This window comes from Qipengyuania xiamenensis (assembly GCF_019711495.1).
Classification (GTDB): Bacteria; Pseudomonadota; Alphaproteobacteria; order Sphingomonadales; family Sphingomonadaceae; genus Qipengyuania; species Qipengyuania xiamenensis.
Genome location: NZ_JAIGNM010000002.1, coordinates 511,810 through 624,156, shown reverse-complemented (window position 1 = coordinate 624,156; position 112,347 = coordinate 511,810). Strand labels below are relative to the sequence as shown.

Here is a 112,347-nt window from a genome sequence, read left to right as displayed (position 1 = left end):
GCCCTTGCCGCTGACATTGGCCCACATTTCGGGGTGCCAGGTGAAGCGGCTGAATTCGGGGCTCCGGTTGTCGATCGTCTGCTCGTCGGCCAGAGTCATGGCCTTGTGAGCCAGCGCCCTTGCAGCCTCGCCGCCCCAGTCGAGCATCTGCGTGTTCGAATGCCAGCCGCCGATATTGGAAATATCGACCCCGGCTGCATCGCGCGCCCTTTCTTCCTCGATCGCATTGCGCAGCATGCGCATGCCCGGCTCGCTTTGCAGCGTGTCGGCGACGAAGGGGGTGGAGAAGAGGTGGCGCGCGGTGGCCATCGGCTCAGGCCGTCAGCGCAGCCACGCCCGGAAGCGCCTTGCCTTCCATCCATTCGAGGAAAGCGCCACCTGCGGTCGACACGAAGGTGAAATCATCCTTCACGCCCGCATGTGCCAGCGCGGCGACGGTATCGCCCCCGCCTGCGACCGAAGTCAGCGATCCGTCCTGCGTGAGCGCAGCGGCCGTCTTGGCGAGCGCCACGGTGGCGGCATCGAAGGGTTCGGTCTCGAAGGCGCCCATGGGGCCGTTCCAGACCAGCGTGCTGCAGGTCTTGAGCACGTCGCCCAAAGCTTCGACCGCTTGCGGACCGACATCGAGGATCATCTCGTCCGAGGCGACCTCGTGGACGTTGCAGACGCGCATGCTCGGCGGGTTCGCGGCGAATTCCTTCGCCACCACGACGTCGTAGGGCAGGTGAACGGTGCAGCCCGCGTGGTCGGCCTGGTCCATGATGCGATTGGCGGTGTCGGTGAGGTCGTGCTCGCACAGCGACTTGCCCACATCGACCCCGCGCGCAGCGAGGAAGGTGTTGGCCATGCCGCCGCCGATGATGAGGTGCTGGACCTTGCCGACGAGGTTTTCGAGCACGTCGAGCTTGGTCGAGACCTTCGCCCCACCGACGACTGCCGCAACCGGCTGCTCCGGTGAACCGAGCGCGGCTTCGAGAGCCTTGAGTTCAGCCTCCATCGCACGTCCAGCATAGGCCGGGAGGTGATGCGCCAGTCCCTCGGTCGAAGCGTGAGCGCGGTGTGCAGCGGAAAACGCATCGTTGACGTAGAAATCGCCGTGGGCGGCCATGCCCTTTGCGAATTCCCGATCGTTCGCTTCTTCACCTGGCCAGAAGCGGACATTGTCGAGCAGGCCGATATCGCCTGCCGAAAGGATGTCGATCGACTGTTCGACCACGGGGCCCATGACCTCGGGGATGAACATGATTTCCTTGCCGAGCACCTCTTCCACATCGCCCTGCACGAAGCTGGTCGACATGGTCGAATAGCGCTGCCCCTTGGGGCGGCCGAAATGGGCAAGCAGCAGGACCTTGGCGCCCTTGTTGGCGAGTTCGAGGATGGTGGGTTTCACCGCCTCCACACGGGTGACGTCGGTTGCCGAACCGTCCTTCATCGGAAGGTTCAAATCGACGCGCACCAGCGCGACCTTGCCAGTCACATCACCAAGGTCGTCCAGGGTCCTGAAACTGCTCATGTTTGCGTCCTTTAAAGGAACTTCGCCATCACGCCGGCGGTGTCGATCATGCGGTTCGAGAAGCCCCACTCGTTATCGTACCAGCTGACGACGCGGCAAAGCTTGCCTTCCATCACGCTGGTTTCGAGGCTGTCGATGGTCGAGCTGGCCGGATAGTGGTTGAAGTCGCTGCTGACGAGCGGCTGGTCGGTGTAGTCGAGCACGCCCTTCATCTTGCCTTCGGCCGCTGCCTTGAGTGCAGCGTTCAATTCCTCGGCGCTGGTGTCGCGGCCGGGGGTGAAGACGAGGTCGACGAGGCTGACGTTCGGGGTCGGCACGCGGACCGAGCTACCGTCGAGCTTGCCGGCGAGTTCGGGCAGGACGAGGCCGACCGCACGGGCAGCGCCGGTGGTGGTCGGGATCATGTTCTGCGCACCGCCACGGGCACGACGCATGTCGCCATGCATCTGATCGAGCATGCGCTGGTCGTTGGTGTAGCTGTGGATCGTGGTCATGAAGCCGCGCTCGATGCCAACCGTGTCATGCAGGACCTTCGCCATCGGCGAGAGGCAGTTGGTGGTGCAGCTGGCGTTCGAGACGATCACGTCGTCGGCGGTCAGCGTTTCGTGATTCACGCCGTAGACGATGGTGGCCGAGACGTTCTTGGCCGGAGCCGAGATCAGCACGCGCTTCGCGCCTGCCTTGAGGTGCGGTTCGGCAGCTTCGTGGCTCTGGAAGAAGCCGGTGCATTCGAGAACGATGTCGATGCCCTGGTCGGCATGCGGCAGGTTGCCCGGATCACGCTCGCTTGTCACGGCGATCGACTTGCCGTTCACGATGATCGCGTTGTCACCGACTTCGACGGTGCCGGGGAAGCGGCCATGCGTGCTGTCGTACTGGAACAGCAGCGCGTTCGACTTCGTGTCGGCGAGATCGTTGATCGAAACGAGGTCGAGATCGTGGTCGTCACGTTCGAGAATCGCACGCGCCACGAGGCGTCCGATGCGTCCGAAACCGTTGATTGCAACCTTGGTAGCCATGCGAAAAGCTCCTGCTTAACCGTTCAATTTGTTCATGATTTGCGGAACGATAGCGTCCGCCGTGAAACCGAATTTCTTGAAGAGATCGCCTGCCGGCGCACTGGCGCCGAAGCTGTCGATCCCGATGTTGAGGCCGTTTTCGCCGGTGTAGCGTTCCCAGCCGAATGTGGTGCCCGCCTCGATGCTGACGCGCAGGCTCGATGCCGGGATCATGTCCTTGCGGTATGCCTCGTCCTGCTCGTCGAAGAGCTGGGTGCAGACCATCGAAACCACGCTGGCGCCGACACCCTGCTTTTCCAGTTCGTCGGCGCAGGCAAGCGCGAGATGCACTTCCGAACCACTCGCAACGAGAGTCACCTTGTGCGCGTTGCCCGCCTTCTTGAGGCGATAGGCGCCCTTCGAGCTCATATCCGTCTCTTCGGGATGGTTGCGCACCTGCGGCAGGTTCTGGCGGCTCAGCGCCAGCACCGCAGGGCGGTCCTTGCTGCGCAGCGCGATGTCCCAGCACTCTGCCGTCTCGACCGCGTCGGCGGGGCGCATCACGAGCAGGTTCGGGATCATGCGCAGGCTCTGCACATGCTCGACCGGCTGGTGTGTCGGGCCATCTTCGCCAAGCCCGATGCTGTCATGCGTCATAACATAGATCGCGCGGACCTGCTGCAGGGCTGACAGGCGGATCGCCGCGCGGCAATAGTCGGTGAAGACGAGGAAGGTGCCGCCGTAAGGGATCACGCCCCCGTGCAGCGCCATGCCGTTCATGGCCGCGGCCATGCCGAATTCGCGGATACCGTAGTAGATGTAGCGGCCAGAGTAGTCGTCTGCCGTGAACGGGCCGATGCCGCCCGCCTTGGTGTTGTTCGAGCCCGTCAGGTCGGCGCTGCCGCCCATCGTGTCCGGCAACATGGCGTTGATCTTGTCGAGAGCCATTTCGCTCGCCTTGCGGGTAGCGACCTTGACCGGCTCCTTCATCAGCGACTGGATGTAATTGTCGAGGCTGAACTTGGCGGGCAGGTCGCCCGACATGCGGCGCTCGAATTCGGCGCGCTGGCTGTCGGCGGAAAGACGGTCATTCCATTCGCTATGCGCCTTTGCACCAGCGTCGGCGGTGCCGCGCCAGTCCGACAGGACCTGCTCGGGAATTTCGAAAGGCTTGTAGTCCCAGCCGAGCACGTCGCGCGCGGCCGAGATTTCCTCGTCACCCAGCGGCGCACCGTGGGTGGCGCTGGTGCCCTGCTTGTTGGGCGCACCCTTGCCGATGACCGTGCGGCAGGCAACTAGCGACGGACGCTCGTCTGCCTGCGCTTCATCGAGTGCGCGACGGATATCGTCGAAATCATGGCCGTCGCAGCTGACGACATGCCAGCCGGTCGCCGCGTAGCGGGCCTTGATGTCTTCGCTGGTCGACAGGTCGGTGCCGCCGTCGATGGTGATCTGGTTGTCGTCCCACAGCACGTTCATGCGGCCGAGCTTCAGGTGACCGGCAAGACCGATCGCCTCGTGGTTGATACCTTCCATCAGGCAGCCGTCACCGGCGATAACCCAGGTCTTGTGGTCGACGATATCGTCACCGAAGTCCGCGTTCAGCTTGCGCTCGGCGATGGCCATGCCGACCGCCATTGCGAGGCCCTGCCCCAGCGGGCCCGTGGTCGATTCCACGCCGTCGAGCAGGAAGTTTTCCGGATGGCCTGCGCACGGGCTGCCGAGCTGGCGGAAGTTGCGGATGTCGTCCATCGTCGGCGCCGCATATCCCGACAGGTGCAGCAGCGAGTAGATCAGCATCGAGCCGTGGCCAGCGGACAGGACGAAACGGTCGCGGTCGGCCCAGTCAGGGGACGCCGGATCGTGCTTGAGGTATTCGCTCCACAACACGGTCGCCACATCGGCCATGCCCATCGGCATGCCGGGATGCCCCGAGTTCGCCGCCTGCACCGCATCCATCGAAAGTGCCCTGATGGCATTGGCCATCTGGACCATGCGAGCAGTGTCGAGACTCATGGGGATTATTCTCCGAAAATGTGTGGCGATTCGACGCGTGGGAACCCTTCGCGGAGGGCGCGCGCGAGGTCAACCCGAGTGGCCGCACGATCCGCGCCTTCATCGTCTTGGCGCAATTTATCAACAGGCGGGCCCAAGCCTTTGCCGTTGCGGGCCAATCTTGGTATTTGCGAAGCCCTGATGAGCGAAACACGTATCCACGGCGCGCTGGAGCGGCTCGAAAAAGCCCTCGCACGCATCGAAACACAAGCCGCGCTTCCGCGATCCGCGCCTGCGGACGACAGCCGACTGGCAGAGGCGCACGAGGCGCTGAAGTTGCGTGTCGCGAGCAATCTGCGCGAACTCGACACCCTGATCGAAAGACTCGAGCAATGAGCGACGTCAAGCTGCAGGTCGGCGGGCGCGTCTATACCGTCTCGACCGCCAACGGGCAGGAAGACAAGGTGCGCGGCCTTGCCCAGATGGTTGACGACAAGATCAGCGGCATGGGCAAGAACGCGACCAGCAACGAAGCGAAGAACCTGCTGTTCGCCGCTATCCTGCTCGCCGACGAACTGACCGACGCGCGCAATGCGGCGCAATCGCACCCGCCCGATCCTGGAATCGACACCGATGCGCTGGCGATTAGGCTGGAGCGCGTCGCAAATGCGCTCGAAGGTGCAGCATCGGCTCTTGAGGGTGAGGCCTCGGCCTCCTAAGTAAACGCTCGGCGGGGCTGCTCGGCACGAGCCGCATGAATATCCCTGAGGCTATAAGCAATCCAAGGGAGCTGTCCCTACCGGGTTGGCGGGTTCGTCCTGGCGATCTGGATATACGGCGCCCACCTGACGTGAAGGCGTCAGAGGATTTTCCGGAAACGACCCATAGTGGTCCCGCCACAATCTTTTCGCGCTACCGCTTCGCTGCTTGAGCGCGGTGGCCGGGCATCGGCATTCAATGCGGGAGCAGGCAAGGCGTGACCAAGGACCAACTCCGTAAAATTCTCCGCAGCATGCGACGCGACCATGTCGCACAGCTGCCCGAAAGCATGCGCGGGCTGGTCTTCCACCGCCCTCCGGCGCCGCTGCTCGACCTCGTGCCCGAAGGCACGACCGTCGGCCTGTATCGTGCCGATCCCTTCGAAGCGCCTGCGGCCTCCTATGCCAAGTTCTTCCTCGAACGCGGCCACGAGGTCGCACTCCCCCGCTTCAAGACGCGCAATTCGCCAATGGAATTCGCCCGGCATCTCGATCCGTTCGACGAGGAAGATCTCGAAGTCGGACCCTTCGGCCTGCTCCAGCCATCACCCGATGCGCCGGTTGTCGAGCCGCAGGTCCTGCTTGTCCCGCTGGTGGGCTTTACTGCGGAAGGCGACCGGCTCGGACAGGGGGGTGGCCACTACGATCGCTGGCTCGAGAACCGCGAGGATGTTACGGCTATCGGGCTTGCGTGGGATTGCCAGCTGGCGGAAGAGCTGCCGGTCGAGCCGCATGACCGCCGTCTCGACGCCGTCGTGACCCCAACCCGCATCTACGGACCGTTCGCATGAGAGAAGAACCAACCTGGCGCATTCCGGTCGGCCTGCTGGGCCTCCTGATCGGCCTTCTGGTCTACGGCATAGTGATTGCGCGGTACCTGCCGGGTCTTATCGGTGACTGGCCTGCACTTGCACAGACCGTGATCTACCTGTTCCTCGGCCTTATATGGCTCCTGCCGCTGGGCCGGTTCCTCAAGTGGATGGAAACCGGCAACTGGCGCTGATTGCCAAGCGGCGAAGTCATCCCTAGCCTCCTTTCCCCAAGGGAGAGAATATGGCGACCACTGCGGGGGTATCCGACAAACCGTCGGTCGGTCTGAAGCTAGCGCACGGTTTCGGTGCGGCGGCTTTCGGCATCAAGAACAACGGCTTCGACTACTTCCTGTTGCTCTTCTACGGCACTGTAATCGGTCTGGAGCCGGGCCTCGTGGGTCTTGCGATCTTCATCGCACTGACCTTCGATGCGATCTCCGATCCGCTGGTCGGCTACTGGTCGGACAATTTCCATAGCCGCTGGGGCCGCCGCCATCCCTTCATGTACGCAGCCGCCATGCCCGTGGCGCTGAGCTATTTCCTGCTGTGGAATCCGCCCGACTGGGGCCAGACCGGGCTATTTCTCTACCTGACCGGGCTGGCTGTGCTGATCCGCACTTTCATCACCTTTTACGAGACGCCGAGCTCCGCCCTCATCCCTGAACTGACCTCGGATTACGAAGAGCGTACCAGCCTCCAGTCCTACCGCCTGTTCTTCGGCTGGACCGGTGGCAGCATGATGAGCATCATCATGTTCGGCGCGCTGATGACCGGACCGATGGGCATGCTCGACAGGGGCGCCTACGCGACCTACGGGATCATCGGCTCGATACTGATACTGACCGCCATTCTTATTTCAGCCATCGGCACCCATCATCGTATTCCGCACCTCCACCGCCCGGTCGCGACCGGAGAGCGCTTCGGAGTGCGGCGCATCTTCCGGGAGATGGTCGAGACACTGAGCGAGAAGAGTTTCATCGCCCTGTTCTTTGCCACGGTCCTGTTCGCGATTGCATCGGGCCTGGCAGCGGCCCTTTCCTTCCTGATGCTTCGATACTTCTGGGGTTTCGAGGAATTCCAGATCTTCATCTGGACCTGCACCGTCTTGCTGTCCGCGCTCTTCGGCTTCCTGATCGCCCCGTGGAGCGTGAGGAGGTTCGGCAAGAAGGAATCGGTGATCGGCCTGGGCCTGCTCGCCTTCACCATCCAGCCCGCACCGGTCCTGCTGCGGCTAGCCGGGTTGATGCCCGAAAACGGCGATCCGATCCTGTTTCCGTTGGTGATGAGCATCAATGTCATCGACCTTGCTCTCATCATCGCAACGCAGGCTGTCGCCTATTCGATGATCGCCGATCTCGTTGAATCCAACCAGGTCCGCACCGGACGCCGCAACGAAGGCGTCTATTACGCAGCCTCCACCTTCACCCGGAAGGTCACGCAGGGCATCGGCGTGGCGGCTGCGGGCACGATCCTTTCGATCATCGCCTTTCCCGAAGGGGCAGCTCCCGAAACCGTTTCGAGCGATACGCTGTGGATGCTGGGCGCCTATTACGCCCCCACTCTGCTGCTGCTTTATCTGGGCGCCCTCTATTGCGTTTCACGCTACCGGATCGACAAGGCGGGACACGAGGAAAACCTGCGCAAGCTGGCCGAAGCGAAAGCCGGACCGCAGGCATGAAAAAAGCCGCCCGAAGGCGGCTTTTCGAAGAATAATCCCAAGGTGGCGCGAGTGACGGGACTCGAACCCGCGACCCTCGGCGTGACAGGCCGATACTCTAACCAACTGAGCTACACCCGCGCATTGCGCTGTAGCGCCCCCTTGGGAGCCGCGCATCTAGTGGAGGCTCCGATTCCTGTCAACGCAAATTGAGCGCCTTTTTTCGCTCTTTTTTTCAACGCAGCGCAGGAGGCTGGAATTTACCCGAAATTTACCTTTCGGGTCGAACCTGACCATCGAAATCACGTGGGGCAAACGGGGGTTTCGATATGTTGCAGACAGCATTTCTCGCTGCATCGCTCGCCATGTTGGGCGGCGGCGCAATCGCGGCCAAATCGGCAATCGATATCCAGGAATCGGTCTCGGTCGAACGACCGGCCGAATAAAAAAGGCCCCCGCCGAAGCGGGAGCCCCTTTTTCAGTTAGCGATGCTCGTCAGTCGACGAGGATGAGCGCTGGCGTTTCCAGCAGCTTCTTCAATGCCTGGATGAAGCTCGCTGCATCCCAGCCATCGACCACGCGGTGATCGCAGCTGATCGAGATATTCATCAGCTTGCGCTTCTCGATCCGCTCCACACCGTCTGCGCCGGTGACATACATCGGGCGCTCGATGATCCGGTTCGGACCGATGATCGCGACTTCGGGGCGGTTGATCACCGGGGTGGTCGCTACGCCGCCGAGCGGACCGAGCGAAGTCACGGTCAGCGTGCCACCTTCCATCTCTTCCTTCCTCGCGGTGCCGTTGCGCGCGGCATCGGCGAGGCGCGAAATCTCGGTCGCGAGCTGCCACAGATTCTTGGCCTGCGCATTCTTGATGACCGGGACCATCAGGCCCGCATCGGTCTGTGCCGCCATGCCCATGTTGACCGAGCCATAGCGCGTGACCACACCCGCTTCGTCGTCGTAGCGCGCGTTGATCATCGGGAAGTCGGGCAGCGTCTTGCAGATCGCGGTGATCAGCAGCGGCAGGATCGTCAGCTTGGGTTTGTCGCCGCGGCTGGCGTTGAGCTGTGCACGCAGGACCTCGAGGTCCGTGACATCGCATTCCTCGACATAGGAGAAGTGCGGGATGTTGCGCTTCGAGGCGGCCATGTTCTCGGCAATGCGACGGCGCATGCCGATGACCTTCTTCTCCTCGTCCTCGCGGGTCTTGGCGGCAGCGCCATAGCCCGAGTTGTAGGAGAGGAACTGGTCGAGATCGCCGTGACGGATGCGACCTTCTTCCGAAGGCTTCACCTGGCTGAGGTCGACGCCCAATTCCTTGGCTCGCTTGCGCACTGCGGGGGTCGCGAGGACCTTCGCTTGGTGCTTAGGCTCGGGCGCCGGAGTCGGTGCGGGCAGCGGTTCGGGCTCGGGGTCAGCAGCGAGCGCATCGTCGGCATCGCTCGCGTCGGAGGTTTCGACCTCGATACGCTCTTCGACCACGTCGGCCTTGGGAGCCGGTGCGGGCGCAGGAGCCGGTGCTTCCTCGGCGACATCCTCGGGCACTTCGCCCTCGACCTCGATCACCACCAGCATCGAGCCGATCGAGACCATGTCGCCTTCTTCACCGGCGATCTCGAGGATCTTACCGTCGACCGGGCTTTCCATCGGCACGGTGGCCTTGTCGGTCATCATGTCGACGAATTCCTCGTCTTCCTTGACCGTGTCGCCGACCTTCTTGTGCCACTGGACGATTTCCGCCTCGGCAATGCCTTCGCCGATGTCCGGCATGTTGAATACAAATTTCGCCATGTCGATTACTCGCTCAGGATCTTGTCGAGGGCCTCGCCGATACGGATCGGGCCGGGGAAATAGGCCCATTCGAGGCTGTGGGGATAGGGCGTATCGAAACCGGTCACGCGTTCGACCGGGGCTTCGAGGTGGTAGAAGCAGCGTTCGGTCACCAGCGCGCTGAGTTCAGCGCCGAAACCGGCAGTGCGCGTTGCTTCGTGGACGATGAGGCAGCGGCCGGTTTTCTTGACCGATTCCTCAATGGTTTCGATGTCGACCGGAACGATGGTGCGCAGGTCGACGATATCGGCCTCGACGCCCTTCTCGCGGCAGACCGCCTCGACCACGTGGACCATGGTGCCGTAGGCGAGGATGGTGAGCTCATCACCCTGCATCGCGTAGCGCGCCTTGCCGAGCGGGATCTTGTAGTGACCCTCGGGCACGACGCTCGCATCGAAGCGCTTCCACGGTTCGACCGGCTTGTCGTAATAGCCCGAAAACGGGCCGTTGTAGATGCGCTTGGGCTCGAAGAAGATGACCGGGTCATTGTCTTCGATGGCGCTGATAAGCAGGCCCTTGGCGTCATAGGGCGTCGCCGGGATGACCGTCTTGAGGCCGGAGACATGGGCGAAGATCGCCTCGGGGCTCTGGCTGTGGGTCTGGCCGCCGAAGATGCCGCCGCCGAAGGGGCTGCGCACGGTGATCGGCGCAGTGTACTCGGCTGCCGAACGATAGCGCAGGCGCGCCGCTTCGGAGATCAGCTGGTCGAGGCCGGGATAGATGTAGTCGGCGAACTGGATTTCCGGCACCGGACGCAGGCCATAGGCCCCCATCCCGACTGCCGCGGCGATGATGCCGCATTCGGAAATCGGCGTGTCGAACACACGGCTCTTGCCGTATTTCTGCTGGAGCCCGGCGGTGCAGCGGAACACGCCGCCGAAATAGCCGACGTCCTCGCCCATGATGACGATGTTTTCGTCGCGGCCCATCGACACGTCGAGCGCGTCGTTGATCGCCTCGATCATGTTGAGGCGGCGTTCAGTGCCTTCCTCTGCGGCGGGCGCGGTCTTGGTTGCGGTGTCGCTCATGCGCCCTTTCCTCCGTTCGGGAGTCCTTCGGGGAATTTGGTCTCGCGTTCGTGGATCGCCTGTTCAGCCTGTTCCTTGAGATGCCAGGGCAGCTCTTCGAACACGTCTTCGAACATGGTGCGGAACGGGTGGTGGAGACCGTGGCCGAGAATGCCGTTCTCTTCGGCTTCCTTGGTGGTCTTCTTCACGTATTCGGCCGCTTCGAGGTCCATCTTTTCCTGACGCTCCTCGTCCCACTCACCGATTTCGATGAGGTGGTTCTTGAGGCGCATCACGGGGTCGCCGAGCGGCCACTCGTCCCGCTCCTGCGCGCTGCGATAGCCGCTGGGATCGTCCGAAGTGGAATGACCTTCCGCGCGGTAACTGAAGAACTCGATCAGCGTCGGACCGGCATTAGCGCGGGCGCGGTTGGCGGCCCACTGCTCGGCTGCATAGCAGGCCAGCGGATCGTTACCGTCGACGCGCAGCGAGGCAATGCCATAACCGACACCGCGCGCGGCAAAAGTCGCGCGCTCTGCGCCCGCGAAGCCGCTGAAGCTCGAGATCGCCCACTGGTTGTTGACCACGTTGAGGATGACCGGTGCGTTGTAGACGGTCGCGAACAGGCAAGCCGAGTGGAAGTCGCCTTCCGCGGTGCTGCCCTCGCCCACCCAGGTCGCGGCGATCCGGCTGTCGCCCTTGATCGCCGATGCCATCGCCCAGCCGACCGCCTGCGGGGTCTGCGTGGCGAGGTTGCCCGAGATGGTGAAGAAGCTGTGCTCCTTGCTCGAATACATGATCGGCAGCTGGCGGCCCTTCAGCTTGTCGCCCCGGTTCGAGTAGATCTGGTTGATCATCTCGATCATCGGATAGCCGCGCTGGATCAGGATGCCCTGCTGGCGATAGCTGGGGAAGACCATGTCGTCCGCCGCAAGAGCCATCGAGGCCGACACGCTGGTCGCCTCTTCGCCGGTGCACTTCATGTAGAAGCTGGTCTTGCCCTGCCGCTGGCCGCGGAACATGCGCTCGTCGAAGGCGCGCGTCATGGCCATGTGGCCGAGCATGGTGCGCAGCGTTTCGGGATCGAGCTTCGGGTCCCAGGGACCATGCGCCTTGTTGTCCTCACCCAGCACGCGGATCAGCCCGTGGGCGAAGTCCAGCATGTCCTTGGGATCGGTGGTCTCGTCAGGGCGCGGCTGCGCGCCTGCTTCGGGCACCTCGATATGCGAGAAGTCGACCGCGTCACCGGGCCGGAATTTTGGTTCGGGTACGTGAAGCGAGAGCTTGGGGCGGTTATCGCCAGCTTTCGCAGTACCTTGAGGCCTGTCGGCCATAGAATCGTCTCCCAGACGTAATCTTACGCTTCCGCGTTATTTTATTTCGCGCGAGGGAAACGGTCAAGTACGCCTATGCATACGATTTCGGTCACACCGCGACGGGAGCCTTGATCGGCCCGTGCGGCGTGTAGTCGTGAACCGCGAAATCCTCAATCCGGTAGTCGAAGATAGTCGCCGGGCGCCGCAGAATCTCAAGCCGCGGGTGGCCTTGCGGTTCCCGTGAAAGCTGCTCTTTCACAAGGTGTTCGTGGTTGAGATAGAGGTGCGTATCGCCGCCCATCCAGACGAATTCGCCCGGCTCCAGTCCCGCCTGCTGGGCAAGCATGCGCTGGAGCAGCGCCGCCGACCACAGGTTGAAGGGCAGGCCGAGCGCGACATCGCAGCTGCGCTGGTAGAGCAGGCCGTTGAGGCGCGCCTTGCCGTCGCTGCCCTCGCTCACGTGGAACTGGTAGGTCTTGTGGCACGGCGGCAGCGCCATGCGTGGCACGTCGGCGACGTTCCAGCCTTCGATGATGTGACGACGGCTACCCGGATTCTCCTGAAGCGATTCGACCACTTCGGCCACCTGGTTGATGCCCCGTCCCTTGCGGAACAACCCGCCCTTCACCGGCTGGAAGGTCGGCCAGTCGACCCACTGCTTGCCGTATACCGGGCCAAGGTCGCCCCACATGGCGGCAAAATGCTCGTCATCGGCAATGCGCTGCACGAAATCGTCGAGCGAAATCTCGTCGCCCGTCTGCTCGACATATTTCGCGTGCGGCCACTCGTTCCAGATTTTCACGCCCTGCAGCACCAGCGGGCGGATATTGGTGTCTCCGGTGAGGAACCACAGCAATTCGCGCGTTGCGGTCTTCCAGTAGACGCGCTTGGTCGTGATGAGCGGCATGGCGCCATCGGAAAGGTCGAATCGCAGCATCGCGCCGAAGACCGAACGCGTCCCGATACCCGTGCGATCGCGCCGCTCGTCGCCTTCGAGCCAGATGCGGCGCATCAGCTCGAGGTACTGGGTTTCGAAATGTGTTTCTGGCACCGGCTCTTGATCGCTTTTCATTGCTTTGCGGCCCTAGTCCCAAATTAACGCAAAAGCCCGCTTGCGCCTACCGCAATCCACACCTATAGGGCGCGCCTTGCTTCGCTCCCGCAGCGTTTCGACGCGGCGGGCCGATCCGGTCGGGGAGTAGCTCAGCCTGGTAGAGCACTGTCTTCGGGAGGCAGGGGCCGGAGGTTCGAATCCTCTCTCCCCGACCATTTATCTTCTTACATTTCGACGAGCCGCGCATTGTGCGCGGTCTGGAACAAGCGCAGTTTCGGGCGATTGAATGGCGGAACCCTTCCGTCCTCGCTGCGAGACCGCTTTTCCCATGTCCACGCCCTCAGTCCTGTTCGTCTGTCTCGGCAATATATGCCGCTCACCGCTGGCAGAGGCGGCGTTCCGCAAGGCTGCCGAAGAGATCGGGCTGTCGGTCGAGGTCGCAAGCGCCGGTACTGCAGATTATCACGTGGGCCAGCCGCCCGATCCGCGCAGCATCGACGAGGCTGACCGAAACGGCATCGATATCCGCAGCTATCGCGGACGCCAGCTGAAGCAGCAGGACTTTCACGAATTCGACTACATCCTAGGGATGGACCGGTCGAACATGGCCAATATCCGCAGGATCGAACCCGATGCGGGCAAGGCCAGGGTCGCGATGCTGCTTGACCTCGTACCCGGGCAGCAGGGCCGCGAAGTGGGCGATCCCTATTACGGCGGCGAGGAAGGCTTCGCGATTACCTGGAGCGAAGTGGACGCAGGCGCGCGGGCGCTCATCGCCGTGATGATCGACGAACATGGCTGAAGACAAGACTTCGCGTCACCGTTCCGTCCCCTCGTCCCGCATCGGACGACTGGGCGGATTTACGCGCCTTGCCGGAGGTCTCGCCGGTGGCGCGCTGAGCGAGGGTGCAAGGCGGCTGGCGAATGGCGAACGGCCGCGCCTCGATCAGATCCTCCTGACACCGGGCAATGCCAAGCGGCTGACCGACCGGCTCGCGCATCTGCGGGGCGCAGCGATGAAGCTGGGCCAGATGATCTCCATGGATGCAGGCGACCTGCTTCCGCCAGAGCTGGCAGATATCCTCGCCCGCCTGCGCGACCGGGCCGATTTCATGCCCCCGCGCCAGCTCGACAAGGTGCTGGCCTCAGAATGGGGCAAGGACTGGCGCAAGCAGTTCCGCCGCTTCGAGCCGCGACCGATTGCGGCAGCCTCAATCGGGCAGGTCCACCGCGCCATGCTGCCGGACGGACGGTTGCTGGCGATCAAGGTCCAGTACCCCGGCGTTGCGCAAAGCATCGATTCCGACGTCGACAATGTCGCGAGCCTGCTGAAACTGACTGGCCTCTTGCCGCCCGAGCTCGACATCGACCCGTTGCTGGCCGCCGCGAAGGAGCAGCTGCGCGAAGAAGCGGATTACAGGCGCGAGGGCGCGATGCTGACGCGTTTCGGCGAGATGCTCGCAGGGCGCGAGGAATTCATCGTTCCTGAGTTGGAAACCGCTCTGACCACCGACCGCATCCTCGCCATGAGCTACGAGGAAGGTTCCCCGATCGAAGACCTCGCCTCGCAGCCGCAGGAATTGCGTGACCGCGTTGCCGCAGAGTTGATCGAACTGGTCGCGCGCGAGCTGTTCGACAGTCGCCTGATGCAGACCGACCCGAATTTCGCCAATTACCGATGGCAGGCCAAAACGGGCAGGATCGTCTTGCTCGACTTCGGTGCGACGCGCGAAGTCTCGCCCGGTATTTCGCAGGATTATCGCCGGCTGATCGAGGCGGGCCTCGAGGAAGACCGCGAAAAGGTCATGGAAGCTGCAATCGCGGCAGGTTTCATCAATCCGCGCGCGCTCGAACGCCACCCCGATGCCATGCGCCATGCTGTCGACATCGTCGTCACCCAGATGTCGAGCGAGGACAAGCTCGACTTCGGCGACCGGGCATTCGTGCCGGAAATCCGCGAGACGGTGATGCCGATCGCACGCGACCGCGAGAGCTGGCACCTGCCGCCTGCCGAAACGCTGTTCGTCCAGCGGAAGGTCAGCGGAACCGCGCTGCTCTGTGCGCGGCTGGGTGCGCGTGTCGATGTCCGCGGTATCGTCAGGAAGGTCTTGACGGAGACGGCATGAGCCAGGACCTCGCCGGATTTGCCGAAGCGACCTGCGGCACGAAACCGACCGCCGTAACGCGGTTCGCCGGCGGGGACATTTCGGGTGCCTCGCTGATCGAGTTTGCCGATGGTTCGAAGGTCGTTGGCAAGACCGGACCGGTTGTAGCCGTCGAGGCACGGATGCTCGAAGCGATGGGGGCCAGCACTGCCCCCGTGCCGAAAGTAATCGGCTTCGACGAGCGCAATCTCCTGATCGAGCACCTCCCTTCCGACGGCATGCTCGCGGGCAAGACCTGGGTTTCCCTCACGCAGGCGCTGGACGGCCTGCATTCCTTGCGGGGCGACGCTTACGGTTGGCAGGAAGACTACGCCCTCAGGCAAGTGATCGTCGAGAACGGTATAACCGAGAACTGGCCGAAGTTCTGGGGCGAACGCAGGCTGTTGTGTCACGTCCCGCATATCGCGGCAGACCTTGGCAGGCGGATCGAGGAGCTGGCCGGACGGCTTCCGGACATGCTGCCAGCCTCGCCGACACCTTCATTGCTCCATGGCGATCTATGGGGCGGAAATGTGCTTGTTTCCGGCGAGCGGATCAGCGGGCTGATCGACCCCTGCGCATATTACGGCGACCGCGAAGTCGATGTCGCCAGCCTGACGGTATTGGACACTCCGACGCCGGATTTCTTCGATGCGCTCGACCTTGAAAGCGGATGGCGAAACCGCCTACCCGTCTATCGCCTGTGGATGTGGCTGCTGCACGTCCGCCTGTTCGGCGAAAGCTACAGACCTGCGGTGGAGCGGGAGCTCGCCGCGCTAGGTTTCTAAAGTCCCTTGCGACCGAAACCGCCGGCACGCACCTGAGAGGCCGCGACGGGCTGTTCGCCGATAACGCCGGTCGAGCGCGTATCTGGCATGGCATTGCCGAAACCGGTTTGACGCACCGGTTGCTGCGGAGCGACCTCGGGCGATTCCAGATAGTCGGTGATCTGGTCCAGCAGCTTGCCGATCGGGCGATGCTGCCTTGCTAGCAGGCGCTCGGTCATGCTGGCATAGCCGAGGAATGAGAACGGTCCCTTGATCTTGAGGAAACGGTTCTTGGCGACCCAGTTGTAGGTCTGTTCTTCGATCTCGATGCCGGTCACCTCGTCCCAGCGAAGGCGGGTAGTCGACAGAACGCCGTGAAACGTCACGAAGGTGCGATCATATTCGAGGATCAGCCCGCCACCCAGCAGGTAGCGCGCCATGGCCGGCAAGCCGCAGATGCCGATAATCATCAGGACTGCGCCGGCAAAGGCGCCCTTGCCGTAGAGCCCGCTCCACATGAAGACGCCTACCACGATGAAACCGAGCATCGCGAGGCACATGGCGAAAACGCGCGCGGTCGAATAATGAACAGCCTGCATGAAGCCCCCCCCTGTTGCGCGGGGGTTTAACGCCCAATTCTTAGCAAATCCCTAGAATTAGCCTCCGCGCAGGGTCTTCACTCCGAAGTCGCGTTCGAAAAGGTAAAGTAAAACCCGCGCCGCTTCGCCGCGTTTTCCCTCCAACCCGCCGTCGCGATCCATCAACAAGCGGGCATCGTCATGGGCCAGCGGCAGGAGCTCGGTGATCTGCTCGAAGCTGGCCACGGCAAAGGGCGTGTCCCCCGATTGGCGTGTGCCGAGCAGTTCGCCGCCGCCGCGCAGTTTCAGGTCTTCCTCTGCGAGCAGGAATCCGTCCTGGCTCTCACGCATCAGGGCCAGGCGCTTCTGGGCGGTTTCCGACAGGCTTTCACCGTGGAGAAGGACACAGAAGCTTTTCTCGCTTCCGCGCCCGACACGGCCGCGAAGCTGGTGCAGCTGGGCTAGGCCGAAACGCTCGGCCTGCTCGATCACCATCAGTGTGGCATTCGGAACGTCGACCCCGACCTCGATCACGGTCGTCGCCACCAGAAGCCGCGCGTCGCCGCGCGCGAACCGCTCCATCGCCGCGTCCTTCATCTCGGGCGCGAGCTGGCCATGGACCATGACGACATCGTCGCCGAACCGCTCCTTCAGCGCAGCATAGCGTGCCTCGGCTGCGGCGATTTCCTCCGGCCCGTCCATTTCGCGGACCATCGGACAGACCCAGAATGCCTGCCGTCCTTGCTCGAATTGTGCGGCCAGCCGCTCGACGAGAGGAGCGACCTTGTCCTGCCCCATTACCACCGTGTCGATCGCCTGCCTGCCGGGCGGCAGCTCGTCTAGCTTGCTGACATCGAGCTCTCCATAATGCGCGAGCGTCAGCGTGCGCGGGATGGGCGTGGCGGTCATGGCAAGGACATGCGGCGCGCGCTTGCCCTTGCTTGCCAGCATCAGCCGCTGGCCGACGCCGAAGCGGTGCTGTTCGTCGATCACGACCATGGCGAGGTTCTTGTAGGCGACCTTGTCCTGGAAGATCGCATGGGTGCCGACGACGATATCGATGCTGCCGTCGAGCAGCCCCATGAGCGTGCCTTCCCGCGCCTTGCCCTTGTCGCGACCCGTCAGCAGCGCCACCTGCGCGCCGGTGGGTTCGGCCATGCTGCGCAGGCTCTCGAAATGCTGGCGGGCGAGGATCTCTGTCGGGGCGAGCAGTGCAGCCTGCGCGCCTGCCTCAACCGCGATCAGCATTGCTTCGAGCGCCACCACCGTCTTGCCAGCGCCCACATCGCCTTGCAGCAGGCGCAGCATCGGCGCTTCCTGCGCCATGTCGCCTTCGATCTCGGCGATCGAGCGTTTCTGCGCGCCCGTCAGCGGAAACGGCAGGTCGAGCTTGCCGCGATAGCTGCCGTCGCCTTGGAGCGGTTGCCCCCTGCGCTTGCGGTTGTCCGCCCGCACCAGCATCAGCGCGAGGCTGTTCGCCAGCAATTCGTCATAGGCCAGCCGGTCGCGCGCCGTCTTGTGTTCACCCTTGTGGGCACTGCGAAGAGCATCGCGCCAGCAAGGCCATTCGGCTTTCTCGACCTGTGTCGGCTCGATCCATTCGGGCAATTGCGGCAACTTCGCCAGAACCTGGTCGACAAGCCCCGCGACGCGCGGCTGCGTGAGGCCTTCCGACAGGCGATAGACCGGCTCGCACAGGCGCTGCAGCGTGTCGCCGCCCTCCTCGACGACATGATCCGGATGGACGATCTGAAGCATGTCGCCGTAACGCTCTATCTTGCCCGCCACCCAGCGCGTCTCGCCCACCGGCAGCTGCTTCTTCGCCGTATAGGATGCGCGCCCGAAATAGGTCAGCGCGAGAATGTTGCCCACGCTGTCCTGCGCCAGCACCCTATAGGGCGCGCGCGGAGAGCGTCCCCCGCGATGTTCGGTAACGGTAAGCTTGAGGACGATGTTCTCGCCCTCGCCAGCCTCGTCGACCGTATCGACCGCGCGCCGTGTGACGAACCGTTCGGGCAGGTGGTAGGCAAGGTCGCGCAGCCGTGTCAGCCCCAGCTTGTCGAGAGGCTTCTTCAGCTTGGGACCAACGCCCTCCAGCGTCTCGGTCTCGGCAAACAGGGGATTGAGTATGTCGGGCCGCATGCTGCGCAACGCTATAGCCGCTTGCACGGCTTTGGCGAGTGCCCTACCCGCGCCCCATGCCGGAAATGCTCACAACCGAAGGTCGTCTCGCCCGCTGCAAGTTTCGCAGCTGGCATCGCGGTACGCGTGAAGCCGATTACATGATCGGCGGCTTCTTCGATCGCTACCACGCAGAATGGGGCGAAGAAGAACTCGCCTGGTTCGAAGCGCTGCTCGAGGAAGATGACGTCGACATCATGGCCTGGGCACTAAAAACCCAGACCACCCCGCCCCGCTTCCAGGGCGAGCTGATCGAGAAGATGCAGAAGCTCGACTACGTCGACATTCCGCGTTGACGGGCCAAAACCGCGTTGACGGGAACGCAGGCAGGCTTACGGCGCTGACCCCATAATGCCCGACCTATCCCGCATCCTCAAAGCCGACACGCAACTCACGCTGGCGCAGGTCGCCCGCGGCGCCCAGCCGCTGGTCATGGCCGACCTTGCGCGCGCCGGAACCGGCCGCGCGGTCTTCATTGCGCCCGACGATGCGGCGATGCGCTCGGTTTCGGATGCAGCGCAGTTCTTCGCGCCCGAACTCGAAGTGATCGAATTCCCTGCGTGGGATTCGCTCCCGTATGACCGGGCAAGTCCAGCTCTCTCGGTAAGCGCGAAAAGGCTTGCGGCCCTGTTCCGCCTCCAGACCGGAAAGGCAAAGGCGCAGCTGGTCGTCACTACGGCCAATGCCGTCCTCCAGCGCGTCCTCACCCCGTTCCGCATTCGCGAGAGCGTGCGCGAGTTCAAACCCGGCACCGAAATCGGGCGCGAGAGCCTGTCGCTGCTGCTCCAGAAACAGGGCTACAGCCGCACCGACACGGTCATCGACAAGGGCGAATACGCGATCCGCGGATCGATCGTGGACGTGTTCCCTTCGGGCCTCGACGAAGCGCTCCGCCTCGACTTCTTCGGCGACGAGCTGGAATCGCTGCGCAGCTTCGATCCCAATACGCAGATGAGCACCGGGCGGCTCGACAACCATTTACTGCTGCCGGCCAGCGAAGCGCTGCTCGACGAAGACAGCATCAAGCGTTTCCGCAGCCGGTATCGCGAGATGTTCGGTGCCAGCGCCACGCAGGACCCGCTCTACGAGGCGGTGAGCGAGGGCCGGCGCCTTGCCGGCATGGAGCACTGGCTGCCGCTGTTCGAAGAACGGCTGGTGACGCTGTTCGACCACCTCGACGACAAGGACACGGTGGTCATCGACAACGCCAGCCTCGCCGCGGCGGACGAGCGCATCAAGGACGTCACCGACTATTACGATCAGCGCAAGGCGGCGAGTGGTCAGGCCAAGGGCAGCTACCGCCCGCTGAAGCCCGATACCCTCTACCTCACGGAGGAAGAGTTCAAATCCGCGCTGGTCGAGGCTCCCGCACACCGCGCTACGACATTCGACGAACCTGAAAGCGACAGTGTCATCGACTTCGGTTTCCGCTCGGGCCGCGATTTCGCGCCCGAACGTGCCCGCGGCGACAATGTCTATCCGGTGCTGGCCGATCACCTCAAAGCGCTGGGCAAGGCGGGCAAGCGCCCGCTGCTCGCGGCCTACTCCACCGGCAGCCGCGCGCGTATCGCCTCGATCCTCACGGAAGCCGGCGCCGATGTGCAACTGGCGGATAGCTGGCAGGAAGCGCTCGGCCTTTCGGCCAAGGGCAAGCCCGCCGCGATGGTGCTGCCACTCGAAGCCAGTTTCGCCAACGACCAGATGGAACTGCTCACCGAGCAGGACATCCTTGGCGACCGGCTCGTGCGCCGCAAGAAGAAGCGCAAGGATGCAGACGCCTTCCTAGCCGAGCTTCAGGCGCTCTCGGTCGGCGACCTGATCGTCCATACCGAACACGGCATCGGCAAATATCTTGGCCTGCAGCCAGTCCCGGTAGGCAAATCGCAGCACGACTGCGTCCAGCTCGAATACAAGGGCGGCGACAAGCTCTTCATACCGGTCGAGAACATCGACGTCCTCAGCCGCTACGGGTCATCCGAAGAGGCGGTCATGCTGGACCGGCTCGGCGGGGAAGCATGGCAAAAGCGCCGCGCCCGTCTGAAAGAACGTATCCGCGAGATTGCGGGCGAATTGATGCAGGTTGCCGCCCAGCGTGCGCTCAAGAAAGCACCCGTGCTCGAGATCGACGAGCCGACCTACAACCAGTTCCTCGACCGCTTCCAATACGAGGAAACCGACGACCAGGAACGCGCAATCGCCGATGTGCTGAGCGATCTGGAGAGCGGCAAGCCGATGGACCGGCTGGTCTGTGGCGATGTCGGTTTCGGCAAAACCGAAGTCGCGCTGCGCGCCGCCTTCGTCGCCGCTATGAATGGCCAGCAGGTGGCCGTGGTCGCCCCCACCACCCTGCTCGCCCGCCAGCATTACGAGAATTTCCGCCAGCGTTTCTCAGGCTTCCCGCTCAAGGTCGGCCGCTTGTCGCGCCTAGTCCCGTCGAACGAGATGAAGAACACGCGCGAGGGACTGGAAAAGGGCGATATCGACATCGTGGTCGGCACCCACGCGATCCTGTCGAAGAACACGAAGTTCAAGAACCTCGGCCTCGTTATCGTGGACGAGGAACAGCGCTTCGGCGTCACGCACAAGGAGAAGTTGAAGCAGCTGCGCGCCGACGTGCACATGCTGACGCTGACAGCCACGCCCATACCGCGCACGCTGCAGATGGCGATGACGGGCCTGCGCGAACTCTCAACCATCCAGACCCCGCCGGTCGACCGCCTAGCGGTGCGCACCTACGTTATGGAATGGGACGACATGGTGATGCGCGAGGCGCTGCTGCGCGAGCACCATCGCGGCGGTCAGAGCTTCATCGTCGTACCGCGCATTTCGGACATGGAGCAGATTTCCGACTGGCTCCACGAGAATGTGCCCGAAGTGAAATTCGTCCCCGCTCACGGCCAGATGGGCGCAGGCGAAATCGAAGAGCGAATGAGCGCCTTCTACGAGGGCAAGTACGACGTCCTTCTCGCCACAACGATCGTCGAAAGCGGGCTCGACCTGCCGAGCGCGAACACCATCATCATCCACCGCGCCGACATTTTCGGCCTCGCCCAGCTCTACCAGCTGCGCGGCCGCGTGGGCCGATCCAAGCTGCGCGCCTATGCGTACCTGACCTATGAGAAGGACGTGGCGCTATCCGAAGTCGCGGAGAAGCGCCTCAAGGTGCTCGGCGATCTCGACAGCCTCGGCGCAGGCTTTCAACTCGCCAGCCACGATCTCGATATTCGCGGCGCGGGCAACCTTTTGGGCGACGAGCAGTCGGGCCATATCCGCGAAGTCGGCTTCGAACTCTACCAATCGATGCTGGAAGACGCGATCCTCGCCGCAAAGGCCGGCGAACTCGGCCTCGAGGCCAAGCCCGAGCGTGTCAGCCCGCAGATCACGGTCGACGCGCCTATCATGATCCCGGAAGACTACGTCCCGGATCTCGCCGTGCGCATGGCGCTCTATCGCCGCCTCAACGACGCGGAGAGCCAGGGCGAAATCGAGTCGCTGGCCGCCGAGATGATCGACCGCTTCGGACCGCTTCCCTCGGCAACCGAGAACCTCGTCCGCCTCATCCAGATCAAGCTGCAGGCGATCGAGGCAAACATCGCCAAGATCGATGTCGGCGCGGCCGGTACGCTCGTCACTTTCCATAATGACGACTTCCCCGACGGCCCGGGCCTCATCGCCTATGTCGACCGACTGCAAGGCACGGCAAAGCTGCGTCCCGACATGAAGCTGGTCATCAGCCGCGCTTGGAATTCACCGGAAAGCCGCCTCAACGGCCTGTTCCAGCTCACCAAGGGTCTGTCGGGAATCGTCAGGAAAGCGAAGAAGCGCCAGAAGGCCGCGGCCTGAGCGCAGGACTAGCGTGAAGCGAGATTGACGAAAGCATGCGGCGCCATCGGTTCGGCGCGCAGGAAGCCCTGATAGAATTCGCAATCCTCGGCCGCGCAGAAATCGCGCTGGCGCTCGGTCTCGATACCCTCGACCAGAACGCGCAGGTCGAGCGCCTTTGCCATTCCCATGATGGCACGGAAAACCGCACGATCCCGCTCATCCTCCAGCACACCTTCGACCATCGACCGGTCCAGCTTGATGCAATCGATCGGCAGGACCTTGAGATAGCGGAAGTTGCAGAAGCCCGCGCCGAAATCGTCCAGTGCGACGGTCACATCGAGGACCTTGAGCTGCTGGAGTACGCGTCCGACCCGTTCGAGGTCGGCAAGCAGCACCTGTTCGGTGATTTCCAGCGTGATCCGGTTCAGCGAGAAACCGATCTTTTCTGCAAGACGCGCGAATTCGATCGCGAAATTCTCCACCGCCAGGTCTGCAGGCGTGATGTTGAGCGAAAGCTGCATGTTGTCAGGCCAGCTCGTGGCATGCTCGAGCGCTCGGCGGGCGATATGACGCGAAAGCTGCGCGATATGGTCGGCGCGTTCGGCAATCTGGAACAGGGTGCCCGCGCTGATCTGGCCCACGACCGGGTGATGCCAGCGCGCGAGGGCTTCGGCACCGACGATGCGGTCATCCACCAGCGAATATTGCGGCTGGAAGAGGATCTCGATCTCGTCCCGGTCAATCGCGGCAAGCAGGTCGGCTTCGAGTTCGATGTTCGAGCGCGGCGATGCATCCACCGCTCCGCTCGACCAGTCGATACGGCGGCCATGCGACATCCGCATGCGCGAGGCGACTTCGGACAGCCGGTCGAGCATGCTGTCCGCATTGTCGTTTTCGCCCGAACGCATCAGCGAAATACGCGGCCACAGGCGCAGGCTGCTGCCGCCATCCGGATTGGCGATGGGAGCTGCCAGCGCATCGGCCAGCGCCTCTGCCAGCCATTGCCAGCGTTCGCGCGAACATTCACCCATGGAAACGAGCATGAAGCTGCTGCCAGAAAGGCGGGTCGCCAGCCAGGCCGTGCTTTCGAGTTCATCGGCTGCGAAATGGCGGATGCGCTGGGCGACTTCGACAAGTGCACCGTCACCGGCATTTTCGCCGAACGCGACGTTCACGGTTTCAATCCGTCCGAGGGTGATGAGCATCGCATGGATCGGACAGGGGCCGGAATCGCCCGGCCAATCCGCGCACCAATTGGCGATCGTGCGGCGCAATTGCTGCACATCGCCAAGCCCGGTCAGGGCGTCACGCGAATCTCTATCCACAGTGTCGGGCATGCTTGCCATCGCCCTCCCTTAGCACCGGTTAACGAAATGTTAGCCATGTTTTACCATTTGTTGCCAAATGGGACAGCGGCCCATAGGGATTAGCGAGGCTCTGCAAAGGTAGTGGGGCAACGCAGACGGAACGGATGATGTCCGAATTTGAACGACTGGCGCTGCTCGTATCGGATTCCGACCGCGCGCAGGAAGCGGCGGAGACCGTTTTTCGCCCCCTAACCGATTGGGTTTCCATGGAAGATGCCGATGCCGTGGTGGTCATCGGCGGCGATGGATTCATGCTCCAGAGCCTGCACGCGATGCTCGACGAAGGACGCATCCTGCCTGCCTATGGCGTGAATCTCGGCACGGTCGGCTTCCTGATGAACAAGAACCGCCAACCCGACAAACTGCTTGGGCGAATCGCTCGCGCCAAGCCGCACACCATTGCACCGCTTGCAATGGAAGCGGTCACGCAGGACGGTGAAACGCATCGCTTCTGCGCCATCAACGAGGTCTCGCTGCTGCGTGAAACACGTCAGACAGCGAAGATCGAAGTGTCGGTGGACGACAAGGTCCGCATCAAGGAACTGGTCTGCGACGGTGTACTGCTGTCGACCCCTGCGGGCTCGACTGCCTATAACCTTTCCGCCGACGGCCCGATCCTGCCGCTCGATTCCCAGTTGCTGGCCCTGACGCCGATTTCGGCTTTCCGCCCCCGCCGCTGGAAAGGGGCTATCCTGCCCGACCGCAGCCGCGTGACCTTCCGCGTGATCGAATCCGACAAGCGCCCCGTTTCGGCCGTGGCCGACCAGAGGGAACTGCGAAACATCGCGGAGGTCCGCCTCGAAATCTCGCGCGAGAACGAGCTCACCCTGCTTTTCGACCCGGGTCATGCGCTCGATGAACGCATCGTTTCGGAGCAGTTCGTGGTCTGATTGCAACGGTGTTGTTGCGACCGCCCAAATTTTTCCAAAACCCCGCTTGCAAAACCCAAATCACGTCCATATACGCGCGGCCTGCCTTCGGGTTGCTCCCCGATAGCTCAGCGGTAGAGTAGGTGACTGTTAATCACTTGGTCGTTGGTTCGAATCCAACTCGGGGAGCCATTTCCTTCAAAACCAGAAGCACTGTCCAGCACGCTTTGCGGCTGGCCTTCAGTGTCCGGCTTCCTCACAAGCTCTGAGAATTGACCGGCGTTTCGACGCTATTCGGCCAAATTCTACCGATCCAGGTCGCGAACTTCATCGACATCGAAAAGCTCCTTCTCGTGCTGGGGAGAGACAAGCTCGGCGTCCGTCAGGTCGAGGCTCCGTGCGCCCCTGTCCCCTGCCAGGGATACCAGCAGCGGGAACTCGGAGCGCGTGAATATCGCCGGACATCCTGCAGTGCCATCCGGATAACGGGTGAAAGCCACACCCTGCGCCGAGAAGAGGCTGCCAAGATGCGTGCGGGAAACCAGCGGCATGTCGGCGAGCATGACGATCACGCGATCGCAGTCGGTCAGCGCGCGCACTCCTGCAGCAATCGAGGTGCCCATGCCCTGTTCTGCAACCGGATTTTCGACCAGCCTCCAGGTCGGCCGACTTCGGATCGGGCTCTTGGGACCAACCACGAGAACGCGCTCGCTGAAATTGACATTCTCTGCGGTTTCCGCGGCGCATTCCCACAAGGGGCGCCCACGAAATTGGGCGGTGAGCTTGCCGCCGCCAAACCGTCTCCCTTGCCCAGCGGCAAGCAGCACCACACCGGTCTTCAGCTCAGGCGACCGCACGCATCTGCTCGTAGCGACCGACTATTTCGGACAACGCCGACAATGCGAGGGCTCGCGGCGATTTGCAGGTAGGCATCAGTCCGATCGGGCTCGTCAGTCGCGCGATCTGCTCCTCCGGAACGCCGCGCGCGGCAAGCGCAAGTATACGGTCTGCCCGCGCCCTCTCTCCGCCTTGCGCTCCCACGTAAAAAGCCTCGCTCGCCAGCGCTTGTTCGAGCAGGGCCAGTTCCCATTCGTGATCGTGGAACAGAAGGAGGCAGGCCGTCCAGAGATCGTAATTCACATTTCGCGGCGCTTGGCCGAGAGCGAGGTCATCTCTCGAATATACTTCCACATCGATCTTCATCGCCGAACACAGGGAGGCCACGGCATCTAGTTCCGGCCCCTCCCCCATAACTACGAGTTTCAGCGATGGCAGATAGGTGCGTTCGAACAGATGCCTGCCGTCCTCGAATGTTAACCGGGCCGGACGACGCGTCCGCAGCGCTTCAAATGCAGACCGACAGGCCGCACGATCCGGCGCCGGTTCGAGCAGGATATCCAGTCCACCTCCACACGGGAGGCGGAAATCGATTTTCGCAGAGCCACGCCCATAACGGATTACCCTTGAACCCTGTGTCGCCGTCATGTCCGAGACCAGCTGGCGCTCAAGACAACTGTCCGCCAGATCGCCAACCGTAGACCCATCCGGGAGGACCGCCAGCTGCGCTCCGAGACGCCGCGAGAAACTGCCCTCAATTCCGACGATAGTGCATAGCCCGACACCCGGCTGGCACGCGGCGGCGAGCGCGAGGTGATCCTCGTCGCGCGCGACATCGCTCGTGAAGTCAGCCAGCATCAGTCGGGCATCGCTGCGAGGACGCGGTCCGGTGTCATCGGGTAATCGTACAGCCGTGCTCCGCAGGCGTTGTAGATCGCGTTGGCGATAGCTGCTGCTCCGCCGCACATGCCGAGCTCTCCAATACCCTTGGCCTGGATCGGACTTGCCGCACCATCGCGTTCCTCGACCAGCACGACCTCGAGATCGGGGACGTCGCGGTGAACGGGCACGTGATATTCGGCGAGGTCGCAGTTGACGAGGTGTCCGTCGCGGGGATCGAATTCCAGCGCCTCGGTCAGAGCCACGCCGATGCTCCAGGTAATGCCGCCAATGCATTGCGAACGCGCGGTTTTGGCATTGAGCACGCGCCCGAAGCCGAACGCGCCAAGCATGCGTTCGACGCGGGTTTCACCGGTGTAGTGGTTGACGCGCACTTCGGCGAAGAATGCGCCGAACCCAGAGGCGGTGTAATCGTCCTCGATATCGCCCGGCTCGTAATGGCCTTCGCGAGCAAGGTCGTTGCCTTCCAGAAGGTCCGTAAGAGACTCGCCGGTAGCGGTTTTCCCTTCGCTAAGTTCGAGCTCTTCCTCGCTGATGCCCACTTTCTTGGCCAGTTCCTCGCGGATCACCTTGCACGCGACGTAGACCGCCGAGCCGATAGAAGCCGCGCCCCAACTGCCGCCAGAACCGGGACCGCGCGGATGGCGCGTATCGCCCAGTTCGACCAGGACCTGCTCCGGATCCAGCCCCAGCATCTCCCCGGCGATCTGCGCGAGGATGGTGTAGGTCCCGGTGCCGATATCGGTCATATCGGTTTCGACGAGCGCCGTGCCGTCGGCCTTCAGCGTAACGCGAGCCTTCGCCTCGGCAATGTTGTGCACCCGTGCGGCGCTGGCCATTCCCGTGCCTATCCACCACTCGCCCTCGCGCCGCTGGCGCGGTTTGCGGGGACCGTTGTCCCAGCCAAAAGCCTCAGCCCCCTGCTTCAGACAATCGGCAAGCTTGTGAGAGGAGAACGGCAGGTCTTCTTCGGGATCTTGCTCGGGTATGTTGCGCAGGCGCAGCTCCACTGGATCGATGCCGACCTTTTCTGCCAGTACATCCATCGCGCCTTCGAGCGCCGGCATACCCACCGCTTCTCCCGGAGCGCGCACCGATCCGGCTGTCATACGGTGGATGCGGGCAACCTTGAGCATCAGTTCGCGGTTTTCGCCGCCATAGAGGAAATGCGAGGATTGCAGGACGGGCTCGGCAAAGCTTTCGCCGGGAAGGTTCGACACCAGCGCTTCATGGCCGAAGCCGGTGAGCTTTCCATCGCTATCGGCTGCAAGGCGCAGGCGCTGCGTGGTTTCGCTGCGACGCATGACCGTCTGGAAGACCTGCTGGCGCGACTGCACGACGCGGACCGGCCGCCCGATCTGTTTCGCCGCCAGCGCGGCTGCGACCACCTCTTCGCTGATTCCAAGCTTGGATCCGAACCCGCCCCCGACAAAGCGGGATATGAGCCGGATGTTTTCCTCTTCCATATCCAGCGCATCGGCAAGCTCGGTGATGTTGTAGTTGAGCATCTGGAGCGAGGCATGAACGGTCAGCTTGTCGCCGTCCCATTGCGCGATGGCGGCATGCGGCTCCATGGCGGCCGAGGCATGACCCTTGGTGGTATAGGTCACGTCGACGCTGTGCGCAGCTTTGGCCATCGCATGCGCCAGATCGCCCTGGTGAACGGTCTCGTCCTCCTGCTCCTCCGGTTCGACCGCGTTCGGGTCGAGCGCAGCGCCGTTTTCCTCGCGATATTCTACCTTCAGATGCTTGGCAGCGTCGCGCGCCTGTTCGAAGGTTTCGGCAACCACCAGCGCGATTGGCTGTCCCCAGTAGCAGACCTGCCCCGGCCCCTGCATGGGCGCTTCGTTGGCCGTGCCCTGTGCCGCGCGAGTGCAGAGTTTTTCATCGTCGACCACCGCGATCACGCCGGGCATGGACAGCACGCTTGCCCGATCGACGGAGGTTACCTCGCCGCGCGTGATGGTCGAAGTGACCAGCACACCCTCGGCACAATCATCTATGTGATATTCGGCGGCATAGGGCGCGGTGCCGGTGACTTTGGCCAGCCCCTCGATGCGCGGCAGGGGCTTGCCCAGCACGCCCTGCTTCATGCCGTCGAGGCGGTTGGAATTGTCTGGCTCGTCCTGCTTGAAATGAACGGTCATGCTGCCTTCTCCGTCGCCTGCACCAGGACGGCGTGAAGTGTCCGCCGCGTGAGCGGTATCTTGAAATCGTTCTCGCCAAACCCGCGCGCATCCTCCAGCAGGATATTGGCGGCCTTGTCGAAGAGCGCGTCCGAGGGTGGCTGCCCCAAAAGGGCTTCTCCGACGCGCGGATCATGCCACGGCTTGTGCGCCAAACCGCCGAAGGCGAGGTCGGCGCGGGAAAACTTGCCGTCCTTTAGTTCGACGATTGCAGCGACGGAGACCAGCGCGAAGGCATAGGACGATCGCTCGCGCACCTTGCGATAGATTTGTGTGCCGCCAACTGGTGGAGGGAGGGTGATCCCAGTGATTATCTCGCCCGCTTCGAGCACGTTCTCGATCCATGGCGTATCGCCCGGCAGCAGGTGAAAGTCGCGCACCGGCACACTGCGCTCGCCCTTGTCGCCCGAAATCTGCACTGTCGCGCCAAGCGCGCTCAGGGCCACGGCCATGTCGCCCGGATAAGTCGCGATGCATTGGTCGCTCGTGCCCAGGACCGCGTGGAGTTTTGCGATGCCGTCGATCGCCCCGCAGCCGGTGCCCGGTTCGCGCTTGTTGCAGGGCTGGTCGATATTGGTGAAGTAGAAGCACCGGGTGCGCTGGCACAGATTGCCGCCATTGGTGGCCTTGTTGCGCAACTGCTGCGTAGCGCCGGCCAGGATCGCGCGCGACAGGACCGGATAGTCGGCCCGCACGCGCTGATGGACAGCGGTTTCGGTATTCGTGGCAAGCGCGCCGAGGCGCAGGCCGCCATCATCCGTGTCTTCGACATCCGCAATGCCCAGCCGGTTGATGTCGGCCAGCTGACCGGGCGTTTCCACCTGCAACTTCATGAGGTCGAGCAGGTTGGTTCCGCCTGCAATGGCAAGCGTATCCTCGCCTGCGGTCATGTCCGAAGCTTCGGCCAGCGAAGGCGCACGGGTGTATTGGAAGGGCCTCATGAGCGGCCTCCCCCAGCGACTTCCTCGATCGCAGCGACGATGTTCGCGTAGGCGCCGCAGCGGCACAGATTGCCGCTCATCCGCTCGCGTATTTCTTCTCCGGAAATGGCGATCCGCCCTTCGAGGCTTTCGCTGGCGTCGCTCGGCCAGTCGGCGGCCAGTTCTTCCAGCATGGCGGTGGCCGAACAGATCTGGCCCGGAGTGCAATAGCCGCACTGGAAGCCGTCGTGCTCGAGAAAAGCGCGCTGGAGGGCGGACGGCTCTTCGGGCGTGCCGAGACCTTCGATGGTGGTCACGCTGTCGCCATCATGCATTGCAGCCAGCGTCAGGCAGCTGTTGATGCGAATGCCGTTCACGATCACCGTGCAGGCCCCGCACTGACCATGATCGCAGCCCTTCTTTGTCCCGGTCAGGCCGATGTGCTGCCGAAGGAAATCGAGAAGACTGACCCGCGGGTCGTCGGGCATGGGATAAGCGGTTCCGTTTACGGTAATTGTGTCGGCCAAGCGCGCCTCCTTTCCCCTTAGAACCGTCAAGCGGGCAAAGGTGTCCGGAAACCAGAATTTAGGGATCGGGCAAATGCTGGTCAGCGAAGCCCCATCCTTGGAGCGCCTTGGACGAAGCACGCCGCACCGTGCGCGTGCCGAACGGCCCGACAACCGCCAGTTCCTGCGCAGCGCCATGCTGGTCATCTTCGAGGATGGGTTTCGCTCTGCGACCGAGGAACTCCTGCTTTATGCAAGCGACTGGAGCGCGCTGGCCCGTGATATCGAAGTCAACGGAGCGAACGCGTCACGCTCGATCTCAAGTGGTGCCCTTAAGCGTGAAGCACGAGCGGCCGGATGGTCGCCGGAGGCCTGATGGCATAGCGCGAAACAGGTGGTGGACCATAGGCGACAAAGATGGGCACTCAAATTATCGTTGAATTTCAATACTGGGGCCCTGATCCCTCGCCTGATGGCAAGCGAATGGTCGCTCTTGGCCAGCACGGGACTATCTGTTCAAAGAAACCAAATGCTTGCGAAGCTGCCATTCTGCTAGGGCCATTCCTGGCGGCCTGTCCGATTTACATCTGGTGAGCAGTTTCGCCTGCCCCTTCTAGCAGGATCCGGTTCGCCTCCGGTTTGGGCGCTTACCCCGGCGGAACGCGCGTTTCCGTCCCGCCGGGTTCCGCGATCACGAATAGGCACCTTCGGAATAGGTCAGCTCGTAACTGTGGCTGTAGACCTCGAAGACGATACCGAACGGGTCTTCGACATAGCACATCCGATAAGGCTTCTCGCCAGGGTAGTATTCCCGGACCGGCATGCGTTGCTTGCCGCCCGCGGCGACGATCTTTTCGACCAGGCCTTCGACGTCGGGGTCCTGCACACAGAAGTGGAAAGTGCCGTGGCGACGATGGTCGAGATTGTTTTCGGGCGCGTAGTTTTCGGGGAATTCGAAAATCTCGATACCCACACGGTCGGCCGTGGCGAGGTGGGCGATCTTCAGCGACTTCCAATCCGAGCCAAACACGTCGGTGCACATGACGCCGATCGGGCTGTCATCCTCGAACACTTCGGTCGGCTCCATGATCGTGTAGAGACCGAGGACCTCGGTGTAGAATTTCACCGCCGCCTCGAGATCCGGCACGGAGAGTCCGATATGCGAAAAGGTCTTGGGCGATACGTTCATGTCGTTTCCTTTCTCTGGGAAAAGACGGATATCGTGGCAGCGCGACAAAATTTGAAATTATCATTCTCGATAGCTATGATAACATGGTGTTATGACAGGGCTGAATTCCAGTTGGATGGAATCCTTCCGCATCCTTTGCGAGGAGCGCAGCTTTACGCGAGCTGCAGAACGGCTTCACATGACCCAGCCGGGCATGTCGCAGCATATTGCGAAGCTGGAAGAGCGGCTTGGCACGAAGCTGGTCGAACGAGAGGCTCCCGGATTTCTCCTGACCGAGGCGGGTGAAAAGACGCGCGCCTTGGCCCAATCGCGCTGGCGTGAAGAACGCGCGTTCCTTGACAGCCTCGACGATGAGGATGCGGACACGGGCAAGCTCTCGCTGACCTGTTCGGGCAGCTTCGCCACATTTCTCTATCCCCGATTGATGGAATGGATGGCGGAGGCGCCCGGCCTCTCGATCACCCTCCATGCAGCACCGGAGGAAAGCATCGTCCAAGGTGTCCTTTCGGGCGCTTTCGATTTCGGCATTGTATCAGGAGAGCTGAGCCATCCGCGCCTTGCGGTGGAAAGGCTTGGCGGGGAGCCCCTCGACCTCGTCCTTCCGGGCGAGTGGCAGGGACGAACGCTAAGCTTTTCCGACCTCCAGGACCTTGGGTATATCCACCACCCCGACGGACCGCGTTATGCGGATCTTGTCCTCGGCGCGAATTTCGCGCCTGAATATCGCGGTGCTGAGAAACTGCGTATTCGCAGCTCGGTGAACCAGATCGGGCAGATACCAGCGCCGGTCGCAGGCGGGCTCGGCTACACAATCCTGCCACGCAGTGGGATCCTTGCGTTTCCGGACCGAGACAAGCTGTCGAGAGCCCCCCTCGCCCAGCCGACGCTGCTCGAACTGCGCCTGATCTGGCTCAAGGGCAAGACGCGCTCGAAGCGGGCCGAAAAGCTGGCCCGTATCGTGCGGGAAGAAGCTGGCAGGCTCGACTGACGCGCCTACCAGCCAGGATCAACCGGCCTTGGCCAAGGCTTCCAGAAGCTTTTCGGCAGCAGGCTCGCTCGACGGCGGGTTCTGGCCGGTGATCAGCAGGCCATCCTGCACGACATAGGGTTCGAATACGCCGCCTTCGGAAAAATCGCCGCCCTGCTGCTTCAGCACGTCCTCGAGCAGGAAGGGCACCACGTCGGTCAGGCCGACCGCTTCTTCTTCCTCGTTCGTGAAGCCGGTGACCTTGCGGCCCTTGACGATCGGCTCGCCCTCCGGCGAGGTCACATTCTTGAGCACGGCAGGCGCATGGCAGACGAGCGCCACCGGCTTGCCCGCCGAGAGCGCACCCTCGATGGCCGCCTTGGATTCCGCGCTCTCGGCCAGGTCCCACAGCGGGCCGTGGCCGCCCGGATAGAACACCCCGTCGAACCCTTTGGCATCGACATCGGCCAGCTTGACGGTCGAAGCGAGATGCGCCTGCGCTTCCTCGTCGTCCTTGAACCGCCTGGTCGCATCGGTCTGCGCATCGGGTTCGTCGGACTTGGGATCGAGCGGGGGCTGCCCGCCGGCCGGGCTCGCCAACGTGATCTCGTGGCCGGCATCCTTGAGCACATAATAGGGCGCCGCAAATTCCTCGAGCCAGAACCCGGTTTTCTTGCCGGTATCGCCCAGTTCGTCGTGACTGGTGAGAACCATGAGGATTTTCATGTGCGTAGTCCTTTTATCGAGAGAATAGCGCCCGTCGCAATCCGACCGGGCTTCGTGATGAGAACACGCCAGCAGCAGTTCGGTTTCGAAATGCAATTTTCCCTATCCGGTGGAACCGTTCGCGGGACGGGGCTTATCCATCGATGACGGGTCGCTCCGCGCGGTTGGCAGCCGGCCCATGTCGATTTATTCAACAGCCATTGAATAATGAAACACCGGGCCTTATGTTGCAGCGCACAAGGAGCGGTGAATGGCTGAGCGACGCGGGCGAGGACGCCCGAAAGATACCGATACCGACACCAGTGCGGCGATTTCGCGCGCCGCGCTGAAGCGCTTTGCCGCACAGGGTTTCGAAGCCACATCGCTGCGCGAGATCGCCGGCGATGCCGAAGTCGACGTCGCGCTCATTTCCTACCGCTTCGGCGGCAAGCAGGGCTTGTGGAAGGATATCGTCTCGCAGGCCGGTTCAGACCTGCGCGAGGCGCTCGAACGGGCTCCCGGCGAGAGCGAAGAGGCAAGCGCGCAGCATCGGCTCGACCATTCGGCCCGCGCCTTCCTCGCCTACCTCCTCGATCGCCCCGAGGTTCCCCGCCTGCTGCTGCGCGATATCACCATCGATAGCGACCGCTCGCAATGGCTGCTCGAAACGCTCTCGCTGCCGTTGCACCGCCATTTCATCGATTTGGCGCAGGCTGCTGCACGCGAGCGGGGTGACGCCCCGGCGCACCTCGAGTTCCGGGTGGCGAATTTCATCTATTCCGCCGCCAGCACCGTCGCCCGGCGCGAACGCCTCGGCAAGCTTGTCGGCGGCATGGAAGACGATGCGCAATTTGCAGCCGCGCTCGAAGAGGTCCTCGTCGAGGGAGCGCTGATGCCGTGACCGACCGCGAGACCCTCATCGACACTGTGGACGGCTACCGCTTCAAGCCGCACGAGATGCCGATCCTCCCCGGCTCTCCGGCCAATCCCGACCATCCTCCCGCGCGCCGCGCGGCCTATCTCGCCATCGGTATCTTCATGGCCCTGGTGGGCGGCGCGCAAAACGGTTTCCTGCTCGCCAATGCCCCCGCGCTCCAGGCCGAATTCGCGCTGACCCCGGTCGAGACAGGCTGGCTGACGGTGGCCTTCTATTCGACCTATGCCACCATGAGCATGCTGCTGTTCCGCGTGCGGCAGGAATTCGGCATCCAGCCCTTCGTGCGCGGGGCCATGGCGGGACTGGTCGCGGCCAATTTCGTGCAGATGATCGGTCCCGGCTACTACCCCGAACTCGCCGCGCGCGCGGTTGCGGGCATCACCGCCAGCGGCCTCTCCGCGCTCGCGATCTATTACCTCATGCAGGGGCTGCCCGCGGCCATGCGTGTTGGCGGACTGGTCATCTCGCTCGGCCTCACGCAGGTCGCCTTCCCGCTGACCCGTGCGCTGTCGCCGGCGCTGCTGGTCGATGGCGACATCAGCCATATCTTCCAGTTCCAGTTCGCGCTGTCGCTGCTGGGTCTTGGTATGGTCTACTGGCTGCGCCTGCCGCCGGGTATCCGCAAGCAGACCTTCGAGAAACTCGATATCCCGAGCATCGCCCTGTTCATCGTCGGGGTCGCCGCGCTGTGCGCCTTCCTGATCCAGGGCCGTATCCAGTGGTGGGACACGCCATGGCTCGGTTTCGCGCTGGCCACCAGCATCCTCGCGCTGGGCGGGTGTTTCCTGATCGAGGCCAACCGCAAGAGCCCCATGCTCGACCTCAGCTGGCTGTCGAGCCGCTCGATCCTCGCGCTCGCGCTGATCGGGGCGACGGTGCGCATCCTCGTTGCCGAGCAGGGCTTCGGGGCGAGCGGGATGTTCGCCGCGCTGGGTTACGGAAACGAGCAGCTGACCGGCTATTTCTGGGTGCTTGCCGGAGCGACCTTCGGCGGCATGGCGCTGTCGGTGGTGCGGCTCGACCCCAAGGACCTCACCCGGCCCGTGCTCTTCGCGATCCTCGTCATCTGCATCGCCGCTTTCGCCGATACGCGCACCGGGGTGATGACACGGCCGCAGGATCTCTACCTCACGCAGGCCGCGATTGCTTTTGCGGCGGTCTTCGCCATGGGGCCGATCATGATGGAGGGTATGCTGCGCGCGCTCGCGGCGGGCCAGAGCTATGTCATCAGCTTCATCGCGATATTCTCGCTCTCGCAATCGATCGGCGGCCTGGCGGGCATCTCGCTGCTGTCCGCCTTCCATACCGTGCGCCTCAAGATGCATCTCATCGACGCCGGAACCACGCTCACTCTTGCAAACCAGCAACTGGGCCAGGCTCTCGGCAATGCTGCACAGCGCGCCGCTCCGCTTCAGGGCGACCCCTCGCTTCAGCAGCAGGCCGCCGCCGCGAGCATCTCGCAGGAAGTCGGCCGAGAGGCCGCCGTGCTCGCCTTCAACGATGTTTTCTTCCTCATCGGCACGCTCTCGGCGGTGACTTTCGCCGTCGTCTTCGTGCCGTGGCTCATCAACAAGATCCGCGGGCGCAACCCGCTCGCCAAGGAACTGGCCTTCATGGAGGCCATGCTCGCAAGGACCAGACAATGACCGACCCGAACCCTTCCGAAACCGAAACCATGACCGAAGAGGTGCCCGCTCCCGAGCAGGAGAAAGGGTGGTCGCCCAATCCCTCGCGCCGCCGGATCGTGGTGGCGGTCGGGGCGATCCTCCTCGGCGTGCTCGTGGCGCTGTTTGCATGGGACCTCCCGCCCTTCGCCGGAGGCGACGAGACGACCAACAACGCCAATGTCCGCGGGCGTACCACGGTCGTCAGCCCGCAGGTTGCAGGCTACCTCGTCGAGGTGCCGGTGGTGGACTTCCAGCGCGTCAAGAAAGGCGAACTGCTCGCCCGGATCGACGATGCACCCTACCAGCAAAAGCTCCAGCAGGGCGCGGCCAACACGGCAGCGCAGCAGGCGACGCTGGCCAACAGCGCGCAAAGCCTGCGCTCGGCACAGGCGCAGCTGGAAGCGCAGGATGCCGCCGTCGCTGCGGCCCGCGCCGGGTTGCAGAAAGCGCAGGCCGACATGAACCGCATCGCCGAACTGGTTGGCGAAGGCTCGGTTTCGCTGCGCGAACGCGACCAGGCCCGCGCAGCGCTGCAGCAGGCGCAGGCGGGCGTGAGGCAGGCGCAGGCGCAGCGCGCCATTGCGGCGGAGAACGTGCGCTCGGTCACCGTCGGCCGGGGCGCACTCGAAGCGCAGGTCGCCGGAGCAGAGGCTTCGAAAGGCCTTGCCGAGTTCGAACTGTCGCGCACCGGAATCCGCGCGCCGCGGGCCGGACGCCTGAGCGAAGTCAGCGCACGCGTCGGCCAGCTGGTCACTGCCGGGACCCAGCTCATGTATATCGTGCCCGACGATTTGTGGGTGGTCGCCAACTTCAAGGAAACGCAAACCGCGAAGATGGCGGTCGGCCAGCGTGCCACGCTCGAAATCGACGCGCTCGGCGGCGTTGAACTCACCGGCCGTGTACAGAGCATTGCACCTGCGGCCAGCAGCGAATTCAGCCTCGTGAAGCCCGACACGGGTGCAGGCAATTTCGTGAAGGTTCCGCAGCGCATCGCCGTGCGCATCGTGCTCGACAAGGGACAGGAAGCGGCAAGGCGGCTCGGCCCGGGCATGTCGGTTATCGCCACCGTCCATACGGAGGATTGATCGTGATGCGTCGTCCAATCGCCCTCCTGGCCACTAGCGCCCTCGCCCTCTCCGCCTGCGCGCCCACGCTGCAGGAGGCGCCTCCCGGCACCGCCGTGACCCCGCCAACAGAATGGCGGACCAGCCTCGAAGTGACCGCTCCCATCGAACGCGACTGGTGGGACGCATTCGGTGATCCGCAACTGTCGCACCTCGTCGAACAGGCACGGGCCAACAATGCGGACGTGCAGGTCGCCGCCGCCCGCGTCGAAGAGGCGCGCGCGACCGAACGGGGCTCGCGCGGCTACCTCCTGCCTTCGCTCGGAGCGGGCGTAGAGGGCGGCGCCCGGCGCGAGGTTACCCCCTTCGGACAGGCACAGACCTCAGTGGCTGCGCAGCCTGCATTCCGCGCCTCTTACGAAGTCGATCTGTTCGGCAAGAACGCCGCCCGCATCGATGCCGCGGAGGCGGGTGTGGCTGCCAGCGCTGCAGGGGCAGAGGCGGCGCGGCTGTCGGTCAGCGCGGCGACCGCCACCGGCTACATCACCCTGCTGGCGCTCGACCGGCGGCTCTCGGTGCTGGAGGAAACGCTGATTACGCGGCAGGAAGCGGTGAAGTTCGCCCGCGACCGGGCCGAGGTCGGCTACACTTCGCAGCTTCCCCTGCGGCAGGCCGAGGCCGAGTACCAGGCCACCGCGCAGCTCGTCCCGCAACTGAAGGCGCAGATCGCGCGACAGGAAAACGCCCTCTCGGTCCTGACCGGCGAACTGCCCGGTGCGATCGTACGGGGCGGGACGCTGGAGGACCTGCGCCGCCCGCCCGCGCCCGCGACCCTGCCCTCCGACCTGCTGCGACGCCGCCCGGATGTTGCAGCAGCGGAATATCGCATCGCCGCGGCAGATGCGAAGATGCGCATGGCCCGCGCCGACTTCATGCCCTCGATCGACCTCGGCGCCACGGCCGGACTGGTCATCTCCGACCTCCTCGCCGATCCCGTCGGCGTCTGGTCGCTGGGCGGCAGCATCCTTGCCCCCATCTTCCAGGGCGGCAAGCTGCAGGCGCAGCTCGACGGAGCCACGGCGCAGCGCGACCAGGCGGCCTGGGCCTACCGCTCGACCGTCCTGAACGCCTTCCGCGAGGTAGAAGACCGCATGGCGGTGCTGGCCAATCTGAACGACCAGGAGGCCGCGCTGGTGGCCCAGCAGGCGACGGTGGCCAATGCTCTTCGCCATGCGCGCAACCGCTACCGCGCCGGCTATTCACCCTATATCGAGCAGGTCGATGCACAGCGCGCCCTGCTTGGCGTGGAACTGGCGCTGATTCAGGTGAAAGCCGATGAGCTAACTACATTGATCGGACTTTACCAAGCTGTGGGTGGATCGCCTGAGTGAAAGAAAGCACAGAGCATGTGGTTCAGGGATGGGTGACAGCTAAGTAGCCGATTGCGGACTGTCAGGTTTTCATATCTCGCGCCGCCAAAGCTGCCCTTACTAAGTCGGCGTGATTGCGATCGCGAGTTATGAAATGTCGGATCGCCCGCCTTTAGGACGGAAAACCGGCGCCTCCGCTTTGGGAAGGTCGGACAGGGCCGATTTCCTTCCTACATCGCAAGCAGCAACCTCAGCCCCACCCATGCGGTGAGAGCTGCCGTCCCCATGCGTATCCAGCGCTGCGGCATGAATTTCAGCGCCAGCAGGCTTCCGATCTGTCCGCCGATTGCGACGGCCACCAGCAACGGCAGGCCAGCGTCGATTGCGGCGAGCAGCCGCCCCTCCCCGCCTTTCAGGATTTGTCCGGCTATGCCGAAGGCGGAATTCACCAGGATGAAGAAGCTCGCAGTCGCCGCGATGGCGCGTGGATTGTCCCAGCGGGCAAGGTGCAGGATCGGTGCGAGAAAGATGCCGCCACCGATGCCGACCAGTCCGGCCAGATAGCCTAGCGGAGCAGCGAGGAATGGAATTGCGCGCGCCCAGCGGTGCGGCTCTCCTTCGTGCTGTGCAATCGGCAGGAGCATGGTGACCGCCGTAAGGGCAAGGCATGCGCCGAGCAGGGTCAGGAACGCCCCCTCGCCTATCGGTGTTAGGCCTCCGAGAAGCGCCGCAGGGGCGGCCAGCGCGGTCAGCGTGACGGCCCCGCGCCATGGGGTGACCTTCGCGCGAGCGAAACGCAGCGTGCTTCCTGCGACCACAATGATGTTGCAGCTCAGCGCGATCAGCGGGAGGATGCGGTAATCGACGCCTGCCAGCGCAAGCAGCGCGTTATAGGTCGAGCCTCCGCCGAAGCCGACGCTCGCATAGAGCAATGCCGTGATGAAGAAGGCGGCTATGAGCAGCGGCATGCGGGTTTCCTAGACCGCGCGCCTGCCTGCCGCTAGCCATGACCGTACAAGGGAGGACAGGTGCTGTGGACGATGCGGATATCACGCTACCGGAGGGGTTCACGCGAGCCGGCAAGGGAGATGCCTTCTCGATCGGCGAAATCACCGCCGATGCATTCCGCAACGATCCCTTCAACCAGTGGCTCTTCGGCAATTACAAGGGCATCCGCTCGCTCTTCCATATGCAGGCGCGGCGGATCTACGTGCCTCGCGGCTTCGTATACAGCATCGGCGATCAAGGGGCGGCCATGTGGATGCTGCCGGGCGGCGATGCTTCGTTTTCGCAGATGGACTATGCCGCTTTCGCGCTGCCGACACTGTGGCATTGCGGACTGGAAGCGGTGAAAAAGGGGATCAAGACCGGCGAAGCGATGGAGCACGCCCACCCCGACTTCGAACATGCCTATCTCTTCAGCATCGGCGTAAGGCCGTCGCAGCAGGGCAAGGGGTTGGGACGCAAACTGATCCAGCCCGTGCTGGATGCATGCGACCGGACCGGCACCCGCGCCTATCTGGAGAATTCCAATCCCGCCAACACCGGTTTCTACGCGAGCTGCGGTTTCGAGCCGTGCGGGGAGATCCGCCCGACACCGGACGCTCCGCCACTGGTCCCGATGATGAGAGAACCGCGCCCGCTCTGAAAACGGGCGCGGCTCCCTGAACGTGTGATCAGGCCTTGGCGCCGATAGCGCCGTGGCAGTGCTTGTACTTGTTGCCCGAGCCGCAGGGGCACGGTGCGTTGCGGCTGATGTCCATGTCCGCATAGGGATTGTCGACGAAGGCACCGCCCGGTCCCGCTGCAGCGCGTGCACTGCCGGCAAGAGCGCCGAACAGCGCTTCACGGCCACGGGACCCGTCATTGTCGTCCGAATTGTCGACGCCGGTAAGCGGGTCGATATGGCCGGTGAGGAAATCGGGTAGCTCGGGCAGGTCGATCCGCGGGAGCGGCGCCGGTTCTGCCAGTTCGATGCGCAGCAGCTTGGCGGTGATGTCTTCACGCAGCTTGTCGAGCATGCGTTCGAACAGGCCGAAAGCTTCCTGCTTGTATTCGTTGAGCGGCTGCTTCTGCGCGTGCGAGCGCAGCCACACGACCTGGCGCAGCGCGTCGAGCGTGGCGAGATGTTCCTTCCACTGGTGGTCGAGTTCCTGCAGCAGCAGGCTCTTTTCGATCCGGCGCCACATGTTCGGGTCGGCCTTCGCGATCTTCTCTTCCATCCGGCGGTCCGCTTCCTCGCGGATACGCTCTTCGATGATTTCGGGCTCGATGTGATCTTCCTCGAGCCATTCGTCCATCGGGAAGCGCATGTCGAAGACTTCGTCGACCTTGGTCTTGAGACCTTCGATATCCCACTGTTCCGGATAGGAGCCCGGCGGGCAGTGTTCGCCGACCATCGCGTTGATCGCGTCGTGACGCATGTCGATCACGACATCGTCGACCGCTTCGCTGTCCATGATCTCCGAACGCTGTTCGTAGATGACCTTGCGCTGGTCGTTCATCACGTCGTCGTACTGGACGACCTGCTTACGCACTTCGTAGTTGCGCGCCTCGACCTTCTTCTGCGCGGTCTCGATAGCCTTGGAGAGCCACTTCGAACCGATCGCTTCGCCGTCTTCGAGATTGGCGTTCATCATGCGGGCGAACAGCGTGTCCGGCCCGAAGATACGCAGGAGATCGTCTTCGAGGCAGAGGTAGAAGCGCGACAGGCCCGGGTCGCCCTGACGGCCCGAGCGGCCGCGCAGCTGGTTGTCGATGCGGCGGCTTTCATGGCGCTCGGTCGCAAGGACGAACAGGCCGCCCGCTGCCAGAACCTTTTCCTTTTCCGCAGCGACTTCCGCCTTGATGCGATCGATCTCGAGCTGGCGCTTGGGATCGTCCTCGGCGAGGTGGGCGAGCTCTTCCTCGATCCGGAACTCGACATTGCCGCCAAGCTGAATGTCGGTACCGCGACCAGCCATGTTGGTCGCGATGGTGACGGCGCCGATGCGGCCTGCCTGCGCCACGATGTGCGCTTCGCGTTCGTGCTGGCGGGCGTTGAGGATTTCGTGCTTCACGCCTTCCTTGTCGAGGAAGCTGGACAGCAGTTCGCTCTTCTCGATCGACACGGTGCCGACGAGAACCGGCTGGCCGCTGTCGTACTTTTCCTTGATCGCCTTGGCGATGGCTTTGAACTTGTCCTGCGTGTTCTTGTAGAACTCGTCTTCTTCGTCGACGCGCTGGACGGGGACGTTGGTCGGGATTTCGACCACACCCATCTTGTAGATGTCCCAGAATTCGGCTGCTTCGGTGGCAGCGGTACCGGTCATGCCCGACAGCTTGGGATACATGCGGAAGTAGTTCTGGAAAGTGATCGAGGCGAGCGTCTGGTTTTCCGGCTCGATCTTCACGCCTTCCTTGGCTTCCACCGCCTGGTGCAGGCCGTTCGACCAGCGGCGACCATCCATCATGCGGCCCGTAAACTCATCGATGATGACGACCTTGTCGTCCTTCACGATGTAGTCGGTGTCCTTCTTGAACATGATGTTGGCCTTGAGGGCCTGATCGAGGTGGTGGACCACCTGCGTGTTCTCGACGTCGTAGAGGTTGTCGGTTTCGAGCAGGCCGGCTTCCATCAGCCGCTTCTCGATTTCGTCCGTGCCCTCTTCGGTCCAGGTGATGTTCTTGGTCTTCTCGTCCGCCTCGTACCACTCGGGATCGATATCCTTCACGATGGCGTCGACTGCGACGTAAAGCTCGGACTTGTCCTCGGTCGGGCCAGAGATGATCAGCGGGGTACGCGCTTCGTCGATCAGGATGGAGTCGACTTCGTCGACGATGGCGAAGTTGAAGGGGCGCTGCACCATCTGGCCGCGCTCGTGCTTCATGTTGTCGCGCAGATAATCGAAGCCAAGCTCGTTATTGGTCGCATAGGTAATGTCGGCGCCATAAGCGTCGCGGCGGGCGAACTCGTCTAGATTGGGCACGATCACACCCACGGTCAGGCCGAGGAAGTTGTGCAGCTGGCCCATCCATTCCGCGTCGCGGCGGGCGAGGTAGTCGTTCACGGTCACGACGTGGACGCCCTTGCCCTCGATCGCGTTGAGATAGGTGGCGAGCGTCGCCACCAGCGTCTTGCCTTCACCCGTACGCATCTCGGCGATTTCGCCGCGATGGAGGACGATACCGCCGATCATCTGCACGTCGAAGTGGCGCATGCCGAGGACGCGAACCGACGCTTCGCGCACGGTGGCGAAAGCTTCGGGCAGGATATCGTCGAGCGTCTTGCCGTCCGCGAGCTGCTGACGGAACTTGTCGGTCTGGGCGCGCAGCTCCTCGTCGCTCAGCGCCTGGATCTGCGGTTCGAGCGCGTTGATCTGGTTGACGATCTTGCCGATGGATTTGACGTAACGGTCGTTGGACGAACCGAAGATGGACTTCATGATTGTATTGAACATGGGTGGGCGCGGGCCTCGGATAATACGGGGATATATGGAAAATGCCCGCGCACTTCGATCGTGCCGGGCATGAAACGGGGACTGGGAATGTCAGTCTATTCGTAGGCGCGATCGGCGCCGAACTGGACCGTGGGAAGGTAGATTACGACCGGCTCCTGCTTCTTGCAGGGGGTCACCTTTTCGCCGCGAAGCTTCTGCTTTCGCTGCTTTTCTTCGCACGGGCACTTGGCTTCGCGGGCATCGCTCGCGCCTGCCGCGGCCTGTTCGACACCAACGCCGATTTCACCGCCCAGCGCAGCATGCGCAGGCACGCCCGCGGCAGCAAGGCCGGTCAGGAGTGCAAGGAGGGCGAGCAATTGACGTCGCATGATCGGGCATCGAGATAGCGCACAATGCTTAAGGTTTAAAGTCAGGCCGACCATTTTTCCTGTGCTTCGCCACGCTTGCGGCGAGCCCATGCGCGTTCTAGCTGCAAGCACATGGACCTCGAACGCTCCCCCCTCGCCCGACCGTTCCCGCAAATGCCCGCCATCGACGGCGCAGTGCTTCGCGTCGCGCGCGCCCGCTACAAGAACTGGGACAGGGCCGACCTGACCTTCGCCGAACTGACCGAGGGCACCAGCGTCGCAGGCGTATTCACCAAGTCGGCCTGCGCCTCGAGCGAGGTCGAACTGGGCCGCGAACAGGTGAAACAGGGGACGGCCCGCGCACTCATCGTGAACGCCGGTAATTCGAACGCCTTCACGGGCGTCCGCGGTCGCGAGGCGGTCGAGCAGATCCTGGCGCAGGTATCCGACGCACTTGGATGCCGCGCGGAGGAAGTTTTCGTCTCCTCGACCGGCGTGATCGGTGTCCCCCTGCCCAAGGACAAGGCCCGCGCCGGGATCGCCGCCGTACTGGAAACGCAGCCCTGCGACTGGGAAGAAGCGGCGTCTGCCATCGGGACGACCGATACCTTCACCAAGGGTGCGGGTGCCTCTGCCATGATCGGGGACACGCGGGTCGAACTCGCCGGAATAATCAAGGGCAGCGGCATGATCGCGCCCGATATGGCGACCATGCTCGGCTACATCTTCACCGACGCGAACGTCGAACCCGCTTTCCTGCAGGAGATGCTGTCGAAAGCGAACGACGCGACCTATTCCTGCATCACGGTCGATGGAGACACTTCGACCAGCGATACGGTCCTCACCTTCGCCACTGGCAAGGCCGGAAACGCCGCCCTCTCTTCGTGGGAGGATACGGGGGCGGATGCTTTCTACGCGGCACTCCTGTCCGTCTGCCGCGAACTCGCCCAGCTGGTGGTTCGCGATGGCGAAGGCGCGCAGAAGTTCATCGAGATCGCGGTGAGCGGGGCCGCAGACGATGCGAGCGCCCGCCGCGTCGGTCTTTCCATCGCGAATTCGCCGTTGGTGAAGACGGCGATTGCGGGCGGCGATGCCAACTGGGGCCGCGTGGTCATGGCTGTAGGCAAGGCCGGCGAACCTGCCGACCGCGACAGGCTCTCGATCGGCTTCGGCGGCACCTGGGCAGCCAGGGACGGACAGCCGCTCGCCGATTATGACGAGGCACCGGTCGCCAAGCACCTCGAGGGGCAGGACATCAGGATCGACGTCGATCTCGGCATGGGTAACGGCAGGGCGGTCGTGTGGACCTGCGATCTCACGCACGGCTACATTTCGATCAACGCGGATTACCGTTCGTGAGCGCAATCGACGCCGAGATCCTGGGGCTGATGCAGCATGTCACCGAAAAGGCGATCATGCCGCGCTTCCGCAACCTTTCCGAGGGAGAGGTCGAGGACAAGGGCGGCAACGACCCGGTCACCATTGCCGACAAGGAATCCGAGGCGCTGCTGCGCGAAGGCCTTGCGGCTATCGATGCGACCATCGGTTTCGTCGGTGAAGAGGTGGCCCATGCCGACCCGACGGTGCTCGATAGTCTCGGCGATGCCTGCTGGATCGTCGATCCTGTCGACGGTACGCGCAACTTCGCGCATGGCAAGCCGCCGTTCGGCGTCATCATCGCCCGCGCGGAAGGCGGTCTCGCCCAGTCGGGCTGGCTCTACGATTGCCTTTCCGGCCGGTTTTGCGCCGCCCACCGGGGGAAAGGCGCATTCGTAGACGGCGAGCGGGTAACCTCGCGAGCTACCGGCAAAACGCCGCCGGTCGCGGCAATCTCGCTGATCTTCATGGAAGAGGAGCGGCGGCAGGCCACCCGTCGCCATATCTCGCCCAATTACGAACTGGTCGACATTCCCTTCTGCGCGGCCGAGCAATATCCGCGCCTCGGCCTCGGCCAGAACGACGTGTCGATCTTTGAGCGCACACTGGCGTGGGATCATGCGGCAGGTGCGCTGTGGCTGGAAGAAGCGGGCGGTAAGGTCGCCCGCCCCGACGGCTCTCCTTACCGTGTCGACGAATGGGACCGGAAGGGCCTGCTCGGCGCATCGACCCCGAAGCTTTGGGAGGAATTGTCCAAGCTGTACGCCAAGTTGTGACGCAATTCTGACAACGCACCGAGGCCGGTAGCAGACGGAAACTCTTTCCAATAGCGACTTCGCGCCCTACCTTGAGTTCGACGTAAAAAAGGCTGGCCCGTGACCTTAGGCAATGCGCCCGATACTGGCAGTGATACCGCCAGCGATGAAATCGCTGCGGAAGCTCCCGCCGCTCCCGAAGCGGCGGAGGATCGCTACGTCAATCGCGAGCTTAGCTGGCTGAGCTTCAACCGCCGCGTCCTCGCCGAGAGCGAGAACACAGATTACCCCCTGCTCGAACGGCTGCGGTTCCTCTCGATTTCGGGAAGCAACCTCGACGAGTTCACGATGGTCCGCATCGCCGGCCTCGAAGGGCAGGTGCAACGCGGCATCGAAACGCCGGGGATCGACGGACGTTCACCCCGCCAACAGCTGGACGCCATCCGCGAACAGGTTCTTGCCCTGGAAGACCGGCAGCAAGACAGCCTCGACATCCTGCGCGGGCTGCTGCGCGAAGAAGACATCTTCATCGCCCTGCCCGACGAGCTTGAAGAGACCCAGCAGGAATGGCTGCACGATTATTTTGCGACCGACATCCAGCCGCTGATCACGCCGCAGGTGATCGACCCTTCACATCCCTTTCCCTTCGTCGCCAATGGCGGGATGGGCGTGCTGTTCCGCCTCAAGCGCGGCAAGCGCAGGGGTGAACTGGTCGAGATGGTCCTGATCCCGGGCAACGTCCCGCGTTTCGTGCGCGTGCCCGGCGACAAGGCCATCTATGTCGCGATCGAGCAGCTGGTCACGCGCTTTGCCGACCGCATCTTCCCGGGTTTCAAGATCCTTGGCGACGGCATTTTCCGCGTCCTTCGCGACAGCGACATCGAGGTCGAAGACGAGGCCGAAGATCTCGTGCGCTTTTTCCGCACCGCGATCCAGCGGCGCCGCCGCGGGCGTGCCGTCCTACTCGAACTCGATGACGAATGCGACGCTTCTGCAGAAACGCTGCTGCGCGAACAATTCGATGTCGACGCTGCGATGATCGTCAAGACGGGCGGAATGCTGGGCCTGCGCGATCTTGATACGATCTGCAACGAGCCGCGCCCCGATCTCAAATTCCCGCCCTTTTCGCCGCGCTATCCCGAACGCGTCCTCGCCCACGATGGCGATGTGTTCACCGCGATTCGCGAGAAGGACATGGTGATCCACCACCCCTACGAAAGCTTCGAAGTGGTGGTCGACTTCCTGCATCAGGCTGCGATCGATCCCCATGTCGTCTCGATCAAGCAGACACTCTATCGCGCTGGCGACCAGTCACCGGTCATCGCGGAACTCGTTGAAGCGGCTCAGAACGGCAAGGCCGTGACGGCGGTCGTGGAATTGAAAGCGCGCTTCGACGAAGAGCGCAACATCCGCTGGGCGAACGAGCTGGAACGAGCCGGTGTCCAGGTGATCTACGGCTTCACCGAGTGGAAGACCCACGCGAAAGTCAGCCTCGTCGTGCGCCGCGAAGAGGACGGCTATCGCACCTATTGCCACTTCGGGACGGGCAATTACCACCCGATCAACGCCAAGATCTATACCGACCTCAGCTACTTCACGGCGGACCAGGCGCTGGGCCGCGACGCGGCGAAGATGTTCAACTTCATCACGGGCTATATCGAGCCCGAGAAGCTCGAAAAGATCGCCATCTCCCCGCTCGGAATGCGCGACATGCTGAACGATCTGATCGACGTAGAGATCGCGAACGCCAAGGAAGGCAAGCCGGCGGGCATCTGGGTGAAACTCAATGCGATCACCAACCAGGCGATCATCGACAAGCTCTACGAGGCAAGCCAGGCGGGCGTGGAAATCCGCATGGTAGTGCGCGGTATCTGTTCGCTTCGCGCAGGCATTCCGGGACTGTCGGAGAATATCAGCGTCAAATCGATCATCGGCCGCTTCCTCGAACACGCGCGCATGTGGGCCTTCGCCAATGGCAAGGAATTGCCGAGCCGGCAGGCAAAGGTCTTCCTGACCAGTGCCGATGCCATGAGCCGCAATCTCGATCGCCGGGTGGAAGTGATGGTCCCGATTTCCAACAAGACCGTGCACGACCAGTTGCTCGGGCAGGTGATGCTGGCCAACATCCTCGATGTCGAACAGAGCTGGCGGCTCGATCCCGACGGCCAGTACCGCCGGATGAGCGATGGTTCGGATGGCTTCAATTGCCACGAGTATTTCATGTCCAACCCCTCGCTGTCAGGCCGCGGTTCGGCATTGAAAACGCAGGAGGTCCCGCGCCTCAGCCTGTACGGAACCGGTAAGTGAGCGGCCGGAAGGTGCGCTCCTCGCGCTGGCAACGGCGACTGATCCACCCTCCCCGCGCCGTCGTCGACATCGGCTCGAACACCGTGCGCCTCGTCATGTACGAAGGTACCGGCCGCGCTCCCGAGGTGGTGTGGAACGAGAAAGTCGCCGCCCGCCTCGGCCGTGACCTGTCCGAGACCGGTCGCATTCCTGAAGAAGCCGAACGCGAGGCGCTGGAGGCGCTTGGTCGCTATCGCCTCCTGATCGAGGACCGGGGTATCGAGGACGTCCAGACCGTGGCAACGGCCGCGGCACGCGATGCCGAGAATGGCGCCGAATTTCTCGCCAAGGTTGCGGCGCTCGGATTGGAGCCGTGCCTGCTCTCGGGTGAGGAAGAAGCCTGTGCCTCCGCATTCGGCGCGATTGGCGCATTCCCCGGCATGAGCGGCATGGTGGCCGACCTTGGCGGCGGCAGCCTCGAACTGGTCGCGATCGGCGACGGCGAATGCAAGGATGCGGTCAGCCTCCAGTTCGGCACCTTGCGCCTGCCGGCGCTGCGCGCAAACCGGCCCGATTTTGCCGAAACGGTGCACGAAGCGGTATCGAACGTCGGCTGGGCCAAGTCGCACAAGGGACCGCTGTTCATGATCGGCGGCACGTGGCGAGCACTCGCCTATTACGCGATGGCCGAAGCCGACTATCCGCTGACCGATCCGCACGGCTACTCGATCTCGGTGGAAGTAGCGCTCGACCTTGCCGCAAGGCTGATCGATGCCAAGCCGGCAAAGCTGATGGAGATATCGGGTATCAGCGAGATGCGGGCGCATTACCTGCCAGATGCAGCTGCATTACTCGGCCCGATGCTCGCCGAATTAGAACCCGAGTGCCTGATCTTTTCCAGCTGGGGCATCCGCGAGGGCCTGCTCTATTCGCGCCTCACAGACCTGCAGCAGCGGCAGGATCCCCTGCTCTCGGGCGTCCATGCCTTTTGCGAGCCGCGCGACGCGCCGGTGACCGATGCGACCCGTGTGGCAGGCTGGACGGTCGACCTCGCGAATGGCGGCGGCAAGCGCAACGAGCGGCTGCGCCTTGCGGCGGCACAACTGGCGGCAGGCCTGCAGAGGGTCGAACCGAACCTGCGGGTAAACCACGCAACCGAATGGGCACTGGACAAGCGCTGGATCGATTGCAGCGCGCGCGACCGCGCCATGATCTGCGCCGCGCTTTTCGGCAGTCTGGGCCGCACCGCCCTGCCCGCAAAGCTGCGCAAGCTCGCCAGCGACGACGATTTGCGTGAGGGCGTGACCTGGGGCCTCGGTTTCCGTCTGGCCCGCAGGCTCGGAGCAGGCTCGCGCGTAGCGCTGAGCAACAGCAAGCTGAGGCTCAAGAAGAACTCGCTGGTGCTCTACATCGATGAAAGTCGCGCGGCGCTGGCAGTCTGGCCGCTCACGAGCGAGCTGGAAATGCTGGCCGATTGGCTGGGCAAGGAACCCAAGGTGAAGGTCGGCGAATACCTGTTTGAGGAAGAGCCCGAAGAGACCGGCACTTAAGGCGAAAGATTACTCGCCCGCGCGTTCCTGCTCCGGACGCTTCCAGTTAATTCCGTCTGGTGGCCGAGGGCCCCACTCGTTTGCGTCTTTCTCTCCCGGCACGAGGCCAAGCCAGACAAGCAGAACGAGGAAGGCAAGGTTGAGCAGACCGAGGGGGACGAGCGCCTGCTCCAGTCCCTTGGCAACGATCAGAAACACTCCGAGAATCGAGTGGACGACGGCGCCAGCAAGGGCATATTTGGCCGAGATCCCGATATCGTGCAGGCGCGTACCCGCAAGAATTGCAAAAACCACCACGATCGCCCCGGAGCCGTTACTTTCTCCGATGATATCAAAATAGATCAGTGCCGCCAGCAAGGCGATGATACCAAGCAGGTTGGCCCAATAGGTCGGACGGTTGATGCGGTAGCCGATCACCCGGTCGAGCAGGTTTTTCACCGCGAGGGCCTTATTCCGCCGTTGCCGGTGCTGCGAGCGGGAAGAAGGGAATGCGCACTTCGAATGGTGTGCCGTCTTCGCGGTGGAAGGTGTAGAACCCTTCCATCGAGCCATGCGGTGTGTCGAGCGGACAGCCCGAAACGTAGTCATGGCTTTCACCCGGAGAGAGGACCGGCTGCTCGCCAACCACGCCGTCGCCATCGACATGGGCCACCATCCCTGCACCATCGGTGATCCGCCAATGGCGGGTCATCAGCTGCACGCGCTCGTGCGAGGCGTTCTCGATGCGGATGTGATAGACCCAGAACCACTTGCCCGCCTCGGGCTGGGATTGCTCGGGCAGGAAATTCACCGACACGCGGACGGTAATGCCATCGGTCATGGCTGAGTGCTGGAATAATTCCTTCATGACCACTTCAACCTAGGCACTTGTCGCGGAGGAGCAAGGGCCAGACCCGCCTCACCCCCAAGAATTCACTGCTATGCGACGAAGCGTTCAGTCGGGCGGATTGTGCTCTTTCAGGAAAGCCAGCAGCCCTTCGAGCAGGCGCACTTCCTCGCTGCCGTCGGACAGGTAGTGGTTGTCGGTCAGTTCCAGCATCTCGATGTCCTTGCCAGCCGCGTCGGCCGCTTCGGCCAGCTGCTCGTACTGGTCGAAGGGAACGCGCAAGTCGCGTGTGCCGTGCGCGACGAACAGTGGCCGCTTGAGCCGGTCGATCTGGTCGGCAACCGAAATGCTGGCGAGGTCGAACTTGTCGTCACCCGTGATCCGCGGCGTCCAGACGTCCTTGTACCAGCGCTTCCTCACGCGTCCGCGGGCAAGGTACTGGCTGTCGTAGGCGAGCAGGTCTTCCCAATCGACTACGCCTGCAAAACTGGCTCCGCAGCGATAGCGCTCCGGGTTGCGCAGTGTGCCCCACATGGCCGCATATCCGCCGTAGCTCGCACCAAACAGGCAGACACGGTCCGGGTCTGCGAAACCCTGCGCGACCGCCCAGTCATACGCGTCGTCGATATCGTCCTGCATCGCACGACCGATCTGACCGTCGCCCAGCCGCTCGAATGCCTCTCCGTACCCTCCCGAACCCCGGTAATTCGGCCGCAGGACGGCATAGCCGCGATTGGCGAGCAACTGCGTCCAGTCGTCGTAGACCATGGTGTCGCGCACACCGTAAGGCCCGCCGTGCGGCATGATGATCATGGGCAGCCGCTCGCGCCCACGACCGCGCGGCAGGGTCAGGAAGGCCCGCATGCGGGTCCCGTCACGCGCGACAATTTCGTGAGCCTCGGTTTTCGAGAGCAGCTTCTCGTCCACATGCGGGCGCAGATTCGCAAAAAGTTCGAGGTTCATGCGCGAGGGCGTGAACACGTAGAGCGCGCCCGGGTCCGCATCGCCCGCCTGGCGCACGAGCATCCGCTTCATTCCCGCCCGGTCGATAACGCGCACCCGGCTACCCGGCAGGGCAGCATCGAGCTGCGACTGGACACTTGCCATTTCCTTGTCGAGCCACACTGTCCTTGGCTCGTCATCGGTATAGCTGACGCCGATCGGCCCTTCGCCCTTGCGGAAAATCGCTTGGTCGATCCCCCAGCGCGGGTTTTCATAGACGATCGGACCGAGCTTGCCGGTCGAATAGTCGATTTCGCGCAGGACTTTCCGGCCTTCGGGTGCATCGACCATCGCATACCCCGTGTCGCGCCCGGCATAGATGCCCATGACGTCCCAGGCATCGAGCGCCTCGTCATCGCCGCCCTTCACCTTGGTCACGCGCCTGAATTTGTCGTCCGGTCCCGAGCGGTAGTAGATCTTGATGTCGGCTTTCGACGTCCAGCTCATTCCGAGGCGGACAACGCCCGCGTCGTCGGCGAACCACTCGTAGACATCCTTCTCCGGCTTCTGGACGAGGACGGCGGACGATGCGCCGCTGCCATCTAGCGGGAAGCGCCAGACTGCTGGCGGGACACCGCCCCTCTCGCTCAGCGAGAGGATCACGTATTCGCCGTTCGGGTCGGTGTGGAGCACGTCGTCTCCCTCCCAGCCCTGTTCCTCGAAGCCGATGAAGTGCAGCTGACGGGTAGGAATATCGAAGGCGTGCAGCCGCGATTCTCCATAGCGGAAGCTCGACAACTTCATCCGGTTGGAAATCAGGATTCGGTCGTCACCCGCCCAGTCGAACCAGTTGAAACCGTCACGCGGGCCGAGGTCGATCGCGAGCAGCGGTTCGAGCGTATCGGAATCGTGGACAGCCAGGACCCTCTTGCCACCCTCGACCACGACGAACGCGAAGCGGGTGCCGTTTTGTGAAAGCTTGGCCGAATTGAGCTGGTTGCCGCCAGCAAATGCCGCGACAGGAATTTCAGCCGGGCGCTCGGCTCGCTCTTCCTGCGCGTATAGCGGCGTATGAAACGCGAGGGCGCAAGCTACAAAATGGATAAAACGCACGACGACCCCTCGAAATCCGAAGTCCCGATAGTATTGATCGGGGAAGCAATCTCAAGGGCGCAAGCGATTAGTTTCAATAGTTTGCAGCTGCTTCGCCAGAACCGCGTAATTGCTTAATGCCGATTCACCCTTTTCGGCAGCATGCGGTTAGGCCCGATTGCTTAGAACCGTGAAAGGGACGCGCGAATCCGCCATCGGGATACGGCAGATTCGCAAGGGACAAACCACCATGCGCCGCGATCGGCGCGAGCCGGATGAGGAGGGAAAACATGCTGTTTCATTTCATCCGCAACCTGCGCCGCGACTGCAGCGGTTACGGCCTTATCGAGATGGCGCTGCTGGCGCCGCAACTGACGATACTCGCCTACTACGCATTCGACCTTTGAGCAGGTTGTATCAGGGCTTTCCGCCCGTCAGGTAATCTTCGAGCTGGCCCAGCCGCTCCTTGCCGAACCACATCTCGTCGCCAACGAAGAATGTCGGGATCCCGAATGCACCGCGTTCGACGGCTTTCTCCGTATTTTCGGCCAGCTTCTGTTTCACCGCAGCATCCTGCGTCGCTGAAAGCAGCCTGTCGGCATCGAAGCCGCCACTTTCGAGCACCTCGCGCACCGCATCCACATCGCCGCAATCGATGTTCCGCTCCCACACGGCGGGCTGGAACAGGTCGACCAGCGCCTGCATCTCGTCCTGGTCCTTCGCCGCCACGAGGATGCGCTGCAGCAGGATCGAATTGAACGGCAGGTCCGGATGCATGCTGAACCGGTCCATTGCGTGCCGGTCGAGGAAGCGGCGGAATTCCAGCGCCGCATAGGGCACTTTCCCCTTCACATCCGCATCACGCATCATCGGCGGCGAATTGCCCGTCATCTTGTGCATCCCGCCAAGGAATACCGGAGTGACGACCAGTTTCGCGCCGGTCCGCCCGGCAATTTCCTTCAGCGGATACCAGGCAAGGTATCCGTTGGGTGCCGCCAGATCGAGGATGAATTCAAGCGTTTGGCTCATCTTGTGTCGCTTCCTCCGGTACGTCCTGCTCGGGTATCTCGAACATCGAGCGGTCGATCGGAGGGCACCCCAGCGTGTCCGCCGCGACCACGAGCATGGTGAACTGCGGGTCTTCATCCCACTCAACCGTCTCGGATTGCAAGCGCGCGGCGTAATTTTCGAGATAATCGATCTCGCGATCGCTCAGCTCTTCGCCATAGGTCTGGCCAGTGTAATTGCACTGCGCCTGCTGGCTGCGCATGAATTCCTGCGCATCGAAGGCGAAGCCGGCCACCTGCGTCGCCGCATTCACTTCCGCATCGCTGGGCGAGATCGGCCAGAGCAGGATGTCCTTGATGAACCCGCCGCGACGCGATCTTGTCGAAGCCCAGTCATCGTGGCGAAGCGTCTTCTCCAGCGCTTCGGCGCGCGCGACCACGCCCGCACGGCTTTCGAACGGGTCGGACAGGTCGACATCGTTGTAGAACTTCACACCGAAATAGGCGGCGACCGCAATCACGCCGAGTGCGATCGGCGTGTAGCGCACGACCTTGCGCCAGGTCGGGTTCTTCTGGCTCTCCTGCTCGATGCGAGCGACGAGTTCGTCTCGCACGATATAGGCGGGGCCTGCCCAGCCCGGATTTTCCTCGGCAAGCGTATCGAGGTCACTGACGATATTCGCCTTGATCTGTTCGGGATCGTCACCGGTCGCCAGCGCGTCGTAGACAAAGCGGTTTCGGACGCTCGCGAAATTCGCCTGCACCTGCTGGCTGGCCTTCAGGTCATCCCCATCGAGATAGCCCGAATACTGTTCCATCTCGCCCGCTGCATCGAGCAGCGCGTCGTAATTGTAATGCATGGTGTTGCGACCCCCAAAAATTCAGTCCGGTTCGAAACTACCCCGAATAACCATCGGAGCAATGCTTCCGAATACTTCCCCACAGTACAGTCGCTGGTAGGATAGCTTCATGAAGAAAGCCTTCCTCCCCTTGCCGATGCTGGCTCTTGGGCTGGCGATCCCTCTCTCCGCCCATCCGAGTGAGGAAGGCGCCGAGCGTTGCCATATGCACAAGGAAACCGGCGCGCTTCATTGCCCGAAACGCAAAGAAGCCGACGCACCGGCCCCGCAGACCCGTCCCATGCGCTCGCGCGAGGTTTATTATCGTGGTTGCCGGGAAGCCCGCGCGGCCGGCGTCACGCCGATCCGGCGCGGGGAGCCCGGATACCGCGAGGGCCTCGATGGCGACAACGATGGCTGGGCGTGCGAGCGATATATTCGCCCGCGACGCTAGAGACCGGCAGCCTTCAACGCCCGGTCGAGGTCTTCCTTCACATCCTCGACGTCTTCCAGCCCGACGTTGATCCGCAGCAGCCCCTCGGTCACGCCCATGGCTGCGCGATCTTCGGCGGTCATACCTGCATGCGTGGTGCTGGCAGGGTGGCACATCAGGCTGCGCGCATCGCCGATATTGTTCGAAATATCGACCAGCTGAAGCGCATCGAGGATAGCGAACGCGCGCTCGCGGCTCTCCACATCGAAGGCGAAGATCGGGCCGGTCGCGCTCATCTGTTCGAGTGCGAGCGCGTGGCGAGGGTGGCTCTCAAGTCCGGGGTGCAGCATGCGGGGCACGCGGCTTTCGATGGCTTGGCCGAGCTCGACCGCATTCTCGCTCTGCTTGTGCGCCCGAAGGCTAAGCGTTTCGAGACCCTTCAGGACGACCCATGCATTGAAGGGTGCGATATTGGGCCCGGTGTTGCGCTGGAACGGCAGGAGGACCTCGTCGATCCACTCCTGCGAGCCGCATACGGCACCGGCGAGCACCCTGCCCTGTCCGTCCATCAGCTTGGTCGCGGAATAGGCGACGACATCCGCACCGAAATCCATCGGGCGCTGGAGCACACTGGTGGCAAAGGCATTGTCGACAACAGTGGTAATGCCATGCGCCTTCGCCAAGCCGCAGACATGCGCGAGATCGACGACATCGAGCGTCGGATTTGCCGGTGTCTCGAAGAAGAAGACTTTCGTATTGGGCCTGATCGCTGCTTCCCACGCATCGTTGTCGGCGCTGTCGACGACGGTCGTCTCGATCCCGAAGCGCGGAAGCAGGTGGTCGAGCAGCCAGCGGCATGACCCGAAGGCCGCACGCGCACCGACGACATGATCGCCTGCCGAAAGCTGGCAGAGCAGCGCTGTCGTCATCGCCGCCATCCCGCTCGCCTGTGCGCGGCAGGCCTCTGCGCCTTCCATCAGGGCAATGCGCTCTTCCAGCATCGCAACGGTCGGGTTCTGGAGGCGCGAATAGGTCATCCCCTCCGCATCGCCTGCGAAACGGTCGGCGACGGTCTGCGCGTCGTCGTAGGTATAGCCCGAGGTGAGGAACAATGCCTCGCTCGTCTCGCCATGTTCGCTGCGCCAGGTTCCGCCGCGCACAGCCTGCGTGGCAGGGCGCCAGTTGGAGGTGATCGAGCGATCGGTGCCGGTGGTCTTCTTCATGCGCCGACCGATAGCATGCGCGCAGCGCGCGGCAAGCAGGTCACCCTTCGAAGGCGACAAGCGCAGCTTCGGCAATATCGGAGCGTCCGACCGCATCGAGCATTTGCGAGCCCTCGATGAGTGTCAGCAGCAGCCGCGCGCCGCCGGCCGGATCGGGGTCTCCTTCCGGCATGTGCGCCTCCAGCCAGCCGAGCAGCAGCCCCATGGTGGAGGACGCGCTCTTGCGGAACGTTGCGTCACCTGCAGCCGAAGCTGCGACCACCTCCCACCACAGCCGCATGAAGGGCGCGAGCTGCGGAGTTGCCGTAATTTCGAGGATGCGTCGGAGCGTTTCCTTGCGGTTCGGGGCCGGTTCCGAAGGTAGAGCCGCCTCGAGACCTGCTTCATAGAGGCCAGCTAGGTAATCGAGCAGTGCATCGATCACGCCCTGCCGGTTGCCGAAGTGGTAGATCAGCATCCGGTCGCTTGTCCCTGCCGCCTTGGCGAGCGGACGCAGGCTGACGCCCGCAATCCCGTGCTCGAGCACATGGGCCGCCATTGCGGGAAGCAGCGTTTCAGGGGTCATGCGGGACTTCGCCATGCCGCCCTTGTAGCGAGTGCTACATATCGCTACAAGTGTAGCACTCGCTACATACGACTCGGGAGCCTCCAATGTCGCCCTACGAAATCCTTGCCGCAGCCGGAGCCGTCGCTGCGCTGGTCGTCATCGTCTATATCGCCGCCAGCCGCTCGGAAACCGGCAGCCCTGCCCTCGCCGCCGCCCTGTCGGGTGCATTCGGTGCTTTCACCGCGGTCACGATCTTCATCGAAGGCGTGATGCCGGTGTGGACCAACCACACGCAGAACCTCTGGGGCGTGCAGGTCTGGTGGGATCTGCTCATCTCGGTCGCTATCGCGCTTTTCCTCGTCGTACCGCGCGCGAGGGCGCAGGGCATGAATGTCCTTCCGTGGATCCTGTTCGTCGGCACGACGGCCAGCATCGGCCTTCTTGCCATGGTCGCGCGGCTGTTCTGGCTGGAGAAGGCAAACAAAGCCGCCTGAACGCGCTTGCCGGGCGGCGCATGCTTTCCTAAGCATCCGCGCGATGAGCCGCGCGCCCGAGCAACCGCAAGACCCGATACTCTGGTGCGCCGCGCTGGCGCTCGGCTTCTGGCTGCTCGTGGCATGGAACCTCGGCATCCCGACGAAGCCCTATTTCGACGAAGTCCACTACCTTCCTGCCGCGCGCGACCTGATCGCTCTGGACACTTTCTCGAACCGCGAACATCCGCTGTTCGGCAAGGAGATGATCGCGCTCGGCATCATGCTGCTTGGCGACAATGCGTGGGGCTGGCGGATCATGCCCTCGCTGGCCGGCGCGCTGGCGCTCTTCGCGGTCATGCGCGTCGTCTGGTTCGGCACATTGAGCCGCTATGCGACGCTTGTCGCGGGTCTGCTCGTGGCGACCGGCTTCCATCTTTTCATCCATTCGCGCATCGCGATGCTCGACGTCTTCGCGATCGCGGCCCTGTCGGTAGCCTTCTGGCAATGCGCAGCTGCCATCCGTGAGCCGGAAAAGGGCCGCTGGCGGCTGGCGCTTGCTGGTGTTGCGCTGGGCCTTGCCATGGCGAGCAAGTGGAACACGCTGATCATCGCGATGGTGCCCGGCCTCGCCTTCCTCGTGCTCCGCTGGTTTGCCGGCCGCCGCCGCCTGCTGCTGAGCAGGCGCGGAATGCCGGTACCGGGCATGACGCTGGTGGAGGCGTTCGGCTGGCTCGGCTTATTGCCGCTGATCGTCTACGCCGCGACCTTCTGGCCCGCCTACTACTTCGCCAACCAGCCGATTACCGAAGGGCTGATAGCGCATCACCGTTTCATGCTCGACCTGCAAACGCAGGTGCTGAAGCCGCACCCCTACCAGTCGAACTGGCCCGAGTGGGTGATGAACTGGCGAGCGATCTGGTATCTCTACGAGCCCGTGGACGGCGCGCAGCGCGGGATCATGCTGATCGGAAACCCGCTGACGATGCTGCTCGGCCTGCCGGCCCTGCTGTGGTGCGCATGGCAGGGAGCGAAGGCCCGCGCGCCGATGCATGGTGCTGTCGCTGTGCTCTATGCCGTCAGCCTAGGTTTCTGGATTTTCGCGGCCAAGCCGGTCCAGTTCTATTATCACTACTTCCTGCCGAGCACTTTCCTGCTGGTAGCGCTGGCGCTGGCGCTCGACGATTTGCGACAGAGCGGAAGGCGCAAGCTGGCGGCAGCCGTCATCGTCCTGAACCTGCTGGTCTTCGCCTTTTTCTACGAGATCATCGCCGCAGAACCGCTTGCACGGCCCGACAGTTTCCAGGTCTGGGCCTGGCTCGAAAGCTGGAAATAGGCCCTAGTAGCGGCCCCAGACGAAGCGGCTCGACAGCGCGTAATTCCACACCGAGCCGATACCGATCCCCACCATCGCCGCGAGCACTTCGTGCAAGCCCCGCGCGTAGAGCGCGCTGGCGACCGCGACATTGGCGAAGGCCCCTACCGAACAGGCGGCGATGAAGCTCGCCCAGCCTGCAAGGACCTTGCGGACACTTGTCAGGCGCCGGTCACGATAGGTCAGGAAATTGTTGAGCCAGAAATTGAAGGTCATCGCGCCGAAGGTCGCGACGGCCTGCGCCCAGGTGAAGCCCGCGCCGAATGCCAGCAAGCACAGGTAGAGGATGGCGAGGTGCACCAGCACGCCCAGTGCCCCGACCGTGCCGAACAGTGCGAACCGGGTCGGAATGATCCGCCCGAAGCTCTTGTCGTAAAGCCCGGCGAGGAAATCGAGGGCGATGGCACGGTCGAGCTTGCTCTCGCCCGCACGGCGCGCGGCAAAGTTCATCGGGAAATCCTTGACCTTCAATGGCCTGTCGGAGGTCGCGAGCAGGTCGAGCAGGATCTTGAAACCGATACCGGACAAGCGCGGCACGAGGCTGCGCGCCCTGTCGGTGGACAGCAGGAAATAGCCGCTCATCGGATCGCTGAGTTCGACTCCGGTCAGGCGGCGGGCAAGACCATTGGCGAGCGAGGACAGCTTCTCGCGATCGGGGCGACCCCATTCCTCCATGCTCGCGCCTTCGGCAAACCGGCTCGCCACGGCCACGTCGGCCTCGCCCGAACGAACGCATTCAAGCATGGACGCGAGCAGTTTCGGGTCGTGCTGGTGGTCGGCATCCATGACCGCGACGAAGGGTGCGGCAGTGGCGCAGAAGCCTTCTATCGCCGCGCTCGAAAGCCCACGGCGGCCGATACGCTGGATGGCCCGGACGCGGGGATCCTCGCGGGCAATGCGCCGCGCTTCGTCGGAGGTGCCGTCAGCCGAATTGTCGTCCACGACCAGCACTTCCCAGCCGAACGGGCCGAGTGCATCCTCTATCCGCTCCACCAGCGGAGCGAGATTGTCACGCTCGTTGAGCGTTGGAAGAATGATCGCCAGGTCGAGCGCCATGGCCCCCGCCTGAAGCGAATTGCGTTTAAGATCAAGCCAGAGCGTCTAGCGCGCGAAGGACCGCGTCGCCGATTTCACCGGTCGAAGAAGTGCCGCCGAGGTCCGCACCGCGCACATCGCTCGCCACGACCTTGGCCACAGCGCGCTCGATCCGTCCTGCCTCGGTCTCGCCGCCGAGCGAGTGACGCAGGAGCATGGCGAGGCTCAGGATCGCGGCGATCGGATTGGCCTTGCCCTGCCCCGCGATATCCGGGGCGCTGCCGTGGATCGGCTCGTAGAGGCCGAAAGTGCCGAATTCGGTCTGCCGCTCGCCGAGGCTGGCGCTCGCCAGCAGTCCGATAGAGCCGACGCAGGCGCTCGCCTGATCGGACAGGATGTCGCCGAAGAGGTTTCCGGTCAGGATCACGTCGAACTGGCCGGGGCTGCGCACCATCTGCATGGCGGCGTTGTCGACGTACATGTGGTCGAGCTCGACATCGGGATATTCGGCTGCGACCTCGATCACGGTCTCGCGCCAGATGCGGCTTGTTTCGAGGACGTTGGCTTTGTCCACGCTGGTAAGGCGCTTGCGGCGCTTCTGAGCAGCGCGGAAGCCCGTGTGGGCGATGCGGCGAACCTCGGCCTCGTTATAGGACATGGCGTCCCAACCCTCGCGCCCGCCGTCGCTGTCACGCTCGCCCTTGTCGCCGAAATAGACGTCACCATTGAGCTCGCGCACGACCAGCAGGTCGATGCCTCGCGCCACCTCCGGCTTCAGCGAGGACATATCCTCCAGCCCGGGATAGCCTGCTGCGGGACGCAGGTTGGCGAACAGCCCGAGTTCGCTCCTCAAACCGAGGATCGCCTGTTCCGGGCGATGCTCGCGCGGCAAATCGTCGCATTTCGGATCGCCCACCGCGCCGAACAGGACCGCATCGGCTGCACGCGCCATATCGAGCGTCTCTTGCGGCAAGGGATGGCCATGACGCTTGTAGGCGATTCCGCCGACATCGCCTTCGAACAACGTCAGCCCGGGCAGCGAGAGTGCATCGAGAACCCGAAGTGCCTGCTCGGTAACTTCAGGCCCGATCCCGTCGCCGGGCAAGATTGCAATTTTCATGTCAGACCATCCGTTCGAGCCGCTGCATCAGGAGAGCCCTAGCGGCTAGAACGTCATTGCGGGTGTCGGCAAGGAGGTATCTGGCGATCAGAGGCTCGTTGCCGCGCAGAATTTCCAGAGCCTGCTCAAGCCCCTCTATCTCGGGCCTTGCACCGCCATAACCGAGCTCCCGCAGGAGCAGCACTTCATAGGACGCAAGCGCGCCTGCCCAGCCACGCGCAGAGGGTGCGTTACAGATTGCATCGAGCAGGCCGGAAAGCGCGGAAAAGAGGCTGGGATATGGATTGCGTTCGGGCAAGGCGCTGGCCGTGAGCGCACAGGTCCATGCGATAGCGGCGGCGGGCAACGGCTCGGTCAGCCAGGGCCCGCGGCTCTGGGCAAGCTCCAGCCGCGCAAAGGGCAACTGGCTGTCCGACTTGGCTCGGATTTCGGCTTCGACCATGTTTCCGGGAATGACCACGGGCCGCAACTGTCGCCCTCGCCCGCCTGCGACATAGGCCGCGACGACACCGCTTTCCTCGGTCAGCAGGCGCGCGATCACTGCTGTCTCGCCATGAGGGCGGGCAGCGATCAGGATTGCTGGTGCGCGTAGATGCATGGGGAACCCCTACCGCGCGGCAGGGGCAAAACTCACTTGTGCTTGGCTTCCAGCGCCGCGACGCGGGTGGCGAGATCTTCTGCCTGCTCGCGCGCCTTGGCGGCCATCGCCTTGACCGCATCGAATTCTTCGCGGGTGACGAAGTCCATGCCGCCGAACGCTTCCTTGGCCCGTTCACGAGCAGTCTCGCGCGCTTCGCGGGTCATGCCCGCAAGCGTACCGGCCGCCGAATTGGCGAGTTTGACGAAGTCGGCGATCATCGGGTTCTGGCTCTGCATGCGGGCTATCTAGGCCGACAGTCGCGGCAGTTCAATTGCCGATGCGCACACGCTCGATCGCCTGGCCCGACGAACCGCCGTCGGCATCCGGATTGAGCTGCAGAAATTCGTAATTGAGCAGCGTCGCGAAGCAGACCCACGCGAGATAGGGCACCAGCAGCAGTGCAGCGAGGCCGCGCACCTTCCAGAACAGGGCGATCACTACCAGCAGGCTGAGGAAGATGAGCACGATCACCACGAGCGCGGCACTCATCTGTTGCATGCCGAAGAAGGTCGGCGACCATGCAAGGTTGAGCAGGAAGTGCAGCGCGAATGCGATAAGCGCCGCGGTGCGGCCACGCGCGCCCCATGCCGAGGCAACGAGCGCCACCGAAAGCCCGATCATCACATAGAGGATCGACCAGACGATGCCGAACCACTTGGGTTCGGGAAAGATCGAGGGCTTTTCGAGCGACTGGAACCAAGCGCTTTCCGGCCCCGGCCCCAATTGCCCGGCAACGAAGCCGAGCAGGACGACAAGGGGCACCAGGAAAAGGGCCCAGCGGATGAAACTCGCGCGCAGCTGTCCGCGCGATGCCAGCATATTCATGACTGCAATTCCTGTCGGCGACTCGTCATTTCAGGATTGTTCTGGCGAGGTGCGGACGGGCTGGCAATGCGCGATAGCCCCCCGTCCACTTTCGGGACCGGTCAGACCTTCACCACGCCGTGCGCGATGAGGGACTTCGCGCAATCGACGATGCTCTCTTCCTCGGGCCGGGTTTTCCAGCCCAGCCGTTCCAGCGCATGGCTCGGATCGACATTGCGCGTCTTGCCGATCTCGCTCTTGATCGAGCGCACCCCCGGATTGAACAGCGAAAGGATCGAGACCATCCAGTTGGGCATGATCTTCTTGGGCACCTTGCGGGTGTGCTCCGGCGGGAGGCGATCGCGCAGGACATCGGCGATCTCGATGATTTTCATGAACTTGCCGGCGGCAAGGAAGCGCTCGTTCGCAAGGTCCGGCTCCTCAAGGCAGCGGACGTGCAGGTCGGCGACATCGCGCGTGTCGACGATGGCAAAGCCAAGGTCGGGAGCCATCGGCATGGAGCCGTCGAGTACCTGTTTCACCGCCTCGACCGAGGGGGAGAAATCGGGATCGTCCACCGGGCCGAGCACCATCGACGGATTGACCGATACGAACTCCATCCCCGCGCCGTTCTCCTCGATCCAGTCGCGCGCCGCACGTTCGGCGATGGTCTTGGATTTGACGTAAGGGTAGACGTCGGGGTGCGACACATCGGTCCAGTCGCTTTCATCGACGGTGTAGACCTTGTCGCTCCGGCCATAGGCCACGGCCGCCATCGAGCTCGTCTGGACGAACCGCTTCACGCCGGCATCCTTGGCGAAACGCAGGGCGCGCAGCGTGCCCTCGCGGGCCGGGACGATCATCTCGTTCTCGTCCTTGGGGGTGGAAGCCGCGATGGGCGAGGCGACGTGGGCCATGTGCGTACAGCCGGCGACGGCCTCTGCCCAGCCTGCGTCATCCATCAGTTCGGCTTCGAAGACCTTGAACTGGGCCTCGTCCGGATTGCCGAAGCGGCGCTGAAGGATGCCCTTGCTTTTCGCCTTGTTGCGCACGGTCGTGTGGACCGTCCAGCCCTTTGCAAGCAGCTGCCGGATCAGTTCGCCGGCGATATAGCCGGTGCCGCCGGTAACGAGCACGGTTCCAGTCATCTCGTTTCTCCCTTTCGGGCGATGCTATGACCAAAGGTTGCTCGCTGCAACCGACTGGCGAGATCAACGCATCAGGACGAGTTCTTCGGCCATCGTCGGATGGATCGCGGTGGTCGCATCGAAATCGGCCTTGGTGAGGCCTGCCTTCACAGCGATCGCGGCAGCCTGCATCATCTCCGGCGCCTCGGGAGCGATCATGTGGATGCCGACGATCTTTCCGCTATCGCCATCGCAGACCATCTTGATCAGGCTGCGTTCGTTGCGGCCGGCAAGTACGTTCTTCATCGGCCGGAAATCGGACAGGTAGACCTTCACGCTGCCGAGCTTGTTCTTGGCCTCGCCCTCGGTCATGCCGACAGCGGCGATGGGCGGATGGCTGAAAACGGCGCTCGGGATGCAGGAGTGATCCACGGCAACCGGATCGCAGCCGCCGAAGACCATGTCGGCAATGGCCTGGCCTTCGCGAATGGCGACGGGGGTCAGTTGCACGCGGTCGGTCACATCGCCAACGGCAAAGATATGGTCGACATTGGTCTTGCTGAAGCGGTCGACCTTGATCTCGCCGCCATCACCCAGCTCGACGCCCGCCTTGTCCAGCCCCAGCCCTTCGGTGTTGGGAACGCGGCCGACGGCGAACATGACGAGGTCCGCCTTTTCCTCGTCCTGGTCGCTGAGCTTTACGAAATAGCCGCCTTCGTCACACGGCTTGATGTATTCGAAGGTCGTGTTGAAGCGGAACTTGATGCCCTTCATCGTGCTGATCTGGAGCAGTCGGTCGCGCACCGCCTCGTCATAGCTGCGCAGCAGGCGGTCACCGCGATTGACGACATGAACATCGCAGCCGAACTCATTGAATACACCGGCGAATTCGTTGGCGATGTAGCCGCCACCCGCGATGATGATCTTCTTCGGCAGTTCGTCGAGGTGAAATGCCTCGTTCGAACTGATCGCATGTTCCGCGCCCTGGCATTCGGGCATGCGCGGACGCGCGCCGGTGGCGATCAGGATGTACTTGGCCGTAACCTTGCGGCCGCTGGCGAGCGTGATCTCGTGCGGGCCGGTAATCTCGGCACGCTCCTTGAAGATTTCGACCTCGTGGTTCTGCAGCGTATCGGTGTAGGCGCCTTCCAGCCGGTCTACATCGGCCAGCACATTGTCGCGCAGCACCTTCCAGTCGAATTTCTTCTCGCCGATTTCCCAGCCGAAGCGTTGGCAATCCTCGAGGTCCTCGGCGAAATGTGCGCCGTAGACGAGCATCTTCTTGGGCACGCAGCCGCGGATCACGCAGGTGCCGCCGACGCGGTGTTCCTCAGCAATCGCGACCTTCGCGCCGTGGGCCGCAGAGACACGGCTGGCGCGCACGCCGCCAGAACCGGCGCCGATGGTGAAGAGGTCGTAATCGTATTGGTCGGCCATTCGGCGCTCCTGTCAGCTTTCGCGCGTGTCTCTCGCCAACCGTGAGCCGATAAGCAAGTTCCGACTTACCTTCCGCTGCGCGGCCGGTTCCGGTTACGGTTACGATTTCCGCCCGGACGACCGCCGGGCTTGCCGCCCTGCCCTGCGCCCTCGGGCTTGCCCTTGCGCGCAGGATGTTTCTGCTTGGGTTTCGGCTTGGTAGCGCCGCCGGTCGGGCGAACCTTGGGCTTGGCAAGACGCGGCTTCTGCTCGCGCTTGGTCGGGCCAACGCCTTCGACGACTGCGCGGAAATTGTCGGGGAGCGGCAGGCGCTCGAATTCCGCGTCGGTCTTCTTACGGATGTCCTTCAGGTAATCGCGTTCGTCCTCTGCACAGAAAGCAATCGCGATACCGTCCTTGCCGGCACGCGCGGTGCGGCCGATGCGGTGGACGTACTGTTCGGGCACGTTGGGCAGCTCGTAATTGATCACGTGGCTAACGCCCGGAATGTCGATCCCGCGCGCGGCGACATCGGTCGCGATCAGGATCGGCGTCTTGGCGCGCTTGAATTCGTCGAGCGCACGCTCGCGCTGCGGCTGGCTCTTGTTGCCGTGAATGGCGTTGGCAGGAATGCCTGCCTGGCCGAGCTTCTTCACGATGCGGTCGCAGCCATGCTTGGTGCGGGCGAAGATCAGCACGCGTTCGAACTTGCCGGGCACCTTGTGGCGTTCGGACAGGATCATTTCGAGCAGCGTCTGCTTCTCGTCCTGCTGGACCATGAAGAGATACTGGTCGATGCGTTCAGCCGTCGTGCTTTCGGGCGTCACGCTGACCTTGACCGGATTGCGGCAGTATTTGCCGACCAGTTCCTGGATCTGCTTGGGCATGGTGGCGCTGAAGAAGAGCGTCTGGCGATCGTCCGGCACGAGCTCGCTGATGCGGCGCAGCGCGTGGATGAAGCCGAGATCGAGCATCTGGTCGGCCTCGTCGAGGACGAGGATTTCCACGCCGTCGAGGCGAAAAGCCTTCTGGTCGATCAGGTCGAGCAGGCGGCCCGGCGTCGCGACGAGGATGTCGGTGCCGCGGTGCAGCTTGTTCCGGTCCTTGTTGACCGAAGTACCGCCAACGATGCTGTGGACCTTCAGGCCCGCAAGCGCGCCGTAATCCTTGGCACTTTCGGCGATCTGGCCCGCCAACTCGCGCGTCGGGGCGAGCACCAGCATGCGGCAGGATTTGAACGGCGTCTGCTTGTCGGCGTCACGCAGGCGGTCGATGCTGGGCAGCATGAAGGCAGCGGTCTTGCCGGTGCCGGTCTGCGCGATGCCGAGCAGGTCGCGGCCTTCGAGAACGTGCGGAATGGCCTGCGCCTGGATCGGCGTCGGCTCGGTATAGCCCTTCATGTCGAGGGCCTGGAGCACGGGCTGGGAGAGCCCGAGGTCGGTGAATTGTGTCATGTATACTCGCAATATGCTTGCGGCGCGCAGACGGAATGGTCGCGCGGCGCGGGTGTCAAACGACCCGCGTGAAAAGGGAAGTCATTGGAAACTGGACCGAGGCGCGGCCGGGGCGATGGATGTCTCTCACATCGCCGCTTCACGCTGGCTAGCGCGCTTCGATGGGCGCCATGTGGGGCGAATACTGTGAATAGTCAACCGCACTCGCTGTTTCTCGGGGCCTGTCGAACATATTCGACCTCAAATTATTGGGGGGAGAGACAGCATGCCTGAATGGGCATCAATCGTACTGCTTGTCGCCGGCATCGGTTTCATAATGATCGCGATAGCGACTGCGATCCTGCATTTCTTCGTCGGCCTGAGGCAACCTCCAGCCAAAAGGGCTGCTCTCACGGTAGCGGTAGCCTATATCATTGTAGCATCGCTTTTAGTCCTTTACGGCCCGACGGACTATCGCCTGTTCGCGCCTGCGGTGCCGATTCCCGGTGCGATTGTTGCCTATTTCTTCTGGTGGCATGATTTTCGTATGAAATGGATCGAAGCAGAGGACGTCGGCGATCAGGCGATTGCAACTGACGACTGGCGCGCAGGAATAGTACGGCTTCTTATGGTGCTTACGATCGGAGTGGGGATCGTTCTCTACAAGGCCCTCGTCACGGGAATGCTGGATTCAATCTTCTAGCTGCACGAAAAGAGGCCGCCCGGACGGACGACCTCTCTTCGGGACGGGTTTTGGAATACGCGCGGTCAGGCGGCCTTTTTGCCCGCCATGGCATGGACATCAGCAGCGCCGAGCAACTGGCCGCCGATGCCCCAGTCGCCCTGTTCCACTTCCATGATGCGGACCCAGGTGACGGGGCGCATGGCTTCGCCTTCGACTTCGACCATGGCTTCGGTGACCTTGCCGATAAGGTCCTTCTTCTGGTCGTCGGTGAAAACGTTCTTGATCACGTCGATGGTTACGAGCGGCATTGGTGTTCTCCTTGAAAGTATCGTTCGGGTTGTTTCGATCGGTGTGTTCCGATGACCCCCTGATAGGTCGCCGATCACCTCCATGCTTGACCTCGGCATGAAGATGTCTGACCTTTTCATGGAGATTTGCCGCAAACGGGGAGTTCGGATGGACGGAACGCTGCCCCGGGTCGTAAAATTCGCCGGATTCGAACTGGATCCGCAGCGCTTCGAACTTCGGAGCGAGGGCAAACGCGTCCACGTCGAACCGCAGGTGCTGTCGCTGATCCTGCTGCTCGCGGGAAATCGCGAGCGGATGGTGACGAAGGACGAGATCGTCGAGGCCGTCTGGGATGGCCGCATTGTCTCGGAATCCGCCATTTCCGCGCGCATCAAGGCCGCTCGCAAGGTGCTGGGAGACGACGGCAAAGCGCAGCGCGTTATCCGCACGATCCATGGGCGCGGCTTCCGTTTCGTGGCGGAAGTCACCGCTGTCGCCGCCGGCAGCGCACCTGCGCCAGCGGTGGAACCACTTCCCGAACAGATCGAGTCACCGCCGGCGCGCAGCTCCCGTCCCTCAATCGCGGTCTTGCCCTTCGAGCTTGTGGGCGAGGAAGGGCCGCATGACATCATCGCCGATGCGCTTCCTGCCGACATCATCATGGACCTTGCCCGGATCAATTGGCTGTTCGTCATCTCGCGCGGGTCGAGCTTTCGCTTTCGCGGGGCCGATAGCGATCCGGCGCATGTCGGGGCCGCGCTGAACGTTCATTACTGCCTGACCGGCACCATCGAACGCAGCGGCCGCGAGGTGATCGTTCGGGTTGCGCTCGTCGACACGCGCGATGGGCAAACGGTCTGGTCGGAACGCTACGCTGATGCGATCGACAGGCTGCAGGACCTGCGCCCGGAAATCGAGCGGTGCGTGGTCGAAAGTGTGCTGGTCCAGATCCCGCAGAACGAAGTACGGCTCGCACGCGGCCTTCCGGTCGCGGAACTCGATGCTTGGGCCAGCTTCCATCTCGGCATCGATCACATGTATCGCTTCAACCCGCACGACAACACGACCGCAGCATTCCTCTTCAATCAGGCGCTGGAGCGTGATCCCTATTTCTCGCGCGCGATGGCGGGCCTTTCTTTCACTCACTTCCAATCCGCCTTCATGTCCTATGACGACGAAGCGGCGCGGCATGTCGATATGGCGCGCTCTCTTGCGCAACGGGCGGTCGAAACCGACCGCCTGGACCCGTTCGCACATTTCAGCGTCGGCCGCTGTTCCTGGCTCGAAGGGCGGCTGGACGACAGTATTTCCTGGTTCGACAGCGCGACGAGCCTCAGCCCGAGTTTCGCACAAGGTATCTACAATCGGGGCCTTGTTTCCACGATTGCAGGCAAGGCCGAAGCAGCCGACCGTGACCTTGCACTGGCACTGGAGCTTAGCCCGCTCGACCCGATGGCCTATGCGATGATTTCAAGCAGGGCGCTGACCCACCTGCAATTCGGCGATTACGAGAAGGCGGCCGAGTTCGGGGAACGCGCGGCGCTGACGCCGGGAGCGCACAAGCACATCAAGCTCATCGCTGGCCTGACGCTCCACCTTGCCGGAAAACCGGAAGAGGCTGAAATCTGGCTCGCCCGCGCAAGGGGCGATGATGCCGGGCTTTCTTCCGCGAGCTTTTTCCGATCCTTCCCTTTCCCGCATAATGCACCGCGCGAGACTATCGAACGCGGTCTGCGCGAATTGGGGTTCTGACTTGCGTCCGCCCCCCTGTCCGCGCAACATCCAGGCCGGTTTGGCGCGGGAGGGATAGGATGGCAGCGAAGAAAGTCGCGATTGGTGTGGCGATCATCGCACTGATCGGACTCTTGGCCGGATGGCTTTTCCAGCGCCAGCTGGGGGAAACGATCTTCGACCGGGCAATCGAGCAGAACTTCACTCGCGACACCTTGGCCGATCTTCCGGATGGCCTGCACGTCGGGCTCTGCGGCACAGGCTCGCCGCTTCCCAATGCCGACCGCGCCGGACCGTGCAATATCGTTGTCGCCGGCGAGCAGGTCTTCTTGGTCGACATCGGTGAAGGTGGCGCGGAGACCATTGCCTTGATGGGCTTCAAAGCAGCCGATCTGGATGGCGTGTTCCTCACCCACTTCCACTCGGATCATTTCGACGGGCTCGGCCCTCTGCAACTCTTTCACTGGACCCGCGGCGCCAGCACCGCCCCGCTGCCGGTTTATGGGCCCGAAGGTGTCGAAGCTGTCGTCGAGGGTATCAATGCAGCTTACGCGACCGACGATACCTATCGCATCGCACATCATGGCGAAGAGGTGGTTCCGGCAACTGGTGGCGGCAGCGAGGCGCGGCGTTTCGATATGCGCGGGGAGAGCGCAGTCATCTTCAGGAATGGCGAACTGGCCATCACGGCATTCAGCGTCGACCACACACCTGTCGAGCCTGCAGTGGGATACCGCTTCGACTACAAGGGACGCTCAATCTGTATCAGCGGCGATACCGTAAAATCGGCGAACCTTGAGCAGGCCTGCAATGGCGTGGATCTCCTTGTCCATGAAGCGCTGCAGACGAAGCTGGTCGGAAAGATGCAACAGGCTTTCGCCGATCGGGGAAACGCCAACACAGCGAAGATTTTTGCCGACATCATGGATTATCATGCGACACCCGAGGACGCAGCGCAGAGCGCGCAGACAACGGGTGCGCAGATGCTCGTCCTTACCCATTTGGTCCCGCCGCTACCAAACTCGCTGCTCTATCCCGCATTCCTCGGCGATGCCGAAGCCCAGTTCGACGGCCCCGTCATCGTAGGGGAGGACGGCATGCTTTTCTCCCTTCCGGCCGGCGGTAAGGCAATCGAAAGAGACGAACTGCTGTAATTCAAACCTGCCGGAAGTTGATCGTCGCGTTGAGCGCGAACATCGCAAGGCCGGCGAAGACCGACACGAGGACCCTCGCGACGAGATAATGCATGGGCGTGAAAGTGGTCAGCAACCAGAACAGGCTGACCGTCACTGCCAGCCCGACCATCGCATTTGCTAGGAACAACGCATAGCCGCTCGCGACTGCCCTGTCGGTGCCGGCGAATATCCAGGTCCGACCAAGGACATAATGGATGCTGTTCGAGAGAATGAAGCTGAGCGCCGTGGCAACCACGGGATCGACCCCTGCCTGCTCGACCATGCCCCACAGCACCAGCAGCCCCAGCAGGAAGACACCCGTGCTGACGACCGTATTGCGGACGAGCATCCAGCCCACGCGGCGCTTGAAAAATCGCTTCAGCATGAGGGGACGCTTGAGGTCAGGCGGCCACTGCCGAACGTGGAGCGGGCTTGGGATTGTCCTCTCCCGCATCGCGCCACTCGGTCCGCCTCGGTGCGCCGAACCAGAGGAACAGCAGAGGAAGCTTGATAAAGAGCAGCTCGGAATGGATCATCCGATCGATCCAGCGCTCCCACGCATTGGGCATCCGCCGTGCATTCTCGGCGAGCCACTTGTCGTAGGGCAGGAAATGATCGGGCTCGTCGACGTGGACGACCTGGAAGATCTTGTGCAGCACCTTGTCCTGCTTAACGATGGGATGATCGAGCAGGATTTCGACCTGTTTCAGCCCGCGCTTCTCGGTCAGAGAGATCACCCTGCACAGCCGCTCGAACAAGTCGTCGCTGGCAATGATCGCATCGGTATCTAGGCTGTCGATCGTGCTGCCGAAGGTGATCTCGATGAAGCGGTCGATGTGGCCGAAGGTGCGGTCTAGCGCGATTGGCATCTGGCCCCGTAATTGGAACCAGCGCTTGAACATGGTGTAATGCTTACGCTCGTCGGCGCGGTGCTTCTCGACCGCGGCGATCAGTTCGGTCGCCTCGGGATGTTTCGCGCGCACCGCTTCCAGCACCCGGTCCAGAGCAGTGTAACCGCGATGCTCGTTATAGATGTAGATCGATCCGAGCAGGTCGAGATACCGGCGTGAAAACCATGCTTTCATTCCAGACATTTAGCATGCCCGGAAGCCAAGGTCACGACAATCCGCTGGCCTCCAGCAGCGCGTCGGTGCTCGCATCGAACTCCTCGCCACCTTCTTCGATCGCCTTGGCCATCTGCTTGCCGAGTTCGACGCCGAACTGGTCGAAGGGGTTGATGCCCATCAGCACGGCGCTGGCGAAGGTGCGGTGCTCGTGGAAGGCGATCAATGCGCCCAGCGTGGCGGCGTCGAGATCGTCGCACAGGATCGTGGCGGAGGGGCGGTCGCCGGGGTAGTTGCGCGCGGGGTCCTTGCCCTTCTTGCCCGCCATCAGCGCGGCGCCTTGTGCAAAGCAGTTCATCAGCAGGATACGGTGGTGCGCGGGGTCGAGCTCGTCGCCGGGCGCAATGCTGGCGATGAAATCGACCGGGATCAAATGCGTGCCCTGATGGAGTAGCTGGAACACCGCGTGCTGCGCATCGGTGCCCACCCCGCCCCAGGTGATCGGCGCGGTTGGGCCGTCGACCGGCTGCATGTCGGCGGTGACGCGCTTGCCGTTGCTCTCCATCTCGAGCTGCTGGAGGTAGTCGGGGAACAGGCCCAGCCGCTCGTCATAGGCGAAGACCGCGCGGGTCTGGCAGCCGCGCACGCGGGTGTAATAGAGATCGGCGAAGGCGGCGCGCAGGACGAGGTTGTCCGCCACGTCGGTGTCGCGGAAGTGCTTGTCGACCTCGGCGGCCCCGGCGAGCATCTCGCGGAAGTCGTCCATTCCCACGGCCATGGCGATGGGGAAACCGATGGACGACCAGATTGAATAGCGCCCGCCCACACTTTCCTGGAACGGGAGGATGCGCGTCTCGTCGACGCCCCACTCGACTGCGCCTTCGGGATTGGCGGTCAGTGCCACCACGCGGCCGCTCGGGTCGGACACGCCATTGTCGCGCAGCCATTTGAGCGCGCTTTCGGCATTGGTCATGGTCTCGATGGTGGTGAAGGTCTTGCTGGCCACCGCGATCAGCGTCTTGGCCGGATCGCACTTTGCGAACGCAGCCTCGAGCGCCACGCCGTCGATGTTCGAGACGACATGCACGTCGCATCGCGAAAAATCGCGGCTAAGCGCGTCGACGCCGAGCGCCGGACCAAGAGCACTGCCGCCGATGCCGATATGGATGAGGTGGTCGAACTCGCCCAACGCGCCCTGGTGGATCGCCTCGACCAGCATGCCCATGCGGTCGATCAGCGCCCCTGCTTCCTCCACCTTAGCCTCGTCACCCACGCCGCGCAGCGTCGCGTGATCTGCCGCACGTCCCTCGGTCGGGTTCACGACCTCGCCGGCGAAGAGCTTGCGGCGCATTTCGGTGAATTCCATCGCCTCGGCCAGCTCGGCGAAGTTCGCGAGCACTGCACGGTCGAGATGCGTTTTCGACCAGTCGAACAGGATACCGCCCGGCGCCATCGGGTCGCCTGCTGCATCGCCCGCCAGCTCGATCCGGCCCGAGAGCATCGCCACGCGTTCATTGCCGCCCGGCTCGTCCGTACCCTCGCCCCCGTCGCGTTCCGTGCTGAACAATTCGAGCAGCGTGGGCTGCGGCAAGGCCTGGAGATCGGTCCAGATATCGGCGGCGGCTTTGGTCATGGCGGGCAAAAATCCTTTCGCGGGGTGTGAATGCCGACTAGGGACTTCGGCGATGAATGAGAACCCCCGCCTGACACAACCGGACGCCGATTCCGATCGCGAGACGGTCGCCGCCAAACCCGAAGCCGAAAAAGAAGAGAGCTGGGGCGACTTCACCAAGTTCCTGCTGAAGCTGGTCCTGGTGGTGCTCGTCTTCCGCAGCTTCATCTTCTCGCCCTTCACCATCCCGAGCGAAAGCATGCTGCCGGGGCTGCGCAATGGCGATTACCTCGTCGCGGCCAAGTGGCCCTATGGTTATTCCAGCCTGTCGCTGCCTTTCGAGGCACCGCTGATCCCGGGACGTGTCTTTGCCGACCTGCCCGAGCGCGGCGACGTGGTGATCTTCAAGCACCCGGTCGACGGCACCGATTACGTCAAACGCGCCATCGGCTTGCCGGGCGACACGATTGCCATGCGCAATGGCGTCCTGATCCTCAATGGCGAGCCGGTGAAACGGGAGGCGGTCGAGGACGCCCAGATCCCGATGAGCGAGAACACCGGCTGCCGCAGCGATGGCGGTCAGGTCGCCGACGGCATGATATGCCGCTATCGCCAGTTCAGGGAAACGCTGCCCTCGGGCAAGAGCTACATGACGCTCGATTTCGGGCCGCGCTCGCAGGACAATTTCGGCCCCGTCGTGGTGCCCAAGGGCAAGCTCTTCGTGATGGGCGACAACCGTGACAATTCGCTCGACAGCCGCTTCCCCGCCTCGCCCGGACAGGGCGTCGGCCTGGTCGATGCCGACCTCCTCGTCGCACGCGCCAGCATGGTGCTGTGGTCGACCGATGGCAGCGCCGAATGGTTGCTACCGTGGACCTGGTTCACCGCCGCGAGGTGGGACAGGATCGGTACCGGCATATGAGCGTGCTCAACCCGGATACCCGCAAATGGCTTGAGGATACCGGCTTCACGGTCGGTGACGAGGCGCTGTGGCAGGCTGCACTGACGCATGGCAGCCTTGGCGAAAAGCGCGATTACGAACGCCTCGAATTCCTCGGCGACCGTGTGCTGGGCCTCGCCATCGCGCAGTGGCTCTTCGAACAGAGCGAGGCGCCGGAGGGCAAGCTTGCCCAGCGCCTGAATGCGATTGTCAGCCGCGAAATGTGCGCCAATGTCGCGCGCGGCATCGAGCTTGCCGACCATATCCGCATCTCGAAGCAGGCCCGCGCCGACGGTGGGCGCGACAGCGACAACATCCTCGGCGACGTGATGGAAGCCTTGCTTGGCGCGCAGTTCCTCGACAATGGCTTCAAGGCCTCGCGCAAGCTGGTAAATGTCCTCTGGCGCCCCGCGCTCGAAAGCGGTGCCGGCGAAAGCAAGCACCCGAAGAGCGCGCTTCAGGAATGGGCGGCGGGCAATCGCCGCAAGCCGCCCGAATACGAGGTGATCGACCGTTCCGGCCCCGATCACGCCGCAAAGTTCACGGTCCGCGTCTCGGTCCACAAGGTCGGCGAAGCAACCGCCACCGCCAACAGCAAGGGCGAGGCCGAGAAGGCCGCCGCCAGGGAATTCATGGAGAGATTCGGATGAGCGATCCGAAAACCAAATGCGGCCTCGTCGCCGTGCTCGGCGCCCCGAATGCGGGCAAGTCCACGCTGGTCAACCAGCTCGTCGGCCAGAAGGTCGCGATAACCAGTGCCAAGGCGCAGACCACCCGCGCCCGCATGCTGGGGATCGCGCTGCACAAGAGCGAAGATGCTGACACGCAGATGATCCTCGTCGACACGCCCGGCATCTTCGCACCCAAGCGCCGCCTCGACCGCGCGATGGTGCACGCGGCATGGGAAGGCGCGGAAGCGGCCGATGCCGTGCTGCTGATGGTCGACCCGATCAAGCAGCGCCGGCACGAGCTGGAACCGCTGATCGAGGCGTTGAAGGACCGTCCCGAACGCAAGATCCTCGTCCTCAACAAGGTCGACAAGGCGAAGAAAGAACCCCTGCTCGCGCTGGCGCAGGAGCTGACGGCCGCAGTCGATTTCACCGAGGTCTATTTCGTTTCCGCCCTTACCGGCGACGGTGTGCCCGAGATGAAGGAAGCGCTGGCCGAGCTGATGCCCGAAGGTCCGTGGATGTACCCCGAAGACCAGGTTTCGGACGCCAGCGAACGCCTGCTCGCCACCGAAATCACCCGTGAGCAGCTCTACAAGCAGCTCCACGAAGAACTGCCCTATGACAGCGCAGTCCGCCCCGAGAAATATATCCAGCGGCCCGACGGCAGCGTTGAAATCCACCAGCAGATCGTCGTGATGCGCGACAACCAGCGCGCCATCGTGCTTGGCAAGGGCGGTAGCCGCATCAAGGCGATCGGCCAGGCTGCACGCGAGGAGCTGTCCGAGCTGCTCGGCCAGAAGGTCCATCTCTTCCTCCACGTGAAGACCGACGAACGCTGGAGCGAAGACAAGGAAATGTTCGAGGAAATGGGCCTCGACTGGACGCGCTAGGAAGCGCAGCCCGGATGGACTGGTTCGGCATCCTACCCCTTCTCGGCGCGGCGCTGGCCGTGGGCCTGATGATCGGGCTGGAGCGGGGCTGGAAGCTGCGAGGCGCCGCAGAGGGCCAGCGGGTCGCCGGAATCAGGACGTTCACCCTGCTCGCCTTTGCGGCAGGCCTTTCCGGCGTTCTCGCGGCGCAAGACTATGAAATCATTTCGGGTGTAGTCGTGGCAGGATTGGCGGCCATCGTCGCGATCGGCTATTCCCGCTCTCTCGCCGAAAACGGTAAGCCCGATGCGACCTCGGCCGTCGCTGCCATAGTCACGCTGGGCCTCGGTTTCCTCGCGGGACTTGGGCAAACCGCACTGGCCGTAGCCGGGGGCGCCGTCGTCACCCTCGTGCTCGCCCTGCGGACCGAAATGCACCGCTTCGTCGGCGCAATGGACGAGGCCGATATCAAGGCCTTCGCGCGCTATGCAGTAATTGCACTCGCCGTCTTCCCGTTCCTGCCAGAAGGCCGGTTCGGCCCCTATGATGCATGGGAGCCGCGCAATCTCTGGCTGGTGGTGATCATCGTCACCGGCTTCTCCTTCGCAGGCTATGTCGCCAACCGCCTGTTCGGCGCACGCAGGGGCACTATCGCGACCGCAGTCATCGGCGGGCTTTACAGTTCGACCGCCGTCACCCATTCCTTCGCGCAGAAAATCGGTTCGGGCACCGGCGGCGGGGCGGAGAATGCAGGCATCGCGCTGGCAAGCGCTGTCATGTATTTCCGGGTCATCGTGCTGGTTGCCGTGCTGGCGACCAGCCTCCTGCCCCATTTCGTCATCGTGGTCGCGCCTGCGCTGCTGGTCGGTTTCGTGGCCGCGTGGAGGCTCTACCGGCAGGCGCCCTCGACCACAGGCCCCGCCCCGCCCGGAAATCCGATCGCGCTGCTGCCTGCCCTCACCTTCGTGACCTTCGTCGCAGTCGCAGCGGTTGCGGCCCGCTGGGCGCAGAGCGAGTTCGGCGAGCAGGGTATCGCGATCCTCCTGCTGCTGATGGGCAGCATGGATGTCGACGCGGCGATCATTACCGCAGGCGGGCTGGAGCCCGGCACCATCGCACCCGACCTCGCCGCGCTCGCCATTGCGGGAACGATCCTTGCGAACATGTCGGTGAAGCTCGGCGTTACGCTGGTCTACGGCAAGCGCGAGGCGCGTCCGGCAGGTCTGGCGCTCGGAGCGAGCATGGTGGCTTTGGCAATCAGTCTGGTTGTTGGATACTACCGTCTCTGACAACGACCGGCTCGGCCTGACCAATGTCGTGCCCGCGATCTTCGCCAAGCGCCTTGGCGGCCAGCTTGATCAGCACGAACGCGACGGCCAGAACCGGCAGGATCAGCACACTGTTCTCCGGCCCGAAATCGCCGCCGCTGAGCCAGTCCGGCCCGACCGGGTTCACACCGATGATCGAGGTCATGTCGTTGCCGCTCGCATTGTAGTCGAGGACCACACCCTGGAAGAAATTCCAGCCGACATGCATGCCGAAGGACATCCAGATCGCATTGGTCACCATCACGCCGTAGAGCGCCTTGAACGAGAAGATGACGATGATCAGCGCGGACAGCACGGTCGCGTTGGGATTTGTGATGTGGATGAAGCCGAAGATCACTCCGGAAACGATGGCAGCGATCAGGAAGCTGGTCCCCTCGGCGAGATTGCGCAGGAAGTATCCGCGAAAATAGAGCTCTTCCCACCAGCTGACCACCACCGTGATGAAAAAGAACAGGCCCAGCGTTCCCCAGTTCATGGCGTCGATGGAGGCGGAAAAGGCCGGCCATGAAGAGAAATCGGGCGCTCCATTGCCCCAGGCAATACCGGTGAACTCGACGGCACCGAACAGGTAGGCAAGTCCCACGAAGAGTGCCGCCATCGCCCCGCTGATCAGGAAACCGGCGATGATCGTCGGAACGGTGCGCTTGCTTACGAAAAGTCCGAGCGAGGCGAGCGACCGGCGGTCGAGATAGCGCCGCGCAAAGATCACGCTGAGCGTCATCGCAATGGCCATCATGATGATCAGCATCGCCGTATTCACGTAACGGCTCGCATCCGGGATGCCGCCGTTCAAAGCCTTGAACCCTGTCTGCAGGGCGAGGTTCAGTGCGACGAGGACCGCAGCCATAACAAGCAGTCGCCACCCCGCGCGCAGACGATCTTCTTCCGGATTGACGAACCAGTTTCGCATATTCCTGCACCTCTCCATGCACACCAGATAGCGTCCCCGGAGAAGGGATTTAGCGATATACTGTATTATGTCAACGATACAGCCAAGATATATCTTTCATCGACCGCCATTCCGTGGGGACGAAGCTCGACCTGCTAGCGCTTCTTTGCGATCTTGATCTTGTTCTTCTTGGCGAAATCCTTGGTCGATTCCTCGCTGCGATTCAGGGCCTTGGCGATCTGCTTCAGCCCCTGACCCTTGGCGGCGAGGGAGCGGAGCTGGCCCGCTTCCTCGCCCGTCCAGGGTTGCTTGTGCCGCTCGAAGCGTTCCTTGCCCATCAGTCGGCCTTCTTCTTGGCCGCCGCCTTCTTCTTCGGTGCAGCCTTCTTTTTGGCCGGTGCCTTGCGCTTCTTCTTAGCCGGTCCCTTGGCAGCACGCGCATCGATCAGTTCGATCGCCTGCGCCTCGGTCACGTCCTCGGGCTTCATGTCCTTGGGGATCGTGGCGTTGGTGGTGCCGTCGGTGACATAGGGGCCGTAGCGACCCGGCATGACCTTCATCTCGCCGCCGCTGGTCGGGTGCTCGCCCAGCGCCTTGATCGGCTCGGCCTTGCCGCGCCCGCCACCCTTGCGGTTTGCGGCCTGCGCAAGGATATCGACCGCACGGTTCATGCCCACTTCGAACACTTCGCGGGTGTTCTGCAGCTTCCCGTACTTGCCGTCGTGGCGCAGGTAGGGACCGTAGCGCCCGATGGCGGCCTCGATCTCCTTGCCCGTTTCGGGATGCGCTCCGACGATACGTGGCAGGCTGAGGAGCTTCAGCGCCCATTCGAGGTCGAAATCGTCGAGGTCCTTGGGGATGCTCGCACGCTTGGCGTCCTTGCCCTCACCCAGCTGGACATAGGGGCCGAAACGGCCGCTCTTGCGCTCGACCGGAAGACCCGTTTCCGGATCCTCGCCCATCACGCCGTCATTGGCGCCATCGTCTCCTTCACTGCCCGGCTTGGCGAACTGGCGGGTGAATTTGCACTCGGGATAGTTGGCGCAGGCGACGAAGGCACCGAAGCGACCACCGCGTAGTGCCAAGCGTCCGCCTTCGCGGCCCTCGGTCTCGCACAGCGGGCAATGACGCGGGTCCTTGCCGTCGGCGCGCTCGGGGAAGAGATAGTCGGACAGGAAGTCGTCCAGCACCTCAGTCACTTCCGAGGGCTTCTTCTCCATGATCTCTTCGGTCTTGGGTTTGAAGTCCTTCCAGAACTCGGCGAGTAGCTTCTTCCACTCCTCGCGACCATCGGAAACCGTATCGAGCTCATCCTCCATTCCGGCGGTGAAGTCGAAGGACACGTAGCGCTCGAAAAAGCGTTCGAGAAACGCCGTGAGGAGACGCCCCGATTCCTCTGCAAAGAAACGGTTTTTCTCCATTCGGACGTAGTTGCGATCGCGCAGCGTCTGGAGCGTCGAAGCATAGGTCGACGGGCGGCCGATGCCGAGCTCTTCGAGCTTCTTCACGAGGCTCGCTTCGCTGAAACGCGGCGGCGGTTGGGTGAAGTGCTGGTTCGCCTCGACCGCCTTCTTGAGCGGGCTGTCACCCTTGTTGACGATCGGCAGCAGGCCGCCCTCGTCGTCCTCGGAAGGCTCGTCGCGGCCTTCCTGGTAGACGGCGAAATAGCCGGGGAACTTCACCACCTGGCCAGTCGCACGAAGCTCGTGTTTTCCGGTGCCATCGCGCAGGGTGATGGTGGTGCGTTCGAGATTGGCGGAGGCCATCTGGCTCGCCATCGCGCGCTTGAAAATGAGGTCGTAGAGCTTGCCCTCGTCGCCCGAACTCACGCGGTCGCGGGTGAAATCGGTCGGGCGGATCGCCTCGTGGGCCTCCTGCGCGTTCTTGGCCTTGGTCGAATAGAACCGCGGCTTGTCGGGCAGGTAGTAGGCATCATAGCGGTCGGCGATGGCCTTGCGGCAGGCATCGATCGCACTGCCGTCCATCTGCACACCGTCGGTACGCATGTAGGTGATCGCACCCGCCTCGTAGAGCGACTGGGCGAGCCGCATCGTGTGGCTAGCGGAAAAGCCCAGCTTGCGCGCGGCCTCCTGCTGCAGCGTCGAGGTAGTAAACGGCGGCGCGGGGCTGCGTTTGAGCGGCTTGGTCTCGATTTCCTCGACCGTGAAGCGGGAATCCTCGACCGCCTTCTTTGCGGCCTTGGCGCTGCCCTCGTCACCCAGCGTCAGCTTCTGCAGCTTCTTGCCGTCGAACTTGACCAGACGCGCGTCGAACTCGGTTCCGTCCTGCTCGAGCTTGGCGAGGACCGACCAGTATTCGTCAGCCTTGAAGTGTTCGATCTCGATCTCGCGGTCGACGATCAGGCGCAGCGCGACCGACTGCACGCGGCCCGCGCTCTTCGCGCCCGGCAGGCGGCGCCACAGCACGGGCGAGAGCGTGAAGCCATAAAGATAATCGAGCGCGCGGCGGGCGAGATAGGCGTCGATCAGTGGCTGATCGAGCTCTCGCGGCGACTTCATCGCCTCCGTCACGGCGGCCTTGGTGATGGCGTTGAAAGTTACGCGGTCGACCTTTTCGGGCAGCGCCTTGCGCTTGGCGAGCAGTTCGCGGACGTGCCAGCTGATCGCTTCGCCTTCACGGTCAGGGTCGGTCGCGAGGACGAGGCGGTCGGCCTTCTTGGCCGCATCGCTGATTTCCTTGAAGCGCTTCTGCTTGTCGCGATAGAGCTCCCAATCCATCGCGAAATCCTCGTCCGGGCGCACGCTGCCATCCTTGGGCGGCAGGTCGCGGACATGGCCGTAGCTGGCGAGAACCTTGAAGTCCTTGCCGAGGTATTTCTCGATGGTTTTCGCCTTTGCGGGCGATTCTACGATAACGAGTTGCATGGGGGTAAAAGCGGTCCCTTACGTGTGTACGTGTATGTACGCGCGATTTTCGGTTCGGTTGGCGGGTCGTCAAGCGGACAATTCGCTCGAATGCTTATCGCTCCACTTTCACAAGCGCATTTCCCAGATTGGAAACATAGAAAGGCTGATCCTCGCGCCCGATGATTATGCCTGTGAGTACTCCTGGCATTTCGCCCTGCACTTCGGGATTGAGCAGATCTGCCGCGCTCTCCCCAGCTGCACTTCGACGAAGCCATTCCTGCACTGATTTAGCGCCAGCTTCGGTTTGCGCATCGAACACCACGCGAGTTGTGCCGGTATCGGTGTCAATTGCGATCACCTGGTTTGAAGCAGGAGAAGCCACCCAGAGTGAACCATCAGGAGCTAAACGCATGTTGTCAGGCGATGGCACTTCGGCAAGAACCTTGCGATCGCTCAGGGTCCCTGCTGCAACGTCCAATGTGAACACGAGAACCCGGTTCGCCATGGTCTCGGAAAGGTAGAACTTGCCGCTGGCCTCATCGAGATAGAAGCCATTGGCAAAGTTAAGCCCATCCACGACCAGTTCCGGCTCGCTTACCAGTTGGCCGTCCTCGGCAGCTGACAACCTGTAGACAGCACCATCGTCCATCGCTTTGTCGACCGCCACAAACAGTCGCTCTTCACCCTGGTTCTCGGTCGATTGGGTAAACCAGACTGCTCCGGTGCTGTCGGTTATCGCCGTGTTGGCCCCGAACGGATGCGCGTAGACCAACTCGGTTGTGCCAGCTTCGATATTGGTTCGATAGATGCGTCCCGTGAAGACATCCGCGACAACAACGCGCTTCCCGTCAGGCTCCAAATGAACGCCATTAGGACCGGGAACGACACCTGCCGGTTCTTGTCCAAAGCCAACCGCCGCGAAGTTTCCGAAAGGTTCGAACGTGCCGTCGGAAGCGACCTTCACAAGACCGTGCCGCTGGTCGGCCACGATCAAGGTCCCGTCATCGAGCTGAACTCCATCTTCGGCGCGCTGAAGTCCTCTATCGGCCGGGAAGATCGTGGCTTGAGCGATGCTCCACGACTGCTCTTGCCCGTCGGATGCCTCGACCGAGCCTGGCTCAGCGCTGCAACCTGCAAGGACCAGTCCTGCCAAAACTGCTGCAAGGAACGGCTTCATGATTGATCTCCCCGACAAACAATGCGCCCGCGCGAGGGTGCTGCGGGGGATTCACTGGTGTCAAGCGTTTAGCGAGACCCGCCCACCTGCATGCCGTTGCAATCGCCCGGCGATCTCCAGCTCCAGCAACGCGAGTTGCACAGCGGCTGGACTATCGCCCGATTGGCGAACCAATTCGTCCACTGCGACTGGGGCAGTAGTGAGCAGGTCCCCAATTTCCGCTGGCTCAGCATCTCCGAGTTCCTCCGGCAGGAAATCGAAAATTGCGCCCTTTTCGCGAAAGGTCGAGCGCGGCCGCCCATCGAAGCCCGTCAGCAGTTCCACCACGTCTTCGGGCGATTGCACCAGCACTGCGCCTTCGCGGATGAGGTGGTTGCAGCCGTGACTGCGCGCTTCGAGCGGCGAACCCGGGATCGCCATGACCTCGCGCCCCGCCTCACCAGCCAGCCGCGCGGTGATGAGGCTGCCTGACTTGACCGCAGCCTCAACCACCAGCGTGCCCGACGCCAATCCGGCGATGATGCGGTTGCGACTGGGAAAGTGGCTGCCGCGCGGTTCGGTGCCGGGAGGCTGTTCGGCGATCAGCAGGCCTTCGCTCGCGATCCGCTCTTGCAGTTCGGTGTGCTGCGGCGGGTAGGCAATGTCGATGCCGCTGGCGATCACGCCGATGGTCCTGGGCATCGCGCCTTCATGCGCCGCGCCGTCGATCCCGCGAGCGAGGCCCGAGACGACGGTAAAGCCCGCCTCCGCCAGCCCCTGCCCGAAATCGCGTGCGAGCTTGACCGCCGCTGCGCTGGCATTGCGGGCACCGACCATGGCGACACAGGGCTTCTGTGCCAGCGAGAAGTCACCGCGATAGGTGACGATCGGTGGTGCGCCGTCGATCTCGCCAAGCAGGCGCGGATAGTCGGGCTGGTCGTGGAAGAGGTATTTCGCTCCCGCCTTGCGGACACCCTCGACCTCGCGTTCCACCTTGTCGAGGGCAGCGGCACGATACTGCCGTTTCCCGCCCTTCCCGAGCTCTGGAAGCGCTTCCAGGGCCTGCGCCGCCGTGCCGTAGCGAGCCAGCAGCATCGCGTAGCTCACCGGCCCGATATTGGGCGGGCGCAGCAGTCGGATGCGGGCGAAAGCCTCGTCTTGTGTCAGCGGTGCGACCCGTGGATGCGTGGCGTCGTTCACCCCTTGGAGCCGACCTTCGGTTCGGTGCCCGCTGCAAGGCGCTTGATGTTTTCACGGTGAAGCCAGAGGACGAGTACGGCCACGATCCCCAGCACCTTCACAAAGGTGGGCCAGCCGAAAATCGCTGCGGCAACAGCAGCCGCGATCACCGCGGTCATCCCTGCAAGCGAGCTGATACGGGTGACGGCCAGCATGCCGATCCAGACCGCCGCGTAGACCAGGCCCAGCGGCCATGCGAGACCGAAAGCGACGCCGGCATTGGTCGCCACACCCTTGCCGCCCTTGAAGCCGAGCCAGACGGGGAAACAATGGCCGATCACAGCGAATAGCGCGGTCCAGCCCACTTCCTGCCAGAACAGGTTCCAGGCGATCAGCACCGGCACGAGCCCCTTGGCGAGGTCCAGCAGCAGCGTCGCCGCAGCCAGCCCCTTGCTGCCGGTGCGCAGAACGTTCGTCGCGCCGATATTGCCGCTGCCCTGCTGGCGGATGTCGCCCTTGCCAGCCATTTTCGCCAGGATCAGACCGAACGGGATCGAGCCGAAGGCATAGCCGAGCAGCGCCGCCCACAGCACGTTGATGGTGAAATCCGTTCCGAAATCCATAGTCCCGATCCCCGGTCGTTGCGCGCAAGGCTTGTGAAAGCCATGGCAAATTGTCTAGCGAGGCATGTAGGGCCCAGTTTGTGATTTGGGCAAGCTTACCGCGAACGGAAGATCCGATTTGAACTCTAAATCCCCGATACTTCTGTTCGATTCCGGCGTCGGCGGCCTCACCGTCCTTGCCGAATTGCGCAAGCTGCTGCCCAAGGCTCCGGTAATTTACGCCGCCGATATGGCCGGCCTGCCCTATGGCACGAAGAGCGAGGCCGAAGTCGCCGCGCGGGTGGCGGGGCTGCTCGGCCGCATGGCCGAACGCTACGAACCGCGGCTGATCTGCATCGCCTGCAACACTGCCAGCACGATTGCGCTGGGCATGGTTCGCGAGGTGCTGGAGACGCCGATCGTGGGCACCGTGCCTGCCATCAAGCCCGCCGCCGCGATCACCGAGACCGGTACCATCGGCCTGCTCGGCACCGAGGCAACGGTACGCCAGCAATATGTGGACGACCTCGAGAAGCGCTTTGCCGAGGGCAAGAAGCTGCTGCGCTACGGCGCGAACGGCCTTGTCGCGCTGGGCGAGCGCAAGCTGCGCGGCGAGGAAGTGACGGTCGATGAAGTTGCCAGCGCGGCCTCGGGACTCGTGCTCCAGGCTGGCGGGGAGAATCTCGACACGGTGGTGCTCGCCTGCACCCACTTCCCGCTTCTCGAACCCGAGCTGCGCGAGGCGTTCGGCAAGGATGTGAAGTTCGTTCATGGGGCGCAAGGCATCGCCCGCCGGATCGATCACCTGCTGACTGGCCAGAAATTCTCCCGCTGGAGCAAGAGCTTCGCCGTCACCACCGGCGACCTGCAGGATTTCGAGCGGCTGTCCGGAGCCTTCGAACAATACGGCATAAATTCGCTCAGACGCTTCTGAATCTTGCGAATCGTTCGCAAAGATCGCGGTGGCAAAACGCAACTGGTTTGCTTATGTGCAGCGCCATATTCGGCCGCTTTTGGACGGCGTTGAGACGGGTGTTCCCGGGTGAACTACGACCAGGTTTTTGATGAAGCGATCGGCCGCCTCCACGAGGAGGGCCGCTATCGCGTGTTCATCGACATCATGCGCAACAAGGGTGCATTCCCCAATGCGCGCTGCTTCCACGGACATAACGGCCCCAAGCCGATCACCGTGTGGTGCTCGAATGACTATCTCGCCATGGGCCAGCACCCCAAGGTGATCGAGGCCATGGAAAACGCCCTGCACGATGTCGGCGCAGGTTCGGGCGGCACGCGCAATATCGGCGGCAACACCCACCTCCATGTCGAGCTGGAACAGGAACTGGCCCAGCTCCACGGCAAGGAAGGCGCGCTGCTCTTCACCAGCGGCTATGTCTCGAACGACGCGACGCTTTCGACGCTGGCGAAGCTGCTGCCGGGCTGCGTGATCTTTTCGGATGAACTGAACCACGCCAGCATGATCGCCGGCATCCGCAATTCGGGCTGCGAGAAGCGGGTTTTCCGCCACAACGACCTGGAACATCTCGAACAGCTGCTGGCTGCCGAGGACGAGGAAACGCCCAAGGTCATCGCCTTCGAGAGCGTCTATTCGATGGATGGCGATGTCGCCCCGATCCACGCGATCTGCGACCTCGCCGAAAAATACAACGCCCTCACCTATATCGACGAAGTCCACGCGGTCGGCATGTATGGCAACCACGGCGGCGGCATCTCGGAACGTGACGAAGCGGCGCACCGCATCGACATCATCGAGGGTACGCTGGGCAAGGCATTCGGCGTGATGGGTGGCTATATCGCGGCTGACAAGCGCGTGATCGACTGCATCCGCTCCTATGCTCCGGGTTTCATCTTCACCACCTCGCTCAGCCCCGTGCTGGTCGCAGGCGTGCTCGCTGCGGTGAAGCACCTGAAGGAAAGCTCGGAAGAGCGCGACGCGCAGCAGGCAGCTGCCGCGACTCTCAAGGCGAAGATGCGCGCAGCCAAGCTGCCGGTGATGGACAGCGTGACGCATATCGTCCCCCTGATGGTCGGCGATCCGGTCCGCGCCAAGCAGATCAGCGACATCCTGCTGGCCGAATACGGCGTCTATGTTCAGCCGATCAACTTCCCGACCGTGCCGCGGGGCACCGAACGCCTGCGCTTCACGCCCGGTCCCGCGCATACGCCGGAAATGATGGACCAGCTCGTCGACGCTCTCGTCGAGATCTGGGACCGCATGGACATGGAGTTGCGGGAAGCCGCCTGATCGGCTTTCTTGGTGGCTGCGGCCTGCGATAGAAAACGATCGATCGTTGCACCGGGCCGGATGGAGAGCCGCCCGATGTACGACGTTTCGCTGACCGAAAGCTTCTTTCCCCGCCAAACCGACCTTGAGCTGCACGACACCACCGTCGGCTCCGCCTTGCGCGAAGCTGCCGCGAATTGGCCGGACGATATCGCACTCGAAGAGTTCAGCGAAACCGGCCAGGCAGGCCGAAAATGGACCTTCACCGAACTTCTCGCGGATGCGGAGAAGCTCGCCGATGCCCTGTTGACCCGATACCGGCCGGGCGAGCGGATCGTCATCTGGGCGCCGAATATCCCCGAATGGATCCTGTGCGAATATGCCTTCGGAATTGCAGGCCTCGTGCTGGTCACCGCCAATCCCGGGTACCAGAAGCGCGAACTCGCCTATGTCATCGAGCAGTCCTCTGCCGTCGGCCTGTTCCACATCGGCAGCTTCCGCGGCAATCCGATGGCGGACATCGCCAAGGCGATTGGCGAAGACAACGACCGCTTGCGCGAACTCGTCGACATGCAGGACGCGGACGCGCTTTTTGCCACGGGATCGCTTTCGGCAACGCGTCCGGAGGTCACGCCATCGGACATCGCGCAGATCCAGTACACTTCGGGCAGCACCGGCTTTCCCAAGGGCGTGCTGCTGCATCACTACGGGCTAACGAACAATTCGCGCCATTCCTTCGAGCGGCTCGGGATCGACCCCAAGGGCAAGCTCCTGCTGGTCGCGCCGCTGTTCCATACCACCGGATGTGCGGTCTCGGTGCTCGGCGCCTGCCAGTCGGGGACGCATATCGTCCTCCCGCCGATGTTCGAGCCGAACCTGGCGAACAAGCTGGTGGAATCCGAGAAGATCACCTCGGTCATCGGCGTCCCGACGATGTACATGATGATGCTGGAGGTCGACGATGCGAACCCGCGCGATCTCACATCGGTCGACGTGATCGGTGCGGGCGGTTCCATGGTCTCGCCAGAGCTGATCCGCCGCATCAAGGACCGCTTCGGCTGCAGGTTCACCAATGGCTACGGCATGACCGAGACCTCTCCCCTGCTCACCGGCACGCGCGACAGCGATCCGATGGACAAGCAGACCCAGACTATCGGCCAGCCCTTCTCGCAGCTCGACGTCTCGATCCGCGATCCGCAGACCAATACGGTCGTGCCGCTGGGCCAGGTCGGCGAGATCTGCGCGCGCGGTTACAGCGTCATGGCCGGATACAACGACAATCCCGAAGCCACTGCGGAAGCCATCGATGCCGACGGCTGGATGCACACAGGCGATCTCGGCATGATGGACGAACAGGGCTTCATCACCATTACCGGACGCGTGAAGGAGATGATCATCCGCGGGGGCGAGAACCTTTTCCCCGTAGAGATCGAGAACATCCTGCTCGAACATGACACGGTCGCACAGGTCGCGGTGGTCGGCCTGCCGGACGAAAAATGGGGCGAGATCGTCGCTGCCTTTGTCCGCACGCCGGAAGGTGCCTCGCTCGACCCGGTCGTTCTCAAGGCGCATTGCCGCGAGCATCTGGCGGCACAGAAAACGCCGGTCGTCTGGGTCGAGGTCGACGAATACCCGATGACAGGATCGGGCAAGGTCCAGAAGTTCCAGCTACGCGACAAGTATCTCGCCGGAGACTACGACGCCGCCTGAACGTAGCGTCCTTTGCGCTTCCATCCTGCTCGGCTAGACCTGTGCCGAGACAAGGGAGAGAGTGCACGCGATGAGCGGAAATCCGGACCAGAAATACGATGAAGTCGTCCTCGGACGGCGTTCGATCCGCGGCTATCTGGACAAGCCCGTCCCGCGCGAGCTGATCGAGGAAGTGCTGACGCTTGCCATGCGTTCGCCCTCCTCGATGAACACGCAGCCCTATCACTTCCACGTCATCACCGGCGAACCGCTCGACCGGATCCGCAAGGGCAATACCGAACGCATCCTTGCAGGCGAACCCGACAGCCGTGAATTCCGCCGGGGCGAGCCCTTTGCAGGCGTCCATCGCGAACGCCAGATCGGCTGCGCGATCCAGCTGTTCGAGGCCATGGGCATCGAGCGCGACGACAAGGAAAAGCGGCAGGACTGGGTGCTGCGCGGCTTCCGCCAGTTCGACGCGCCCGTCTGCGTGATCATCACCTACGACAAGGAACTGTCGGGCAGCGACGATACGCCCTTCGATTGCGGCGCGGTCACCACGGCGCTGGTCAATGCGGCGTGGAGCCGCGGCCTCGGCTGCGTGATCAATTCGCAAGGCATCATGCAATCGCCGGTCGTGCGCGAGCATGCCAGCATTCCCGACGACCAGGTCATCATGAAGGCCGTCGCCATGGGCTGGCCGGACGAAGACTTCCCCGCGAACCCGGTCAAGATCACCCGGCGAAGCGTCGATGAGGCGGCCTGCTTCGTGGGGTTCGACTGAAACCCCGCGGAAACCCGGTTTTAACCAATGACTCGGGCAGAATTCGCGGCCTCTCCGCTCACCCCTGCCATGCATCAGCCTGTCGAACTAACCTTGCTCCTTTGAAGGAAATTAAGACGGGTAGCCGAACGAGTTTTCGGCGCGGGTGATCGCTCGCGCCAAGGCTCGATGGAGGGTTGTAATGAAAAAAATTGCTCTGGTCGCACTGCCGACCGCACTGACTATCGCCGTTGTCGCACCTGTCGCTCTGGCGCAGGAAGACACCGGCACCGATACCGACACGACGACCGAAACCGCCGAAACCAACGGCGCGATCGTGACGCGTGAAGCGGTGACCGAGGAACGCGAAATCCTCGACGAAGACGGCAATCCCGTCCTCGATGCCGACGGAAACCCGACCTTCGAAACGGTCGAACTAGGCTGGACCCAGACGGTGGAAACGCCCTCGGGTAACGTCCACACGATCACCAAGATCGAAGGCGAGCGCGCCGTCGTGACGCATGAAAAGGCAGAGCGCATCGCTCGTGCCGAGCGTCCGGCCAAGCCCGAGCGCCCCGAAAAGCCCGAGAAGCCCGAAAAGCCCGAGCGTCCGGAACGTCCGGATCGCCCCGGCCGCGGCGGCTAATCCGGATACTCCAGCGCGTCGCATGCCCGGTCGTTCAGGAGGCCGGGCGTGCGGCGCGCAACCATATCGAGTGGAACAAATCCTATCATGACCAAGCCCCTTGTCGCAGGCGCCCTCGCCGCTTGCCTGATCGCAATGCCACAGGCCGCGCATGCGGAAGACGATTACGTCCAGCTGGCCGTCGGCGTGGACTATTCGACCGGCGATTACGGTCAGGACGAGGACACCGATTTCCTCGCCGTACCGGTTACGGTGAAATGGCAGACCGGCGACTTCAACGTGCGCGTGTCCGTGCCTTACATCAACGTCTCGGGCCCAGCCGACCTCATTCCGGGTGAAGGCGGCGTGCGCGGCGGACCCGGCGGCGGTGGCCCTGGCGGTGGCGGCTCGACAGGTACGGCCTCACGCTCGGGCATCGGCGATACGAATATCGCGGCGACCTATTCCCTCGAAGTGTCCGATACGACCTATTTCGACGTCACCGGTAAGGTAAAGCTGCCGACCGGTTCGCAGGAAAAGGCGCTCAGCACCGGCACGACCGATTTCACGCTGCAAGGTGAAGTGCTTCAGGTGTTCGGCGATGTCAGCGCAGCCGTGCGCGCAGGACGCCGCTTCAACGGCCAGAACGACGACTATCCGCTCGAGGATGCATGGCTGGCCGGTGCAGGCCTCTATTTCGTCTCCGGCGACAGCACCTTCGGGCTCGATTACGACTGGCGCGACGGGTCGCTTCCCACATCGCCCAATCGCAGCGAAGTCACCGGCTCGCTCACTCACAAGCTCAACGACGGCCTGCGCTTGCAGGGCTACGCCTATACCGGCCTTGCCGACGGTAGCCCCGATGTCGGCGTCGGCGCGCAGGTCATGGTGCGCTTCGGCGAATAAGCCTCCCGCAGCGCCGTATTCGCGCGTCGCGGGAAACCTTGCATGCCTCGATGGTTCGCTTTGCAGGAGGCGAATTCATGACAGGCAGACTGACCGAAATTGGCGAAGGGTTCTGGCGCGTAAACGGCGATTTCAGGCTGGGCGGGGTTATCAACCTCGGCACCCAGGCCTCGCTCGTGCGCCTCACGGACGGTAATTTCGTCTTTCTCGACAGCTATACGCTTCCCGACGATGTGAAGAGGGAAGTCGACCTGCTGACCGACAATGGGCGCAAGCTGACCGCGATCCTCAACCTGCACCCGTTCCACACGCTGCATTGCGACTGGATGCACGACGCCTATCCCGATGCGCGCCTGTACGGGACCGCGCGGCACAAGCGGAAGCTGCCGCAACTGCCGTGGCAGGACACGCAATGCGAGGACGATGCGCTCAGGGAAAAGTTCGGGGTCGACTTCGACTTCAAGGTTCCTGCAGGCGTGCCCTTGGTCGACGAGGACGAGAGCGTCCATTTCTCATCCGTGCTGGCCCTGCATCGCAGCAGCGGGACGATCCATGTCGACGACACCCTCGTCTATCTCGACAAGGGCTTTCCGCTTTCGTTGCTGACGATGATCCGGAGGGTCGACTTCCACCCGACGCTGGCCAAGGCGCTCAAGCCACATGCCGGTGCAGCCGACGAGTTTCGCGAATGGGCGATCGCGCTGGGCACGGACTGGGCGCAGGCCAAGCGGATTGCTGCGGCTCACAACGCCGTTCGGGAACTGGAGACGGAAGAATTCCCCACGCTCGTCGGAGAAGCGCTCGGCCGGGTAAAATCCGTACTCGAAAACCACCGTTCCGAGTACGGATGAGAATTGCCTATCGCAGGTTTACGACGTTGTCGGCCTGCGGACGGTCGCGGCTGCCGTCATAGAGGCTTGCCATGGGTTCGTCGGTCACGATGATGCGTTCTGCCGCGCCGAAGCCGTTGAAATCGGTCTTCATCGCCGCACCATACGCACCGAGCATGCCGATCTCGACATAATCGCCAGCCTGGATGTCTTCCGGCAGGGCGAAGGGGCCGGGCATGTAATCGGCATCGTCGCAGGTCGGGCCGTAGAAGGCGAAGTCCATTTCGGGCTTGATGAGGTCGTCCTCGAGCGCGCGGACAGGGAATTTCCAGTCCACGTGTGCGGCATCGAACAGGGCGCCATAGGCACCGTCGTTGATGTAGAGTTCCTCGCCGCGGCGCTTTTCCACCTTCACCACGAGGCTGCTGTATTCGGCACACAGCGCACGGCCAGGTTCGCACCACAGCTCTGCGTTGTAGGCGATCGGCAGCGCGTAGAAGTGCTGGTGGATGATCTTGAAATAATCTTCGAGCGGCGGCGGCTCCATGCCCGGGTAGACGGAGGGGAAGCCTCCGCCCACGTCGATCATGTCGATGACCACCGAAGCCTCGGCAATCGCCGCGCGGGTGCGGTCCAGCGCCTGCACATAGGCAAACGGGCTCATCGCCTGGCTGCCGACGTGGAAGCATACCCCCAGCCAGTCTGCATACTGGCGGGTTTCCTGCAGCAGCGCAGGCGCTTCGATGAGGTCGCAGCCGAACTTGCTCGCAAGGCTCAGCGCCGCATGCTCCGAGGAGACGCGCAGGCGAACGCAAAGGCGCAGGTCGGTGGCATCTTCGCCGTCTTCATCTCGGGTCGCCTTGACGATCTTCGCCAGCTCTTCGCTGGAATCGAGGCTGAAGGTTTTCACGCCGTGTTCGAAATAGGCTTCGCGGATCGCGCCGGGCGATTTCACCGGATGCATGAAGCACAGCGTCGCATCGGGCAGTACCGAGCGCACGAGGCGCACTTCCGCGATGGAAGCGACGTCGTAATGCGTCACGCCATTGTCCCACAGGATGCGAAACAAGTCGGGAGAGGGATTGGCCTTCACCGCATAGAGCGACTTGCCCGGAAACTTCTCGACAAAGAAGCGGGCAGCGCGCGCAGCGGCGTGCGGGCGGTTGAGGATAACAGGTTCGTCCGGCGAAAGTGCGCGGACTACAGCCTTGGCATCAGGAAAATGCTGCAACTCAAGGGACCCCCTAAACGGTCCGTGCGGACCATGAAACGACAAGCTGCCTTGCGGTTAGGAAGTCCCCTTGGGGCAGCAGGAGCCGCGCAAATAGTAAGATTCGGCAAAAAATCAAGCCAAATCGCTCGCGCAAGAGCTCCGGACTTACCCTAAGAAAACATGGCGAAGCCGGCCGTTCCGTCGGCCCGACGAGCACCTCGCACAGCCGGTCGAATTACAGGAAAGCGCCAACCAGAGACGCGCCTGCGCTTCGGACCCTATTCGTCGCCGTTAGCGGTACCTACCGCCCCTGGTGCGAGGCTGAGCAGCACCGAGATGTTCTCGCGCAAATTGGCCATCGTCACACCGTGATCGATCACCACGTAGCGCGTGACACCCAGTGTCTCGTTCTCGAAATCCGCCCACACGTTCAGCGCGGCGTTTTCGAGGTTGGCCTTGGCCAGACGGGCGTGGGTCACGGTATCGGGCAGGTCATAGCGAACCTGCGCCATGATGCCCTGGCATCCCGAAATCGGTTCTACATCGCAGGCTGTGCCGAACAGGGTATATGCAAGGCCATCGGCATCCTTGGCGACGACGACGTAGTCCTCTTCCATAACCCTGAGTTCTTCGTGGTCGAGCGAAGACACCAGCGCGCGCAGATCCGCCGTCGAAACCGACTTCACCACCTTTTCGGGCACGTATTCCTGCGCGGCAGCGGGGGCCGCCGCCATACCGCCGGCCATTGTGAGCGAACCAGCAAGGATCGCTGCGCGAAGTGCGTGCATTTTCATGTAAACTATCCCCCTTGGCGGATCGGCGACCTAGCTCAGCCTTCCGCGAAAATCTTCGTAACCGAACTCCCTCACGAGTTCGAGGGAGTCCGTCTCGCTGTCCCACATGTAAATCGACGGCAGCTGCACCCCGTTAAAAGTGTTAGTCTTAACCATCGAATAATGGGCCTGATCGAGGAAGGCGAAACGCTTGCCAACCTCCGCGCCGCCGGGGATGCGATAATCTCCAATGACATCGCCGGCGAGGCAGGAGGGTCCGCCGATGCGTACTTCGGGCGTCTCTGCGTCCATCGCCTCGCCCAGCATTGCGGGGCGATAGGGAGCCTCGATGACATCGGGCATGTGGCAGGTCGCCGAGACGTCGGCGATGGCGACAGGCACGCCGTTGAAGCCGGTGTCGAGGATGGTGCCCACAAGGATACCGGCATCCAGAGCGACCGCCTCGCCCGGTTCGAGGTAGATCTCGGCGCCGGTGTCGTCCTTCGCATCTCTGAGGAATTCGACCAGTTCCTCGCGCTGGTAGTCGGCGCGGGTGATGTGATGCCCGCCGCCCATGTTGATCCACTTGAGCTGGCCGAACCACGGCTCGATGGCGTCGAAAACCTTGTCCCAGGTGCGGTGCAGCGGCTCGAAGTCCTGCTCGCACAGATTGTGGAAGTGGATCCCTTCGACGCCTTCCATGATCTCGGGCGTCAGCTGGTCGATCGGAAAGCCGAGGCGGCTGCCGGGACTGGAAGGATCGTAGCGCGGCACCTCGCCGGTCGGCACCTGCGGATTGATGCGCAGGCCGACTTCGAAATCCTGTCCCGAGGCACGGGCATTCTCGAGGATGAGCGCGGCGCGCTGCATCTGGCCGGGCGAATTGAAGATCACGTGGTCCGACAGGCGGCAGACCTCGTCCAGCTCCTCCGGCTTGTAGGCCGCGCAATAGGTGCTGATCTCGCCGTCGTAGAATTCCGATGCCAGCCGCGCTTCCCACAGGCCCGAGGTGCAAACCCCGTCGAGATACTCGCCGATGATCGGCGCAGCGCTCCACATGGAGAATGCCTTGAGCGCGGAGAGGATCTTGATCTCCGCCTCGTCGCGGATTTCGGCCAGGATCTGGCAATTGGCGCGCAGCTTCGCCGCATCCACCACGAAGGCGGGGCTGTCGACACGGTTCAAATCGAAATGGGCAAAGGCGCCCGGATCGCCGGCTTTTGTTTCCATGGGGCGCATCTAGGCGCGCAAGCGGCAATGCGAAAGGGCGAACTCACTCGCTGGTTTCGAGGCCGGCAGCAGCAAGTTCGAATTTCACGACGCGGTTCGCCTTGTTGTCGACCATGTAGACGCTGCCGTCGCGTGCGACCGCGATATCGTGGCCGAGGCTGGTTCCGGTGCGCGGATCGACGCCCGCATCGAAGATCCGGTCGAGCGAACCGTCCTCACGGTATAGCCTGCCGATCGCGCCATAGCGGCCCACCCCGTCGCGCCCTTCGATGACCAGCACATATCCGCCGCCGATCGGTTTCGCGGAATAGGGATGGCCTGTCCCTCGCGGCTTCCAGCTTGCGAACGGTTCGCCTGCATGGGTGAGAACCTGGACCCGCCCGTTCTCGCGGTCGGCGATGTAGACGCGGTTCGCGTCGGTTGCGACCGAGTGCGGCAGGTCGAACTCGCCCGCAGCGCTGCCCTCCTCGCCCCAGCTTTCGAGGAAATTGCCTTCGCGGTCGAATACCGCGATCCGGTCGTTGAGATAGCCATCGGCGACCAGCACCTTGCCGGGAAGAAAGGCGATGTCGGCCGGTCGACCGAATTGCCCATCGCCCTGCCCGGTCACGCCGCGCTCACCCAGCGCAAGTTCCTCCGCTCCTTCGTGGCTGAAGCGCAGCACCTGCTCACGCGCAACGTCGGTGATCCAGACCCTGTCCTCGTCGTCGACCGATAGACCGTGCGGCATGACGAGCGTATCTGCTCCCCACTTGCCGAGCAGCTTGCCGTTCGCCGCGAACATGAAAACCGTCGGCTCGGCAATCGGATCGGTCGGGAATGGCTCTTTCCACTCCCGCCCAGCCCGATGGAGCACGAAGATATGGCCGTGGCTATCGACATCGACCGCACTCAATTCGCCATAGGCAGTACCCTCGGGCACCTGCGCCCAGTCGGCATCCATCTCGACGCGCGGCGCGTCTTCCCTGCCCGGCCCCGAGCACGCGGCAAGAGCCAGCGCGGCCGCGACGGCAAGGAGGTTAGAAGTCGACCGGGCCATCCATTTCCTTCACCTGCCAGGGCAGGCCGTGCTCGTTGAGCATGTCCATGAAGGGATCGGGGTCCATTTCTTCCATGTTGAAGACGCCGTCGCCCGACCACTTGCCGGTGACCATCATGGCCGAACCGATCATCGCAGGCACGCCGGTGGTGTAGGAGACGGCCTGGTTGCCGGTTTCCTCATAGGCGGCTTCGTGCGAACAGATGTTGTTGATGTAGAAGGTCTTCTCACCCGAACCGTCGAGCGCTTCACCGGTAGCGATGACGCCGATATTGGTGTTGCCCTTGGTCGTTTCGCCCAGCGATTCAGGCTTGGGCAGCACGGCGGCGAGGAACTGGAGCGGGATGATGTCCTTACCCTGATAGCGGACCGGGTCGATGCGCGTCATGCCGACGTTCTGCAGCACGGTCAGGTGCTTGATGTATTCATCACCGAAGGTCATCCAGAAGCGCGCACGTTCGAGTTCGGGATTGAACTTGGCGAGGCTTTCCAGCTCCTCGTGGTACATCATGTACATGTTCTTCGGGCCGACGGCTTCAAAGTCGAATTCGACCTTCTTGGCCATGGCCGGGGTCTCGACGAATTCGCCGTTCTCCCAGTGGCGCGCAGGTGCGGTGACTTCGCGGATGTTGATTTCCGGATTGAAGTTGGTGGCGAAGGCCTGACCATGGTCGCCCCCGTTGCAGTCGAGGATGTCGAGCTGGCGGATGGTCTTGAGCTTGTGCTTCTTCAGCCACATGGTGAAAACGCTGGTCACGCCCGGGTCGAATCCCGAACCCAGCAGCGCCATCAGGCCAGCGTCCTTGAAGCGGTCGTGATAGGCCCACTGCCAGTGGTATTCGAACTTGGCTTCATCCTTCGGCTCGTAGTTCGCGGTGTCGAGATAGCTCACGCCCGCTTCGAGGCAGGCGTCCATGATTGGCAGGTCCTGATACGGCAGCGCGAGGTTCACCACGAGGCTCGGCTGCACCTTCTTGATGAGGTTCACCATCGCGGGGACTTCTTCCGCGTCGATCTCGTAGGTCGAGATATCCGCGCCGGTGCGGGTCTTCACGCTGGCGGCGATGGCATCGCATTTGGACTTGGTGCGGCTGGCGAGATGGATATCGGTGAAGATATCCTTGTTCATCGCCATCTTGTGAACGCAGACCGAGCTGACGCCGCCTGCACCGATGACCAGAACTGTCGACATGGATGAAACCTCTTTTCTGAAATTCGATTCTTGCGCGCCCTCTAGCGAAATGCACTAAGCTAGCCAAATGGTCCGAGACGATATGAGAAAACCGACGCGACAGGGCGTGCTCAACGCGGCGAAGTCGATTGCAGCCATCCTGCCGCCAACGCCGCTGCTTCCGGTCGAGATCGGCGGAGTGACGACCCATGTAAAAGCGGAAAGCCTGCAGCCTGTCGGCGCATTCAAGATCCGCGGCGGTTGGTGGCGCCTGTCGAACCTGAGTGATGAGGAGAAAGCACGCGGCGTCGTCGCCGTATCCTCGGGCAATCACGCGCAGGGCGTCGCATGGGCCGCGCGCCGGCTGGGGATCAAGGCGGCTATCGTGATGCCGCGCAATGCGCCCAAGGTTAAGCTCGAAGCCACGGAGGCGCTGGGGGCGGAGATCGTACTTTACGAGCGCCCAGGCGAGGACCGGGACGAGGTCGCCGCGCGGCTGATCGCAGATCGCGGCGGAACACTCGTCCATGCCTTCGGCGATCCGTGGGTAATCGAGGGTCAGGGTAGCGCCGGGGTCGAGATCGAGGCGCAGCTTGGCCACGCCCCTTCGCGTCTGGTCGTGTGCTGTGGCGGCGGAGGCCTTGCGGCAGGCCTCGCCCTCGCCTGCCCCGAAAGTGCGATCCATGTCGTCGAGCCGGAAGGGTGGGACATGGTCGGACAGGCCATGGCTGCGGGCGAGATCGTGCGGGTCGGCGATGATCCGCCATCGACGATCTGCGACGCCTTGCAGCCCGATGCCACGAAGCAGGTGAACCTCGACGTTCTTCAAGGCCGCGCCGAGCCGGGTGTATCGGTCAGCGACGAGGAAGTGCGCGCGGCCCAACGTTTCGCTTTTGCCAAGCTAAACCTCGTCGTCGAACCGGGTGGCGCCGCCGCCCTTGCCGCCGCGCTGGCGTGCAAGGTGCCGGTGGACGAGGACACCGTGATCATGGTCACGGGCGGCAATACCGACGCGCAGAGCTTTGCACGGACCATCGCGCAGGTTTGACATTCGCGGCCCTGCGGGACAGGTCTGCATTTGCAACTGGGAGGGAATTACCGAAATGCAGGCTCAAATGCTCGCACCGGCAGCGGTGCTCGTGCTGTGGTCGCTCGTCATGCTTTACTGGATGGCGTTCACCCGGCTTCCGGCGATCAAGAAAATCGGTGGCGGTCTCGGCGATGCCAAGCCCGGCGGACGCGGCCAGGACCTTGAAGGCGTGATACCCGACAAGGTGCAGTGGAAAGCGCACAACTATGCGCATCTCATGGAACAGCCGACGATCTTCTACCCGACCGTGGTGATCCTCGCGATCATGGGGGCAGGCGCACTCGATGTACTGCTGGCATGGGCCTATGTCGCGCTGCGCATCGTGCATTCGCTCTATCAGGCGACGGTCAATATCGTGAAGCTGCGCTTCCTGATATTCGTCGTGTCCAGCATCGTGCTCACCGTGCTGGCCGTCCGGGCCGTCATGGCGACCCTGCTGTTCGATCCCTCGCTCGCCCCTGCCTGATCAGGAGAGAAACACGTGATTCAAGCCGAAATTCTCCAGCCCGTCGTCGTCCTGCTCGCATGGACGATGGTGATGTGGCTCTGGATGTACGCCACCCGCATTCCCGCGATGAGCAAGGCCGGCATCCAGCCGGACGATGCCCGCAAGACCAAGGGGCTCGACGACACGCTGCCAGCCGAAGTCCAGTGGAAAGCGCATAATTACAACCACCTGCACGAACAGCCGACGGTGTTCTACGCCACCGCGTTGTTGCTCGCCATGGTCGGCATGGGCGACGGGATGAACGCGCTGCTCGCGTGGATCTACGTCGGCCTCAGGATCATCCATTCGATCGTTCAGGCGACCGCGAACAAGGTGATGGTGCGCTTCGTGCTGTTCGCCCTGTCGAGCCTCGTGCTGATCGCACTGATCTTCCACGCCGCGATCTGGGCGTTCGATATTCACATGTGATGTAAGCCGACGGAGTGCCGGGGCGGCTTATTCGGCCGCTTCGCGCTCCGCCACTTCCAGCGTTGCGAGGAAACGCTCTGCGTCGAGCGCGGCCATGCAGCCCATGCCGGCGGCGGTTACCGCCTGGCGATAGGTGTGGTCGGTGACATCGCCTGCCGCGAAAACGCCCGGGATCTCGGTCTTGGGCGAGCCAGGCTCGGTCAGCAGGTAGCCGCCATCGTCCATCGGCAGCTTGCCCTTGAACAGCTCGGTTGCCGGGGCATGACCAATGGCGACGAAAGCACCGTCGGTCTCGAACGTGCTGTCGGCACCGGTGACGGTGTCACGCAGGTTGAGATGGCCCAGAGCGCCATTCTCGCCCGCCTCGAAGCTCTCGACCGTCTTGTTCCACAGGACCGTGATCTTGGGGTGGTTGAGCAGGCGCTCCTGCAGGATCTTCTCCGCACGCAGTTCGTCGCGGCGGTGGATCAGCGTCACATCGTCGGAATGGTTGGTGAGGTAGAGCGCCTCTTCGACTGCGGTATTGCCGCCGCCGATCACCGCGACCTTCTTGCCGCGATAGAAGAACCCGTCACAGGTCGCGCAGGCAGATACGCCCTTGCCGCCCAGTTCCATTTCGCCCGGCACACCAAGCCACTTGGCCTGCGCACCGGTGCAGATGACGAGCACGTCGGCAATGTATTCATCGCCGCTGTCGCCCTTGGCCGTGAAAGGAGAACCCTTGGACACATCGACGTCGATGATCGTGTCCCACATCATGCGGGTGCCGACGTGTTCGGCCTGCTTCTGCATCTGCTCCATCAGCCACGGGCCCTGGATGACGTCGGCAAAGCCGGGGTAATTTTCGACATCGGTGGTGATCGTCAGCTGGCCGCCGGGCTGGAGGCCCTGCACCACGATCGGCTCCATCATCGCGCGCGCAGCGTAGATTGCCGCGGAATAGCCTGCGGGGCCGGAGCCGATGATAAGCATCTTGGTGCGATGGGTAGCCATGTCGAAGTCTCTTGGTACGTCTGGATCGGGGTAGAGGGGCTATATGGGGATTGGCCTGCGCAGAGTCACGCCACGAAGCGCGCGCGCAGCCTGTCCTTCAACACCTCATCCACACCTAAAGCGTTTTCGAGGTAGCGATCGAGCGAGCCGTGGTCCTCGTCCACCACCCGCCAGAAGGTGGCGAGATAATCTTCCTGGACTTCGAGAAGCGCCCTGATCGCTTCCTCATCCAGCTTGCGGCCGAGCCGTGCCTCTATGCCTGGGACCGACTGGCTCGCCAGCACTTCCAGCGTGGGCGCATCATTGGTGCGCAGGAACTCCGCCATCTGCTGGTCCCTGTTGGCACCCAGGACGTGCAGCACCAGCATAGCGGCCACACCGGTGCGGTCCTTGCCGGCGAAACAGTGGACGAGGCTCGCCCCATCACGATCCGCCAAGGCCCCGAAATAGCGCGAGAACATTTCGGTCATCGCGGGATTGCGCGGCATCCTTGTGTAGACCCCGATCATCCGCTCGCGAGCGAATTCGGCGGTCGTGGTGTCCGGCGCGACATCCATGTGCGGCGGGCTCGAACTGGTCTCACCTTCGAAGGCGATAACCTCTCCGTCCCAGCCCGGCGCACGACGACAGGGATTGCGCTCGCGTTCGGAAGCACCACGCAAGTCGATCACGGTCTTGATGCCGAGAGCATCGATGGCCTGCAGGTCTGCATCGCTCGCACCGACATGCTGGCCGGAGCGCCACAGCAGTCCGCCTTTCACCCGTCCGGTGCCGGCGATCTCCCAGCCGCCGAAATCGCGGAAATTGTGAATGCCATCGGTCGGAAGGAAGGGATCGCGAATCATGAAAAGGTCAGTGCCAGTCACAGACCCGCGTAACAATGCGTATTGCCGCGCTCACTGCGTTTTGCGACTTCCCCCGCCACTGCCGCCACGAGCCGGAAAAGGAGGAGTACTTGCCGCATATCCTGATTGTGGACGACGACGAGATCATTGCCGAACTGGCGTGCCAGTTGCTGATGGACGCAGGGTATGCCTGCGGCTGGGTGGGCGACGGGGAGAAAGCCTTGGAGCTGCTCCAGTGGCGGCGCCCCGACCTCCTCCTGCTCGATCAGGACATGCCCGGCCTCAGCGGGAGCCAGGTCCTCAGGTCACTGCGATCTTCGGCAGAGAACTACGATCTTCCGGTCATCATGTTTACCGGCATTTCCGGCGTAGAAGACGAGAACCAAGCCTATTTCAATGATGCGCAGGCCTACGTGCGCAAGCCCTTCGAACCGGCCCTGTTGCTTCGTAAGGTCGAGGAAATCCTCCGCCCGCGTTCGGACAAGCCGCGGCATCGCGAATTGACCGAGCATCTGGAATTCGCAGCCGGTCGCGGGCGCGATTCACCCTCGAACCGGGCCGAGTCCTGAAAGCTTAATCGCGGCTGCTATCCAGGTCGGCGAGGAAGTTGCTGGTCCAGTCCTGCACATTGTCGTCGCGCACGGTTCCGATCAGGCTCTCGTAGCGCTCCTTGCGTTCTTCCAGCGGCATATCGAGCGCCGTGCGGATCGCATGGGCAAGATCATCCGGGCTGTGCGGGTTGACGAGCAGGGCATCCTGCATCTGTGCCGCTGCGCCTGCGAAACGCGAAAGGATCAGCACGCCGGGATCTTCAGGGTCCTGCGCAGCGAGATATTCCTTGGCCACAAGGTTCATTCCGTCGCGAAGCGGAGTGACAAGGCCGATTTTCGATGCGCGAAAGAACCCGAACAGCTCGGCATGGGTATATCCGCGGTTGACGTAACGCACCGGTACGAGATCGACTTCGCTTCGCGCACCGTTGATCTGGCCGGCCTTCTGCTCGAGCGTTGCGCGGATATGCTGGTAGCTGTCGACATCCTCGCGGCTGGGCGGCGCAATCTGCACGAAAACAAGATCGCGCGTACGTTCGGGGTACTTGTCGAAGAAACGAGATATCCCGTCGAGGCGTTCGGGCAATCCCTTCGAATAGTCCAGCCGATCGACCCCGATCATGGCGGTGCGTCGGCGTGTCGAGCTCATGAGGCGCTGCTGCGCCTGCCGGGCCTCGCCGGATTGGCCGAGACTGCTGAAATGATCCCAGTCGATCCCGATGGGATAAGCGCGCGCAATCGTGGTGCGCCCGTCGAGGGTGACTTCACCGCTGGCCTCATCCACATCCGCGCCAAGCTCGGTGCGGCAATAGTGGAGGAAGCTGTCGAGCCATTCCTGCGTCTGGAAACCGACCAGGTCATAGTGCAGCATCGTCCGCACCAGCCGCTCGTGATAGGGCAGCGAGACGAACAGGCGGGTGGCGGGCCAGGGAATGTGCAGGAAGAATCCGATGCGGTTCTTGCAGCCGCGCGATTTCAGCCGTTCGCCCAGCGGTATCAGGTGATAATCGTGGACCCAGACGACATCGTCGTCTTCGAGCAGAGGGGTTACCAGCTCGGCAAAGCGTTCGTTGACCCGCTCATAACCCTTGCCGGTTTCACGCTCGTATTTCGCGAGGTCGAGGCGGTAGTGGAACAGCGGCCAAAGCGTCGAATTGGCGTAGCCGTTGTAATATTCCTCGATATCGCGCTGCGACAGGTCGATGGTCGCCGTGGTGACACCGTCGTTCGTCTGCGTGGCGATATTGCCGGTGCGTCCGCTGTCGCTTTCCTCGCCCGACCAACCGAACCAGAGCCCCTTGCGGCTCTTCAGCGCCGAATGCAGCGCCCCTGCCAGTCCGCCCTGCGCACCGGCCGCCCCGCGTGCCTTCGGCACCGCGACGCGGTTGGAAATCACGACAAGACGGGCGTCGGCACTCACCGTACCTCGCTCCAGTTCTTCGAAAGATGGCCAGCTGAATTGATGATACCTACTAGCGAATACGTCTGGGGGAAGTTCCCCCACAGCTCGCCGGTGTCATAGTCGAGGTCTTCGCTCAGCATGCCCGATCTGGTCGTGTGGCTGAGCATCGAGCAGAACAGTTCGCGCGCTTCGGCGCTGCGCCCGGTCAAATGCAGGGCCTCGATGAGCCAGAAGGTGCAGACGTTGAAGGCGGTTTCCGGCGCGCCGAAATCGTCCTCGGCGGCATAGCGGAGCATGTGATCCCCCCGCCGCAGGTCCCGTTCGACCGCCTCGAAGGTCTTGAGGAAGCGCTCGTCATCGCCCTTTAGGTAACGCAGCTCGACCATCTGGAGCAGGCTTGCGTCGAGATAATCGCTCTCGAAGCTGGCGCCGTAATGCTGACCTTCCTCGTTCCAGGCTTCGGCATCGATCTTGGCGCGGATCGCCTCGGCCCGTTCTTTCCAGAAGGTCACCCGGTCACCCTTGCCCAATTGCGCGGCGACGTTGGCCAGGCGATCGCAGGCGGCCCAGCACATCACGGCGGAATAGGTGTGCACTTCCTGCCGCGTGCGGAATTCCCACAGGCCGGCGTCGGGCTTGTCGTGCTTTGCCCATGCCGCCTCGCCCACTTCCTCGAGATGTTCGAAGTCGCGGTCGTCCGCCATGCGCAAAAGGCGCGTGTCGAAGAACGCCTGTGCGGTCGGCATCACGATCTGGCCATAGCAGTCGTATTGCACCTGCTTGTAGGCGGCATTGCCGATGCGCACCGGCCCGTTGCCGCGATAGCCGGCGAGGTGCTCGGCCTCGCTTTCGTGCAATTCGGTATCGCCCATGACCGAATAGAGCGGCTGGATCTGTCCGCCGCGGGCCTCGTCGATGATGTTGCGCAGATAGGCGAGATACTTTTCCAGCACATCGAGCGCGCCAAGGCGGTTGAGGGCCTGCACGGTGTAATAGCTGTCGCGTATCCAGCAGTAGCGATAATCCCAGTTGCGCTGGCTTCCCGGCGCCTCGGGAATTGACGTCGTCAGGGCGGCGACGATCGCGCCAGTCTCTTCATGCTGGCAGAGCTTGAGCGCGATAGCGGCCCGGATCACCTCTTCCTGCCATTCGAGCGGGATGTGCAGGCCGCGAACCCAGTGCTGCCAGTACTTTTTCGTGCTCGCTTCCATCCGGCGTAGTTCACTGCGGATATTGCCTACGAACGGCTCGTCTGGACCGAGGAAGAAGTGCTGGTCGCTTTCGACACGGTAGCTGCGACCCTCGATAAGGTAGCCGACCGGCGCATCGGTCGAGAGGCGTAATGCCTGGTCCCCGACGAGGTAGCGGACATGGTTGGTGCCGTTGGTGGTCTTGGCCAGTTCCTCGCCGTAGTTCTTCATCGGCGCGAGCCGGACCCGAAGGCGCGGGGCGCCCGAAACCGGCCTCACGATACGGGCGAAGGCCACGGGGCGATACATGCGCCCGGACCGCTCGAAGCGCGGGGCGAAATCGAATATGTCGAGTGCGCTGCCGTCCTCCGCCTCCAGGCGCGTGACAAGGATCGGCGTATTGCGGATGTAGTGCTGGCTGGAGGACACCTGCCCTTCCAGCTCGAAGCGCCAGACACCTTCGTCGCGCTTGTCGCCATTGAGCAGCGAGCAGAATACCGGATCGCCGTCGACCCGCGGAACGCATCCCCAGACGAACCCTCCCTCGCTATCGACCAGTGCGCTGACCTGGCAGTTTCCGATGGGAGAGAGTTCGAGGTTTGCTTCGTTCATAGATCCAGCCAATTGTGCACTGCGGCGACGTCTTCGAGGTGATAGCGCGCAGCCTTGCTTGGTCGTTCCCCGACTGCAATGCCGAAACCCGAGAATTCGATTGCGGCGGCCATCCCGTGCTCGTCTGTCACGTCGTCCCCGATGAAGACGGGAATGCTGCCTGCGAACGGCTCGATCCCCATGAAAGCTTCGAGCGCGGCGCCCTTGTTCGCCCCCGGGCGGACGAGTTCCGCGACAGACTTGCCACTGGTCAGTTCCAGTTCGTGTCGAAGCGCGACCGCCTTGGCATGGCCGATTGCTGCCTCGCTGAAATCCGGGCGTGAACGGAAATGGAGCGCACCGCCGTGGCTTTTCTCCTCGTAGAGCAATCCGTGTTTCTCCGCGAAGGACCGCAAGTCCCTGACCGCCTCCTCGGGCAAACCCTGAGGCGCCTTTCCCAGTCGCGAGCCGTCTGCGCGAAAGCGCGAAGCTCCATGCGATCCGGCCCGCGCAATATCGAGCGAACCGAGATGCGATTGCAGATCGTCCAGCGAGCGACCGCTCACCAGCGCCAGTCGGCCAGCCAGCCGGTCACGCAGCGAGTTGAGGCGCAGGTTCAGGTCGGTCGGGACCGATATCGCGTCGGGCGTCGGCGCAATGCCCACCAGCGTCCCGTCGAAATCCACGAACAGCGAGACGGGCCCCTGGCCGAGGAGATCGGCGAGGCCGGGCGGAGATGGGAGCGATGTGGGGCTTGCCATCACAGCCGACTTAACGGCTCTGGCGCTGCGGTCAAACGCTCACTCGGCGTCTTGGTCACCCGGATCGAGGATCAGGTCGCCATTCTCAACCCGCCAGCCTGCCAGCCGCGAGAGGAAGTTCATTCCGAGCACATTGGTCCGCCCCAGGTTGGGAGCGATAACCGCGTCGAGGCCACGCGCCTCGATATTGCCGAACTGCAGTTCCGTTACCGTGGTGAGCTCCGCCGTCACGGTGCCATTGGCCGTGCCGAGCATTACCGGAAGGCCGCCCGGCCTCGGTTCAAGGCCGGCCCTTGCAGCGTCATTGGAGGACAGCGCGGTCAGGGTGGCGCCCGTATCGACGAGAAAACGCACCGGAACGCCGTTCACCTGTGCCAGCAACCAGTAATGCCCGTCGGGAGCGAGCGGGATGACGGTTGCGCTGCCTTCGATACGTTGTTCGGGCAGGCCAAGCTCCGTCACCGCGTCGAGCCGCGGATCGAAGCGCGCCAGTTGCAAGAGCACGGCGAGCAGGATGCCGATAAGAGCCAGCGTACTCAGCGTGCGGACTATCCGGCCACCGACGATCTTGTTGCGCAGCATGAGCGCGCCGATCCAGCCGACAAGAAGCGCAGCGACCATACCGATCAGCAAGCCCGATCGCGGCACGGCGCGCACGATATCGGCTATTGCATCGAAGACGGCCTGCAATTCCATGGGCCCGATATAGGCAATCGCACCCTGCCCGTCGATGAACTAGGGCGCCTCGCGCTTTTCGGTAGCCTCGGCAAGGATGAGCGAGAAGCGGCCGGCTTCGTCGGTCCAGCGTTCGACCGGCGTCCATCCCCCTGCCAGAAGCAGGGTATTCGAGCTACGGCGCGTGAACTTGTGGCTGTTTTCCGTGTGGATCGTCTCGCCGCGCTTCATGCTGAAGCTGCGGCCTGCAACCTTGAAAGCGATATCCCGCGTCGCCTCGAGATGCATCTCGATACGCGCGAAATCGTCGTTCCAAGAGGTCGTGTGCCGCAGGGATTCGACGGGAATGGTGCCGCCCAATTCGCGATTGATCCGGCGGGCGAGGTTCAGGTTGAATTGCGCCGTGACCCCGCGAGAATCGTCATAGGCTGCCTCCAGCACCTCGCGGTCCTTCACGAGGTCCATGCCGATGAGCAATTGCGGCGTCTCACCCTCTTCAGCCCCCAGCGTCGCACGCATCGAGCGCAGGAGGTCGACTGCTGTGCGCGCGACCATGTTCCCGATGGTGGACCCGGGGAAGAAGCCGAGCTTCCTCATGACCAGCACTTCTTCGGGAAGCGCGACCTCTCGCATGAAGTCGGCTTCGACCGGATAGACGTTCAGCCCGGGAAACTTCTCGGACAGGGCTGCAGCCGACTGGCGCAGGAAATCTCCCGAGATGTCTAGCGGAACATAGGCACCCGGTGCGATTGCATTGAGCAGCAAGGGTGTTTTCACCGAGCTGCCGGAACCGAATTCGACGACAGCACGACCGGGACCGATCAGTTTGGCGAACTCCTGCCCCCTCGCCTCGAGAATTTCAGTCTCCGCGCGGGTCGGGTAATATTCCTCGAGGTCGGTGATGTCCTCGAACAGCTGCGAGCCTGCATCGTCATACAGCCAACGAGCAGGGATCGCCTTCTGGCGCTGGCTCAATCCCGCAAGGACGTCTTCTCGGAAAGCGCGATCGACGCCGTCCTCGTCGCGGTCGACGAGCGCTATTCCCTGTTCGTTTTTCATATGTCCTTGGCCAATCTCAGCCCGGTGAATTGCCAGCGCTGGTGGGGGTAGAAGAAATTGCGGTAGCTCGGACGCGAGTGACCGCGCGAGGTCGCACAGCTCGCGCCCCTGAGGACGAACTGCCCGCTCATGAACTTGCCATTGTATTCGCCAACCGCACCGGCGGCAGGCTCGAAGCGCGGATAGGGGAGATAAGCGGATCGCGTGAACTGCCAGCAATCGCCGAACAGCCCCTCGCTACCGGTCGGCAGCGGCGGCTCGGCGCCGTCGAGCTGGTTGCCGCCTGCCGAATCATGCGCAGGAGCATCACCTTCCTGACCGCGCGCGATGGCTTCCCATTCGAATTCGGTCGGAAGCCGGTGACCTGCCCAGGTGGCAAAGGCATCGGCCTCGAAATAGGAGATGTGCGTTACCGGCGCATCGGGGTCGCGAGGCTGCCAACCGCAATGGGTGAAGGCTTTGTCATCCTGCCAATAGGCAGGTGCGGCGATCCTGTTTTCGTTGAGCCATGCCCAGCCGTCAGACAGCCAGAGGCGCGCGTCATCATAGCCGCCATCGGCGATGAATTCGGCCCAGTCTGCATTGCTCACCAGGCTCGCCGAAAGCGCGAAGGGTTCCAGCAGGACACGGTGGGCCGGGCCTTCATTGTCGAAGGCGAAACCTTCTGCCTGATGGCCGACCAGCGCCACACCACCCGGGTGAGAATACCAGCCTTCCGGCCTGATAATGTCTTCAGCAGCGCCCTCTTCCCACATCTTGGGACCGAGCGGGTTCTGGAACAGCGCGTGCTTGATATCGGTCAGGAGCAGTTCCTGATGCTGCTGCTCATGCGCAAGGCCGAGCTCGACGAGCGGGCGCAATTCTTCGCGCTCGAGAAGCGGTTGGATCGCCTCGTCGACATGCGCGCGCCACGCGAGAATGTCCGCCAGCGTCGGCCGGGACAGCATGCCGCGCGAAAAGCGCGCGATGCGTTCGCCTTCGGCCTCGTAATAGGAATTGAAAACGAAGGGCCAATCCTCGTCATACAGACGATAGCCCTGCAGATGGTCGCGCAACAGGAAGGTTTCCCAGAACCACGTCACATGCGCGAGGTGCCATTTCGCCGGCGAAGCATCTTCCATCGATTGCAGGGTCGCATCGGCCTCGGACAGGGGCGAGACGAGCGCCTCGCTGAGCGCCCTTACCGCTGAATAGCGGTCGGCAAGCCCATTGGCGGCCAGGTATTGATCGGCTTGGATGCGGGACAAAGTCTCGCCCTCCCCTCTCTGCGGACGCCAGAAGGCGGCGACCATGGCCCATCATGGCGCATTTCCGTGACGGTTGAAAGTCCGGTAACCCCTTCAATATGTTGAATTAGAACTTGATCGTCGCTCAGGCTGCCTGGGCAACGCGATTGCGGCCCATTCTTTTTGCCTCGTAGAGCGCCGCATCGGCTCGTGCGAAAAGGATGAGGGCGGAATCGCCACCTCGCAACTCGGCATGGCCTGCGCTGATGGTTACCGACGGTAGCGGCGCCCCGTGGGTGCCGGCTTCGATCGCCCAGCGCAGCCGCTCCGCCGCGCGCACAGCGGCGCCGCTGTCGCAGCCCGGCATGATCCAGAGGAACTCCTCACCGCCGATCCGTCCCACTTCGTCGTTTTCCCGCAGCTGGCCAGAGGCGATCTTGGCGACCTTGGCAATTACACGATCGCCGATCATGTGTCCGTGACCATCGTTTACTGACTTGAAGTGATCGATATCGAAAACGATCACGGAGAGCGGCTCACTTGTGTCGCGCGACCAGACTATGCGTCGGTCGAGTTCACTCATGATGGAGCGGCGGTTGGCGATACCGGTCAGGGGATCGGTGTTCGCCTGCAGTTCGGCCTGCTCGGCCCTCTCGATGGCGCGCTCACGATCCTGCTGGAGCGAATATTCTTCGGTCACGTCGCGCACGACCATGAAAACCTGTTCGCGCGTACCTTCGGGCGAAAAACTGTTCTGTGCGCGGGCCCTCAGAATGCGGCACTCGCCTCGCGGATGTTCCAGCTCGAATTCGATCGCGTAACTGTCGCGATCCATTCGGTGGGCGCAAAGTGTTGTCTCGAGCTGGTCGATGCCCTTCGGCATGATTGCCGACAGCGTCTGCCTTGTCGGTGCGGTCCCTTCCTCCAGACCTGCCAGGCGACACATCTCTTCGGACCAGAGATGCCGCCTCGGTTCCAGCTCGATGCACCAACGCCCGATGCCCGCCAAACCTTCGGCGGCCTCAAGCTGTCTGACACTGCGGTCCAAGCCCTTTGCCTTCCGGGCAAGCTTCCGGCTGAGCAATGTGTAGCGGTAGGAAAGTGCTGTCAGTGCGGCGAGCGACATCAGCAGGAGGACGGGGTGCCCGATTTCGCCCGGGATCAGGACTGCGCATGCAGCAAGCACAAGGGGTACCGCCCATGCCAGAGCTGCAACGAAATCGAACGCTGAACCATGACTCGATCGCACCGACAGCACCTCCTGCCAACGCAGTAGGCGACCGACCGCGAAGATCGGGTAGTCGGTGGACTAGCGGTTAGCCCTTATGCGGTTTGTGCCTCAGGCGGCGTCGGCCTGTTGCTGGGCCTGTTCGGCATTCAGTGTTTCCGCGATCAGGAAGGCGAGCTCCAGCGACTGCGCCGCATTGAGCCGCGGGTCGCAATGCGTGTGATAGCGATCCTTGAGCGCTTCGTCGGTAATCGCCACAGCGCCGCCGACGCATTCGGTCACGTCCTGTCCGGTCATTTCGACATGGATGCCGCCCGGATGCGTGCCCTCTGCACGGTGGACGGCAAAGAAGCCCTTCACCTCTGTCAGGATGCGGTCGAACGGCCGCGTCTTGTAGCCGCTGTCCGATTTGACGACGTTGCCGTGCATCGGATCGCAGCTCCACACCACCGGATGGCCTTCCGCCTTTACCGCGCGCACGAGGCGCGGGAGGCCTTCCTCGACCTTGTCATGGCCGAAGCGACTGATCAGCGTGATGCGCCCCGGCTCGCGCGCGGGATTGAGCGTGTCGAGCAGCTTGAGCAGCGCATCGGTCTTGAGGCTCGGCCCGCATTTCATGCCCAGCGGATTGCCGATGCCGCGCGCAAATTCGATGTGCGCGCTGCCTTCGAAGCGGGTGCGGTCGCCGATCCAGACCATGTGCGCGCTGGTGTCGTACCAGTCGCCGGTAAGGCTGTCGCGGCGGGTCAGCGCCTGCTCGTACGGCAGAAGCAGCGCCTCGTGGCTGGTGTAGAAGCTGGTGCCCTGCAGCTGCGGCACGGTTGCAGGGTCGATGCCGCAAGCTTCCATGAAATCGAGCGCTTCGCCGATCCGATCGGCAACGTCGGAGAACTTGTCCGCCCATGGGCTGCGGCCCATGAAATCGAGCGTCCACTGGTGGACCTGCCGCAGGTTCGCATAGCCGCCGCCAGCGAAAGCGCGGAGCAGGTTGAGCGTGGCCGAAGCCTGGAAGTAGGCGCGGACCATGCGCTGCGGGTCGTTGTGCCGGGCGGCAGCATCGAACTCGATGCCGTTGACGTTGTCACCGAAATAGCTCGGCAGCGTCACATCGCCCTGCGTTTCCGTGTCGGAGCTGCGCGGCTTGGCGAACTGCCCTGCCATGCGTCCGACCTTCACAACCGGCTGCTTGCTGGCGAAGGTCATGACGACTGCCATCTGCAGCAGCACGCGGAAGGTATCGCGGATATTGTTCGGGTGGAATTCGGCGAAGCTTTCCGCGCAATCGCCGCCCTGCAGCAGGAAAGCCTTACCGGCAGCGACTTCGGCGAGGTCGGCCTTCAGCGCACGCGCCTCACCAGCGAAGACCAGCGGCGGATGGCTGGCGAGCGCCTGCGTCGCCTCGGCAAGCGCGGCTTCGCTTTCATAGCGCGGCAGGTGCTTCGCTTCGAAGTTCTGCCAGCTATCGGGTGCCCATTCGCGTGTCATCATAAGTCCATTTGATCAATAATTGCGGGGCCCTGCCAAGCCCATGCAGACCTATCGCGCAAGCAGGTTAAACTTGGCAAAGGCAAAAGCGCGATTGCCGTGATCGCTTCAGCGACCCGCTGCAGCACCACCCGAGGGAACCCGCGTCGCAAGTTCCTGTCCTTCGGGAAGCACCGCCATGCGCCATGCCGGATCCGCCAGATAGAGCTGCGCCAGCGTAAGCATCCGATCGCTGGACGGCTGCTGGAAATCCTGCAGGAAACCGCGCAGCGACTGCATGCGGCGCGTGTCGGTGGTCGACCCTTCCAGCTCGCTCATGAAGAAGTAGTTCCCGCTCGACAGGCGCTCGTAATAGCTGCGTAGCGGTTCGGCAGCGCGCTGGAGTTCCTCGGCGGTGGGAGGGTTCTTCGTGAGATCGGCTGCGATACGATCGGCTTCCGCGAAGAACACCGGCACGTCTTTCGGCTGCATTTGCGCAAAGGCCAGGATCGACCCGCCGCTTTCGACGTCGGTCGGCCAGTCCATCCGCACGGAGGGCGAGTAACTCGCGCCGAACTTCTCACGCATGGCGTCGAGCAGCCGGTTGCTGATGACTTCGGTCAGGATGGCAAGCTGGCGCGAAGTGCGCATGCCGCCGCGCCCTGCACCGGCAGGCCAGGCAATCACGGCCGCAGCCTGATTTTCCTCGCCATTGTGATAGCGCACGACGGTCTCGCCGGAATCACCCAGCGCGTATTCGCGTGCCAGGATCTCCTGCGGAATGGGCTTGCGATCGGGCAAGGCGCCGAAGGTACGACGCAGGTCCTCGACCGCTTCCTCGCGATCGAAGTCGCCGAAGATCAGGATTTCGATCGGACCCTGTTCGAGGATCGGCTGCCAGACTTCCCGGAAGCCCTCCACGTCGGCGGCCTCGAGCATATCGGGGGTCGGCGTGCGGAACACGGGGTTCTCGTCATATAGATAATAGTTGAGGTCGCGCGACACGACGCTGCCCGGGCTGGCGGAATATTGCTCGTAGCCGAGACTCGCCAAGGCCTTTGCGCGCGTGATCGGGTTCGGATCCCAGCGCGGCATGCTCAGCTTCGCAGCGAAGAGGTAGAGCTGGTCTGCAAGGTCCTGACGGCGTGTCTCGGAGAAGAAGCTGAAAGTTCCGTCGCCGATATCCAGCTGCCAGCTGAGCTTGCGACCGGTGCGCAGACGGTCGAGTTCTTCCTGACCGAGTTCGCCAAGTCCGGCTGCGAACAGCGCCTGCTGGCCGAGACTGATATAGGCCGCGTCTTCCGGATCGAACGCAAGGTAGCCCTTGCCGAAGCGAACCTTCACATAGGTCCGACCCGGCTCGTATTCGTTGGCGAGCAGGAGTGCTGTCACGCCATTGTCGAAGGTGATCCGTTCGACCTCGCCGATCCCGTGCGAACCGCGGGAGACGATTTCACCAGGTTCACCGATGGCCGGAAGATCGTCGAACGAAACGGTCTGGGCTGCCAGACGGGCATTGCCGGCGGCATCGACATCTTCCAGCAGAGCGGTGCGCAGGCCCCGTTCCGTCGCGTCGCCGGCATCCGGAGTAACGTAGAATGCGCGGATGACATCAGCGCTGAACAGATCGCGGGTTTCCTGCAGGACGCTGTCGGGCGTCGCCTTGGCGCGCATGGAGTTGAACACCATCAGGAAGGTTTCGGGTGCAGCGATGGTTTCGCGGATATCGACCGCGTTCACCAGTTCGTCTGCAAACCGCGCGGCGGGCAGGACGGAGCGCTGTTCCACAAGGTCGGTGTAGGCGACCTCCATTTCGGCCAGTTCGCGGTCCATTTCCTCGCGCGTGGGAGGAGTGGTCAGCGCATCGGAAATCACCGCGCGCGCATCCTGCAATGCAGCTTCCCAGTCGTCACCCAGCGGAGCGACCTGCACCACGGTCATGTGGGTGGACCGGCTGAGCTTGATCTCACCGGCGCCCGCCTGAACGAAGCTGCCGCCCGAGCGCGCACGCGCTTCGAGACGGCGATTGATCAGTTGCAGGGCGAGTTGCTCCTGCAAACGCCCTTCGTTGTAGACGATCGTATCGTTCACCTGACGCCATGGGCGCAGGTAAGCGAGCGTGAGGAACCGCTGGACGTTCGGTTCTGCGATGACCGCGACTTCGCCCACCGGATTGGCAGGATCCGCGCCGGCGGGTGCAACCGGATCGCCGAAATCGGGTGCCGGCACGGGCGACCCTTCGACTTCCCAGCCGGAAAAATACTTCTCGACCATCGATGCCAGCAGCATTGGATCGAGGTCGCCGACAACCGAGATGACCGTGTTTTCGGGACGATACCAACGATCGTAGAAGTCCTGCACCGAGGCGCCGGTAGCCGAGGTCAGGGTTTCTTCGGTCCCGATGGTGATCCGGTCGGCAAGGCGTTGACCTGCGAACAGGGTCCGGGTGCGCGCTTCGTAAATTCGTTCGGCGACACCACCACGTTCACGCTTCTCGGCAAGAACGATCGGCACTTCTGCGTCGACATTTGCATCGGACAGGACGGGAGCACGGACCATGCCCGAAATCAGCTTGATGCTCTCTTCCAGCTTGTCCGGCGTCACGTTGGGCAGGTCCAGCTTGTAGACGGTATGCGTTGCGCTGGTCTCGGCATTGGTATCGCTGCCGAAGGTCGCGCCAAGCTTCTGCCAGCGCGGGATAGCCTCTGCGACACCGAGATACTGGCTTTCGCGGAACAAGAGGTGCTCCAGAAGGTGCGCATAACCCAGCTCGTCATCGTCCTCGTGCAGCGAACCGGCATCGATACGCACGCGGATCGAGACCTGGCCCGGAGGCACGCCGTTCTCGCGCACGCCATAGCGCAGGCCGTTTTCAAGCTTGCCGAAGTTCCATTCCTCGTCACGCGGAACGTCGCTGCCTTCGTAGATCCATGGGACCTCGTTCTCGGCCTGAAGCGATTCGGGGCGTGGATACTGCTGCGCGTTCGGGTTCGGAACGACCGCGATCCGCACGTCTCCCGAATGGGCCGATTCCTGCGCCGTCAAGCTCTGCGAAGCGAGTAACGTGAGAGGAAGAAGAAGTGCGAGACGCCGAAGTGCGCGCGAAGTGCCTGTCATGTCTCGGGATATAGGGACAGGGTGTGTGAAGCGCCAGTGAATGGTCGAGAGGTTTTCGTGCCTTGTGCCTGCCAGCGCCGCCTCCTACATCGCGGCCATGTTCATCGAGACCGAAACCACGCCCAATCCTTCCAGCCTGAAATTCCTGCCGCAGCGCGCGGTCATGGGTCAGGGCACCCGCGAATTCGCCAGCCCCGAGGCGGCCGAGGCGAGCCCCCTCGCCCAGGCGATTTTCGACACGGGCGAAGTCACCAACGTGTTCTTCGGCAGCGACTTCGTAACCGTCACGGCCGCTCCCGGCGTCAGCTGGTCGGATCTCAAGCCGATCGTACTGTCGGTCCTGCTCGACCACTTCGTCTCCGAAGCCCCGCTGTTCGCGCCGGGCACCGCGGGCGGCATTTCAGTCCCGGCCGAAGACGACATGATGGTCGAGGAAAGCGCGGAGGATGCCGACATCATCGCGCAGATCAACGAATTGCTTGAAACCCGTGTCCGTCCGGCTGTGGCCGGCGATGGCGGTGACATCCAGTATCGCGGTTACAAGGAAGGCGTGGTCTACCTGCAGATGCAGGGCGCCTGTGCCGGTTGCCCGTCCTCTTCGGCCACGCTCAAGCATGGCATCGAAGGCCTGCTGAAACATTATGTGCCCGAGGTCGTTGAAGTCCGCGAAGCCTGAACCCCAACCTCGAACTTCC

Annotated in this window: 106 protein-coding genes and 3 tRNA genes (1 of these 109 only partly in view); 46 read left to right on the top strand and 63 right to left on the bottom strand. The window is 63.0% G+C overall.

Annotation, left to right across the window (positions count from 1 at the left end):
* The 4 genes in view from K3165_RS11265 to tkt are tightly spaced (at most 15 nt apart) and all read right to left on the bottom strand, a layout consistent with a single transcriptional unit that may run on beyond the window.
* Positions 1–309 carry the 5' end (the start) of a 2OG-Fe(II) oxygenase family protein gene (locus K3165_RS11265; protein ID WP_221548955.1) on the bottom strand. It extends 333 nt beyond the left edge of the window, so the window shows 309 of its 642 coding nt (coding positions 1–309); its start codon is at positions 307–309; its stop codon lies off the left edge, out of view.
* Positions 310–313: 4 nt separating this feature from the next.
* Positions 314–1,513, bottom strand: a complete 1,200-nt coding sequence (locus K3165_RS11260; protein WP_221548954.1) for a phosphoglycerate kinase — start codon at positions 1,511–1,513, stop codon at positions 314–316.
* Between the two features lie 11 nt (positions 1,514–1,524).
* Entirely contained in the window at positions 1,525–2,532 is a 1,008-nt protein-coding gene (gene gap, locus K3165_RS11255) for a type I glyceraldehyde-3-phosphate dehydrogenase (protein ID WP_221428133.1), read from the bottom strand.
* 15 nt (positions 2,533–2,547) lie between these two features.
* Entirely contained in the window at positions 2,548–4,527 is a 1,980-nt protein-coding gene (tkt, locus tag K3165_RS11250; RefSeq protein WP_221548953.1) for a transketolase, read from the bottom strand.
* 180 nt (positions 4,528–4,707) lie between these two features.
* Here tkt and K3165_RS11245 point away from each other — a divergent pair, with 180 nt between their 5' ends.
* From K3165_RS11245 to K3165_RS11225, 5 genes are all read left to right on the top strand, one after another.
* Positions 4,708–4,902 (top strand): hypothetical protein, encoded by a 195-nt coding sequence (locus K3165_RS11245; protein ID WP_221548952.1) that lies wholly within the window; start codon positions 4,708–4,710, stop codon positions 4,900–4,902.
* On the top strand, positions 4,899–5,225 hold the full coding sequence (locus tag K3165_RS11240) for a cell division protein ZapA (RefSeq protein WP_221548951.1): 327 nt from the start codon (positions 4,899–4,901) through the stop codon (positions 5,223–5,225). The genes K3165_RS11245 and K3165_RS11240 overlap by 4 nt, the downstream gene beginning before the upstream one ends.
* 257 nt (positions 5,226–5,482) lie before the next feature.
* A complete protein-coding gene (locus tag K3165_RS11235) occupies positions 5,483–6,055 on the top strand; it encodes a 5-formyltetrahydrofolate cyclo-ligase (protein ID WP_221548950.1) in 573 nt (190 codons plus the stop codon).
* Positions 6,052–6,267, top strand: a complete 216-nt coding sequence (locus K3165_RS11230; protein WP_221548949.1) for a DUF2842 domain-containing protein — start codon at positions 6,052–6,054, stop codon at positions 6,265–6,267. Before K3165_RS11235 ends, K3165_RS11230 begins: the two co-directional genes overlap by 4 nt.
* Positions 6,268–6,317: 50 nt before the next feature.
* Positions 6,318–7,754, top strand: a complete 1,437-nt coding sequence (locus K3165_RS11225) for an MFS transporter (protein WP_221548948.1) — start codon at positions 6,318–6,320, stop codon at positions 7,752–7,754.
* Positions 7,755–7,797: 43 nt separating this feature from the next.
* Here the strand turns inward: K3165_RS11225 and K3165_RS11220 are convergent.
* The 5 genes from K3165_RS11220 to thyA all read right to left on the bottom strand — a co-directional run bounded on the left by K3165_RS11220 (position 7,798) and on the right by thyA (position 12,961).
* A tRNA-Asp gene (locus tag K3165_RS11220) sits at positions 7,798–7,874 on the bottom strand.
* A 354-nt stretch (positions 7,875–8,228) separates the two neighbouring features.
* A complete protein-coding gene (locus K3165_RS11215) occupies positions 8,229–9,527 on the bottom strand; it encodes a dihydrolipoamide acetyltransferase family protein (protein ID WP_221548947.1) in 1,299 nt (432 codons plus the stop codon).
* Between the two features lie 5 nt (positions 9,528–9,532).
* Positions 9,533–10,594 (bottom strand): alpha-ketoacid dehydrogenase subunit beta, encoded by a 1,062-nt coding sequence (locus K3165_RS11210; RefSeq protein WP_221548946.1) that lies wholly within the window; start codon positions 10,592–10,594, stop codon positions 9,533–9,535.
* Positions 10,591–11,907: a 3-methyl-2-oxobutanoate dehydrogenase (2-methylpropanoyl-transferring) subunit alpha gene (locus K3165_RS11205; protein ID WP_221548945.1), complete on the bottom strand. Its 1,317-nt coding sequence runs from the start codon at positions 11,905–11,907 to the stop codon at positions 10,591–10,593. Before K3165_RS11205 ends, K3165_RS11210 begins: the two co-directional genes overlap by 4 nt.
* Positions 11,908–11,998: 91 nt before the next feature.
* Complete coding sequence (gene thyA / locus K3165_RS11200; protein ID WP_221548944.1) at positions 11,999–12,961, bottom strand: thymidylate synthase; 963 nt, start codon at positions 12,959–12,961, stop codon at positions 11,999–12,001.
* Between the two features lie 120 nt (positions 12,962–13,081).
* On the opposite strand from thyA, the gene K3165_RS11195 reads away from it, so the two are divergent.
* The 4 genes from K3165_RS11195 to K3165_RS11180 all read left to right on the top strand — a co-directional run bounded on the left by K3165_RS11195 (position 13,082) and on the right by K3165_RS11180 (position 15,875).
* A tRNA-Pro gene (locus K3165_RS11195) sits at positions 13,082–13,158 on the top strand.
* A 113-nt stretch (positions 13,159–13,271) separates the two neighbouring features.
* Positions 13,272–13,745, top strand: a complete 474-nt coding sequence (locus K3165_RS11190; RefSeq protein WP_221548943.1) for a low molecular weight protein-tyrosine-phosphatase — start codon at positions 13,272–13,274, stop codon at positions 13,743–13,745.
* Positions 13,738–15,069, top strand: coding sequence for an ABC1 kinase family protein (locus tag K3165_RS11185; RefSeq protein WP_221548942.1), 1,332 nt, complete (start codon positions 13,738–13,740; stop codon positions 15,067–15,069). The genes K3165_RS11190 and K3165_RS11185 overlap by 8 nt, the downstream gene beginning before the upstream one ends.
* The gene (locus K3165_RS11180) at positions 15,066–15,875 is read left to right on the top strand and encodes a fructosamine kinase family protein (protein WP_221548941.1); all 810 of its coding nucleotides are present in this window, start codon (positions 15,066–15,068) and stop codon (positions 15,873–15,875) included. The genes K3165_RS11185 and K3165_RS11180 overlap by 4 nt, the downstream gene beginning before the upstream one ends.
* Here the strand turns inward: K3165_RS11180 and K3165_RS11175 are convergent.
* Positions 15,872–16,453 (bottom strand): hypothetical protein, encoded by a 582-nt coding sequence (locus tag K3165_RS11175; protein WP_221548940.1) that lies wholly within the window; start codon positions 16,451–16,453, stop codon positions 15,872–15,874. The genes K3165_RS11180 and K3165_RS11175 overlap by 4 nt on opposite strands.
* Positions 16,454–16,510: 57 nt before the next feature.
* Positions 16,511–18,574, bottom strand: coding sequence for an ATP-dependent DNA helicase RecG (gene recG / locus K3165_RS11170; RefSeq protein ID WP_221548939.1), 2,064 nt, complete (start codon positions 18,572–18,574; stop codon positions 16,511–16,513).
* A gap of 56 nt (positions 18,575–18,630) precedes the next feature.
* On the opposite strand from recG, the gene K3165_RS11165 reads away from it, so the two are divergent.
* Both K3165_RS11165 and mfd read left to right on the top strand, forming a co-directional pair.
* The gene (locus tag K3165_RS11165) at positions 18,631–18,909 is read left to right on the top strand and encodes an FAD assembly factor SdhE (RefSeq protein WP_221548938.1); all 279 of its coding nucleotides are present in this window, start codon (positions 18,631–18,633) and stop codon (positions 18,907–18,909) included.
* A 55-nt stretch (positions 18,910–18,964) separates the two neighbouring features.
* Complete coding sequence (mfd, locus tag K3165_RS11160) at positions 18,965–22,456, top strand: transcription-repair coupling factor (protein ID WP_221548937.1); 3,492 nt, start codon at positions 18,965–18,967, stop codon at positions 22,454–22,456.
* A gap of 8 nt (positions 22,457–22,464) precedes the next feature.
* Here mfd and K3165_RS11155 read toward each other — a convergent pair whose 3' ends face one another.
* Positions 22,465–23,775, bottom strand: a complete 1,311-nt coding sequence (locus K3165_RS11155) for a bifunctional diguanylate cyclase/phosphodiesterase (protein ID WP_247714070.1) — start codon at positions 23,773–23,775, stop codon at positions 22,465–22,467.
* A 137-nt stretch (positions 23,776–23,912) separates the two neighbouring features.
* On the opposite strand from K3165_RS11155, the gene K3165_RS11150 reads away from it, so the two are divergent.
* Both K3165_RS11150 and K3165_RS11145 read left to right on the top strand, forming a co-directional pair.
* Positions 23,913–24,695, top strand: a complete 783-nt coding sequence (locus K3165_RS11150; RefSeq protein ID WP_221549035.1) for an NAD kinase — start codon at positions 23,913–23,915, stop codon at positions 24,693–24,695.
* A gap of 96 nt (positions 24,696–24,791) precedes the next feature.
* Positions 24,792–24,866 (top strand) — tRNA-Asn (locus K3165_RS11145).
* A gap of 113 nt (positions 24,867–24,979) precedes the next feature.
* Here the strand turns inward: K3165_RS11145 and K3165_RS11140 are convergent.
* Genes K3165_RS11140 through K3165_RS11120 form a run of 5 tightly spaced genes read right to left on the bottom strand, consistent with a single transcriptional unit; the run spans position 24,980 to position 30,044 of the window.
* Positions 24,980–25,531, bottom strand: coding sequence for a nucleotidyltransferase family protein (locus K3165_RS11140; RefSeq protein ID WP_221548935.1), 552 nt, complete (start codon positions 25,529–25,531; stop codon positions 24,980–24,982).
* Positions 25,518–26,369, bottom strand: a complete 852-nt coding sequence (locus K3165_RS11135) for an XdhC family protein (RefSeq protein WP_221548934.1) — start codon at positions 26,367–26,369, stop codon at positions 25,518–25,520. The genes K3165_RS11140 and K3165_RS11135 overlap by 14 nt, the downstream gene beginning before the upstream one ends.
* A complete protein-coding gene (locus K3165_RS11130; protein ID WP_221548933.1) occupies positions 26,369–28,558 on the bottom strand; it encodes a xanthine dehydrogenase family protein molybdopterin-binding subunit in 2,190 nt (729 codons plus the stop codon). Before K3165_RS11130 ends, K3165_RS11135 begins: the two co-directional genes overlap by 1 nt.
* Complete coding sequence (locus tag K3165_RS11125; RefSeq protein WP_221548932.1) at positions 28,555–29,538, bottom strand: FAD binding domain-containing protein; 984 nt, start codon at positions 29,536–29,538, stop codon at positions 28,555–28,557. Before K3165_RS11125 ends, K3165_RS11130 begins: the two co-directional genes overlap by 4 nt.
* Positions 29,535–30,044, bottom strand: a complete 510-nt coding sequence (locus K3165_RS11120) for a 2Fe-2S iron-sulfur cluster-binding protein (RefSeq protein ID WP_282098675.1) — start codon at positions 30,042–30,044, stop codon at positions 29,535–29,537. Before K3165_RS11120 ends, K3165_RS11125 begins: the two co-directional genes overlap by 4 nt.
* A gap of 73 nt (positions 30,045–30,117) precedes the next feature.
* Here K3165_RS11120 and K3165_RS11115 point away from each other — a divergent pair, with 73 nt between their 5' ends.
* On the top strand, positions 30,118–30,399 hold the full coding sequence (locus K3165_RS11115; RefSeq protein WP_221549040.1) for a hypothetical protein: 282 nt from the start codon (positions 30,118–30,120) through the stop codon (positions 30,397–30,399).
* Between the two features lie 315 nt (positions 30,400–30,714).
* On the opposite strand, the gene K3165_RS11110 is transcribed toward K3165_RS11115, so the two are convergent.
* The gene (locus K3165_RS11110) at positions 30,715–31,212 is read right to left on the bottom strand and encodes a lactoylglutathione lyase family protein (protein WP_221548930.1); all 498 of its coding nucleotides are present in this window, start codon (positions 31,210–31,212) and stop codon (positions 30,715–30,717) included.
* A 91-nt stretch (positions 31,213–31,303) separates the two neighbouring features.
* On the opposite strand from K3165_RS11110, the gene K3165_RS11105 reads away from it, so the two are divergent.
* On the top strand, positions 31,304–32,200 hold the full coding sequence (locus K3165_RS11105; protein WP_221548929.1) for a LysR family transcriptional regulator: 897 nt from the start codon (positions 31,304–31,306) through the stop codon (positions 32,198–32,200).
* 18 nt (positions 32,201–32,218) lie between these two features.
* Here K3165_RS11105 and K3165_RS11100 read toward each other — a convergent pair whose 3' ends face one another.
* Complete coding sequence (locus K3165_RS11100; RefSeq protein ID WP_221548928.1) at positions 32,219–32,905, bottom strand: type 1 glutamine amidotransferase domain-containing protein; 687 nt, start codon at positions 32,903–32,905, stop codon at positions 32,219–32,221.
* Positions 32,906–33,155: 250 nt separating this feature from the next.
* Here K3165_RS11100 and K3165_RS11095 point away from each other — a divergent pair, with 250 nt between their 5' ends.
* Genes K3165_RS11095 through K3165_RS11080 form a run of 4 tightly spaced genes read left to right on the top strand, consistent with a single transcriptional unit; the run spans position 33,156 to position 37,943 of the window.
* Positions 33,156–33,785: a TetR family transcriptional regulator gene (locus K3165_RS11095; RefSeq protein ID WP_221548927.1), complete on the top strand. Its 630-nt coding sequence runs from the start codon at positions 33,156–33,158 to the stop codon at positions 33,783–33,785.
* The gene (locus K3165_RS11090; RefSeq protein WP_221548926.1) at positions 33,782–35,467 is read left to right on the top strand and encodes an MFS transporter; all 1,686 of its coding nucleotides are present in this window, start codon (positions 33,782–33,784) and stop codon (positions 35,465–35,467) included. The genes K3165_RS11095 and K3165_RS11090 overlap by 4 nt, the downstream gene beginning before the upstream one ends.
* A complete protein-coding gene (locus tag K3165_RS11085; protein WP_221548925.1) occupies positions 35,464–36,573 on the top strand; it encodes an HlyD family secretion protein in 1,110 nt (369 codons plus the stop codon). The genes K3165_RS11090 and K3165_RS11085 overlap by 4 nt, the downstream gene beginning before the upstream one ends.
* Positions 36,574–36,578: 5 nt before the next feature.
* Positions 36,579–37,943, top strand: a complete 1,365-nt coding sequence (locus K3165_RS11080; protein WP_221548924.1) for an efflux transporter outer membrane subunit — start codon at positions 36,579–36,581, stop codon at positions 37,941–37,943.
* 209 nt (positions 37,944–38,152) lie between these two features.
* Here K3165_RS11080 and K3165_RS11075 read toward each other — a convergent pair whose 3' ends face one another.
* Positions 38,153–38,890: a sulfite exporter TauE/SafE family protein gene (locus K3165_RS11075; RefSeq protein WP_221548923.1), complete on the bottom strand. Its 738-nt coding sequence runs from the start codon at positions 38,888–38,890 to the stop codon at positions 38,153–38,155.
* Positions 38,891–38,955: 65 nt separating this feature from the next.
* Here K3165_RS11075 and K3165_RS14200 point away from each other — a divergent pair, with 65 nt between their 5' ends.
* Complete coding sequence (locus K3165_RS14200) at positions 38,956–39,570, top strand: GNAT family N-acetyltransferase (RefSeq protein WP_345721000.1); 615 nt, start codon at positions 38,956–38,958, stop codon at positions 39,568–39,570.
* A 28-nt stretch (positions 39,571–39,598) separates the two neighbouring features.
* Here K3165_RS14200 and secA read toward each other — a convergent pair whose 3' ends face one another.
* Entirely contained in the window at positions 39,599–42,361 is a 2,763-nt protein-coding gene (gene secA, locus K3165_RS11065; RefSeq protein WP_221548922.1) for a preprotein translocase subunit SecA, read from the bottom strand.
* 95 nt (positions 42,362–42,456) lie between these two features.
* The gene (locus K3165_RS11060; RefSeq protein ID WP_221548921.1) at positions 42,457–42,729 is read right to left on the bottom strand and encodes a hypothetical protein; all 273 of its coding nucleotides are present in this window, start codon (positions 42,727–42,729) and stop codon (positions 42,457–42,459) included.
* A 111-nt stretch (positions 42,730–42,840) separates the two neighbouring features.
* Between K3165_RS11060 and argJ the strand changes: the two genes are divergently transcribed.
* The 4 genes from argJ (at position 42,841) to K3165_RS11040 (ending at position 48,676) form a co-directional block, all read left to right on the top strand.
* Positions 42,841–44,067, top strand: a complete 1,227-nt coding sequence (argJ, locus tag K3165_RS11055) for a bifunctional glutamate N-acetyltransferase/amino-acid acetyltransferase ArgJ (protein ID WP_221548920.1) — start codon at positions 42,841–42,843, stop codon at positions 44,065–44,067.
* A 29-nt stretch (positions 44,068–44,096) separates the two neighbouring features.
* Positions 44,097–44,861, top strand: coding sequence for an inositol monophosphatase family protein (locus K3165_RS11050; protein ID WP_221549033.1), 765 nt, complete (start codon positions 44,097–44,099; stop codon positions 44,859–44,861).
* A gap of 99 nt (positions 44,862–44,960) precedes the next feature.
* Positions 44,961–47,147, top strand: a complete 2,187-nt coding sequence (locus tag K3165_RS11045; protein WP_221548919.1) for an RNA degradosome polyphosphate kinase — start codon at positions 44,961–44,963, stop codon at positions 47,145–47,147.
* Entirely contained in the window at positions 47,144–48,676 is a 1,533-nt protein-coding gene (locus tag K3165_RS11040; RefSeq protein WP_345720997.1) for a Ppx/GppA phosphatase family protein, read from the top strand. The genes K3165_RS11045 and K3165_RS11040 overlap by 4 nt, the downstream gene beginning before the upstream one ends.
* Positions 48,677–48,685: 9 nt before the next feature.
* On the opposite strand, the gene K3165_RS11035 is transcribed toward K3165_RS11040, so the two are convergent.
* From K3165_RS11035 to K3165_RS11015, 5 genes are all read right to left on the bottom strand, one after another.
* Positions 48,686–49,114 (bottom strand): DUF805 domain-containing protein, encoded by a 429-nt coding sequence (locus K3165_RS11035; RefSeq protein ID WP_221548918.1) that lies wholly within the window; start codon positions 49,112–49,114, stop codon positions 48,686–48,688.
* A gap of 10 nt (positions 49,115–49,124) precedes the next feature.
* The gene (gene apaG / locus K3165_RS11030) at positions 49,125–49,523 is read right to left on the bottom strand and encodes a Co2+/Mg2+ efflux protein ApaG (RefSeq protein ID WP_221548917.1); all 399 of its coding nucleotides are present in this window, start codon (positions 49,521–49,523) and stop codon (positions 49,125–49,127) included.
* Between the two features lie 87 nt (positions 49,524–49,610).
* A complete protein-coding gene (locus K3165_RS14195) occupies positions 49,611–51,557 on the bottom strand; it encodes an alpha/beta hydrolase family protein (RefSeq protein ID WP_221548916.1) in 1,947 nt (648 codons plus the stop codon).
* 396 nt (positions 51,558–51,953) lie between these two features.
* Positions 51,954–52,565 carry a 2-hydroxychromene-2-carboxylate isomerase gene (locus tag K3165_RS11020; RefSeq protein ID WP_221548915.1) on the bottom strand — a complete coding sequence of 204 codons (612 nt, stop codon included), beginning with the start codon at positions 52,563–52,565 and terminating at the stop codon, positions 51,954–51,956.
* Positions 52,549–53,403, bottom strand: coding sequence for a hypothetical protein (locus K3165_RS11015; protein WP_221548914.1), 855 nt, complete (start codon positions 53,401–53,403; stop codon positions 52,549–52,551). Before K3165_RS11015 ends, K3165_RS11020 begins: the two co-directional genes overlap by 17 nt.
* 109 nt (positions 53,404–53,512) lie before the next feature.
* Here K3165_RS11015 and K3165_RS11010 point away from each other — a divergent pair, with 109 nt between their 5' ends.
* Positions 53,513–53,836 carry an excalibur calcium-binding domain-containing protein gene (locus K3165_RS11010; protein ID WP_247714069.1) on the top strand — a complete coding sequence of 108 codons (324 nt, stop codon included), beginning with the start codon at positions 53,513–53,515 and terminating at the stop codon, positions 53,834–53,836.
* Here the strand turns inward: K3165_RS11010 and K3165_RS11005 are convergent.
* Positions 53,833–55,038, bottom strand: coding sequence for a trans-sulfuration enzyme family protein (locus K3165_RS11005; RefSeq protein ID WP_221548913.1), 1,206 nt, complete (start codon positions 55,036–55,038; stop codon positions 53,833–53,835). The genes K3165_RS11010 and K3165_RS11005 overlap by 4 nt on opposite strands.
* Positions 55,039–55,078: 40 nt before the next feature.
* Positions 55,079–55,618, bottom strand: coding sequence for a TetR/AcrR family transcriptional regulator (locus K3165_RS11000; protein WP_247714068.1), 540 nt, complete (start codon positions 55,616–55,618; stop codon positions 55,079–55,081).
* 71 nt (positions 55,619–55,689) lie between these two features.
* On the opposite strand from K3165_RS11000, the gene K3165_RS10995 reads away from it, so the two are divergent.
* Together K3165_RS10995 and K3165_RS10990 are read left to right on the top strand one after the other, a co-directional pair.
* Positions 55,690–56,079, top strand: coding sequence for a hypothetical protein (locus tag K3165_RS10995; protein ID WP_221548912.1), 390 nt, complete (start codon positions 55,690–55,692; stop codon positions 56,077–56,079).
* 43 nt (positions 56,080–56,122) lie between these two features.
* Complete coding sequence (locus K3165_RS10990) at positions 56,123–57,394, top strand: phospholipid carrier-dependent glycosyltransferase (RefSeq protein ID WP_221548911.1); 1,272 nt, start codon at positions 56,123–56,125, stop codon at positions 57,392–57,394.
* 3 nt (positions 57,395–57,397) lie between these two features.
* On the opposite strand, the gene K3165_RS10985 is transcribed toward K3165_RS10990, so the two are convergent.
* The 8 genes from K3165_RS10985 to K3165_RS10950 all read right to left on the bottom strand — a co-directional run bounded on the left by K3165_RS10985 (position 57,398) and on the right by K3165_RS10950 (position 65,029).
* Positions 57,398–58,489, bottom strand: a complete 1,092-nt coding sequence (locus K3165_RS10985) for a glycosyltransferase family 2 protein (RefSeq protein WP_221548910.1) — start codon at positions 58,487–58,489, stop codon at positions 57,398–57,400.
* A 31-nt stretch (positions 58,490–58,520) separates the two neighbouring features.
* Complete coding sequence (leuB, locus tag K3165_RS10980) at positions 58,521–59,588, bottom strand: 3-isopropylmalate dehydrogenase (RefSeq protein ID WP_221548909.1); 1,068 nt, start codon at positions 59,586–59,588, stop codon at positions 58,521–58,523.
* A gap of 1 nt (position 59,589) precedes the next feature.
* A complete protein-coding gene (gene recO / locus K3165_RS10975) occupies positions 59,590–60,186 on the bottom strand; it encodes a DNA repair protein RecO (protein WP_221548908.1) in 597 nt (198 codons plus the stop codon).
* Between the two features lie 32 nt (positions 60,187–60,218).
* The gene (locus tag K3165_RS10970; protein ID WP_221430789.1) at positions 60,219–60,464 is read right to left on the bottom strand and encodes an accessory factor UbiK family protein; all 246 of its coding nucleotides are present in this window, start codon (positions 60,462–60,464) and stop codon (positions 60,219–60,221) included.
* A gap of 31 nt (positions 60,465–60,495) precedes the next feature.
* Positions 60,496–61,053, bottom strand: a complete 558-nt coding sequence (locus K3165_RS10965) for a TspO/MBR family protein (protein ID WP_221548907.1) — start codon at positions 61,051–61,053, stop codon at positions 60,496–60,498.
* A gap of 101 nt (positions 61,054–61,154) precedes the next feature.
* Positions 61,155–62,180, bottom strand: coding sequence for an NAD-dependent epimerase/dehydratase family protein (locus K3165_RS10960; protein WP_221548906.1), 1,026 nt, complete (start codon positions 62,178–62,180; stop codon positions 61,155–61,157).
* Positions 62,181–62,243: 63 nt separating this feature from the next.
* Positions 62,244–63,596, bottom strand: a complete 1,353-nt coding sequence (gene gorA, locus K3165_RS10955) for a glutathione-disulfide reductase (protein ID WP_221548905.1) — start codon at positions 63,594–63,596, stop codon at positions 62,244–62,246.
* 65 nt (positions 63,597–63,661) lie between these two features.
* Complete coding sequence (locus K3165_RS10950) at positions 63,662–65,029, bottom strand: DEAD/DEAH box helicase (protein WP_221548904.1); 1,368 nt, start codon at positions 65,027–65,029, stop codon at positions 63,662–63,664.
* Between the two features lie 265 nt (positions 65,030–65,294).
* Between K3165_RS10950 and K3165_RS10945 the strand changes: the two genes are divergently transcribed.
* Positions 65,295–65,711: a hypothetical protein gene (locus K3165_RS10945; protein WP_221548903.1), complete on the top strand. Its 417-nt coding sequence runs from the start codon at positions 65,295–65,297 to the stop codon at positions 65,709–65,711.
* A 65-nt stretch (positions 65,712–65,776) separates the two neighbouring features.
* Here the strand turns inward: K3165_RS10945 and K3165_RS10940 are convergent, their stop codons facing one another.
* Positions 65,777–66,001 (bottom strand): tautomerase family protein, encoded by a 225-nt coding sequence (locus K3165_RS10940; protein ID WP_221428089.1) that lies wholly within the window; start codon positions 65,999–66,001, stop codon positions 65,777–65,779.
* A gap of 148 nt (positions 66,002–66,149) precedes the next feature.
* Here K3165_RS10940 and K3165_RS10935 point away from each other — a divergent pair, with 148 nt between their 5' ends.
* Both K3165_RS10935 and K3165_RS10930 read left to right on the top strand, forming a co-directional pair.
* Positions 66,150–67,733, top strand: coding sequence for a winged helix-turn-helix domain-containing protein (locus K3165_RS10935; RefSeq protein ID WP_221548902.1), 1,584 nt, complete (start codon positions 66,150–66,152; stop codon positions 67,731–67,733).
* Positions 67,734–67,792: 59 nt separating this feature from the next.
* Complete coding sequence (locus K3165_RS10930) at positions 67,793–68,866, top strand: MBL fold metallo-hydrolase (protein WP_221548901.1); 1,074 nt, start codon at positions 67,793–67,795, stop codon at positions 68,864–68,866.
* Position 68,867: 1 nt separating this feature from the next.
* Here K3165_RS10930 and K3165_RS10925 read toward each other — a convergent pair whose 3' ends face one another.
* The 3 genes from K3165_RS10925 to pgi are packed head-to-tail and all read right to left on the bottom strand — an operon-like array spanning position 68,868 to position 71,584.
* Positions 68,868–69,272 carry a GtrA family protein gene (locus K3165_RS10925; RefSeq protein WP_221548900.1) on the bottom strand — a complete coding sequence of 135 codons (405 nt, stop codon included), beginning with the start codon at positions 69,270–69,272 and terminating at the stop codon, positions 68,868–68,870.
* 16 nt (positions 69,273–69,288) lie between these two features.
* The gene (locus K3165_RS10920; RefSeq protein ID WP_221548899.1) at positions 69,289–69,972 is read right to left on the bottom strand and encodes a ferritin-like domain-containing protein; all 684 of its coding nucleotides are present in this window, start codon (positions 69,970–69,972) and stop codon (positions 69,289–69,291) included.
* A 31-nt stretch (positions 69,973–70,003) separates the two neighbouring features.
* Positions 70,004–71,584 (bottom strand): glucose-6-phosphate isomerase, encoded by a 1,581-nt coding sequence (pgi, locus tag K3165_RS10915; RefSeq protein WP_221548898.1) that lies wholly within the window; start codon positions 71,582–71,584, stop codon positions 70,004–70,006.
* Between the two features lie 52 nt (positions 71,585–71,636).
* On the opposite strand from pgi, the gene lepB reads away from it, so the two are divergent.
* From lepB to K3165_RS10895, 4 genes are read left to right on the top strand one after another with little or no spacing between them, the layout of a single operon-like run.
* The gene (gene lepB / locus K3165_RS10910; protein WP_221548897.1) at positions 71,637–72,485 is read left to right on the top strand and encodes a signal peptidase I; all 849 of its coding nucleotides are present in this window, start codon (positions 71,637–71,639) and stop codon (positions 72,483–72,485) included.
* The gene (gene rnc, locus K3165_RS10905; RefSeq protein ID WP_221548896.1) at positions 72,482–73,153 is read left to right on the top strand and encodes a ribonuclease III; all 672 of its coding nucleotides are present in this window, start codon (positions 72,482–72,484) and stop codon (positions 73,151–73,153) included. Before lepB ends, rnc begins: the two co-directional genes overlap by 4 nt.
* Positions 73,150–74,064 (top strand): GTPase Era, encoded by a 915-nt coding sequence (gene era, locus K3165_RS10900; RefSeq protein ID WP_221548895.1) that lies wholly within the window; start codon positions 73,150–73,152, stop codon positions 74,062–74,064. The genes rnc and era overlap by 4 nt, the downstream gene beginning before the upstream one ends.
* Before the next feature lie 14 nt (positions 74,065–74,078).
* Positions 74,079–75,332: an MgtC/SapB family protein gene (locus tag K3165_RS10895; RefSeq protein WP_221548894.1), complete on the top strand. Its 1,254-nt coding sequence runs from the start codon at positions 74,079–74,081 to the stop codon at positions 75,330–75,332.
* Here the strand turns inward: K3165_RS10895 and K3165_RS10890 are convergent.
* From K3165_RS10890 to plsY, 6 genes are all read right to left on the bottom strand, one after another.
* Positions 75,301–76,281, bottom strand: coding sequence for a CPBP family intramembrane glutamic endopeptidase (locus K3165_RS10890; protein WP_221548893.1), 981 nt, complete (start codon positions 76,279–76,281; stop codon positions 75,301–75,303). The two genes, K3165_RS10895 and K3165_RS10890, sit on opposite strands and share 32 nt — an antisense overlap.
* A 134-nt stretch (positions 76,282–76,415) precedes the next feature.
* Entirely contained in the window at positions 76,416–76,598 is a 183-nt protein-coding gene (locus K3165_RS10885) for a hypothetical protein (protein WP_221548892.1), read from the bottom strand.
* A complete protein-coding gene (gene topA / locus K3165_RS10880; protein ID WP_221548891.1) occupies positions 76,598–79,144 on the bottom strand; it encodes a type I DNA topoisomerase in 2,547 nt (848 codons plus the stop codon). The genes K3165_RS10885 and topA overlap by 1 nt, the downstream gene beginning before the upstream one ends.
* 94 nt (positions 79,145–79,238) lie before the next feature.
* Positions 79,239–80,303: an SMP-30/gluconolactonase/LRE family protein gene (locus K3165_RS10875; protein ID WP_221548890.1), complete on the bottom strand. Its 1,065-nt coding sequence runs from the start codon at positions 80,301–80,303 to the stop codon at positions 79,239–79,241.
* A gap of 60 nt (positions 80,304–80,363) precedes the next feature.
* Positions 80,364–81,482: a DNA-processing protein DprA gene (dprA, locus tag K3165_RS10870; RefSeq protein WP_221548889.1), complete on the bottom strand. Its 1,119-nt coding sequence runs from the start codon at positions 81,480–81,482 to the stop codon at positions 80,364–80,366.
* Positions 81,479–82,084: a glycerol-3-phosphate 1-O-acyltransferase PlsY gene (plsY, locus tag K3165_RS10865; RefSeq protein WP_221548888.1), complete on the bottom strand. Its 606-nt coding sequence runs from the start codon at positions 82,082–82,084 to the stop codon at positions 81,479–81,481. Before plsY ends, dprA begins: the two co-directional genes overlap by 4 nt.
* 118 nt (positions 82,085–82,202) lie before the next feature.
* On the opposite strand from plsY, the gene murI reads away from it, so the two are divergent.
* The 7 genes from murI (at position 82,203) to K3165_RS10830 (ending at position 89,139) form a co-directional block, all read left to right on the top strand.
* A complete protein-coding gene (murI, locus tag K3165_RS10860) occupies positions 82,203–82,997 on the top strand; it encodes a glutamate racemase (protein ID WP_221548887.1) in 795 nt (264 codons plus the stop codon).
* 108 nt (positions 82,998–83,105) lie between these two features.
* A complete protein-coding gene (gene hemA, locus K3165_RS10855; RefSeq protein ID WP_221548886.1) occupies positions 83,106–84,326 on the top strand; it encodes a 5-aminolevulinate synthase in 1,221 nt (406 codons plus the stop codon).
* 60 nt (positions 84,327–84,386) lie between these two features.
* On the top strand, positions 84,387–86,015 hold the full coding sequence (locus K3165_RS10850; RefSeq protein ID WP_221548885.1) for a class I adenylate-forming enzyme family protein: 1,629 nt from the start codon (positions 84,387–84,389) through the stop codon (positions 86,013–86,015).
* 70 nt (positions 86,016–86,085) lie between these two features.
* On the top strand, positions 86,086–86,778 hold the full coding sequence (locus K3165_RS10845) for a nitroreductase (RefSeq protein WP_221548884.1): 693 nt from the start codon (positions 86,086–86,088) through the stop codon (positions 86,776–86,778).
* A gap of 181 nt (positions 86,779–86,959) precedes the next feature.
* Positions 86,960–87,403 (top strand): hypothetical protein, encoded by a 444-nt coding sequence (locus K3165_RS10840; protein WP_221548883.1) that lies wholly within the window; start codon positions 86,960–86,962, stop codon positions 87,401–87,403.
* Between the two features lie 87 nt (positions 87,404–87,490).
* Positions 87,491–88,288, top strand: coding sequence for a transporter (locus K3165_RS10835; protein ID WP_221548882.1), 798 nt, complete (start codon positions 87,491–87,493; stop codon positions 88,286–88,288).
* Between the two features lie 77 nt (positions 88,289–88,365).
* Complete coding sequence (locus K3165_RS10830; RefSeq protein ID WP_221548881.1) at positions 88,366–89,139, top strand: hypothetical protein; 774 nt, start codon at positions 88,366–88,368, stop codon at positions 89,137–89,139.
* Between the two features lie 7 nt (positions 89,140–89,146).
* On the opposite strand, the gene K3165_RS10825 is transcribed toward K3165_RS10830, so the two are convergent.
* The 5 genes from K3165_RS10825 to K3165_RS10805 form a co-directional block, all read right to left on the bottom strand.
* Positions 89,147–90,349 carry a type III PLP-dependent enzyme gene (locus tag K3165_RS10825; protein ID WP_221548880.1) on the bottom strand — a complete coding sequence of 401 codons (1,203 nt, stop codon included), beginning with the start codon at positions 90,347–90,349 and terminating at the stop codon, positions 89,147–89,149.
* Positions 90,350–90,609: 260 nt separating this feature from the next.
* The gene (locus K3165_RS10820; RefSeq protein WP_221548879.1) at positions 90,610–91,125 is read right to left on the bottom strand and encodes a YbjN domain-containing protein; all 516 of its coding nucleotides are present in this window, start codon (positions 91,123–91,125) and stop codon (positions 90,610–90,612) included.
* 30 nt (positions 91,126–91,155) lie between these two features.
* Complete coding sequence (locus K3165_RS10815) at positions 91,156–92,334, bottom strand: carboxynorspermidine decarboxylase (RefSeq protein ID WP_221548878.1); 1,179 nt, start codon at positions 92,332–92,334, stop codon at positions 91,156–91,158.
* 43 nt (positions 92,335–92,377) lie between these two features.
* On the bottom strand, positions 92,378–93,373 hold the full coding sequence (locus K3165_RS10810; RefSeq protein ID WP_221548877.1) for a peptidyl-alpha-hydroxyglycine alpha-amidating lyase family protein: 996 nt from the start codon (positions 93,371–93,373) through the stop codon (positions 92,378–92,380).
* Complete coding sequence (locus K3165_RS10805) at positions 93,354–94,565, bottom strand: saccharopine dehydrogenase family protein (RefSeq protein ID WP_221548876.1); 1,212 nt, start codon at positions 94,563–94,565, stop codon at positions 93,354–93,356. Before K3165_RS10805 ends, K3165_RS10810 begins: the two co-directional genes overlap by 20 nt.
* Positions 94,566–94,647: 82 nt before the next feature.
* Between K3165_RS10805 and K3165_RS10800 the strand changes: the two genes are divergently transcribed.
* From K3165_RS10800 to K3165_RS10790, 3 genes are read left to right on the top strand one after another with little or no spacing between them, the layout of a single operon-like run.
* The gene (locus K3165_RS10800; protein ID WP_247714067.1) at positions 94,648–95,592 is read left to right on the top strand and encodes a threonine ammonia-lyase; all 945 of its coding nucleotides are present in this window, start codon (positions 94,648–94,650) and stop codon (positions 95,590–95,592) included.
* A gap of 55 nt (positions 95,593–95,647) precedes the next feature.
* The gene (locus K3165_RS10795) at positions 95,648–96,100 is read left to right on the top strand and encodes an MAPEG family protein (protein WP_221548874.1); all 453 of its coding nucleotides are present in this window, start codon (positions 95,648–95,650) and stop codon (positions 96,098–96,100) included.
* A 15-nt stretch (positions 96,101–96,115) separates the two neighbouring features.
* On the top strand, positions 96,116–96,550 hold the full coding sequence (locus tag K3165_RS10790; RefSeq protein ID WP_221548873.1) for an MAPEG family protein: 435 nt from the start codon (positions 96,116–96,118) through the stop codon (positions 96,548–96,550).
* 27 nt (positions 96,551–96,577) lie between these two features.
* Here the strand turns inward: K3165_RS10790 and trxB are convergent, their stop codons facing one another.
* Together trxB and K3165_RS10780 are read right to left on the bottom strand one after the other, a co-directional pair.
* Positions 96,578–97,543, bottom strand: a complete 966-nt coding sequence (gene trxB, locus K3165_RS10785) for a thioredoxin-disulfide reductase (protein ID WP_221548872.1) — start codon at positions 97,541–97,543, stop codon at positions 96,578–96,580.
* 65 nt (positions 97,544–97,608) lie between these two features.
* On the bottom strand, positions 97,609–98,388 hold the full coding sequence (locus K3165_RS10780; protein ID WP_221548871.1) for a tyrosine-protein phosphatase: 780 nt from the start codon (positions 98,386–98,388) through the stop codon (positions 97,609–97,611).
* A gap of 35 nt (positions 98,389–98,423) precedes the next feature.
* Between K3165_RS10780 and K3165_RS10775 the strand changes: the two genes are divergently transcribed.
* Entirely contained in the window at positions 98,424–98,957 is a 534-nt protein-coding gene (locus tag K3165_RS10775) for a response regulator (protein WP_247714066.1), read from the top strand.
* Between the two features lie 4 nt (positions 98,958–98,961).
* Here the strand turns inward: K3165_RS10775 and K3165_RS10770 are convergent, their stop codons facing one another.
* The 9 genes from K3165_RS10770 to K3165_RS10730 all read right to left on the bottom strand — a co-directional run bounded on the left by K3165_RS10770 (position 98,962) and on the right by K3165_RS10730 (position 111,580).
* Entirely contained in the window at positions 98,962–100,359 is a 1,398-nt protein-coding gene (locus tag K3165_RS10770; protein ID WP_221548870.1) for an alpha,alpha-trehalose-phosphate synthase (UDP-forming), read from the bottom strand.
* The gene (locus K3165_RS10765) at positions 100,356–102,143 is read right to left on the bottom strand and encodes a glycoside hydrolase family 15 protein (protein ID WP_221548869.1); all 1,788 of its coding nucleotides are present in this window, start codon (positions 102,141–102,143) and stop codon (positions 100,356–100,358) included. Before K3165_RS10765 ends, K3165_RS10770 begins: the two co-directional genes overlap by 4 nt.
* Positions 102,140–102,883, bottom strand: a complete 744-nt coding sequence (gene otsB / locus K3165_RS10760; RefSeq protein WP_221548868.1) for a trehalose-phosphatase — start codon at positions 102,881–102,883, stop codon at positions 102,140–102,142. The genes K3165_RS10765 and otsB overlap by 4 nt, the downstream gene beginning before the upstream one ends.
* Positions 102,884–102,922: 39 nt before the next feature.
* Positions 102,923–103,579 carry a retropepsin-like aspartic protease family protein gene (locus K3165_RS10755; RefSeq protein ID WP_221548867.1) on the bottom strand — a complete coding sequence of 219 codons (657 nt, stop codon included), beginning with the start codon at positions 103,577–103,579 and terminating at the stop codon, positions 102,923–102,925.
* 39 nt (positions 103,580–103,618) lie between these two features.
* Complete coding sequence (egtD, locus tag K3165_RS10750; RefSeq protein ID WP_221548866.1) at positions 103,619–104,617, bottom strand: L-histidine N(alpha)-methyltransferase; 999 nt, start codon at positions 104,615–104,617, stop codon at positions 103,619–103,621.
* Positions 104,614–105,864 (bottom strand): ergothioneine biosynthesis protein EgtB, encoded by a 1,251-nt coding sequence (egtB, locus tag K3165_RS10745; RefSeq protein ID WP_247714065.1) that lies wholly within the window; start codon positions 105,862–105,864, stop codon positions 104,614–104,616. The genes egtD and egtB overlap by 4 nt, the downstream gene beginning before the upstream one ends.
* 124 nt (positions 105,865–105,988) lie before the next feature.
* Positions 105,989–107,092 (bottom strand): GGDEF domain-containing protein, encoded by a 1,104-nt coding sequence (locus K3165_RS10740; protein ID WP_221548864.1) that lies wholly within the window; start codon positions 107,090–107,092, stop codon positions 105,989–105,991.
* A gap of 90 nt (positions 107,093–107,182) precedes the next feature.
* Positions 107,183–108,556 carry a class II 3-deoxy-7-phosphoheptulonate synthase gene (locus tag K3165_RS10735; RefSeq protein WP_221549028.1) on the bottom strand — a complete coding sequence of 458 codons (1,374 nt, stop codon included), beginning with the start codon at positions 108,554–108,556 and terminating at the stop codon, positions 107,183–107,185.
* A gap of 108 nt (positions 108,557–108,664) precedes the next feature.
* The gene (locus K3165_RS10730; RefSeq protein ID WP_247714064.1) at positions 108,665–111,580 is read right to left on the bottom strand and encodes a M16 family metallopeptidase; all 2,916 of its coding nucleotides are present in this window, start codon (positions 111,578–111,580) and stop codon (positions 108,665–108,667) included.
* 169 nt (positions 111,581–111,749) lie between these two features.
* Between K3165_RS10730 and K3165_RS10725 the strand changes: the two genes are divergently transcribed.
* On the top strand, positions 111,750–112,328 hold the full coding sequence (locus tag K3165_RS10725) for a NifU family protein (RefSeq protein ID WP_221549027.1): 579 nt from the start codon (positions 111,750–111,752) through the stop codon (positions 112,326–112,328).
* Positions 112,329–112,347 lie beyond the last annotated feature (19 nt).

Excerpts from the sequence above, each read along its gene's own strand:
- K3165_RS11260 (WP_221548954.1), bottom strand. The coding sequence starts at position 1,513 with ATGAGCAGTTTCAGGACCCTGGACGACCTTGGTGATGTGACTGGCAAG.
- gap (WP_221428133.1), bottom strand. The coding sequence starts at position 2,532 with ATGGCTACCAAGGTTGCAATCAACGGTTTCGGACGCATCGGACGCCTC.
- tkt (WP_221548953.1), bottom strand. The coding sequence starts at position 4,527 with ATGAGTCTCGACACTGCTCGCATGGTCCAGATGGCCAATGCCATCAGG.
- K3165_RS11245 (WP_221548952.1), top strand. The coding sequence starts at position 4,708 with ATGAGCGAAACACGTATCCACGGCGCGCTGGAGCGGCTCGAAAAAGCC.
- K3165_RS11240 (WP_221548951.1), top strand. The coding sequence starts at position 4,899 with ATGAGCGACGTCAAGCTGCAGGTCGGCGGGCGCGTCTATACCGTCTCG.
- K3165_RS11230 (WP_221548949.1), top strand. The coding sequence starts at position 6,052 with ATGAGAGAAGAACCAACCTGGCGCATTCCGGTCGGCCTGCTGGGCCTC.
- K3165_RS11225 (WP_221548948.1), top strand. The coding sequence starts at position 6,318 with ATGGCGACCACTGCGGGGGTATCCGACAAACCGTCGGTCGGTCTGAAG.
- K3165_RS11215 (WP_221548947.1), bottom strand. The coding sequence starts at position 9,527 with ATGGCGAAATTTGTATTCAACATGCCGGACATCGGCGAAGGCATTGCC.
- K3165_RS11210 (WP_221548946.1), bottom strand. The coding sequence starts at position 10,594 with ATGAGCGACACCGCAACCAAGACCGCGCCCGCCGCAGAGGAAGGCACT.
- K3165_RS11205 (WP_221548945.1), bottom strand. The coding sequence starts at position 11,907 with ATGGCCGACAGGCCTCAAGGTACTGCGAAAGCTGGCGATAACCGCCCC.
- thyA (WP_221548944.1), bottom strand. The coding sequence starts at position 12,961 with ATGAAAAGCGATCAAGAGCCGGTGCCAGAAACACATTTCGAAACCCAG.
- K3165_RS11190 (WP_221548943.1), top strand. The coding sequence starts at position 13,272 with ATGTCCACGCCCTCAGTCCTGTTCGTCTGTCTCGGCAATATATGCCGC.
- K3165_RS11185 (WP_221548942.1), top strand. The coding sequence starts at position 13,738 with ATGGCTGAAGACAAGACTTCGCGTCACCGTTCCGTCCCCTCGTCCCGC.
- K3165_RS11180 (WP_221548941.1), top strand. The coding sequence starts at position 15,066 with ATGAGCCAGGACCTCGCCGGATTTGCCGAAGCGACCTGCGGCACGAAA.
- K3165_RS11175 (WP_221548940.1), bottom strand. The coding sequence starts at position 16,453 with ATGCAGGCTGTTCATTATTCGACCGCGCGCGTTTTCGCCATGTGCCTC.
- recG (WP_221548939.1), bottom strand. The coding sequence starts at position 18,574 with ATGCGGCCCGACATACTCAATCCCCTGTTTGCCGAGACCGAGACGCTG.
- K3165_RS11165 (WP_221548938.1), top strand. The coding sequence starts at position 18,631 with ATGCCGGAAATGCTCACAACCGAAGGTCGTCTCGCCCGCTGCAAGTTT.
- mfd (WP_221548937.1), top strand. The coding sequence starts at position 18,965 with ATGCCCGACCTATCCCGCATCCTCAAAGCCGACACGCAACTCACGCTG.
- K3165_RS11155 (WP_247714070.1), bottom strand. The coding sequence starts at position 23,775 with ATGCCCGACACTGTGGATAGAGATTCGCGTGACGCCCTGACCGGGCTT.
- K3165_RS11150 (WP_221549035.1), top strand. The coding sequence starts at position 23,913 with ATGTCCGAATTTGAACGACTGGCGCTGCTCGTATCGGATTCCGACCGC.
- K3165_RS11135 (WP_221548934.1), bottom strand. The coding sequence starts at position 26,369 with ATGCTGGCTGACTTCACGAGCGATGTCGCGCGCGACGAGGATCACCTC.
- K3165_RS11130 (WP_221548933.1), bottom strand. The coding sequence starts at position 28,558 with ATGACCGTTCATTTCAAGCAGGACGAGCCAGACAATTCCAACCGCCTC.
- K3165_RS11125 (WP_221548932.1), bottom strand. The coding sequence starts at position 29,538 with ATGAGGCCCTTCCAATACACCCGTGCGCCTTCGCTGGCCGAAGCTTCG.
- K3165_RS11115 (WP_221549040.1), top strand. The coding sequence starts at position 30,118 with ATGCTGGTCAGCGAAGCCCCATCCTTGGAGCGCCTTGGACGAAGCACG.
- K3165_RS11110 (WP_221548930.1), bottom strand. The coding sequence starts at position 31,212 with ATGAACGTATCGCCCAAGACCTTTTCGCATATCGGACTCTCCGTGCCG.
- K3165_RS11105 (WP_221548929.1), top strand. The coding sequence starts at position 31,304 with ATGACAGGGCTGAATTCCAGTTGGATGGAATCCTTCCGCATCCTTTGC.
- K3165_RS11100 (WP_221548928.1), bottom strand. The coding sequence starts at position 32,905 with ATGAAAATCCTCATGGTTCTCACCAGTCACGACGAACTGGGCGATACC.
- K3165_RS11095 (WP_221548927.1), top strand. The coding sequence starts at position 33,156 with ATGGCTGAGCGACGCGGGCGAGGACGCCCGAAAGATACCGATACCGAC.
- K3165_RS11085 (WP_221548925.1), top strand. The coding sequence starts at position 35,464 with ATGACCGACCCGAACCCTTCCGAAACCGAAACCATGACCGAAGAGGTG.
- K3165_RS11080 (WP_221548924.1), top strand. The coding sequence starts at position 36,579 with ATGCGTCGTCCAATCGCCCTCCTGGCCACTAGCGCCCTCGCCCTCTCC.
- K3165_RS11075 (WP_221548923.1), bottom strand. The coding sequence starts at position 38,890 with ATGCCGCTGCTCATAGCCGCCTTCTTCATCACGGCATTGCTCTATGCG.
- secA (WP_221548922.1), bottom strand. The coding sequence starts at position 42,361 with ATGTTCAATACAATCATGAAGTCCATCTTCGGTTCGTCCAACGACCGT.
- K3165_RS11060 (WP_221548921.1), bottom strand. The coding sequence starts at position 42,729 with ATGCGACGTCAATTGCTCGCCCTCCTTGCACTCCTGACCGGCCTTGCT.
- argJ (WP_221548920.1), top strand. The coding sequence starts at position 42,841 with ATGGACCTCGAACGCTCCCCCCTCGCCCGACCGTTCCCGCAAATGCCC.
- K3165_RS11050 (WP_221549033.1), top strand. The coding sequence starts at position 44,097 with ATGCAGCATGTCACCGAAAAGGCGATCATGCCGCGCTTCCGCAACCTT.
- apaG (WP_221548917.1), bottom strand. The coding sequence starts at position 49,523 with ATGAAGGAATTATTCCAGCACTCAGCCATGACCGATGGCATTACCGTC.
- K3165_RS11020 (WP_221548915.1), bottom strand. The coding sequence starts at position 52,565 with ATGAGCCAAACGCTTGAATTCATCCTCGATCTGGCGGCACCCAACGGA.
- K3165_RS11015 (WP_221548914.1), bottom strand. The coding sequence starts at position 53,403 with ATGCATTACAATTACGACGCGCTGCTCGATGCAGCGGGCGAGATGGAA.
- K3165_RS11010 (WP_247714069.1), top strand. The coding sequence starts at position 53,513 with ATGAAGAAAGCCTTCCTCCCCTTGCCGATGCTGGCTCTTGGGCTGGCG.
- K3165_RS11005 (WP_221548913.1), bottom strand. The coding sequence starts at position 55,038 with ATGAAGAAGACCACCGGCACCGATCGCTCGATCACCTCCAACTGGCGC.
- K3165_RS11000 (WP_247714068.1), bottom strand. The coding sequence starts at position 55,618 with ATGGCGAAGTCCCGCATGACCCCTGAAACGCTGCTTCCCGCAATGGCG.
- K3165_RS10995 (WP_221548912.1), top strand. The coding sequence starts at position 55,690 with ATGTCGCCCTACGAAATCCTTGCCGCAGCCGGAGCCGTCGCTGCGCTG.
- K3165_RS10990 (WP_221548911.1), top strand. The coding sequence starts at position 56,123 with ATGAGCCGCGCGCCCGAGCAACCGCAAGACCCGATACTCTGGTGCGCC.
- K3165_RS10985 (WP_221548910.1), bottom strand. The coding sequence starts at position 58,489 with ATGGCGCTCGACCTGGCGATCATTCTTCCAACGCTCAACGAGCGTGAC.
- leuB (WP_221548909.1), bottom strand. The coding sequence starts at position 59,588 with ATGAAAATTGCAATCTTGCCCGGCGACGGGATCGGGCCTGAAGTTACC.
- recO (WP_221548908.1), bottom strand. The coding sequence starts at position 60,186 with ATGCATCTACGCGCACCAGCAATCCTGATCGCTGCCCGCCCTCATGGC.
- K3165_RS10970 (WP_221430789.1), bottom strand. The coding sequence starts at position 60,464 with ATGCAGAGCCAGAACCCGATGATCGCCGACTTCGTCAAACTCGCCAAT.
- K3165_RS10965 (WP_221548907.1), bottom strand. The coding sequence starts at position 61,053 with ATGAATATGCTGGCATCGCGCGGACAGCTGCGCGCGAGTTTCATCCGC.
- K3165_RS10960 (WP_221548906.1), bottom strand. The coding sequence starts at position 62,180 with ATGACTGGAACCGTGCTCGTTACCGGCGGCACCGGCTATATCGCCGGC.
- gorA (WP_221548905.1), bottom strand. The coding sequence starts at position 63,596 with ATGGCCGACCAATACGATTACGACCTCTTCACCATCGGCGCCGGTTCT.
- K3165_RS10950 (WP_221548904.1), bottom strand. The coding sequence starts at position 65,029 with ATGACACAATTCACCGACCTCGGGCTCTCCCAGCCCGTGCTCCAGGCC.
- K3165_RS10945 (WP_221548903.1), top strand. The coding sequence starts at position 65,295 with ATGCCTGAATGGGCATCAATCGTACTGCTTGTCGCCGGCATCGGTTTC.
- K3165_RS10940 (WP_221428089.1), bottom strand. The coding sequence starts at position 66,001 with ATGCCGCTCGTAACCATCGACGTGATCAAGAACGTTTTCACCGACGAC.
- K3165_RS10935 (WP_221548902.1), top strand. The coding sequence starts at position 66,150 with ATGGACGGAACGCTGCCCCGGGTCGTAAAATTCGCCGGATTCGAACTG.
- K3165_RS10930 (WP_221548901.1), top strand. The coding sequence starts at position 67,793 with ATGGCAGCGAAGAAAGTCGCGATTGGTGTGGCGATCATCGCACTGATC.
- K3165_RS10925 (WP_221548900.1), bottom strand. The coding sequence starts at position 69,272 with ATGCTGAAGCGATTTTTCAAGCGCCGCGTGGGCTGGATGCTCGTCCGC.
- K3165_RS10920 (WP_221548899.1), bottom strand. The coding sequence starts at position 69,972 with ATGAAAGCATGGTTTTCACGCCGGTATCTCGACCTGCTCGGATCGATC.
- pgi (WP_221548898.1), bottom strand. The coding sequence starts at position 71,584 with ATGACCAAAGCCGCCGCCGATATCTGGACCGATCTCCAGGCCTTGCCG.
- lepB (WP_221548897.1), top strand. The coding sequence starts at position 71,637 with ATGAATGAGAACCCCCGCCTGACACAACCGGACGCCGATTCCGATCGC.
- rnc (WP_221548896.1), top strand. The coding sequence starts at position 72,482 with ATGAGCGTGCTCAACCCGGATACCCGCAAATGGCTTGAGGATACCGGC.
- era (WP_221548895.1), top strand. The coding sequence starts at position 73,150 with ATGAGCGATCCGAAAACCAAATGCGGCCTCGTCGCCGTGCTCGGCGCC.
- K3165_RS10895 (WP_221548894.1), top strand. The coding sequence starts at position 74,079 with ATGGACTGGTTCGGCATCCTACCCCTTCTCGGCGCGGCGCTGGCCGTG.
- K3165_RS10890 (WP_221548893.1), bottom strand. The coding sequence starts at position 76,281 with ATGCGAAACTGGTTCGTCAATCCGGAAGAAGATCGTCTGCGCGCGGGG.
- K3165_RS10885 (WP_221548892.1), bottom strand. The coding sequence starts at position 76,598 with ATGGGCAAGGAACGCTTCGAGCGGCACAAGCAACCCTGGACGGGCGAG.
- topA (WP_221548891.1), bottom strand. The coding sequence starts at position 79,144 with ATGCAACTCGTTATCGTAGAATCGCCCGCAAAGGCGAAAACCATCGAG.
- K3165_RS10875 (WP_221548890.1), bottom strand. The coding sequence starts at position 80,303 with ATGAAGCCGTTCCTTGCAGCAGTTTTGGCAGGACTGGTCCTTGCAGGT.
- plsY (WP_221548888.1), bottom strand. The coding sequence starts at position 82,084 with ATGGATTTCGGAACGGATTTCACCATCAACGTGCTGTGGGCGGCGCTG.
- K3165_RS10850 (WP_221548885.1), top strand. The coding sequence starts at position 84,387 with ATGGAGAGCCGCCCGATGTACGACGTTTCGCTGACCGAAAGCTTCTTT.
- K3165_RS10845 (WP_221548884.1), top strand. The coding sequence starts at position 86,086 with ATGAGCGGAAATCCGGACCAGAAATACGATGAAGTCGTCCTCGGACGG.
- K3165_RS10840 (WP_221548883.1), top strand. The coding sequence starts at position 86,960 with ATGAAAAAAATTGCTCTGGTCGCACTGCCGACCGCACTGACTATCGCC.
- K3165_RS10835 (WP_221548882.1), top strand. The coding sequence starts at position 87,491 with ATGACCAAGCCCCTTGTCGCAGGCGCCCTCGCCGCTTGCCTGATCGCA.
- K3165_RS10830 (WP_221548881.1), top strand. The coding sequence starts at position 88,366 with ATGACAGGCAGACTGACCGAAATTGGCGAAGGGTTCTGGCGCGTAAAC.
- K3165_RS10820 (WP_221548879.1), bottom strand. The coding sequence starts at position 91,125 with ATGAAAATGCACGCACTTCGCGCAGCGATCCTTGCTGGTTCGCTCACA.
- K3165_RS10815 (WP_221548878.1), bottom strand. The coding sequence starts at position 92,334 with ATGGAAACAAAAGCCGGCGATCCGGGCGCCTTTGCCCATTTCGATTTG.
- K3165_RS10810 (WP_221548877.1), bottom strand. The coding sequence starts at position 93,373 with ATGGCCCGGTCGACTTCTAACCTCCTTGCCGTCGCGGCCGCGCTGGCT.
- K3165_RS10805 (WP_221548876.1), bottom strand. The coding sequence starts at position 94,565 with ATGTCGACAGTTCTGGTCATCGGTGCAGGCGGCGTCAGCTCGGTCTGC.
- K3165_RS10800 (WP_247714067.1), top strand. The coding sequence starts at position 94,648 with ATGAGAAAACCGACGCGACAGGGCGTGCTCAACGCGGCGAAGTCGATT.
- K3165_RS10795 (WP_221548874.1), top strand. The coding sequence starts at position 95,648 with ATGCAGGCTCAAATGCTCGCACCGGCAGCGGTGCTCGTGCTGTGGTCG.
- trxB (WP_221548872.1), bottom strand. The coding sequence starts at position 97,543 with ATGGCTACCCATCGCACCAAGATGCTTATCATCGGCTCCGGCCCCGCA.
- K3165_RS10780 (WP_221548871.1), bottom strand. The coding sequence starts at position 98,388 with ATGATTCGCGATCCCTTCCTTCCGACCGATGGCATTCACAATTTCCGC.
- K3165_RS10775 (WP_247714066.1), top strand. The coding sequence starts at position 98,424 with ATGCGTATTGCCGCGCTCACTGCGTTTTGCGACTTCCCCCGCCACTGC.
- K3165_RS10765 (WP_221548869.1), bottom strand. The coding sequence starts at position 102,143 with ATGAACGAAGCAAACCTCGAACTCTCTCCCATCGGAAACTGCCAGGTC.
- otsB (WP_221548868.1), bottom strand. The coding sequence starts at position 102,883 with ATGGCAAGCCCCACATCGCTCCCATCTCCGCCCGGCCTCGCCGATCTC.
- K3165_RS10755 (WP_221548867.1), bottom strand. The coding sequence starts at position 103,579 with ATGGAATTGCAGGCCGTCTTCGATGCAATAGCCGATATCGTGCGCGCC.
- egtD (WP_221548866.1), bottom strand. The coding sequence starts at position 104,617 with ATGAAAAACGAACAGGGAATAGCGCTCGTCGACCGCGACGAGGACGGC.
- K3165_RS10735 (WP_221549028.1), bottom strand. The coding sequence starts at position 108,556 with ATGACACGCGAATGGGCACCCGATAGCTGGCAGAACTTCGAAGCGAAG.
- K3165_RS10725 (WP_221549027.1), top strand. The coding sequence starts at position 111,750 with ATGTTCATCGAGACCGAAACCACGCCCAATCCTTCCAGCCTGAAATTC.